Source organism: Pseudomonas sp. CGJS7 (genome assembly GCF_036961695.1).
This window is the reverse complement of the sequence record NZ_JBAMDI010000009.1, coordinates 54,533-156,420: the sequence shown is the minus strand read 5'-3', so window position 1 is coordinate 156,420 and position 101,888 is coordinate 54,533. Positions and strand designations below refer to the sequence as shown.

The following is a 101,888-nucleotide window of genomic DNA, read 5'->3' as shown; positions in this document are numbered from 1 at the left end:
TCGGTCGCGGCCGGCTCGGCGGCGGACGGCTCGACGGCGGACGGCGGCGTTTGCCCCGCGGCCGTGGATGCAGTGGGATCGGAATCGTTCGGAACGGACGCAGGAGACATAGTTTCGCTAAGCGGATCGGTGCTGACGCCATCCGGCGCGCGTGCGGCGGCCGGTTCGGAAGGGCCGGCCGGCGGCGCGGACTCGCCGGTCGATGCCTGGGCATCGGCCGGGGCGGCGTCGGGGAAAGGCAGGGGCGTCTGTTTCGGCATTGCCGGCATTATGCCTATTCGTCCCCGATGCGCGTCCGGCCGCGGCGGCGGACGGCCATGGGACTCGGGTGTGGCCTACAAGTGGCGCCAGACGTCACCGCGGTGCGGCTGCGGCACTTGTCGGTGCCGGGGCAGAGGTCTTGCGGCGCCTGCCCGCTGCGACCGCGCCGTCATCGATCAATGCGACTTCGGCGCCGGCGGTTCCACCGCCTCGGCGGGCTTGGGCGCCGGCTTGGCGACGGGTTGGGGGTCGGGCTTCGGATCGGCGGCTTCGGCAGCCGGCGTTGCGACCACCGGAGCCGCATCCGGCGACACCGCGGTCGCAGGCGCGGGCGCCGCGGCCGCGGCCGGCTTGGGCGCGGGCACCCGCGGACGTCCCTGCAACTTGACCACCGCCGCCAGCTTCTCGGCCAGCGCCGGCGAGGCCGGCGCCTTGGCCGGCGCGTCGGCCTCGGCCTGGGCGTGACGCAGCACGTCGCTGAGGTACCAGCGGCCGTCGATGCGCTGGACCAGCACGTAGGCATCGACCGGCTCGCCCGCCAGTTCATAGCGGATGCGCACCCGCGCGGTCTCGCCGGTCTGTTCGGCCAGGCTGACATCGACGCTGTCCAGGGCCCGGTCCAGGTTCAGGCCATAACCGGTCAGCACCTGCTTGAGCCGCTCCACGAACGGCCCCAGCCGGCGCAGGCTGCGGTCCATCCCGGTCTTGGCGAACGCGTCCGGCGCGGCCAGGCCGGTGGCGCGGGCGGCCGAGACCAGTTGCGGGATCGCCTCGCGCGCGCGCCTGGAATCGCCCAACGGCGCGGTCTGCGCCCAATCGCTGAACACCCCGATCAATTGCGCGTGGTGGTCGCGTTCGGCCTCGCTGTAACTGGGCTCGCCGCGCACGTACTGGGCGGCGAACAGGCCCACGGTCTTGGCCGCCGAGCGCAGTTCGGCGTCGGCGCCGGCAAACTGGCGGCGGTAGGTAGCCACCAGTTTGCGTTCGGCGTCCTGCTCGGCCAGCGCGGCGATAAAGGAAGGGAAGCGATCGTCCAGCGGCAGCTCGGTCAGCGGCCAGACCGTGCGGCCCTCGCTCCAGGCCTGTTCCAGCCGCGCATGCAGGGCCGGCGGCACCGCATGGCGGGCGTAGCCGGCCAGGTCGTTGTGGCGCAGGTCGGATACCAGTTGGGTCACCGCCTGGGCCGGCAGGGTCGGGACCGTATCGGCGGTCTCCGGCTCCGGGCCGCAACCGGCCACCGCCAGCGCGGCGGCGGTCAGCAGGATCAGGCTGGCGCGTCGGACCAAGGACATCGTGGCTCCCCCTTACGCGGAGGAGCGTCCGCGGAGGGGCATCTTGGCGGTGCGCTTCCAAGCGCACAAGCCGTTCGCTCACGCTCGCTCACTTTTTCGACCCGGTCGCGCATTTGTTGACGACCCGGGTCGAAACGGAGCGCAAATTGGGCCGCGCTTTTAATGTGATTTGAATCACATATTCAGTCCTGAACAGGGAGGGTCGGGTGTCTCGTGATCGGTATCACGCTCTGTCCGTTTATGGCCGGATAAGGTGCCCGCACTGGCATGTTTTATGCGTTGAATTCAGGCAAATCCGGTGTTATCCGGCACGCCAAAGCGCCTTGAGCGCAGGAGACCGAATCATGCGTATGAGTCCGTCCCGTTTGTTCGTCGCTGTATTGGCCCTGGCCGCGACCGGCCCCGCCCTGGCGGCCGTCGACAACACCAATCTCAACGTCACTATCACCATCACCAGCGTCTGCGACATCCACACCGTCGCTTCGCTGCCGGTCAACTTCGGTTCGGTCGCCTCGACCGCGACCAACGTCGACCAGCAGGGGCAGCTGACCGTCAACTGCACCCCGGGCACGGCTTACACCATCGCCCTGGACAACGGCCAGAACGGCACCGACGTCAACAGCCGCAAGATGGCCTCCGGCGCCAATCTGATCCCGTACCAGCTGTATCGGGCGGCCGCGCGCGGCGCCGGCGACGTCTGGGGCAGCACCACCGGCGTCGGCGGCAATGTCCTGGCCGGCAGCGGCACCGGCGCGGCGGTCAACGTGCCGGTGTACGGGCGGACGCCCAGCGCCAACTTTCCCGTTGGTACTTACAATGACGTGGTAGTCGCCACGATCACCTACTGATCCCAGCCGATGATCGGCGGCCGGCTCGCCCAGGCAGTCCGCGCCGCCTCGGCCTCGCTCGCGCTGAGCGTGGTCCTGGCGCTGGCGCCGGCCCACGCGGCCGGCCTGCAGGTCACCCCGACCTCGTTGACCCTGCAGGCGCGCCAACAGGCCGACGGCCTGTGGCTCAACAACACCGGCAACACGACCCTGCGCGCCCAGGTACGGGTGTTCCGCTGGGTCCAGGAAAACGGCGCCGAGCGCTTCGAGCCCAGCCAAGGCCTGGCGATCAGTCCGCCGATGATCGAACTGGCGCCGGGCGCGCGCCAGCTGATCCGGGTGATCCGGCTCGGCCCGCCGCCGGCAGCGGAAACCGCCTACCGCCTGATCGTCGATGAGCTGCCGCCGGAACAAACCCCGACCGACAACGGCCTGCAATTCGTCCTGCGCTATTCGGTGCCGGTGTTTCTGGCCCCGGCCGGCGACCCGGCGCTGCGCCCGCAACTGCGCGCGCAGCTGAGTTTCGAAGGCGACACGCCGTGGTTCGCGATCGACAACCGCGGCGACCAGCACGCGCAGCTGGCCGACCTGACCTTCGTCGACGAACAAGGCGCGCGCCATCCGATCGCCCCCGGCCTGCTCGGCTATGCCCTGCCCGGCCAGCGTATGCGCTGGGCGCTCAAGGCCCCGGCGCAGCTGTTGCGCGGTCCGGGCACGTTCAAAGCGAGGATCAATGGCGAATCCGACGAGCAGGCGCTGGCGCTGGACCCGCCGGCTCGCTGAAGCCATGCCGGCCGGCCTGCTCCTGCTGGCATCGCACCCCAGCCGCGCGGTCGAGCCGCCGCCGCTGGTCCTCGCCCGCGCCGGCGATGCGCAGGCGGCGAACATGGCCCTGTATCTGGAAGTCAGCCTCAACCAGACCGCGTACGCCGCGCCGCAGCCGTTCGAGCTGCGCGAAGGCCGCTTGTACGCCAGCGTGGCCACGCTGCGCGCGATCGGTTTCCTGCTGGAAGGCCGCGACAGCGGCGAAACCCTGGCGCCCGACAGCCTGCCCGGCGTGGCGGTGCGCTTCGATGCGGCCAGCCAGCGGGTGGCGATCGACGCGCCGTTGGCGTTGTTGTCGCTGACCGTCGCCCGGCTCAACGCGCCCGGCGCCGACGTGCCCGTCGCCACCGCCTCGCCCGGCCTGCTGCTCAACTACGACCTGTACACCAGCCGCGACGATCGCGGCGACAGCACCACCGCGTTCGCCGAGTTGCGCGCGTTCGGCCTGGGCGGCGGCGTCTTCAGTCAGACCGGGGTGACCCGCAGCTACAAGAACGAAGACGATCCGCGCCGCACCGACTCGGTGCGCCTGGACAGCAGTTGGCGTTGGTCCAAGCCCGAGTCGATGTTCAGCGTGACCGTGGGCGACGTAATCAGCGGACAGCTCGACTGGAGCCGCCCGCTGCGCCTGGGCGGCATCCGCATCGGCCGCGATTTCGGCTTGCAGCCCTACCGCATCACCACCCCGCTGCCGACCTTGCTCGGCGAAGTCGCGGTGCCCTCGGCGGTGGATCTGTACGTCAACGGCATCCGCCAATACAGCGGCCAAGTCGCGCCCGGCCCGTTCCAGTTGGCGACCATTCCCGGCATCACCGGCGCCGGCAACGCGCAGTTGGTGGTGACCGATGCGTTCGGCCGCACCCGCACCCTCGACTTCCCGTTCTATGCCGCGCAGCAACTGCTGGCCAAGGGCTTGTCGGACTGGTCGCTGAGTCTGGGTCTGGCGCGCGAGGACTACGCGGTGCGTTCGTTCGCCTATGGCAACCAACCCTTGTTCAGCGGCGATCTGCGCTACGGCGTCAGCGACCGCTTCACCGTCGAAGCGCATGGCGAAGGCGGCGACGGCGTGGTCAACGGCGGTGTCGGCGGAGTGTGGTTGCTCGGCCAGGCCGGCGTGGTCAGCGCGTCGCTCGCGCACGGGCAAGACCGCAAGGATTCGGGCTGGCTGTACGCCGCCGCGTACAACTGGAGCAACGGCCGCTTCAATTTTTCCGCCGACACCCAACGCACCCACGGCGAATACCGCGATCTGGCCTCGGCGTACGGTCTCGGCGCACCGCGGGTCAGCGAGCGCGCGGTGGTGAGTTGGAGCGGCGGCGCGTTGGGCAGCCTCGGCTTGAGTTACGTGCGCTTGATCTACCGCGGCGAAACCCCGGCGCGTTACGGCAGCGCGACCTGGAGCCGCAGCTTCGGCGGCCGCACTGCGTTGAATCTGTCGTACAACCAGAACCTGGACGAAAGCGCCGACCGCAGCGTGTTCCTGGGTTTCAGCTACAACTTCGACGATCCCAACCGGCGCAGCACTCAACTCAGCGTCTCGGCGCAGCGCACCCGCGACCGCGATCAGGCGGTGGTCGATCTGACCCGGCCGGTGCCCGGCGACGGCGGCTTCGGCTGGCGCCTGCAAGCGCGCGGCGGCGACGGCGAAGAAGGCGGACTGGCCGAAGTGGGCTGGCTCACCGACGTCGGCCGTTTCAACCTGGGCATCGCCCGCCAGGGCGACAACGATTACGGCTACGCCAGCGCCAGCGGTGCGCTGATCTGGATGGGCGGGCACGCCTTCGCCGCGCGCAACGTCAGCGACGCGTTCGCGGTGGTGTCCACCGGCGTGGCCGACGTGCCGGTGCTGTTGGAGAACCGCGCTTACGGCCGCACCGATCGCGACGGCATGCTGCTGGTGACGCCGCTCAATGCCTGGCAACGCAATCGCATCGGCATCGATCCGATGGAATTGCCGTCCGACACCAAGCTCGACCGGGTCGAAACCCAGGCCACGCCGAAAGACCGTTCCGGCACGCTGGTGCGGTTCTCGATCGAGAAGATCCGCGCGGCGGTGCTGATCCTGCGCGACGGCGCCGGCCAAGCCTTGCCGGTGGGCGCGCGGGTGCGCACCGGCGAAGGCGGCGAGGCGGTGATCGGTTACGACGGCGAGACCTATCTGGAATCGCTGCAAGACCACAACGAGCTGCGCGTGGACACGCCGCAAGGCGCGTGCCGGGTGCGCTTCGACTACCCCAGCGATGCCCGCGGCATCGCCCGGATCGGCCCGTTGCCGTGCACCGCGCAGGCCGCGCCATGAGCCGCTGGCTGTCGCTCGCGCTGTTGTGCCTGCTGTGGATCGCCGCGCCCGCGCGCGCGGCGACCACCTGCACCGGCAGCATGACCGCGCTGAATTTCCCCGCCACCACCGGCGCGATCAGCGACGCCACCGCGACCCTCACCGTGACCTGCTCGACCGGCGCGCTGTCGTTGCTGGCGCGGGCCAAGGTCAACATGTGCGTGAGCATCTTCAGCGGCACCGACGGCGGCGGCACCCTGGCGCCGCGGCGGATGATCAACGGCTTCAACGATCCGATGCAGATGCAGCTGTACACCGACGCGGCGCGCAGCGCGATCTGGGGCGCGCGCGGCAACGCCACCGTGCCCAACTTCGTGCCGTTGCAATTCGATTACGCAGTGCCGCTGCTCGGCGGCAGCCAGACCCTTACCGCGACCTTGTACGGCCGCATCCCGGCGCAGACCGGGCTCAATGCCGGCACCTACATCAATCGCTTCACCGCCGGCGCCGACACGCTGATCGAATTCCGCTATGCCGAAGCCCTGCTGGGCACGCCAGCGATGCCGGCCTCGTGCCTGAGCGGCGGCAGCGCCGGCACGCCGAGCACGTTCCCCTTCACCGTCAACGGCTCGGTGCCCAACACCTGCACGCTCACGCCCAAGCCGGTGCCGGACCTGGCCTTCGGCAACGTGCCCGGCGTAATCACCGCCAACGTCGACCGCACCACCGACATCGGCATGGTCTGCACCGGCCGCACCGCCTGGCAGATCGGCCTCAACAACGGCCTCTACGCCAGTGGCACGATCCGGCGCATGCGCAACGCCGGCGGCCAGTTCGTGCCGTATGAGCTGTACCGCAACGCCGGCCGCACCTTGCGCTGGGGCAACACCGTCGGCACCGACACGCTGACCGGCACCGGGACCGGCGTGGCGCAACCGCAAACGGTGTACGGACGGGTCGCGCCGCAGACAGCGACGGTGGGCAGTTACAGCGACACGATTACGGTGACGGTGACCTATTGAGCGAATCGCGCCCGGAGCTGCCTGTAGGAGCTGCGCGAGCTGCGACCGCGAAACCACACTTACGCCGCCACTGCGGTTTCGCGGTCGCAGCTTGCGCAGCTCCTACAGGGGCGGACGAACCTGCGTGGTGATCGCAGGCGCCGGCAAAGAAAAAGGAGGCCGAAGCCTCCTTCAAACCGGCTCGCGCCGGAAGATTACGAGTTGTGGCACGGCCCCGGCTGGCACCGGGATGGCGGCAGACTAACGCCCCGCCCAAGTTAATGCAACACCTGAAGTATTGCGCCGTAACTCATTGATTCTAAATTGCAACATCGCCGCGACGGCTGAGACGGACTCAGGGCGCCAGATCCAGCGCCGCGCGCTTGGCCTGGCGGCGGGTCTCGCGCGGCTGGCTGAAGTCGTTGTTGAAGGTCATCGCTTCCCAGGAGCCGTAGCTGGGGTTGGGCAGCATCCACCAACGCTCGCCGAACCAGTCGTGGTACTGGCTCAGCAGGGCGTCGCGGCCCTCGGGCGTGTTGGCGACCACCTGGACGAAGTCGCCCATCTGGTCGCCGAACTGCATCAGCACGCGGTACTGCTTGCCGGCCAGCAGGCGGCGGCAATTCTTTTCGCTGCCGTTCTGTTCGCAGCCTTCGACCACCGTGCCCAGACCGAGGAACACCGAGTCGTCGGCGACCGGCAGGCCGGCGCTGCGCAGATTGGCCAGGGTCGCTTCCTTCAGGTGCACGGCGCGGTTGGACAGGTACAGGATGGTGATGCCGCGGGCCTGCGCGGCCTTGGCGAAATCGACCACGCCCGGCAGCGGCTTGGCCTTTTTCTCGGCGACCCAGGCGTCCCAGGTGACTTCGTCGTATTCCTTGCCGTCGCGGACCAGACGCGCCTGATAGGGCGAGTTGTCGAGCACGGTTTCGTCCACGTCCATCACCACCGCGGGCTTGAGGCCCTTGACCGGGTTGCCGCGCTCCTCAGGCACCAGCGCATCCCAGTTGGGCTGCTTGAGCGCGACGTCGAGCTTGTCGGCGGCGGCGCGGTAAATGGTTTCGGTGCTGGCGCGGTACTCGACCGAACGCTGCATCCACAGCACCGCGTTGAGGTTGTCGTCGGCGGCGACGGCCGGCTTGGCGGCATCGGCGGGCGCCGCCGCCGCGGGCTTGGCCTCGGCCGGGGCCGGCGCTTCGGCGGGACGGCCCGGCTGGGGTTTGCAGGCCGCCAGCGCGAGCGCGGCGGCGAGAACGGTCAGGGGCAGGGCGCGGATCTGCATGCGCGGTGGGTCCGTGGGAAAGGCGCGAGTGTAGGCCCCGAGCCAAAAGCATGTCGATTGCGCGGCGTGGCGAGCGCCCTTCCCGGCCCCGTCGGCTACGGCTATCGCGGCGCGGCTATCCCGGCGGTATGGGTGGCGATCGCCTCGATCGTCTGCGCCCAATCGGCCGGATGCAGTTCGTGCCCGCCGCCTTCGATCCGCACCAGCCGCGCGCCGTCGACCGCCGCCACCAACGCTTCGGCATGGGCGAAGGGGAAGATCGGATCGGAGCTGCCGTGGATCGCCAGCACCGGCACGCGCAGTTCGCTCAGCGGCCGCGGCGGCGACTGCGCGCCGTCGACCAGCATGAAGTGATTGGTCGCGCTGGCGAAGCCGCGGGCGCGGGCGATGTCGGCGCGGATGAACGCCCGCATCGCCTCGGCATCGTGCGGATGCGCGGTGCTGGCGATCGCGGCCGCATCGCGGACCATGAATTCCAGCACCGCCTCGGGATCGGTCCAATCCAGCGACTCGCCGCTGGCCGAATGTTCGGCGTACGCGGCGCTCATCGGCGGCAAGCCCTCGATGCCGAGCGGCGAGGTGCTGATCAGGCTCAGGCTGAGCACGCGTTTGGGCCGGGCCAGGGTCGCGCGTTGCGCGACCATCCCGCCCATCGACATGCCGACCACGTGGACCGCGCGCGCTTGGTAAGCGTCGGCGATGGCGAACACGTCGTCGGCCAGATCGGCGAGGCTGTAGTCCGGCTCGCCCGGCGGGCAGTGCGTGGACAGGCCGGTGTCGCGCTGGTCGTAACGGATCACGTACAAGTCGGCCCGCGCCAACGCCTCGCAAAACGCTTGCGGCCACCATTGCATCGACGCCATCGCGCCCATCACCAGAATGACCGGCGGATGCGAGGGATCGCCGAACGCCTGCGTGTGCAGTTCGCCCCATTGGTTGTCGACCGTGCGCAACGACATCGCCCTATCCGCCTTGTGATTCGTGCGAGCGCAATCCGCTCCTGCGATCAGCTTCGGCGCCGAGGTGCGCGCTGTCCAGCGGCGAATTGTTGCGAACTGTGTTTCGCGCGTCGCCGCTAGCCGGCGTCGGCATCCGTATCGCCGCGACGGCGCGGCGAGCGCCGCAGCTTCAGCGCGGTGCCGTGTCGCGTGCATTCGGCGATCGTCGCGTCCACCCACGGACGCGAGACCAGATAGGTGCTGCCGTTGACGTCGGCGGCGGTGGGCACCACATCGCGATCCAGATCGATCCGCGCCTTGGTCCGGTACCAACCCAGCGCGGCGGAGTCGTAGCGACGATTCGGATCGGCGCAACCGGCGCGATTCATCGACACCAGCAGCAGCGCGCGGCGTTGCGGCCAGTACACGCGGACGAAATCGTCGCGGTCGCCGTGCTTGGACACCACCCGGCCGACGTGCAGGACGTTGACGCCGCGCGCGCGTTCGTCGTCGTCGACGATCTGCTGCAGCAGCGAGGCCAGACACGGCCAGTCCGGATGCGCGCGCGGCTCCGACAGCGTCGCGCCGGGCGGCGTATACCCCTCTTCGGATTCGTTCGCCCGCGCCGGCGCGGCCGTCAGCCACAGCGCGGCGGCGAGAAGCACGCCGGCGGCGCGCATCATCGCGGCTTGTCCGCCGCGCGCGGCGCGTGCGCGATGCATTCCACTTCGACCTTGGCGCCCAGGGCCAGGCCCGAGGCCGCCAGCGCGCTGCGCGCGGGGAACGGCGCGCTGAAGTGCTTGCGATAGACCTGGTTGAACGCCGGCCAATCCTGGATATCGGCCAGGAACACCGTGCACTTGACCACATCGCGCATCGACGCGCCGTGGCGTTCCAATACGCTGCGGATATTGCTCAGGGTCTGCTCGGCCTCGCCTTCGACCCCGCCTTCGGCCAGTGCGTTGTTCTTGCCCGGCACGGTGCCGATCTGCCCGGACAGGAACAGCAGGTCGCCGCTGCGCACGGCTTCGGAGAACGGCAGCGAGGCCGCGGCCGGGTCGGGCGAACGCAGGAATTCGGGTTTGCCCGCCTCGCCGGCGACGGCGGCGTGGGCGAACGACAGGCACAGCAGAGCGATCGATCGGAGCGGGCGCATGCGGATCTCCAGCGTCGGCATAGTGCGCCGATCATCGGCCGCCGGCGCGGCGCAGACAAGCGCCGCCGGATCAGCCCGCGGCGGCCGCCACCTCGGCGATCTGCAACGACACCCGCTTGGTCCCGCCCGCCACCCATTGGGTGCCGACTTCGGCGAAACCGTAGCGCGCGTGGAAGCGGCTGGAGGCTTGGTTGAAGGGTTCGATGTAGAACTCGCAGGCGATCGCGCCGAAGCCGCGTTCGCGGGCGAAGGCGAACAGGTCGTCGTAGAGCAGGCTGCCGAGTTTGCGCGCGCGATGGCTGGCGGCGACGGCGATGCGGTCGACGTACAGGAACGCCGGATAGCGCTCGCAGAACCAGCGGTAATTGGGGCTGTCGTAGTCGGCGCCTTCGCGCAGGGCCAGCAGGAACGCGACCACCTCATCGCCGTCGCGGACGATGCGGTGATAGACCGAATGGCCGTCCAGCCGGGCCAGGCCCGCGGCGTCCAGCGGGCTCATCAGGGCTTCGGCTTCCAGGTTGAGGGCGAGCACCGCGGGATGGTCGGCGGCGGTGACGGGATGGAGGCTCAGGTTCATGCCGCGAGTATGCGTGAAGCGCGGCGGGCGGACGATGATCGGATGTCATGCGCGCGCCGTGACTCGATTGGCGATGTCGCGGCTCGCGCCGCTCCTACAGGGGCAACCGGCTCGCGTCGCGATCGGGCGCTGGCTGTAGCAGCTGCGCGAGCTGCGACCGCAAAACGCAGACAACGGCGAAAGCCGAAAGCTCCGCGCGCTGTCGTGGCCGATACGGCCAGGCTCCCGATGCCCCGTCGCTCAGGTCGGCGTGCCGACCTCATCCCAATCCTGCTCATCGAACCGCAGCAGCCAATTCAACGCGTAGTGGCGCTCGTAGACGACGCTGGGATGCAACCCGACCGCCGGCTCGCGTTCGTCCAGGCGCGCCTGACGCACCAGCCAATGCCGGCGATACACCGCGTCCAGCGCGTCCAGCAGCTCCGGCACCGGGCGCAAGCGCGCGGCCTCGATCCGGGCCGGGTCGGCGTGTTCGATCGCGACGCGGGCGATGGCGCCGGCCTCGCAGATCGCGGTCGGCGGCGGCAGCCGCTCGCTCAGGCCCAGCGCCCATTGCAGCAGCGCCGCGCTTTCGTAGCGCCAGCCTTGGTTGGCCCAGGATTCTTCGTCGGGCGCGTCGCTGGCGATGAACGCGCGCTCGGCCGGAGTCAGCGCGTCGACGCCGGGACCGAGCTTGGCCCGGATCTCCTGCTCCGACAGCCGCTGCGAACTCAGCGATTCCGCGCGCACCGCCACCGCGCACAAGGCGAGCATGCGGCGCATGGCTTCCTGCGGCGTGCGCAAGCGCACCTCGCCCTCGCCCAGCACCGGCGGCAGATGCGCCGGCGGTTGCGCGCCCAGTTGCTTGAGCTCGGCCTCGCTGCGTTGCTTGCGCGCGCGCGCGTCGGGCGGATACGGCAGCGCCGCGTCGGCTTCCACCGGCGGCTCGCCGCGGCTCACCAACACGTTGCCGGCGGCGTCGCGCACGCTGCCGTCGGGCAGGAAGCACAGCACGTTGGCGGCCTCGCCCCAGGCGGCGAGCGCGTCGAACGCCGTGTCCTCGACTTCGAAGCTGTAATGGGTCTGCACCCGCTGCAGATGGCGCAGCACGCCGAAGGTGCGCGCGTCCATGCCTTCGCTGACGGTGCTGAGCACGTAACCGACGAAGCCTTGCAGATGCGGCACCAGTTCCGGGTCGCTGCGGTCGCGGCGCGAGGGCGCGGCGGCGAGGAACTCGGGCTGCGGCGGCGAGGCGAGCGTGGAGTAAGCGTTGATCAGCAGGGCCATGGCGTGCGCGATCGGGGGATGGTGGCGGCAAGCCTAGCCGATTCGGGTGGCGGGGGTTTGCGAATTGCGTTCGTCTTGGGGCAAATCCCCCGGCGCATTAGGCGATGTCGCGCGATCGTGGCGACGCAGGCGCCAGCCCCCTTTTGCAAAGGGGGCGAATTGTCTGCGCGTTGTTTCAAGCGTGGCATCGCAAGATCGCGTCGCCATCCTCATTCGCCCCGTGCTGTTCCCCCCTTTGAAAAAGGGGGGCAGGGGGGATTCGCTCTTGCCTTTCAGCCTTTCAGCCTTTCAGCCTTCCAACAACGCCTTGATCGCCGCAAACCCCGCCGTAGCCCGCTCATGCTTACGCGCCGCATCGGCCACCGGATCGGCCCCATCGCGCTGCAACTCATCGGCCGGCAACTCATCGATGAAACGGCTGGGCTTGAGCCGGATGCGCTCGCCCCAGCGCTGCGTCTCGCGCGCATGCGACAGGTACAACGCTTCCTTGGCCCGGGTGATGCCCACGTACATCAAGCGGCGTTCTTCATCCAGACGGCCTTCGTCCAGACTCGCGTCGTGCGGCAGGTTGCCGTCTTCCACGCCGACGATAAACACGTAGCGATATTCCAGGCCCTTGGCCGCATGCAGGCTCATCAGCCGCACCTGATTGCCCGCCTCGCCCTTGTCGGCGTGCGACAGCAGCGCCAATTGCGCCGCCAACTCGCCCGGGCCCGAGCCCTTGCCGCCGTCGAACCAACCCGACAGTTCGGCCAGATTTTCCTTGCGCCGCTGAAACCCGGCCTCATCCTTGCACTGCGCTCGGATCGCGGCGAGCAAGCCGCTGCGTTCGGCCAGCACGCCGACCAGTTCGCCCGGCGAGATCCGCTGGGCCTCTTCGCGCAGCGAACGCACGATCTGCACGAAGCCGTCGAGCGCGTTGCCGGCGCGCGGCGTCAGCTGTTTGATCGCGTGGATCGACTCGGCCATGCGCGACATCGGAATCTGCGCGTGCTGGGCCATCTCGGCCAGCTTGGACAGGCTGGTGGCGCCGACCTCGCGCTTGGGCGAGGTCACCGCGCGCAGGAACGCCGCGTCGTCGTCGGGGTTGGCGATCAGGCGCAGCCACGACAGCGCGTCCTTGACCTCGCCGCGTTCCAGGAACGCGGTGCCGCCGCTGACGTGGTACGGCACCCGCAACAGCTGCAGCGCTTTTTCCAGCGCGCGGCTCTGGTGGTTGCCGCGGAACAGAATGCAGAAATCCATCCACGGCGCATTGTTCTTCTGCGCCAGGAACTGGATCTCGCTGGCGACCTTCTCCGCCTCGTGGGCGCTGTCGCGGCATTCCCACACCCGGATGCGCTCGCCGTCGGCCTGGTCGCTCCACAGGGTCTTGGGGTGCTCGTGCGGGTTGTTGGCGATCAAGGCATTGGCCGCGCGCAACACCCGGTTGCTGCAGCGGTAGTTCTGTTCGAGCTTGACGATCTCCAGCGCCGGATAGTCCTTGCCCAGTTCCAGCAGGTTGTCCGGGTTGGCGCCGCGCCAGGCGTAGATCGATTGGTCGTCGTCGCCCACGCAGGTGAACAAGCCGCGCGGGCCGGCGATGGCCTTGAGCAAGCGGTACTGGGCGTCGTTGGTGTCCTGGCACTCGTCGACCAGCAGATAGCCGATGCGTTCGCGCCAGGCCAACTGCACCTCGCTGTCGGCTTCCAGCAACTGCACCGGCAGGCGGATCAGATCGTCGAAATCGACCGCGTTGAAGGTGGTCAGGCGCGCCTGATACATCTCGTAGATGGTGGCCGCCTCGATCTCGCGCGGGCTGCGCGACTCGGCCAGCGCCTGCGCCGGCGACAGGCCGGCGTTCTTGGCGCGCGAGATCAGATTGCGCATGTCGTCGAGCACGTCGGGCTTGGTGCCGGCCGGCAGCAAATCCTTGATCTGGGCGTTGCTGTCGTCGCTGTCGAACACGCTGAAGCCGCGGCGCAGGCCGAGCTTGGCGTGTTCGAACTGCAGGAACTTCAGGCCCAGCGCGTGGAAGGTGCAGATGGTCAGGCCGTCGGCGGCGTCGCCCTTGATCCGCTTGGCCACGCGCTCGCGCATTTCCTTGGCCGACTTGTTGGTGAAGGTGATCGCGGCGATGCGCTTGGCCGGCATCCGGCCGGAGGCGATCAGGTGGGCGATCTTCTCCACGATCACCCGGGTCTTGCCGCTGCCGGCGCCGGCGAGCACGAGCAAGGGGCCATCGGTGTGCAGGACGGCGGCGCGTTGGGGGGGATTGAGGCCGTGCATGGAAACTGAGTCGTCGGCGGAGCCGGATCGGCCGCACAGTCTAACCGCCCGCGACGACCGCGCCGGGGTTACCCTGGGCGCGGGCGAGGCCCGGGCGGTTCCGGGCGGTCGGAGGCGGTGATGGCAACGGGATTCGCGCGCTGGGCCGCAGGCATCGCGCTGGCGTTGCCGCTCGCGTCGGCCGCCGCCCAGACCCACGCCGCGCCGACGCCGGAGCGCGCGGCCAGCGCCGACACCGACCGGATGAGCCTGGACGACTTCGATAACCGCCAGCGGCTGTCCGCCCACTTCCCCAACGAGCAACACCGCCTGTACGCCGCAGCCGCCGCCGGCCGCGGCCAATGGCGCGAGGCGGCCGAGCAGTTCCGTCAGGCCGCGCGTTACGCCGACAAGTATTCGCAGCACCGGCTGAGCCTGATCTATTGGCACGGCCTGGGCCTGCCGCAGGACCGCGCGCTGGCCTACGTCTGGGCCGATCTGGCTGCCGAACGGATGTACCCGCAGTTCGTACTGCTGCGCGAAAAGATCTGGCAGGAACTCGATCCGGCCGAACGCGAACGCGCCCAGCGCGAGGGCATCGCCTTGTTCGACCAATACGGCGACGCCGCGGCCAAGCCGCGCTTCGAACGCGCCCTGGCCCGCGCCCGCGCCGGCATGACCGGCACCCGCACCGGCCTGAGCACCGGCAAATTGCAGGTCTACGCCTCGCGCGACGGCGACTGGGGCGGCTCCAACGCCATCGGCCTGGAGCCGATGTACGCCGACTGGCGCCTGGACAGCAAACGCTATTGGGCGGTGGAGGACGCGGTCTGGCAGCGCGACGGCGCGGTCGAGATCGGCGACCCGCAAAACCTGTCTCCGGGCCGGCCCTGAGCCAGCCCGGATCGGCCCGGCGGCCCCCCGCCAAAGTCACTATTTGCCGCCGCGACAGGCTGCTACGCTCGGCCCGAAACGCGTCCGGCCGGCGCGTAAACGGAGAACACCGCCATGATGGCCCGCTCCCGCCTCACCCTGGTTCTCGCCGCGGCCTGGACCCTGGCCCTGACCTGCGTCCATGCCGCGCCGCCCATGCCCGCGCCTTCGGTCGATCCGGCCGAAGATCCGCTCATGGCCGAGGTCGGCTACATGGAACTGCACCCGGACGTGGGCTATCGCCAGCTCGGCATGGAGTCCTACAAGCGCGGCCATTACCAGACCGCGTTGCAGCACTACCGCCGCGGCGGTTATTTCGGCGACAAACCCTCGCAGGGCCTGGCCGCGGAAATGTACTGGAAGGGCGAAGGCGCGCCGGCCGATCGGGCCATGGCCTACATCTGGATGGACCTGGCGGCCGAGCGCGGTTACCGCGATCTGGTCTCCTTGCGCGAGCAGTACTGGGCCAAGATGACCGCCGAAGAACGCCAGCGCGCGCTGGAGCAAGGCCCGGCGGTCTACGCGGTCTATGGCGATCCGGCGGTCAAGCCGCGCTACGCGCAGCGCCTGACCCGGATGCGCAATCAGATCACCGGCAGCCATATCGGCGTGGACGTCGGCGTCGGCGCCAGCAGCGGCAACGAAGGCATGTTCCAGGAGCAGAGCAAGCTCGGCGGCCTGTACGTGCACGCCAACTGGGACCCCAAGCAGTACTGGGCGCGGCAGGACAAGTTCTGGAAACGGCGCTTCGGCGGCACGGTCAACGTCGGCGATATCGAGGCGATGAGCAAAGGCGAACCCGGAGCCGAGAAACTCCCGTCGGCGCCGTCGCCCAAGGCCGAACCGGCGCCCGCGCCCAAGCCCTGACCGGCGCGCCGCCGGACGGTCCGCCGCGATCGGCCCAGCGTCAAGTCTGTAGCGCCGCGCCCGCGCGGCCTAAACTGCGGGCATGGCCAAGCTCTATTTCTATTATTCGGCGATGAACGCCGGCAAGACCACGACCCTGCTGCAGTCGGCGCACAACTACCAGGAGCGCGGCATGCGCGTGGCGATCCTGACCCCGCGCCTGGACCACCGCGCCGGCAGCGGCACGGTCGCCTCGCGCATCGGTTTGCGCGCCGACGCCACCGCGTTCGATCGCGACACCGACCTGGAAGCGCTGATCCGCGCCGACATCGCCGCGCGCGGCGCGCTGCATTGCGTGCTGGTCGACGAATCCCAGTTCATGAGCCGCGCCCAGGTCTGGCAGCTCAGCGAGATCGTCGACGAATTGCGCATCCCGGTGCTGTGCTACGGCCTGCGCACCGATTTCCGCGGCGAGCTGTTCGAAGGCAGCCAGTATTTGCTGGCCTGGGCCGATGAGCTGACCGAGATCAAGACCATCTGCCATTCCGGCAAGAAGGCCACCATGACCGTACGCGTGGACGAAGCCGGGCGCGCGGTGCAGGACGGTCCGCAGGTCGAGATCGGCGGCAACGACCGTTATATCTCGGTGTCGCGCGCGGAGTACAAGAAGGTGATGCGCGGCGAGGGGACGATCGAGCCGTTGCAGCAGCCGTTGCCGTTGTCGAAATAACCTTCGCCGCTTAGCTCTTCTGGTTCAACGCCGCGCGGAAAAACTCATCAAGTTCCTCGCCGCGCCCTTCTCCCGCCGCCAGCCGCGGCGGCTGCGCGTTCATCCGCTCCAGCTCGGCGGCGAGAAAATCGCTGAGCGCCGGCACCCGCGGCCCGGCCTCGACCTCGGCGCTGCGGCGCTTGCGCACCAGCAAGGCATCGATCGCCTCGCGCACCGGCCCGCTGGGCAGCAAGCGCTCCAGCAGCAACTCGAACGCCATCGGCGGCGCGCCCAGCTCGCACTCGATCCACTGACAGGCCAGCACCGGCCGCAGCACGTACAGATATTTCTTGGTGCGGATGTTGTCGCCGCCCAGATGCGAACGGAACGTCCCGCTGGCCAAACTCAAATAATGATGCCAGGCCGCGACCGGCGAATAGAAACGCTCGGCGAGCCGATGCAGCTCGGTCGCCATTGCCTCATCCTGGCGGTACACGATCGGCGAGCGCAGCCACTCCAGCAAGGTCGGATTCGACTTGGACACCAGCCGCAGCGCCTTGCGCAGATCCCAGCCGCTCACGTCCAGGTCGCTGTGGATCGGCAGCTCGATCACATCGCGCTGCGCCTCGCCCGGCCCGGTGCGCTCGTTGACGCTCAGATACCAAGGCTGCTTGTGCACATAGACGAAGCGCGCGTCGTAGTCGCTGTCGGGCGAGGAAAAGCCCCAGCCGCGGCTGCCCGATTCGCAGGCGTAGACGATCCGCACCTCGTGCTCGCGCTCGATCGCCGCCAGCGCGTCGAGCACGGCCTGGCGCTTGTCCTCGGCGATGGGGTGGATCGGGTGCGGATCGGACATGGCGGCGCAGGCGGTGGGTCGGGCCACGCAGTGTAGCCGCGCATCGGCTTCATGCTGATCTCACAATCCGCGATCACCCTGCCGTATCGTTGCCCGCAACGCCCACCCCGACCGATCCGCCGATGCCGACGATCCAGACCGAACGCCTGTTGCTGAGCGAACTCACCCCCGAGGACGCCGCCTTCATTCTCGAACTGCTCACCGAACCGTCCTTCCTGGCCAACATCGGCGACCGCGGCGTGCGCGATCTCGACACCGCGGTGGGCTATATCCAGGACGGCCCGGTGCAGAGTTATGCCCGCCACGGTTACGGCCTGTGGCGGGTGAACCTGCGCGACAGCGGCGAGGCCATCGGCCTGTGCGGCCTGCTCAAGCGCGACACCCTGCCCGACCCGGACCTGGGTTACGCCTTCCTGCCGCGGCATTGGTCGCGCGGTTACGCGGTGGAAGCCGGCGCGGCGGCGCTGGATTACGGGCTCAAGACCCTGGCGCTGCCGCGGGTATTGGCGATCACCAACCCCGACAATCTGGCGTCGATCAAAGTGCTGTCGCGGCTGGGCCTGGGCTTTCAGCGCATGATCCGGATCGGCGACAACGACCTGCGCCTGTTCTCGACCGATACCGCCGCAATCGACGTGCCCGCCGATTCGCGCGCCACCGAGAGCAGCGACGCCTGAGTGCGCATCCGCTTCGCCGCCGCCGCGCTCGCCTTGTCGCTGCTGTGCGCCTGCGGCGCGCAGGCGCGGGCGCCGGCGGTGCGCGACGGCGATCTGATCTTCCACGTCTCGCGTTCGGCCCAGAGCCTGGCGATCCAGCGCGCCACCGGCTCGCGTTACAGCCACATGGGCGTGGTCCTGCACCGCGACGGCAAACCGTATGTCTTTGAAGCCATCGGCCCGACCGTGTACACGCCGCTGCAACGCTGGATCGCCCGCGGCGAAGGCGGCCGCTACGTGCTCAAGCGTTTGCGCACGCCGCTGAGCGCGCAGCAGCAGCGGCGCCTGCGCGAGCAGGCCGGCGCGTTCCGCGGCCGCGCTTACGACCTGACCTTCGAATGGTCGGACCGCAAGCTGTATTGCTCGGAGTTGGTGTGGAAGCTGTACGACCGCGCGCTGGGGGTGCGGATCGGCCGGTTGCAGCGGCTCGGCGATTTCGAACTCAACGATCCTGCGGTGCGGGCGAAACTGCGCGAACGCTACGGCCAGCGCGTGCCGCTGGCGGAACCGGTGATCTCGCCGGCAGCGATGTTCGATTCGCCGCTGCTGACCACGGCGGCGAGCGGGTAAGCCGCTAGGCCTGTCGGCGCCAGATCAGGCAGCGGTTGTTCGCCGGCATCGCCACATCCTGGATCAGGCGCAGGCCGATCCCCGCCGCCAACGCATCCACCGCTTCGAAATCGCGCACGCCCGAGGCCGGATCGCGCGCCTTCAACCAGCCGTCGAACGCGCGGTTGCTGTCGCTGCTGAATTCGCCGCCGTAATTGAACGGCCCGTACACCGCGACCGTCGCCTCATCCGCGAGCGCCGCGTCCAGGCCGGCGAAGAAACCGCGCACCTGCGGCCAGCCCATGATGTGCAAAGTGTTGGCGCTGAACGCCGCGTCGAAGCCGGCGTCGGCGGCCGAGCGCGGCGACGGCTCGAATCCCGGCACCGGCGTCGCCACCGCTTGCAGTTCCAGCGGCGCCGGCGTGTTCGCCAATCCCGCATCGTCCAGCCACAGCCGTATCCCCGGCAGATACTCCGCCTGGTCGGCGCATTGCCAGCGCAGCCACGGCATCGCCGCGGCGAAATGCACCGCGTGCTGGCCGGTGCCGCTGCCCACTTCGAGCACGCGGCGCCGGTCGGCGAAATATTGCTGCAGCACCGCGAGAATGGGTTCGCGGTTGCGATCGCACGACGGCGAATACAGACGTTCGGACATGGGCGCGATTGGGTGGCGATCAGTGGCGGGCCCCAGCATCGTCGTCGCATCGCGGTCGCCGCCGCAACTTCGGCGGCGTCAGCCGGCCCGCATCGCCGCGAACGCCAGGCCCGAGACCACGCCCAGCGACGGATCGCCGGCGACCAGCCGCGCCTGCGGGAAACACGCCTGCACCGCCTCGCGCACGTACGGCGCGCGCGACATGCCGCCGGTCAGGAACACCGCGGTCGGCGCATCGCCCAGGCGTGCGTCGATGTCCTCGGCGACTTCACGCAACAAGTCGGTCAGATAACCCAGGAACGGCTCAGCCGCGGTCGCCAGATCCGTTCCCGCGGTGGCCATCTCCAACGCCGGCTCGATGTACTCCAGCCCGGCGCGATGATGGCTCTGCGCGCTCAGCTCGACCTTGGCCGATTCCACCGCGCGGCTGAGCCGGGTGGTATTGCCGGGCTGCTGCAGCGCGATCAGGCGCGCGCCGAACGGCGCGTCGATTTCGCGGTACGCATCGCGCCGCTGGAAATCGCGTTGCCGGACCACGTCGTGCACCGTCGCCGCCTCGACGTAATGATGCGCCGGCACCCGGGTCGCGCCCTTGCCGAACAACGGCATGAAGCGCGACAGACTCAACGACAAGTCCACGTCGACGCCGCCGCGGGCGATGCCCCAGGACGCCAGCACCTGCGGTTCGGCCGCGCCGCCGACCTCGGCCAGGGTGATGTCGGTGGTGCCGCCGCCGATGTCGACCACCAAGGTGCGATGCCGCTGCGCGCTCTGCGCGTGATAGCCCAGCGCCGCGGCCACCGGTTCTTCGAGAAACTCCACTTCGTCGAAACCCGCGCCGGCCGCGGCTTCGCGCAGCATCTCCAGGGCCTGATCGCCGCCGGCCGCGCCCATCGAGCTGCGGAACTGCACCGGCCGCCCCAACACCGCCGCGCGCACGTTGGCGCCGAGTTGCTGGCTGGCGCTCAGACGGATGTGTTCGAGGATGTAACCGGCGATGCCGACGATGGTCTGGCGCACGTGCGGCGCCAATTGATAGCCCAGCATCGACTTGGGCGACTGGACCAGATTGCCGAAGCCTTCGCTGAGGTAAGCCTCGACCGCGTCCTCGCCGTAGACCGCGTTCTGCAGGCTGGCGGCGCTGGCGCGCGCCTCGCGCACCTGTTCTTCCAGCCATTGCCGGCGCACCGCGCGGATCGCCTCGCGGCGCAGGTCGGCGTCGGAACGCTGCACCGGCGCGGCGATCGCCGCCAGCGCGGCCTCGCGCTGATCGGCCGGCAAGCGCGCGGCCTGTTCGCGGCGCGCGGCCTGGGCCTCGTTGCCGGCGCGGGTCTGCTGAGCGCGGGCGCTGCGGACCAGGGCATCGACCTGCGCTTCCAGCGCATCGGTCAATTCGAACTGGCTCGGGTCGGGCACCGCCTCGGGGAAATACACCGTGGTGCGGAACTGTTGGTCCTCGCCGAAACGCACGGTGCGCACCTGTCCGTCGATCACCGCGGCGGCGGCGGAGTAACTGGTGCCGAAATCGATACCGATCTTCATGGGACTGGGGCGGTTTTGCGGCGGGCAAGGATACAGGGCCGATCCGCCGGAAGGATGAATCGCCCGCCGCTGTTCGGCCGCTACGGGTCCGTCGCGGCGCGTCCGGCGCGCAATCGCTCGCGCAGCAAAGTCAGGTCGGGTTCGGACAGATCGGCCACCGGCAAGGTGAAGAACTGGGCCGGGGCGGTGAACAGCATCCAGTAGCCCGGACGTTCCCAGACCTCGGTCAGGCTGGACCACGGGATTCGCCCCGAACCGAGATCGGACTCGATCGCCAAACCGTCCTGTTCGAACGCGATCAGCGCCTCGGGCTTGGCCATCTTGCGAAACCGGCCGACGGTATTGCGGTGGTGGACGAACCAGACCGTCCCGAACAACAGCGGCGGCAGCAACACCACCATGCCGAGCGCGCCGATCCACCAGGCCCGCTCGCCTTGCCAGACCTGGAAGACCACCAGCGCCAGCAACAGCGCCTCGACCGCCCACAGGCCTTTCTCGGCGACCACCGCGCGCTTCCACGCGAACGCGCGCACCGCGTCCTTGGCCATGGCCTCGGTGTACACCACCCGATGTTTGGTTTGCGATTCGCTCACGACCGATCTCCTTGCGGCCGCGAGTGTAGCGGCAAGCGGACGCGACCACCGCCACGCCGCCGTCTCACACACTGAGATTGCCGTCGCGTACAACCAGACGCCTTCCACCCCGACGCCGCGCCATGTCCGCTCTGATCGACCCGTCCTCGCGCGATCTCGTGCCCTCCGCCGCCAGCGCCCGCGCCCTGGCCCGCAGCGAGAGCGAGGAAACCGTCGACGCCCGCCACGGCGGCGCCCTGGCCGACCGGCTGCAGCGGCGTTACCGCGACCGCATCACCGGCCGCTTCACCCTGCCCGGCCGCGAAGGCCGTTACGCGCCGCTGCCCGAGGCTCTGCCCGAGCCGCTCAAGGCGGCGCTGCGCGCGCGCGGCATCGAGCGTCTGTACAGCCATCAGGCCGAAGCCTGGGACGCCGCCCAGGCCGGCGAGCACATCGCCGTGGTCACCCCCACCGCCTCGGGCAAATCGCTGTGCTACACCTTGCCGGTGGTGGCCGCGGCGATGACCTCCGGCGCCAAGGCGCTGTACCTGTTTCCGACCAAGGCCCTGGCCCAGGATCAGGTCGCCGAGTTGCTGGAACTCAACCGCGCCGGCGAGCTCGGCGTCAAAGCCTTCACCTTCGACGGCGACACCCCGGGCGATGCGCGCCAGGCGATCCGCCTGCACGGCGACATCGTCGTGTCCAATCCGGACATGCTGCATCAGGCGATCCTGCCGCATCACACCAAGTGGGCGCAGTTCTTCGAAAACCTGCGCTACGTGGTGATCGACGAAATCCACACCTACCGCGGCGTGTTCGGCAGCCACGTCGCCGGGGTGCTGCGGCGCTTGCGCCGCATCTGCGCGTTCTACGGCGTGCAACCGCAATTCATCCTGTGCTCGGCCACCATCGGCAATCCGCAGGCGCATGCCGAGGCGTTGATCGAACACCCGGTGCGGGCAATCCTGGATTCGGGCGCGCCGACCGGCGACAAGCACGTGCTGCTGTGGAACCCGCCGGTGGTCAACGCCGACCTCGGCCTGCGCGCCTCGGCGCGTTCGCAGAGCAACCGCATCGCCCGCATCGCGATCAAGGCCGGATTGAAGACGCTGGTGTTCGCGCAAACCCGGCTGATGGTCGAGGTGCTGACCAAGTACCTGAAGGACGTGTTCGACCACGACCCGCGCAAACCCGCGCGCATCCGCGCCTACCGCGGCGGCTATCTGCCCAGCGAGCGGCGCGAGGCCGAACGGGCGATGCGCGAGGGCCGCATCGACGGCATCGTCTCGACCTCGGCGCTGGAACTGGGCGTGGACATCGGCGGCCTGGACGTGGTCGTGCTCAACGGCTATCCCGGTTCCGTCGCCGCCACCTGGCAGCGCTTCGGCCGCGCCGGGCGGCGCCAGCAGCCTTCGCTCGGGGTGATGGTGGCCAGTTCGCAACCGTTGGACCAATACGTGGTGCGGCATCCGGATTTCTTCGCCGACGCCTCGCCCGAACACGCGCGGATCGCGCCGGATCAGCCGCTGATCCTGTTCGACCACATCCGCTGCGCCGCGTTCGAGCTGCCGTTCCAGCACGGCGAAGGCTTCGGCCCGATCGATCCGGAAGTGTTCCTGCAGGCGCTGGCCGAAACCGGCGTGGTCCATCGCGAGGGCGAGCGCTGGGAGTGGATCGCCGACAGTTATCCGGCCAACGCGGTGAGCCTGCGTTCGGTCGCCGACGGCAATTTCGTCGTGGTCGACCGCAGCGGCGGGCGCCAGACCATCATCGCCGAAGTCGATTACTCGGCCGCCGCGCTGACCTTGTACGAAGGCGCGATCCACATGATCCAGTCGGTGCCGTATCAAGTCGAACGGCTGGACTGGGAAGGCCGCAAGGCCTTTGTGGTGCGCACCCACGTCGACTACTACACCGACTCGATCGACTACACCAAGCTCAAGGTGCTGGAACGCTTCGACGGCGTTGATGCCGGCCGCGGCGACAGCCATCACGGCGAAGTGCACGTGGTGCGGCGCGTGGCCGGTTACAAGAAGATCCGTTACTACACCCACGAGAGCATCGGCTACGGGCCGGTCAACCTGCCCGATCAGGAACTGCACACCACCGCGGTGTGGTGGCAATTGCCGCAGGGCGTGTTGCTGTCGCGCTTTTCTTCCAAGCAGGACGCGCTCGACGGGTTTCTCGGCGCCGCCCACGCGCTGCACATCGTCGCCACCGTGGCGGTGATGGCCGATGCGCGCGATCTGCAGAAATCGGTCGGCAACGGCGACGGCGCGTGGTTCGCCACCCAGGACAAGGACGGGCGCGGGCAGGTAAGCGGCGGCCACGAGTTGGCGCAAACCGGGTCGACGGCGATGCTGGAAGTGCAGCAGTTCGTGCCGACGGTGTATCTGTACGACAACTTCCCCGGCGGCGTGGGTTTGAGCGAACCGTTGTGGCTGCGGCAGGCCGAGTTGATCGCGCGCGCGGGCGAGTTGGTCGGCCGCTGCGATTGCCGTGCCGGCTGCCCGGCCTGTGTCGGGCCGGTGTTGGCGAGCGATGAAACCGGTCAGTCGGTCACGCCCAAGGCGCTGACCTTGCAGGTGTTGCGGTTGTTGAGCGAAGCCGACGGCGCATGAGCATCGATCTGGCCAAGTTGCGTGCGTTGCGGCGGCAGGCGGGGAGTGTCGAGGCTGTTGCGGAAAAAGCGAATCTCCCCCGGCCCCTCTTTTCCAAAGAGGGGAGACAAGCGGTTGCGTCGCGATCTGCCGAATCATTCGCAAGCCCCGAAGCCGAGCCCGCCCCCCAAGCCGCCAACGCCAGCACTCCCCTCTTTGGAAAAGAGGGGCTGGGGGAGATTCGCTCTTCCCGCCCCGACATCGACGCACTCCGCCGCCTGATCGCGCTACGCGAACGCAAACCCGCGACGCCGCCCGATCCGGCCCCCACGCACGCGTCGCTCACGCGAACCGCCGCACAACGCAGCAGCAAGCCCGACCGCTCCCTCCCCGGCAAAGAAATCGCCCCCGGCCTGCACCTGATCCAGGCGCACCTGCCGCTGCCCGCAACCGAGTCGGCCTTGAACCTGGCCTTCGCCAAACGCCCCGACGACAGCCTCGACCCGCGCCGCCTGCTGTTCTTCGACACCGAAACCACCGGCCTGGCCGGCGGCACCGGCACCCGCGCCTTCATGATCGGCGCCGCCGATTGGCATCGCGATCCGCTCCACGGCGACGGCCTGCGCATCCGCCAACTGATGATCTCCACCCTGTCGGCCGAACCGGCGATGCTGCGCGCGTTCGCGCAATGGATCGCACCGGACACGGTGCTGTCGAGCTACAACGGCCGCTGCTACGACGCGCCGCTGTTGAACACGCGCTACCGCCTGGCGCGCATCGCCAATCCGCTCAGCGGGCTCGACCACGTCGACCTGTTGTTCCCGACCCGGCGCATGTACCGCGGCGTGTGGGAGAACTGCCGCCTGGCCACGATCGAGCGCGAACTGCTGCGGATCGTGCGCGAAGACGATCTGCCCGGCTCGCAGGCACCGGCCGCGTGGCTGCACTACCTGCGCGGCGGCTCTTCGTCGCTGTTGCGGCGGGTGGCCGCGCACAACCATCAGGACGTAGCGACCTTGGCGCAGCTGTTGCTTCGATTGATCCAGAGCCATCGCGAACGCGCGGATGCCGAGCCTGTGGTTGCCGCGTGAGCCGCCGCAAGGATGAAACCTTCGCAGCAAGCGTTGTCCCGCGGTCGCGGCTCGCGCCGCTCCTACAGGTAGCCCAGATCGATCCGCAGCCCCTGTAGGAGCGGCGCAAGCCGCGACCACGACACCGCGGCAACGGCGAAACTCGCACCGCGCAACGTCGCTTCATCGACAAGGCGCATCGCAACCCGGTTCGCAACAGTTACGCAACCGTGAATCCCGGCTGATCGCCCACCTCGCGACGTCGCACCGACTCGCTACACTCCCCGCCCGGCCTTCATGCGCCGAACACGCCGCCGGCCGCAGGCTCGCGGCACCGATCCCGACGAGCCTCGCCAGGAGCATCGCCATGTCTTCGCAATCGTTTGTCCGCACCGCCCTGCCCGTCGCCGCGCTGAGCCTGATCCTGGCCGCCTGCGCGACGCCGATTCCGCCGACCAACATCAGCCCGGCCGCCTGCAACGCCGAAGCCGCGCGCTGGGCGATCGGCCGCGCGCCGGACCAGGCCACGGTCGAACGCGCCCGCACCGAAACCGGCAGCCGCGATGTACGCGTGCTCAAGCCGGGCATGGCCGCGACCATGGATTTCCGCCCCGACCGTTTGAACATCGACGTCAACGAACGCGGCGCGATCACTGGCCTGCGTTGCGGCTGAGTTCGCACTCGCCTGGCCATCGCTGCGGCCGCGATCGGCCGTAGCGATTTCACCGGTTGCGCGGCCCGCGCCTCGCAACCGGCGTGCTGCAACGCGGCAGCGCAGCCAAGCGCGCCGCCGCCGCATCGCTCCAGCCTGTGCGCCCAGTCGCGGATTCGCGCCGAACGCGCGCCGCGTTAACCCGCGACACAGCCAAGCCGGCGCAGGCTCGCCGGATCGCGCCGAGCGCGCACCGCGAGGAACATCGCCATGCCGAACCGAACCGACGCCCACGCCGCCTTGCGCGGCCCGCTCGCGGGCTTGCTGCTGCTGGCCGCATTGCCGCTGGCGCTGAGCGCCTGCGCCAGCCCGCGCGCCGCCGATTCGATGCCCAGCTCGGCCGAGCAAAACGCCGCCGCCGGCCAAACCGCGGCCGAACCCGCCGCGCCTGCCCAGCCTGCGCCCATGCCCAAGCCGCCGAGCTGCAACGCCGAAGCCGCGCAGGCCGCCGCGGTCGGCAAGAGCGCCGACGCCGCCACCGTCGAGCGCATCCGCATCGCCGCCGGCGGACACAGCGTGCGCGTGCTCAAGCCCGGTCAGGCGATCACCAAGGAATACCTGGACGGCCGGGTCAACGTGCACGTCGACGCCAACAACGTCATCGTCGAAGTGGGCTGCGGCTGAAGCCAACGCGCACGGCGCCGCCGGCGCAGGCGCATGAACGCCATGCGCTGGCCTAAACTGGCGCAATCGTTTTGGTAGGAGCTGTGCCGATGCGCGCCTTCGCGCCCCGTTATCTTTGGCTCATCGCCGCGGCGCTGATCCTCGGCGCGTTGTATTGGAACAACGCGCCGCGCGGTGCCGGCGATCCGCGCACGCAAGCGCAAGGCCCGGTCGCCGACGCCACGGCGCCGCGCGCCGCCCGCCCCGCGCAGGCCGACGCCGACTATCCCGCGTTCCTGCCGGGCGAAGCCCACGACGTGCTGCGCCGGATCGCCGACGGCGGCCCGTTCGAACATCGCCAGGACGGCAGCACCTTCCAGAACCGCGAGCGCCGGCTGCCGCCGCAACCGCGCGGCTACTACCGCGAGTACACCGTCGAAACGCCCGGTTCGGACGATCGCGGCGCGCGCCGCATCGTCACCGGCGGCGATCCGCCCAGCGAGTACTACTACAGCGACGACCACTACCGCAGTTTCCGCCGTTTCGATCCCCCGTCCCAAGGAGCCGCGCGATGAGCGCCGTCGACCCGAGCGAACTGCTCGCCGATCCGGCCCAGGCCGGCGCCTACTTCGTCGACGCCCGCGACGCGCAGGCCTTGGCCGATGCCGCCGCCGGACTCGACTTCGCGGTCGCGCGGATCGACTTCGCCGGCTGCGCGGGCAAGGACGATGCGCTGGAACGGATCGCCCGCGGCTTGCGCTTTCCCGAATGGTTCGGCGGCAACTGGGACGCGTTGAGCGACAGCGTCAACGATTTGTCGTGGTGGCCCGCGCCGGGCTATCTGCTGCTGATCGAGCGCGCCGGGCCGTGGCAGGCCGCGCATGCCGACGAGGCGTCGGTGCTGATCGAAATCCTCAACGACGCCGCCCAGGATTGGGCCAAGGCGCGGGTGCCGTTCTGGGCCTTGCTGCCGTTGCCGGAAGCCGAACTGGCGCAGATGGCGCCATAAGCCGCCGCGCGCGCGCTCACCCCGCGCGCCGCTGCGCGCGCAAGAACCGCAACGCCGCGCGCTCCCACTGCAACTCGCCGCGCGCGCCGCGGGCGTAGCGCGCCAATCGGTCCTCGCGCCAGCCGGCGAACACCGCCGGATCGATATAAGCCTTGCGGCACACGGTCGGGGTGTTGCGCAGCGCCTGCGCGACTTCGGCGATCACCGCGGTCTCGCTCGCCTTCAACGCGCGTTCGCTGATCCTGCCGCCGCGCGCCGGCGCCGGCAGCGGCAACCCGGCCAGCCGCCGGAACGCGGCCAGGGTGCCGCCCCAGGTGCGGAAATCCTTGGCGGTGAAGTCCGCGCCCATCGCTTCGTGCAGGTACTCGTTGACCGCACCCGAATCCACCGGTTGCACCCGGCCCTCGTCGTCGCGGTACTGGAACAACGCCTGCCCGGGCAGTTGCTGACACGCGCGCACCAACCGGGTCAGCCGCGCGTTGTCGAGTTCGACCTGCTGCGCCAGCCCGCCCTTGCCGCGGAAGCGGAAGCGCGCGCGGCCGCCGCGCAGAAACTCGACGTGGCGGTTGCGCAGCGTGGTCAGGCCGAAGGAGCGGTTGCTGCGCGCGTATTCGTCGTTGCCGATCCGCAGCAGGGTTTCGGCCATCACCGCCACCACCATCGCCAGCACTTTCTCGCGCGGGAAGCCCGGCCGCTTGAGATCGCCGCGCACGCGCCGGCGCAACGCCGGCAGGGCGTTGCCGAAGGCGATGACGCGTTCGAACTTGCCTTCGTCGCGGATCGACCGCCATTGCGGGTGATAGCGGTACTGCTTGCGCCCGCGCGCGTCGCGGCCGGTGGCCTGCAGATGGCCGCGCGCGTCGGCGCAGATCCACACCTGGGTGTAGGCCGGCGGGATCGCCAGCGCGCGCACGCGTTGCAAGGTCTTGGCCGCGCGCACCGCCCGCCCGCGCGCATCGCGATAGGCGAAGCCGCGGCCGGCGCGCACCCGCGCAAGGCCCGGCTCGCCGTCGTTGACGTAACGCAGTCCGGCCGCGCGCGCGGCGCGGCGGTTGCTTGCGGCGGGGACTGCGGTCGCGCTCATGCCCCAGCAATACGGGCCGGTGCGTCAAGGACGCGTCGAATTCCGCCCTGATTCCATCGCCGACCGGCTCGGGCGCGGCGGCTCAACCGCCGCCGTCTTTCTTCCTGAAGTCGATCTTCTCGCTCTGGCTGTCGCTGCCGCGCACCGCCTCGACCTTGCGCTCGCACCAGCCCGGCGGCGATTCGCCCGGACGCAGCGGGCCGCTGACGCATTCGGGCCGCGCATCGACCGCGGCGTTGGTGTCGCGGTACTGCAAACCGCCGCAGGCGCTCAACGCGGCGACGGACACCAGGGACAACCAGACAGCGCGCATCGGACGATCTCCTCACCGGGTCGCCGGACGATGCCGCCGGCGACGCGCGCCTACCTGTGCCATCGGTCAGGTAGGGTGGGTTGCGTTCACAGACCGTGTCGCATTCAGGCCGCCGCTTCGGCCTCGGCCCTCGCCACCGGCGCGGACGCCGGCACGCGCGCGTAGCGCCATGCGATCAGCAATCCGGTCACCAACAGCGCCGAGGCGATGAACCACGGCGCGCCCGGCAGATGGATCGGCGCGGTCTTGCCGATGAAATAACCGAAGCTGCCGGCGAAGGTCGCCGGGCCCACCACCCCGGCCAGCGCGATCAGGCTCATCAGCGAGCCCTGGATCCGCCCTTGCACTTCCGGGCCGACTTGCCGGGTGACCAGCGCCTGCGTGGCCGGCGCCGCCAGACCCCACAACGCGCTGATCGGCAGCCCCAGCAGAAAGAACCAACCGCTGGCGGACAAACCGTAGATGACGAAACCCAACGCGCCGCAGCCCAGGCCGAACAACAGCGTGCGCCGTTCGCCGAATTTGGCCACCACCCGGCCGACCAGGCCGACGTTGACGATGATGTTGAACACCCCGACCACCAGCAGCACCCAACCGACCTCGCGCAGGCCCCAGTGGTACTGGTAGCCGGCGAACAGTACGAAGATGCTCGGATACACGTAGTGGGCCATGTTGGCGATGAACACCACCGCGGCCAGGCCGAACACTTGCGGGTAACGCTTGAGCAGCTTCAGCGCGCCGAGCGGATTGGCATGGGCCCAATCGAAGCGTCGGCTGCGCTTTTCCGGCGGCAGCGATTCGGGCAACACGAACAAGCCGTAGAGGAAGTTCAACAAGGCCAGACCGGCGGAGAACCAGAACGGCAGCCGCAGATCGATCTCGCCCAGGTAGGCGCCGATCAACGGCCCGACCACGAAGCCCACGCCGAACGCCGCGCCGATCATGCCGAAGCTCTTGGCCCGCTGGTCCGGCGGGGTGATGTCGGCGATGTAGGCGTTGGCGGTGGTGAAGCTGGCCGACGTGATGCCGGCGATGATCCGTCCGATCAGCAGCAGCGGCAGCGTGTTGGCCACCGCCAGCAGGATGAAGTCCAGGCCCAGGCCCAGGCACGACAGCAAGATCACCGGACGCCGGCCGTAGCGGTCCGACAAACTGCCCTGGATCGGCGCGAACATGAACTGCGCCAGCGCGTACACGGTGCCGAACAAGCCGACCCAATAGGCGGCGCGCGCGGTGTCGCCGCCGACGAAGCGCTCGATCAGGTGCGGCAGCACCGGAATGATCAGGCCGAACGACAGCACGTCGATCAGCACGGTGATGAAAATGAAGACGAGCGCAGCACGACGCGCGCCCGCGGCGGGAGCGGAAGCAGAAGTCATAGGAGTAGGCGGCCGGCCCGAGGTAATCCGATCGGCGCAGTCTAGCGCGCGCGGGCACGCGCAGCAGGGACGATTGTCACCCGGCGATGGTTTCCGACGTTACCAATTGCTCGGCGAAGCTTCTATTTCCCGTTCAAGATCATTTAGTTACAAAAACGCCTGTGAGCGCGCGCGCTAACAAAAACGCGCCGGCGCGCTTCCCGCAATTTCCGCGCCCTAAGGTGAATTGCCGCATCGCACAATTTGTGCTTTAGTCGGGACACGCTCGGTCATTACACCGCCGGTGCGGGAGAAATCCCGCGCCCGTGGCGGATGCGCCCTGCGCGACGGCAAACGACACAGCGATATCGCGACCACGACTCGCGTTGGACAGCACCACGTCGAAGCCGGTCTTTGCGGCCGCCGCATCCTTTGCGCGCGCCCGCAACCACAACAGGACGGACAAGACGGCACCACCACAACGCGAATGCGGTAGCGAGCTAGCGATCCACGGAACCCTTTACGTCCCGGAGATGCGATGCAAGCCAAGCAACAAAGTTTGTACGACCCCCGCGATGAGCGGGACAGCTGCGGTTTCGGACTGATCGCGCAACTCGACGATCGCCCTAGCCGAGCTTTGGTCGATCGCGCCCTGGAGGCGCTCTCGCGCATGACCCATCGCGGCGGTGTCGCCGCCGACGGGCTCAGCGGCGACGGCTGCGGCCTGCTGATTCGCCATCCCGATGCGTTCTTGCGCCTGATCGCGCGCGAAGCCAACATCCGCCCGGGCGCGCATTTCGCCGCCGGACTGGTGTTCCTGCCGCACGACCCCGCGCTCGCCGCACAGGCCCGCGACACCCTCAACGACACCTTGCGCAGCGAAGGCATGCGGGTCACCGGTTGGCGGGTGGTGCCGGTGAATCTGGAGGCCTGCGGCGAACTCGCGCGCCAGACCATGCCGCGGATCGAACAGATTTTCGTCGACGCCGCCAGCCCGTTCGACCCGGCCGGCTTCCAGCGTTCGCTGTTCCTGGCGCGCCGCCGCGCCGAGCAGCGCCTGCGCGAGAGCGAAGCGTTTCCCAGCCGCGACTTCTATGTGGTCAGCCTGTCCTCGGCCAGCATCGGCTACAAGGGCATGGTCCTGCCGGACCGGCTGATGCAGCTGTACCCGGACCTGCAGCGCGCCGAACTGGCCGCCAGCGCGGTGGTGTTCCACCAACGCTTCTCCACCAACACCACCCCGCGCTGGCCGCTGGCGCAGCCGTTCCGTCTGCTCGCCCACAACGGCGAGATCAACACCATCGCCGGCAATCGCGCCTGGGCCCAGGCGCGCGCCTACAGCTGGCGCACGCCGAGCCTGGATCTGCGCGAGTTCGAACAGGTGGTCAGCACCGACGGTTCGGATTCGCAAAGCCTGGACAACATGCTGGAGGTCTTGCAGGCCGGCGGCATGGACCTGCTCAAGGCGATGCGCATCCTGATTCCGCCGGCGACTCAATCGCTTGAGTACAAGGACGCCGACCTGGCCGCGTTCTACGAGTATTACGCGCTCAACACCGAGCCGTGGGACGGCCCGGCCGGCATCGTCACCTGCGACGGCCGCTACGCCGCCTGCACCCTCGACCGCAACGGCCTGCGCCCGGCGCGCTGGCTGCGTTCGCGCGACCGCCATTTCCTGATCGCCTCGGAAGCCGGGGTGTGGGAACTGCCGGCCGAGGAGATCGAAGCCAAGGGCAAGCTCGGCCCGGGCGAGATGATCGCCGCGGACTTGTATCAGGGCGAGCTGCTCGATTCGGAAGCCATCGACCGGATCAACCGCGCGCGCGCGCCGTACAAGCGCTGGCTCAAGCAGGGCATGACTTACCTGCACAGCGAGCTGATCGATCCGAACCTGGCCGCCGAGCCGTTCGATCACGAAACCCTGGCCGGCTTCCAGAAGCTGTTTCAGCTGACCCGCGAAGAACGCGAACAAGTGCTGCGCCCGCTGGCCGAGATCGAACAGGAAGCCACCGGCTCGATGGGCGACGACGTGCCGATGGCGGTGCTCTCGCAACAGGTGCGGCCGCTGTACGACCACTTCCGCCAGGCCTTCGCCCAGGTCACCAACCCGCCGATGGACCCGTTGCGCGAGGACTGCGTGATGTCGCTGGCGACCCAGATCGGGCGCGAGGGCAACGTGTTCGTCGACGGCCCCGGCAACGTCGGCCACATCCACCTCAACTCGCCGGTGCTGGCCCAGCGCAAGCTGCGCCAGTTGCTGTCGATGGCGCCGTACGACCAGTCGCACCGCTACATCGACCTCAACTACACCGCCGAGGAAGGCCTGAAGGCGGCATTGCTGCGGCTGTGCGCGGAGGCCGAAGAGGCCACCCGCGAAGGCATCGTGCTGCTGATCCTCAGCGACCGCCGCCCGCGCCGCGACGCGCTGATGATGCACGCCCTGCTCGCCACCGGCGCGATCCATCAGCACCTGGTCAAGGTCGGTCTGCGCTGCGAAGCCAACCTCATCATCGAAACCGGCACCGCGCGCGACCCGCACCACTTCGCCTGCCTGATCGGTTTCGGCGCCACCGCGGTGTACCCGTATCTGGCCTACCAGACCCTGCACGACCTGGGCGCGCGCGGCATCCTGCGCACCAAGCACGGCGAAGTCGCGCAGATCGGCCGCAGCTATCGGCGCGCGATCAAGAAGGGCCTGCTCAAGATCATCTCGAAGATGGGCATCGCCACCATCGGCAGTTACCGCGGCGCGCAGTTGTTCGAGATCATCGGCCTGGACAAGGAGGTCGTGGACCTGTGCTTCACCGGCGCGCCCTCGCGCATCGCCGGCGCCGGTTTCGATTTGCTGCAGCAAGACAACCAGACGCTGGCCGATATCGGTTGGGACGCGAACCGCCTGCCGGAGATCGGCGGCCTGCTCAAGTACACCCCGGGCGGCGAGTACCACCTGTTCAATCCCGATGTGGTCACCCGCCTGCAACGCGCGGTCGGCAGCGGCGAGTGGAGCGATTGGCAGCATTACGCCGAAGCGGTCAACGAACGCCCGACCGCGGCGCTGCGCGATCTGCTCGAACTCGACAACGCCGAGATCGAGCCGATCCCGCTGGACCAGGTCGAGCCGGTCTCGGCCATCGTCCGCCGCTTCGATTCGGCGGCGATGAGCCTGGGCGCGTTGTCGCCGGAAGCGCACGAGGCGCTGGCGATCGCGATGAACCGCCTGGGCGGACGCTCCAACTCGGGCGAAGGCGGCGAAGACCCGGTGCGTTACCGCACCGACAAGGTCTCCAAGATCAAGCAGATCGCCTCGGGCCGGTTCGGCGTCACCCCCGAATACCTGGTCAACGCCGAAGTGCTGCAGATCAAGGTCGCGCAGGGCGCCAAGCCCGGCGAAGGCGGCCAGTTGCCGGGCCACAAGGTCAACGAGCTGATCGCGCGGCTGCGTTACGCGATGCCCGGCATCGGCCTGATTTCGCCGCCGCCGCATCACGACATCTATTCGATCGAAGACCTTGCGCAGTTGATTCACGACTTGCGCCAGGTCAACCCGCAGGCGCTGATCTCGGTCAAGCTGGTCTCGCACGCCGGCGTTGGCACCATCGCCACCGGCGTGGCCAAGGCCGGCGCCGACCTGATCACCGTGTCCGGCCACGACGGCGGCACCGGCGCCAGCCCGCTGTCGTCGATCCGCTACGCCGGCACGCCGTGGGAGTTGGGTCTGGCCGAAGCGCGCCAGGCGCTGGTCGCCAACGACTTGCGCGAACGGGTGATTCTGCAAACCGACGGCGGCCTCAAGAGCGGCCTGGACGTGGTCAAGGCGGCGCTGCTGGGCGCGGAGAGTTTCGGTTTCGGCACCGCGCCGATGATCGCGCTGGGCTGCAAGTACCTGCGCATCTGCCACCTCAACAATTGCGCGACCGGCGTCGCCACCCAAGACGCCGGCCTGCGCCGCGATCACTTCACCGGCCTGCCGGAGCGGGTGGAGAATTTCTTCCGCCTGCTGGCCGAGGAAGTGCGCCTGTGGCTGGCCGCGCTGGGCGTGCGCACGCTCGGCGAAATCGTCGGCCGCACCGATCTGCTCAAGCAGAGCCAAGGCGACAGCGCGCGTCAGCAACGCCTGGATTTGTCGCCGCTGCTGGCCGGTTCCGGCCTGACCCACGGCGGCCATTGCGGCATGCCGGCGCCGCCGGCGGCGCTGGACGGATTGGCCGCGCAACTGGAAACCGATCTGGCCCAGGTCATCGCCGACAAGGCCGGCGGCGAGTACAGCTACAAGATCCGCAACACCGACCGCAGCATCGGCGCGCGCCTGTCCGGACACATCGCCCGCGCCCACGGCGACCGCGGCATGAGCGATGCGCCGATCACGTTGCGCTTCAACGGCACCGCCGGACAAAGCTTCGGCGCGTTCCAGGCCGGCGGTTTGAACTTCGAGCTGTCCGGCGAAGCCAACGATTACGTCGGCAAGGGCATGGCGGGCGGACGCATCGTGCTGCGTCCGCCGGTCGGCGCGCGTTACCCCGCGCACGAGACGCCGATCCTGGGCAACACCTGCTTGTACGGCGCCACCGGCGGCGAGCTGTACGCCGCCGGCCGCGCCGGCGAGCGCTTCGGCGTGCGCAACTCCGGCGCGACCGCGGTGGTCGAGGGCGCCGGCGATCACTGCTGCGAGTACATGACCGGCGGCGTGGTCGCGGTGCTCGGCCGCACCGGCTTGAATTTCGGCGCGGGTTTCACCGGCGGCATGGCCTACGTGCTCGACACCGAGCGCGATTTCGTCGATCGCTACAACCACGAGCTGATCGACATCCTGCGCATTTCCGCCGACGGCTTCGAGAACCACCGCTCGCATCTGCACGATCTGCTGGAGACGCATGTGGCTTTGACCGGCAGCGCGTGGGCGCGGCGGATCCTGGATGAGATGCGCGATTACATGGGCAAGTTCTGGCTGGTCAAGCCGAAGGCGGCGAGTTTGGAGTCGTTGGCCGAGACGTTGAGGAGTGCGGCGTGATGATCGGGATTTCGTCGTGTTGCGAGCTAAGAGCGAATCCCCCCTGCCCCCCTTTTTCAAAGGGGGGAACGGCAACAGCGAAGGCGGTAGAGATGAGCGGAATGTCGCGTAACGAGCACCCAAGCAAGCCCCTGCACGCCCCGACGCCAAAACCGACCGGGTTCCCCCCTTTGAAAAAGGGGGGCCAGGGGGGATTTGCTTCGGCCGTTGCTCTAAACGCACCCGCCACCTGTCGACAACGCCAACCGGATTGCCAGCAATGAGCAAGAAGCAAGTCTTCCAGTTCCGCGAAGCACCGCGCGAAATGCCTTCGCGCATCCCGCTGCAACTGCGCCTCAACGGCGACTGGGGCGAGCTGTACGGCCGCTTCGCCGAGGTCGAAGCCAAGAAGCAGGCCGGCCGTTGCCTGGACTGCGGCAACCCCTACTGCGGCTGGGCCTGCCCGCTGCACAACTACATCCCCAACTGGCTGGAACTGGCGCGCGAAGGCCGCCTGCACGAAGCCGCCTCGCTCTGCCACGAAACCAATCCCCTGCCCGAAGTCTGCGGCCGGGTGTGTCCGCAAGACCGCCTGTGCGAAGGCAGTTGCACGCTCAACGACGGTTTCGGCGCGGTCACCATCGGCGCGGTCGAGAAGTACATCGTCGACAACGCGCTCGCCGACGGCTGGCGCCCGGATCTGTCCGCGGTCAAGGCCAGCGGCCACCGCGTCGCCATCGTCGGCGCCGGGCCGGCCGGGCTGTCGTGCGCGGACCGGTTGGCGCGCGCGGGCATCCAGGCGGTGGTGTTCGACCGCTACGAAGCCATCGGCGGCCTGCTGCACTTCGGCATCCCCAGCTTCAAGCTGGAAAAATCGGTGATGGTTCAACGCCGCGAAGTGCTCGAAGGCATGGGCGTGCAGTTCCGGCTCGGCGTCGAGATCGGGCGCGACATCGGGTTCGATGCATTGATCGCCGAGTTCGACGCGGTGTTCCTGGGTTTGGGCACCTATCGCTATACCGACGGCGGACTGCCGGGCCAGGACTTGCGTAACGTGCTGCCGGCGCTGCCGTTCCTGGTTCAGAACGGCCGCGTGGTCCACGGTGAAGGCGAGACGTCGAGCTCGCGGCCGATCGCCGGTTGGGAAGATCAGCTGGAGCTGCCGGATCTGCGCGGCAAGCGCGTGATCGTGCTCGGCGGCGGCGACACCGGCATGGACTGCGTGCGCAGCGCGGTGCGGATGGGCGCGGCCCAGGTGCGCTGCGTGTATCGGCGCGACGAGGCCAACATGCCCGGCTCCGCGCGCGAGGTCGCCAACGCGCGCGAGGAAGGCGTGGAGTTCCTGTTCAACCGCCAGCCGCTGGAACTGCTCGGCGACGGCACCGCGGTCAACGCCGTGCGCGTGGCCGAGACCCGGCTGGGGCCGGCGGATGCGCGCGGGCGTCAGCGCGCGGAGATCGTCGAAGGCGGCGAGTCGGCGTTGGACGCGGACGTGGTCATCATCGCCTTCGGTTTCCAGCCCGATCCGCCGGCGTGGCTGGCCCAGCAAGGCATCGAACTGGCCGACAACGGCCGGATCAAGGTGTTGGCGACCTCGGGCAGCTGCGCGACCAAGCGCAAGGCCGCGGCGGGGTTGCCGTACCAGACCACCAACCCGAAGGTGTTCGCAGGCGGCGATGCGGTGCGCGGCGCGGATCTGGTGGTGACCGCGGCGTTCGAAGGCCGCGAGGCGGCGGCGGGGATCGTGTCGCTGTTGAGCGAGCGGGCGCCGGTGGCGGCGCGGGGCGATTCGCTGTTGGCGAAGGTTGGCTGAGTTTTCCCTTCTCCCGCTTGCGGGAGAAGGTGCCCGGAGGGCGGATGAGGGCGCGCGCGAACTAAGTTACGACGCGAGATCGTAGCGCCGCGTGCCCTCACCCCAACCCTCTCCCGCAAGCGGGAGAGGGAGCAGATCGTGGGTGCTTGGAATCAGCGCCCCGGGCCTACGTCGATAAAACGCAAAAACTCCGCCCGCGTACGCGCATCGTCGCGGAACATCCCCAGCATCTTCGAAGTAATCATGCTCACCCCGCGCTTGTGCACGCCGCGGGTGGTCATGCACTCGTGCGCGCCCTCGATCACCACGCCCACGCCGAGCGGCTGCAGCACGTCCTGGATCGACTGGGCGATCTGCGCGGTCATCTTTTCCTGCACCTGGAAACGGCGCGCATAGGTTTCCACCACCCGCGCCAGTTTGCTGATGCCGACCACTTTGCCGCTGGGCAAATAGCCCACATGCGCCTTGCCGATGATCGGCGCCATGTGGTGCTCGCAATGGCTTTCGAACTCGATGTCGCGCAGCACGATCATTTCGTCGTAGCCGGCCACTTCCTCGAACGTGCGCGCCAGATACTCGCGCGGGTCGTCGGTGTAGCCGCTGAACCAGTCGCCATAGGCTTCGACCACGCGCTTGGGCGTGTCCAGCAGGCCTTCGCGGGCGGGATCTTCGCCGGCCCAGGCCAGCAAGGTGCGGACCGCGGCTTCGGCTTGCGCGCGGTTGGGCTTTTCGGGGGTGTCGGCCATGGTTCGGCCCCATACGGTGGGAACCGAATGCTACCAAGCCGGGATTGGCGCGTGGGGATTCGGGGTCGGCAAACCCGAAGCGGCAAAGCAACCGCAATCACGCCTGCGCCAATCTCGGCCGCAAAACCGGCCGCAAAAAAAAGGTCGCCCGATGCGGGCGACCAGCAGACTCCCCGGGGGAGAGAGACCAGGGAGCAGGGCCGGTGCGCGGGCTGTCAGCGCAAGGGCCGATCGAGCGCGTGGGGCAGGCTGCGCTCGATGTGATGCCAACCGTCGCGCACCGCTTCGCGCGCTTCGGTCCAGGGCAGGCGCGAGGCGGCCCGGCAATGGGCCCACTCGCGCGCCAGTTCTTGCTCGACCTCCTCGAAGCGGCGCCCGCCGCAGTGCAGAAATCGGTCGTAGCCGTAGCGGTAAGCCGGCTCGTAATCGGGCCATTCGCGTCCGGCGCTGTAGTACGGGGCGAAGCGGAACTCGCGGTGGAAGTGCTCCCGGTATTCGCCCATATCGATCGCCTGGGCAACCGCGGCGACGACGTCCGTTTCGTTGTGATTGCTCATGGCTTGCATCGACATGCCTAAACGCCCAACGCGTTCCATGGACCCAAACTAGGCCCAGGCCGATGCAATGCAGGTGAAGACGCGGCGCGCGGACGCGGATGTTCAGCTAACCGCGCCGGTCCGGTCAGCTGCGTTAGCGCGGTGTGAGGAGATCGGGGAACGCGGAATCGTAAAAAACATGTAATTCATCGGCGAATTCAGTGCATCCGGCATCCCGGATGCATCCTCGCTCGCGCGTTGCCGCGCCCATTGCCTGCTGCCCGCGCCCGGTTCCCGGCTACTCGGCCTGCAGTATCACCGCGGTATCGCGGCCGCTGCTCTGCGCCACGCTGACCGCGTTGCGGCCGGCGGCGGTGGCGTTGCGCAGCGCCGTGCGCACGCGTTCGAACAAGGCCGGCACTTGCTCGCCGCGCTGCGACATGGCCAGGCCGATGCTGACGCTGACCGAGATCTCGTGCCCGTCGATGCGGAACGGCCGTTGCGCGAACGCCTCGCCGATGCGCCGCGCCAGCGCCTCGCTTTCGCTGCGCTCGCATTCGCTGACGATGCCGAAGCAATCGCCCTCCATGCGCGCGATGGTGTCGTCGGGACCGAGCGCGCCGCGCATGCGCGAGAGCGCCTGTTGCAGCAGCGCGTCGCCGACCGCGCGGCCGTAACGGCCGTTGATCTCGCTGAAGGCGTCCAGGTCCACCAACAGCAATCCGTAGGTGTTGACGTTGAGACTGCCCGGCGAGGACCAGGCCTGCAGCATCTGCTCCAGGGCCTGGGCATTGAGCGCGCCGGTGAGCGGGTCGCGTTCGGCCGATTGCCGCGCCAGCAGCACGATCCGATGGCGGTTGGCCGCGTGCTGGCTCAAGGCCAGCGCCAACACCGCCGACTCCAGCACCGCGGTCAGGGCCAGGCCGCGCTCGGCCCACTCGGCGTCCTGCAGCCCGAGCATGTTGGCCGCCAGGGCGCCGGCCAGCACCAGCATCGGGGTCCAGCCCAGCAGGTAATACCCCGCGTACGGCGCGCCCTTGCGCCAGGCCACCACCGCGATCACCAACATCAGCGGCACGCCCAGCAGCAGCAAGGCATTGCCGCCGATGTACCACCAGCCGTAGACGTGTTCGCGGAACAAGACCAGCACCAGCAGCCAGAACATGTTCGCCCACTGGATGCTGCGCAGCACCCACGCGGTGCGCGGCATCAGCCGCGGCAGATCGAGAAAGCGCAGGCTGAAACCGAGCTGGAAGATCGTCGCCAGGGTCGCCAGCGCCCAGCCCACCGCCGGCTCGCTGGCCATCTCGGCCAGGCCCCACATCTCCGAGGCATCGCCGGATCTGAGCAACAGGTAGGTGGCCATGCACGCCAGGTAGGCGCCATACCCGAGATAGACGAAGTCGCGGAACACCACCCACACGCCGACCATCGCCACCGCCATCAACATCATCGCGGTGAACGCGGCGGCCATGAAGCGCGCGTCGCCGCGCTCTTGCCGGGCCAGCTCCGGAATGCTGGCGAACGACAGGCGCAGCTCGCTCACCGCCGCGCGGCCCTTGATCCGCACATAGGCCACCGTCGAGGTCGGCCAGCCGTTGGGCAGCGACAGCACCCAGCCGCGCCGCAACAGCGGCACCCCGCCGTGTTCGGCGTCTTCGATCTCGCGCAGGTTGGCCCCGCCCGGCGGGTAATACAGCAACGGACCCATCGCGCGCGGGCCGCGCACCACCAGCATCAGGCCGTCGCCGGGTTTGATCGAGCGCTGGCTGGTCAGCCGCAGCCAGTAGCCCTCCTGACGATGCGGCAGACTGAACCGGACCACGTCCTGGGGGCGTTCGGCGACCTCGCTGAGCATCACCGCCGCGCCGACCGGCGGCGTCTGCAGGTCGCTGTCGGTCATCAGCACCTCGACCTTCAGCGATTGCGCCGCGGCCGGCATGCAGATGCAGGCCAACGCGATCGTCAGCGCCCACAGGGCCTTGCGCATACCCGGATCCACTCCCGCGAGAATGAGCGTTGCAGTCTAGCCGGAGTCGGCGCGAGGCGGGACGCGCGGCCGGACGTTGCGCGCCACGCCTCGCCGGGCGGCCTCAGCCGCCCCGATCGCTGCGCAACTGCTTGACCTTGCGCTCGTTGCCGGCCGCCGCGCGCGCGGCGACCACGCTGAAGACGACGATGCCGAACATGACCACGCAGGCGCCGGCCAGGGCGCGGCCCTGCGGCCAGGCTTCGCCGAGCCACAGCGCGCCGATCACGGTGGCGAACAGAATCTCCGCCGCCTGCATCGCCTCGGCCGCGGCCAGGGCGGTGGGATCGTTGCGGACCATGCCGGTGGCCTGGAAGAACAACACCGTCGCGATCACCCCGGCGCCCAGCGCCACGCCCGCGGCCAGCGCGATCTGTCCGGACGACGGCAGGCCGGTGCCGGCGCCCGCATACGCCGCCAGCGCCCACCACATCGGCTGGCTGGCCAGGGTCATGCCGAATACGCGCTGGCTGGCGTTGAGCTCGATCCCGCTCTTTTCCAGGTGCAGCAGCAGTCCGCGATTGCCCAGCGGATAAGCCACCGCGCCGATCGCCACGCACACCAGCGCGATCCAGCCGTCGCGGTCGAGCCGGCCGCCGCCGTGCCCCAGTTGCAGCAGCAGCACCCCGGCCACGATCACCGCGCCGGCCGCCAGCGCCGGCAGCGGAATCCGCGCGCGCGCATCGCGGTACAAGAACGGCGCGCACAGCATTCCGGCGATCACCGTGAGCTGGAACGTGCCGGCGATCAGCCACGACGGCCCGCTGGCCGCGGCATAGCTCAGGCACACGTAGAACAGCACGAACCCGATCCCGCTCCACCACAGCCACGGCCCGGGATGGGCGCGGATCGCCCGCCACACCGGCCGGATGCCGCCGAGCAACGGCATCGCCACCGCCAGCATCGGCAGGGTGAACAGGTAACGCAGCGCCGCGGTCCAGGCCCAATGCCCGCCGCCGTTGGCGGCGGCGCGGTTGAGCACGTAGGTGCAGGTGAAGAACAAGGCCGACGCCAGCGCGATCAGCACCGCCCACAGGGCCTGCCGGCGCGCGCTCACGGCCGCTGCCTGATCCGGATGCTCGAGGCCGGCACCTGCACCTCATCGACCCCGCCGACCCGGATCGGCGTGCCCGGCTCCGGGCCCCAGGCGTGGGCGTAAATCACTTCCCAGGTCGCCGGCAGTTGCCCGTTGCCGTCGCGCAGCGGCTCGTAGGCCTGGGCGGCGCGGGCGAAACGGGCGCGGCCGGTGAGGCTGCGGCGGCGGTCGACCATCGCGTTGGTCGCGCCGAGCGTGCGCAGTTCGCGCATCAGATGGCCCAGGTCCGGATGGCCGAGGGTGAATTCGTCGCGGTCGAGCACCGGGTTCTTGAACCCGGCCGCGATCAGCGCATCGCCGAACTGGGCGATCGACGGGAACAGGCTGACGTGCGGCGCGGCGTCGGCCTGGGCGAAGGCGCCGCGCAGTTCGAACAAGGTGTCCGGGCCGAAGGTCGACACCAGCAGCAGACCGCCCGGCTTGAGCACGCGGCGGAAACCGGCGAACACCGCCGGCAGGTCTTCGACCCATTGCAGGCACAGGTTGGAGAACAGCACATCCACGCTGGCGTCGCGCAGCGGCAGCGCGCGCGCGTCGGCGCAGATCGCCTCGGGCCGGCGCGCGCCGCCGAGCACACGCGGGCGCCAGCCGCCTTCGCCGAAGCGGGTGCGCGCTTCGCGCAGCATCGGCAGGGCCAGATCCAGCGCGATCACCTGCGCGCGCGGCCAGCGCTTCTGCATCGCCGCGCTCAGATGGCCGGGGCCGCAGCCGATGTCGACCACCACTTCGGGCGCGCGATCGTCGAGGTAATCCAGGGTTTCCGACAGGCGCGCGCCGACCTCGCGCTGCAGGGCGGCGGCGTTGTCGTAGCCGTGCGCGGCGCGGGAAAACGAGCGGCGGACTTGGCGGTGGTCGAACAGATCGGTCATGGGAATTTCTGGGTTGCGTGGTGCGTATGACGGTAGAGAGCGACGCGCGGATCGCGATCGGGTCGCGGCCGCGCGGGTGAGGCGGAGCGCATCGCGTTGTCGGGGGCCGACGCGGCGACGCGGCGCCTTACGCCGGTGCCGCGTCGGCCTGGGTTTCGCCGATGAAGGTCTCGATGATTTGGGTCACCTCATCGGGCGCGCCCAGGAACGGCGCGTGACCGGCGTGGGCGATCACCACGCTGCGCGCTTGCGGCGCGAGCGCGGCGGCGGCCGGCATCGCCCCGGCCGGCACCAGGCGGTCGCGGCGTCCGGAGATCCACAGGCTCGGCACTTGCAGGCGCGGCAGTTCGCCGCGCACGTCGAATCCGTCGAGCAGGGTCAGGCCTTCGTGCAAGGCGCGCTCGGCCGGTTCGCCGCGTTCGAACGCCTGCTGCCTCAAGGCGCGCAACTCCTCCTGGGCGCTGGCCGAACCCAGCGCTTCCAGCGCCAGGAACCCTTCCAACGTGCCGCGGAAATCGCGCTCCAGGGCGCTGCCGAAATTGCGGAACAAATCGGGCGAGACGCCGTGCGGCCAGTCCTCGCCGACGACGAAGCGCGGCGATGAGGCGATCATGATCAGGCCGCGTACGTGCTGCGGATGGTCCAAACCTGCGCGCAGCGCGACCTGGCCGCCGAGCGACCAACCCAGCCAGTAGGCGTCGGCAATGCGTTCGACCAGTTGCGCCGCCAATGCAGCCGGATCGAGCGCGCTGGTGTCTTCGCGGGCGTAGCCGTGGCCGGGCAGGTCGATCAGGTGCAGGGTGTAGTGCGGCGACAAGCGTTCGACCAGCGGGGCGAACAAACCGCCGTGCATGGCCCAGCCGTGGATCAGCGCGATGACCGGGCGGCCGGAGTCGGGGGGGGCGCCGGTGGTTTGGATGTACATGGGGGCTGGTGGTCCGTACTGCGGTGCGTTGGTGCTGGTCTGGGTGTGCGGGTGTTGCGAGTGCTGCGGTTCGATTCGATGCTGATGCCGGCGACAGCGACGATCCTAGAATTTCGCGTCGTGGCTGCTTTTGCCGTCATTCCCGCGAAGGCGGGCTCCGCTTTACTTCGGCGGAGCCGAACATCCAGTGCCTTTCGTGCGAGAACGTTTGAAGTCGCTGGATTCCCGCGTTCGCGGGAATGACGATCTGGAAAGATGGCGCTGAAGTCTCTGGATTCCCGCCTTCGCGGGAATGACGGCAGGGGGCAGGCGCGGTTGTCGAGGTGCGAGCGACTCCCTCACCCCGCCGCCTCATCGCGCAAACCATGCAGCGCCGCTATCGCTTCATCGCGCCGATCCGCCGGCACCAACAAATGATCGTGATAGAACCCGGCCAACACATTGCATGGAATACCGTGCCCGGTCAGCGCACGCGACAGCGCGGCGGTCAAACCCACCGCTTCCAGCGCCGAGTGCACGCGCAAGGTCAGCCACGCGGCGACGAACTCGTACTTGAGCCCGTGCGCGTCGGCATCGGCCCGGCGCAGCACGCAGGTCAGGCCTTCGTTCTCGGTCACCGTCGCCAACGCGAGCTCGCGCAGCGGCGAGCGCGTATCGGAAGCAGTGGCGTACACGTACTCGCCTTCGCGCACATCGACTTGCAGACCGGCCAGCATTTGCGCCAGATCGGTTTGCGCGATCGATGCGGCCGCCGAGTTCGCGCCGGCGGTCGAAGACGGGTTTGCGCTCATCGCGCCACGGTGGCCGGCGCTTCCGCGCCGTTGTCGCTGCGCTCGATCGCCACGCGTTCGGCCGCGCGCGCCAAGGCCTCGATCAGGCCGTCGACTTGTTCGCGGGTGTGCAGCGCCGAGAACGTCACCCGCAAGCGCGCGCGCCCCTCGGGCACGGTCGGCGGACGGATCGCGGCGACCCAATAACCTTGTTGCTCCAGCGCCTGCGCCATCGCCAGCGCACGGCGGTCGTCGCCGCACATCACCGGCTGGATCGGCGTGGTCGAATGCAGCAATTCCAGTCCGAGCTTGCCGGCGCGTTCGCGGAAGTGCGCGGCCAGTTCGGTCAGCTTCTCGCGCCGCCAATGGTCGTTGCGCGCCAGCTTGATCGCCGCGCGCGTGGCCGCGGCCTGCGCCGGCGGCAAGGCGGTGGTGTACAGATGGCTGCGCGCGGTTTCGGCCAGATGGCCGATCAAATCCGCATCGCCGTGCAAGGCCGCGCCGTAACTGCCGAGCGCCTTGCCGAAGGTCGCCAACTGCAGCGGCACTTCCTGGGTCGACAACCGCGCCGCGGCGACGCTGCCGCGGCCGTCGGGGCCGGTGACGCCCACGCCGTGCGCGTCGTCCACGTACAGCACCGCTTTCTGCGCGCGCGCCACCAGGGCCAGATCGCGCAACGGCGCGATGTCGCCGTCCATGCTGAAAACGCCGTCGGTGGCCAGCATCGCCAAGCCATCGGGGACGTTGCGCAGCTGCCGGATCGCGCCTTCGGGATCGGCGTGCGGATAGCGGCGCAAACGGCAAACGGCCAGGCGCGCGGCGTCGATCAGGCTGGCGTGGTTGAGACGGTCCTGCACGCAGACGTCGTCTTCTTCCAGCAAACCTTGCACCGCGGCGATGTTGGCCAGAAAGCCGCTGCCGAACAGCAACGCGCGCGGCGATCCTAGCCAATCGGCGAGTTCGCGTTCCAGCGCTTCATGCTGAGCGTGATGGCCGCAGACCAGATGCGAAGCCAAGCCGCCGGTGCCCTCGCGCGAGGCCGCGTCCTGGAACGCGTTGGTCACCGCGAAGTGCTGCGACAGGCCCAGATAGTCGTTGCCGCAGAAGTTGACCAGCGATCGGCCTTCGACTTCGCAGCGCGCGCCGTCGCGGTGGGTGACCACGCGATGGGTGCGGCTGCGCGCGTTCGCCACGCGCTGGGCCTGGGCTGTTTGAATCCGTTCGCGCCAAAGGGTTCGCTGGCTGCTCATCGCGGAGGCTCCGCCGCTTCAAGCGGCGCAGGTGTGGGCGGGCTGTTCGGAATGTTCCTCAATACTCGCATGGACGGTGCCGGCGGTCTCGACGATTTGCATGGGTTTCAAGCCCAGGCGCGCGAACAGGGCCAGGTCGCGCTCGGTGTCGGGGTTGCCGGTGGTCAGCAGTTTTTCGCCGTAGAAGATCGAATTGGCGCCGGCCAGGAAGCACAGGGCCTGCAGTTCGTCGCTCATCGCTTCGCGTCCGGCCGACAGGCGGACCATCGACTTGGGCATCATCAAACGCGCAACTGCGATGGTGCGCACAAATTCGAACGGATCCAGCTCGGCCGTGCCGGCCAGCGGCGTGCCTTCGACCTGGACCAGACGGTTGATCGGCACCGAATCGGGATGCGCCGGCAGGTTGGCCAGGGTCTGCAGCAGTCCGGCGCGCTGGCCGCGCGACTCGCCCATGCCGACGATGCCGCCGCAGCAGGTCTTCATGCCGACGTCGCGCACGTGTTCCAGCGTGTCCAGGCGGTCCTGGAACTCGCGGGTGTGGATGATCTCGTTGTAGAACTCCGGCGCGGTGTCCAGGTTGTGGTTGTAGTAGTCCAGGCCGGCCGCCTTCAGCGACTTGGCCTGATCGCCCGACAACATGCCCAGGGTCGCGCAGGTTTCCAGGCCCAGCGCCTTCACTTCGCGGATCATCGCCGCGACCTTCGGGATGTCGCGGTCCTTGGGCGAGCGCCAGGCCGCGCCCATGCAGAAGCGCGAGGCACCGGCGGCCTTGGCCTGCTTGGCTTTCTCGATCACCGCCTCGGTGCTCATCAGCTTGGTCGCGTCCACGCCGGTGTGATAGCGCGCGGCCTGCGGGCAGTAGCTGCAGTCTTCCGGGCAACCGCCGGTCTTGACCGACAACAAGGTGCTGACCTGGACCTCGGTGGGGTCGAAGTTCTCCCGGTGCGCGCTGGCGGCGCGGTGCAGCAGCTCGGGAAACGGCAGGTCGAACAGGGCGCGGACTTCGGCGCGGGACCAGTCGTGGCGTAGCGGAGTGGAGGAAGACATAGACACCGGGGCTGGCTCCAGCGGGATTGCACTGACGGCGGGCAAAGGGGGACCGGCCGCAAGCGGCCGGAGCCGGCAGTCTGGGAAGCGGGGGCGCGACTGTCAACCGACGGTGGCGCAATTTAGTTGACAGCGACTGGCGGGAGTTGGCCGTCCCCGGGCCCGATGTCTGCGACGCTCGGTGCAAGTCGCCCGAGCACGGCGACGGCCGCGGGCGCGCGAATGCCCCCCTCGCGCCGCCCCTCGGGCAAATGCGCTCGGAATCGCGGCCTTTCCCCACCCCGGCTTCGGCAATCCTCCGACGGCGTTATCGCTGCCGGCCGGCCAAACTCGCCCCATGACGTCCGCCGCCTCCGCGATAGATGCGCCACGCGGCGACGGATTCTGGCGCCGTCTGGGCTGGTCGCTATGGCCCTCGCGCTGTCTGGTCTGCGCTGAAGCCGGTATCGACGGGTGCGATCTGTGCCGCGCCTGCGAGGCGGCGTGGCCGTGGATGGGGGCGGCCTGCCTGCGCTGCGCGATGCCGCTGGCGAGTGCGGCGGCGAGCGATTCGCCGGCGCTCTGCGGCGCTTGCCTGCGCCAACCTGCGCTGGTGACCGAGCTGCACGCCGCCTGCGCGTATCGCGCGCCGCTGGATCGGCTGTTGCCGCGCTTCAAGTTCCATCGCGACCTCGCCGCGGGGCGATTGCTCGCGACGATGATGGCGCGGAGCTTCGCCGCCAAGTTCGCCAGCGATCGTCCCCCTGCCCTGGACCCTCGGCCCGATGCGCGCGCGGCGCCTGGATGCGAATCGACGCACGCCGCCGACAGGCCGGGCCGTGGGTCGTCGCTGGCGCGCGATCCGGCGCGCGCCGTTGCCGACATCGCCGGTACTTCGCGCACGTCGCCGCTCCGCGCAAGCGCCGGCTCACCGTCCGTGCGCCCCGCTCCGGTGCTGATACCGATCCCGCTGCACCCCGCCCGTCTGCGCCAACGCGGCTACGATCAAGCGCTGGAACTCACCCGACCGTTCGCGCGAGCGCTGCGCCTGCCGGTGCTCGCCGACGCCTTGGTCCGCCAGCGCGATACGCCCGCGCAATCGCGCCTGGACGCCGCGCAGCGACGCCGCAATCTGCGCGACGCCTTCGCATGGCGCGAGCGAGCGCCGCCCCCCGCGCACGCGATCCTGATCGACGACGTCATGACCACCGGCGCGACCCTGCACGCCGCCGCGCGCACGCTGCGTCGCGCCGGCGTGCAACGCGTGGACGCCTGGGTCTGCGCGCGCGTGCTGTGAGCCGCGCGCGCTCGATCAACCGCTCAGGGCTGCCCCGCCAAGGCCAGCGCCGGTTTTGCCGCCGCGTTGACCCGGATCGTCCAGGTGCGCGAATGCTTGAGCAGATCGCCGGCCATCGCCGCGCTCACGAACGCGGTCTGATCGGTGACGCGCAGTTCCAAAGTGCGCGTGGCCGGCGTAGCCGCGTCCTGGCGGAAATCGTAGGTCGCGGCGGTCGCGCCCGAGATCGCCACGCCGTCCAGATACCACTGCACGCCGACCGTGCCGATGCTCGGCCGCAGCAAGGTCGCCGAGAAGCGCTTGGTCGTACCGCGCGCATAAGCGACCGTGCTGGCCGGCGACGGCGCCTCGGTGCCGGGCTCGATCAGATCGATGCCGGCCGACGGCGAACCGAAGCCGCCGCGGTACAGCTTGCGCACATATTCCTGTCGGCAGACCGGGCAGAAGGTGCTGCCGAGCGAGCGCATCAGGCAGGTGTTGTCGACCGGCCGGTACATGCCGCTGCTCAGATAGCGCGCCCCCTGGAACAAGCCGGTGCCGCTGGTGCCGGCCGGGGTCGGAATCGGCTGACCCGGGGTGAACCAGCTGCGCCACTTCACCAGAGTGGCGTTGGTCTGGTTGGTGACGTTGGCTTCGCACGGCGCGCTGCCGCTGACATCGCTGCAAGCCGGGAAGCCCGGATACGGCGTGGTGTACTCATCGGCCAAGCCGTGGAAGCTGTGGCCGAATTCGTGGATCGCGATCAGCGAGGCGCTGGTATGCGCCGAAACCGTCGCATAGGAGCCGCCGGCGCCGCCATAGACCGGATCGTTGACCGTCACCAGGATCTTGTCCCAATCCGGAAAGTTCGCCGCCGCCGCCATCACCTTGGACGAACGGGTGGTCAGCAGACGGTGGATCTGGCTGGTGCAGAAGGTCGCATCGAGCGCGGTGTTGACGAACTGGCCGGCGCGCGGATCGTTGCGCGCATCGCCATCGGCGCAACAGCTGGTCGTGGTGCAACCGGCCTGATACGGCGGATGATCGGCGCCGGACTGAGCCGAGGCGACGAAACCGGCCTGCCAGTTCACAAAGCTCTGGTATTCCTTGTACGGACTGACGTTGAACATCGCCGTCTTCAAGGCCGCGGCGTGATTGGCGAACGTGGTCTGCTCGGCGTTGGTGTAACCGTCGCCGATGACCAGGATGTCCATGCGGTTGGCCGAGTTCGCCGCCTTGACCGCCTTGTCCTGGCTCTGCCCGGACAACGACCACGGCGCGCGCGCCAGCATCGTCGCCGCCAGCGGCAGCTGCGAGGAGCGGATCGCCAGTTCGCGCAGATCGATGCGCTGGGCGGACTTGGCATTGCCGTTGCCGATCAGCTCGATCGTATCGGCCTCATCCACCGGCACCCGCACCACGAAGGCGCGATGCGGATCGCGGACCAAGGGATGCAGTTCGATCTCGCCGTCGCCGTGCTCGGGATCGCGAGCGAATTCGGCGCGGATGAAATTCGGCACCTGCGCTTCGTACACGGCCGCGCTCTTGGCGCCATCGCGCGAGATCCGGTACGGCACCCGCTCCACGCCGCGCTCGGGCGCGTTCGCGCCTTGCCGGTCGCGATCCGGATCGGTCAGCTGCACCTGGGTGTAGAACACCGGTTCGGCACGCCCTTGCCGGTCCATTTCGAACACGACGTAGTGAGCGGGCGTGGCGGCCTGGGCGCCGCCCACGGCCAACAGGCCCGATAAGGCGATGCGCGAGAGCTTGATCGGATTCATGAGATTCCCCATGGCGAAGTCGGGTGGCCAAGCGCGCTGGCGGCCCTTCTGGGTCGGGCGGATCGGACCGTGTGGCCGGGGTGTCCGGACGGCCGGACCGGTCGCTTCCCCGGCGACGGCAGCACGCTAACCCGGCCGCTTTCCACGCTTCGCCGCCGCGATCACACAATCGGGACGGGTCGCTACCGGGGTTTTGTGATGACTTCCGGCGAATATGCATATTCGCCCGGCAGACGGCCGTGGGCCGTGGGCCGAGCAGCCGCGACCGGCACGGTGCCGCATCGATGCGGCACGGCACGGCACGGCACGGTGCGGTGCGGTGCGGTGCGGTGCGGTGCGGTGCGGTGCGGTGCGGCAATAGCGTCCGCGACGCCACCGGCCCGTGCAAGTTCGCGCGGCGAAGCCGCATGCGGCGCCCTATCCCGCGCCGCCCGATGGCGGAATCCATTCCGCCACGCGCGCCATCCAGGGCGCATCCCCGATTCCGATCGCCCGCCGTCCTTGGCGGTGTGTCCCTACGCGTCGCCTCCTGGCGCGCCGATCGAATCGGGCGGGGGTGTGCTGATGACCGGCGTCCCTGCCGAATCGGTGTGGACCTTCATCGCGTGCGTCGAGCCGACGAGGACGCATGCCGCGCGCGAGGCTCCCTGGTCCGTTGCCGATGTCCTTTTTTGCCTGCCGAAGTCCCTTCCCCTGCTGCGTTCGAAGTCCGTTTACAACGCCGGAATTCCCTTCCCTGTCGCGTGCAGCCATTGTCTCCAAAACGCATCGCACAGGCTGAGAAACGCCCGCGCGGCAGCGGAAAAAACCGCGGTTTTTCCGGGTGTGGAGGCGGAGCGCGACCTCCTTATCGCGCTCCCGCCGCTGCAGCCCGAGCGGCGTCTCCACCGACACAGAATCGCGCCCGCGGCCGGTCCGCGTCAGTCGGGCATCGGCGCGCGGTGGGGTAGGATTTTTCCGCTTGCGCGGCGCAGCGATTGCGCCTAGGGCATGACCGGCGGGTGATAGCTCAAGGTCAGTCCGAGCAACCACAACAGACCCAGCACCAGCGGGATGTGCACCAGCAACTGGATGAAGGTGAAGCCGACGATATCGCGCGCCTTCAACCCCAACACGCCCAGCAACGGCAGCATCCAGAACGGGTTGATCAGGTTGGGCAGCGCCTCGGCGGCGTTGTAGACCTGCACCGCCCAGCCCAGGTGCACCTGCAGATCGTTGGCCGCCTGCATCACGTACGGCGCTTCGATGATCCACTTGCCGCCGCCGGACGGCACGAAGAACCCCAGCACCGCCGAGTACACGCCCATCACCAGGGTGAAGGTCTCGGTGCTGGCGATATGCACGAACACCGTCGACAGATGGTGGGCCAAGGTCTGTCCGTCGCTGCCCTTGGCCGCGGTCAACAGGCTGGCGATGCCGCCGTACAACGGAAACTGGATCAGCACGCCGGTGGTGCTGGGCACCGCGCGCGCGACCGCGTTGAGGAAGCTGCGCGGACGCCAGTGCAGCAACAGGCCGGCGGTCAGGAACAGGAAGTTGTAGGTGTTGAGATTGGCGATCGCGCTCATCCAGGATTTGTTGGCGAACTCGTACGCCAGCCAGCCCAGGCTCATTGCCGCCAGCGCCACGGTGATCAGCGGGCTGTATTCCAGCCATTCGCCCGGACGCGTGCGCGGCGGCAGCGAGGCGGCGTGTTTTTCGTCCGCGGCCAGTTGTTCGGCGCCTTCGAAATCGCGCGCGCGCCGCACCGAGCCGCCGCGCGGCGCGGTGACGAAACAGATCAGCAGCGACACCGCGATCAACACCGCGGTGAGCACGATCGATTGCCACAGGAAGATGGTTTCGCTGAAAGGAATCACCCCGGTGATCGCCAGCAGCGCCGGCGGCATGCTGGCCGGATTGGCCTGCAACTGCGCGGCCGAAGAACTCAGCCCCATCGCCCACACCGCGCCCAGCCCCAGATACGCCGCCGCGCCGGCGGCGCGGTAATCCATGTCCAGGTCCTCGCGCCGCGCCAGCGCGCGCACCAGCAGGCCGCCGAACACCAGCGAGAAGCCCCAGCTCAGCAGCGAGGTCAGCATGCTGATCAAGCCGACGTAGCAGATCGCGCCGCGGCCGCTGCGCGGCACCCGCGCCAGGGCGTCGATCACCCGCGCCACCGCCGGCGCGGTGGCGACGACGTAACCGCCGATGACCACGAACGCCATCTGCATGGTGAAAGGAATCAGGCTCCAGTAGCCGTCGCCGAACGCGCTGGCGGTGGCGGTCGGGGTGCTGCCGAACGCCAGCGCCGCCAAGGCGACGATCACCACGCCCAAGGCGGCGAACACGTACGCGTCGGGAAACCAGCGTTCGGCCCAGGCGGCGCTGCGCAGGGCGAAGCGCGCGAGCGGGCCGTCGGCGGATGCGGAGGCGGCGGCTGAAGTCATGACGGGGTTCCTGCGACGGGGCTTGGCGATTGTCCAAGCGTGGGCGGTGTGGGCCACTAGGACATTAGTCGCAGGATGGGCGGCGCGGCCAGCGCGGGGCGTCATCGCGCGCGTTCGCGGCGCGGCGAATGAACAGGCGTTCGGGCCAGGCGCGTTGCCTCAACACCAGCGCGAACGCGCCTGCCGGCTCGCTCGCGGCTAGCCCGGTCGTCGCCCGCGCGCGACGCATCCACGCGCACTGCGCGAAGGTTCACCACATTGCCGCCGACGCGGCCGCTGGATCGATCAAGGCTTTTTCGGCGCCGCGATATCGGCCTTGGGCCGCTTCCCCGATCCGATCACCGCCTCGGCGCGCAGCTCGAAACTGGCGTTCTTGGAGAACAGCGCGGGCGTGGCCACCGCGGTCCACGCCGGGTAGTGGTCCTTGAAGAATTCGCGATGCACCTTCAGCACCACCTCCGCCCGCTTGCGGAATTCGTCGTGATCGCGGGCGACATGGAAGCTCTGCAACTCCACCACGTCCTCCAGCTCCGCGCCGGCGCTGCGCAGATGCGCCTGCAGTTCGCGGAACAGCGCGCGCGCCTTGGCCTCGTCGTCGGCGCCTTCCAGCGCCGGAATGCCCGAGACGATCACCCGGTCGCCGATCTTGACCACCGGCGAGTAATGAAGCTCGTGATAGGAGCTTTCCCAACCCGGCGGCGCGTAATGCTCGCGGGTCGGCGCGGCGGCGCCCTCGGCGCGGGCCGCGCCGATGACGAACCACAGCGGCAGCGCCAACACCATCGGCGCGAACAGCGGATGCAGAGCGGACAGGCGCATGGCGGTACTCGCTGAGGACAGAGCGTCCATTGCACGCTAACGCCGGGCGCCGGTCATTGCCCGCAATCGCGGTTTCGCGCAGTGCCGCGCGACGCCGGCCTCGGCCGCGATGCCCCGACGGCGGACGCCGCCGGGGCCCGGACTCACCCGGCCCCGGGCGCCGAACGCCGATCAGTAATCGCCGGGATTCTCGCTGTAGCGCACCGGCACCGTGATCGTCGCGGTGCCGCCCGACAACAGATCCACGGTCAAACTGACCGAACTGCCGCCGGCGTCGCCGCCGGTCCCGGCGCTGCAAGCCGAGCCGGCGCTGGCGCTGCAGCTCCACGGGCCGGTCAATGTCACCCCGTTCGGCAAGGGGTCGGTCACCTGCGCGGCGACCACCGCATCGGGCCCGTTGTTGCGCACGGTGATGACGTAATTGCGCGTAGTCCCGGGGGTGTAACTGGTCTGGCCGCCGTCGTCCTTGTTGATCTGCAGGCTGCTCAGACTGGCGCGGTTGCGGATGGTGCAGGTCAGATCGTTGCCCGGGTTGAGGGTCAGGCTCCAGTCGACCGGCCCGCTGCCGGTGGCCGCGCCGGGCGCGGGCACGGCGCCGCCGCTGCCGGGGTTGGCGATGCAGGCCAGCGATTTTTGATAGCGCGCGAACGGCGTGGTGCCGGCGCTGAGCGCATCGCGCAAGGTGTAGGCCACGCCCGAATTGAGCGCGATCGCCCCGGTGGTGGCGCTGGTGGCGGTGCCGCTGGTGCTGGCGCTGCCGAGCGAGGTGGTGCCTTGCAGCAGGCTGACGGTGAACTGATCGGCGGCATTGGCGCGCGCATCGACCTGTTTGGTCACGGTGACGCGCGCGTTGGCCAGGGTCAGCACGTGATCCTCGACCTCGCCGTCGTTGGCGGTGCCGGTCGGCGTGGCGATCTGCGCGGCGTTGCTGGCGATGCGCACGCGCATGTAGCTCAAGCCCGGTTGCACCCCGGCCGGCACCGTCCAATTGAGGCTGACGGTGGTGGTGCCGGTGCAGGTCGGACTGTTGCTGGACTGCTCGCCGGTGTCGTTGAAATCGCCGTCGCGATTGAAGTCGATCCAGCCGCGCACCGTGCCCGGCCCGGTGCAGGCGATCGCCGGCGAGGTGTAGGTCTGCCCGGGCAAGGCGACCACCGTCCCCAGCGGCGCGGCGAAGGCGTCTTCGTCGTCCGGCGTGCCGGTCAGATCGTCGCCGTCGGCGTTGACCGAGTACTGCGGGTTGGCCTCCGAATCCAGCGCCGTGCCCAGGCGCGTGCTCGGCGGCACCAGGCTGGCCAGGGTGAAGCTGTTGGCGTTGATGTCGGTGGTGGTGCCCGGCGTCAGCGTGCCGCCGCTCCAGGTGAACTGCGAAAGATGCACCGGGTCGCCGTAACTGGCCGGCGCGTCGCCGCGTTCGGTGGATTCGACGATGAACACGCCCAGCGCCACCGCCGAGCCGCCGCCGCCGCGGAACTGCACCTGCGCGCTGGTCGCGTTCTCCATGAACGCCACGCCCATCGGGCCGCTGGCGCAGAACGGGGCGGCGCCGAAACGCAAGGTGCTGGAACCGGTGTTGTTGGTCAGCGTGGTCGGCGTGCCGCTGGTGCAGGCGGTATTGCGGAAGCGGTCGATGATCCGCCAGTTGGTGCTCAGGCCGCCGTTGGTGGTGGGAATCGTCGCTTGCAGATACTCGCTGCCCGAGGACTGCTCGGCGTCGGCCACGACCAGGCCATCGAGCTGATACGCGGGCGGATTGGGCTGCCCGGGCGCGCCGATGGTGGCCGAACAGGCGAAGTTGAAGTCCACCGTGGTCCCGTCCACGCGATTGCGCAAACCGATGTCCATGGTGTTGGAGGTGCCGGTGCCGCCGATGTTGTACAGATCGTCCAGGCCGTCACCGCTCCACCCACCCGGCCGGTAGATGCGCAACGACGGCGAGGCGCCGCCGCTGATGTTGCTGAGCGAGCAGGTCACCCGCAGCTCCTGGCCCGACACAGTGAAGGTGTTGGTGACCGAGGTGCCGCTCTGCGGAATGTTGTTGGGTTGAGTACCCCAGTCGAACCACAGAATATTGGGCCGGAATCGGCCGGAACCGCCGGTAGCGAACTGCGCCTGCGCCGATTGCGGCAACAACGTCGCCGCCGCGGCCAGGGCCATCAACGCGAGCGGAGCGAAACCGGCGCAGCGGCGGCGCGAAGCGGACAGGGCGGCGATGGCGGACATGGCGAATCTCGGTTCGGTAGGACGGCGCTGCGTGCGCGCATGCGGGCCAGGCCCGTGGGGGCCGGCTGCAAATGCACTAAAAGCGTGTTGGATCCTATCCGAAGGTATGCAAAGGCCGGATTCACACGGCCGTCCGCCTCAGGCCGCCACGACCCGCGCCCGCAACAGCAAATCCAACGCCAAGCCGGCGAAAATCGTCAGCCCCACCCAGTGGTTGTGCAGAAACGCGCGGAAGCACGGCTCGCGCTCGCGATGGCGGGCGATGACGAACTCGTACACCACCAACGCCGCGGCCACCGCCAACCCGGCGTAATACCAGACACCGAGCGAGGCGTGCACGCCGACCAGGTACAAGGTCGCGAACATCAACGCATACAGCACGCCGATCGCCACCAGATCCAACTCGCCGAACAGGATCGCGGTCGACTTGGAGCCCATCTTCAGATCGTCCTCGCGATCGACCATGGCGTACCAGGTGTCGTAGGCGGTCGACCACAGAATATTGGCCGCATACAACAGCCAGCCCAACGCCGGCACCTCGCCGCGCACCGCCGCGAACGCCATCGGGATGCCCCAGCCGAAGGCCATGCCCAGATACACCTGCGGCAGATAGGTATAGCGCTTGAGATACGGATAACTCGCCGCCAGCACCACCCCGACGATGCTCATCAGCACGGTCAGCCGATTCATCGTCAGCACCAGCGCGAACGCCGCCAACATCAACGCCGCGAACACCAGCAAGGCCTCGCGCCCGCGTACCTCGCCGGTCGCCAGCGGACGATGGCGGGTGCGCTCGACATGCGGATCGAGCCAGCGATCGGCGTAATCGTTGATCACGCAGCCCGCCGCCCGGGTCAGCCACACCCCGGCGCTGAACACGAACCACGTCCACAGCGGCGGCACGCCCTCGGCGGCGATCCACAGCCCCCACCAGGTCGGCCACATCAGCAACAGCCACCCGATCGGCCGGTCGCCGCGGGTCAGCTTCCAATACAGAGACAACCGCCGCCGCCAATCCGGCGCGGGCAGGGGGGAATGAGCGTGTTCCATAGACGCATAGAGTACCGCGCGGGCGCGGCGCGGCCTCGCCCCGGAAGCCGCCGGGCCTTACCCCGCTTGGCTTCTGGGCCTTTCGGGCGGCCCAGGCGACGGCCTCTCCCGGCTCTTGGCGCCCGTCGGCAACACAGAGTCACCCAAACCGCCGGTTTCCGTTAGAATGCACGGCCGCACGACACCCTCGTGCGCACCGACAACGCGCCTGTAGCTCAGCCGGATAGAGTAGTGGCTTCCGAAGCCATTGGTCGGGGGTTCGAATCCCTCCAGGCGCGCCAGCTTCTAGCGGAAAACTCTCTCCGCTGTCCGCACGCCCCTCTGCAAGCCCCGTTACTGGCGGGCCTTTGCGAGGGGCGTTTGGTTTTGGCTCTCGGTAAAAATGGACGAATCCACCAACTTCCCTCTCTCTCCACCCCGTTTTTCTCCAGTCGGTTGGTCCTGAGACCAAACGCTCGTGTGCGCAAAGCGCCAAAAACAAGGTGGATTTGCGAGCACTCCAAAACGCGGTTGGATTCGGACATTGCCCGGCCTTGGCGATTCCAACCCCTACCCCTGCCCTCGCACCAGCCCGTACTCCAGCGCCAATCGTGTCAACGCGGCCTCGCCGCGCACCTCCAACTTGGCCAGCAGCCGTGCCCGCAACGTCCGCACCGTCGAGCCGGCGATATTCAGCGCTTCCGCGATCTCGTAGTTGCGCTTACCCTGAATCATCAGCATCGCGATCTCCAGTTCTCGCCCGCTCAGCCGCTCGAAGGGCGAGGATTCAAATAGGAGATGACCGCCCAAGGCATCGTCCAGAAAGCGCCGGCCCTGCGCGACCTCGCGCACGGCCCGCACCACCACCGCGCCATCGCGAGCCTTGGATACGTAACCCAGGGCACCGGCCCCTAGTAGCCTGCGCGGCACGGGTCCACCGTCGACCATCGACACCATCAGGATCTTCATCGCCGGGTCGTGCTTCAGCAATTGCCGGATCAGTTCGAGCCCGCTGCCATCTGGAAGCTGGTAGTCGCATAGGACAACGTCAGGGACAGCATCAGGAATCGCGTTTATCGCGCCGCTCGCTGTGGCGGCTTCGCCAATCACTCGAATATCCGCTTGCGCTTCTAGCAGCCAGCGCAGCCCCACCCGCACCAACGGGTGATCGTCCACAACAAACACTCGAATCATCGACTCCCTCGACCACCTCGTCCTGGGAGGCGACTTAGCCGAGTTCATCTCGCCATTTGCAACACAATCATTTCGAAAGTGCGCGCCGCCGATGCAAATGTGGCCGTAGAGCGACAATGTGTGGACACCCGCTTATGTGCGCGTAGACAAATGTCCACGACGAATCAGGGAAATCCTACAGATATGGGCTGAGCGCACTGATACCTTCGTATCGGCCTTCACCTCCTCGAGCATGTTTCGTGAGACCCCTTTCAAGCCGCGCGGTAATTTACGACCCGTCACAGCGCGCGCACCTACACCGCCTTACATGAACGGGATTAACTGAACGAAAGCACAGATAAGCGTCGACGCATCTTGAGCCTATGGGATGCCTACCGCGCCATTGGGCATCCAACACCCCGGATGTCGCATCAGAAGCGACGTTCTTTCGCTATAAAGAGCGAGCTAAGGAGCAATGCAAATGGACTTGCCACTAATCGCATCAGCGCCGCCCGTGAAATTCCGGGACTGGCTGAACACAGATCTCCACCCGACTCTCATCTCGTTGTTCCGGGAGCGCCACCGTCGGCCTTCGACGCATTCATCCGCCGTGGATAGCTCCAGCTACTAGTCACGGCTCCTAGATTTCTTCTCATCGTCTTGCCGCCAAACCATCGGTGGCTATTCGTCCTCACGAGCAAGCACCAAATGAACACCCTGAAGGAGACTTCATGAAAACGAAAGGATTTGCGCTCGCACTTAGTCTTTGCGCGGCCTGGTCCAGCCCGTCTCTGGCAGACGTCGTGCCATGGAAATGGAATCTGACCGTCTACGACTCATCGAACAATGTCTTGGAAGCGAAAGAGTTCACCAGCCGAGGCGCGGCCGAGCAATACCTTTGGGCGTCGTCTCCCACGAACGACACGTTGCGCGAGGTTTCCTACATCGGAGAGACGGATCGCGCGGAATACAAGTACAAAGGAAGCCGCTTTCAGACATATCCGGGAGACCACCAGTACCAAGTCTCTGTACTGAAGAAGAACGAAATCGGCCAATGGGAACGCGGTTGGGCGTGGTTTAGGACCGAGGCTGAGGCTGAGGTCGCTTACAAGCACTACCTCACGTTCTGGTGGGGGGAATACAACTATGCATGCGCGCCCATCATAGAACTGGGGGCATGGGATGCGATGGGAGATGATCCGTACGACTCCCAAAGAAGAAGCAACAAAATCACTGCGTTCGAGCGTAATGATAAGGAATGCAGGCTAGACAGAGCGACGGTCTTCAGCGACGCGGAATTCTCAAAGCAGCGCATCACCAATCACGACAATGTCGAGAACCGGGACGGCCTCTTTTTCAAGGACCCGCCCCTTTTTGTCGGCCTACCCCAGAGCATAGAGGTCGATCGCAGCGGCCCTCCCAACAGCGATGGCAACTTCAGCCATCTTCAATGGTCCGTTCGAAGCCTGCGCACCGCAAAGCTGATCGGACAGCCCAATCACTGCGGCCCGCTCAAGGGCAACCCTTGCGACATAACCCGCGGCTCCAAACATGAAACCGCGACCGACGCGGCTGGGCACGGCCCGCTAGGCCTTACTCGCACGTACAACTCGACCGACTCGGGCGGCAGCTACGGACTCGGTTGGCGAGGGCCGTATGAATACTTACTGATGAGGTCCGAAGACGGCTACGACTACGTCCTGACCACGCCCGACGGAAAGCAAACCAATCTGACCGTATCCGCTGGCCGTGACGGTGGCACGCAGATGTATCGCAGCCGGGACAATCGCTCCGCAGGTATGAGGCTGTATTACACCCCGGGCGGGGCACGAATGATCCGCGTCGAGTTTCCAGGCCTGTCGATCGACTTCCGTCCACCGACTCCGAAGAACACCGCCAAGCCCGTTCAGATCACCTACAACGGCAGCGAGACCGTTGCTCTACGCTACGACCATTTGGACCGCCTCGAGCGTGCGGAGCACCGAGGCCGCGCTATCCAATACGTCTACGAGTACACCGATCTTAAACGCACGCACAAGGTCTCGGCCGCCGTTATGCCGGACGGGCGCCTCATCACGTATCAGCACTCGACCGACGGCTTGCTGGAGCGCGTCGCCGACGACAGCGGCGAACTGTTCAAGTATGGCTACAAAGCCGGCACCACCCTGCTGACCTCCATCCTGGAGAGCGGAGATCACCTGCGCGAATACCGCTACGATGACTTCAGCCGGCTGATTGGCTCGGTAAACGGCCCCGTCGAACACGGCTACGCGTACACGCCGACCCAGACCACGGTGACCTTCCCGGGCGGTAGAACAGAGGTCACTAACTTCGAATCGACCACGCGTCGTCGACCGGTACGCGAGGAGACCATTGGCGGCCTGACCACTACCACGACCTATACGGACTACGACGATACCGTTACCGAGTCCAACAACGCGGGTCTAACCGTCGTCACAAAGTATGGCGATACCTCTTCCACGGTGCAGACCTCCCTCAACAACGTGCTGGAGCGCACAGCCATCACCACGTTCGATGCTGGAACCTCACGGCCCAAACGGGAAGAAGTGAAGGACGCCTCCGGCACGCTGGTGCAGCAGACTGACTTTACATACAACAGTCGGCAGCAATTGTTGACGGTAACCCGCAAGGACCCGAAAACCTCCGAGCAACGGGTGGCCACACTCAACTACTGCGAGGACAGCGATCTGTCCGCTCCGGGCACGGCCTGCGCCACGGTCGGTGCGGTGAAGTCCAGCGACGGTCCGCGCACCGACGTCAATGATGTTACGACCTTCGGGTATTACACCAGCGACGCATCGACATGCTCGGTTCCGGACGGCGCATGCCCTTACCGTAAAGGTGACCTACGCCAGCGTGTCGATGCACTGGGCGGTACCACCGAGATACTGAACTACAGCCCCTTCGGGACGCCCCTTTCGGTGCGGGACGCCAACGGGGTCGTGACCGACTATGAATATCACCCGCGCGGCTGGCTGACCGCGAGCAAGGTGCGTGGCGACGACAATGCCGTGGAGACCGACGACCGCATCACCCGGGTCGAGCACTGGCCGACGGGCTTGGTGAAGAAGATCACCCTACCGGGCAACGTGTCCACCAGCTTTGTCTACGACGCCGCCGAACGTCTGACCAAGATCACGGACAACGCCGGCAATACGCTCAGCTACACGCTGGACGAAGCCGGCAACCCCAAGCAGGAGGACATCAAGACCGCGAATGGGACGCTCAAGCGCACGCTGTCGCGGGTGTTCAATACCTTGGGGCAAATGGAAGCGGTCAAGGACGCCTCGCAGAACCCCACCGGCTTCCGCTACGACAAGAGCGGCAATCCCGACCGCGTGACCGACGCGCTGCTGCGCAAGACCGATCGCGCCTATGACCCGCTCAATCGCCTGAGGACCGTATTGCAGGATGCCGAGGGGCTGAAAGCCGAGACCAATCTGGAGTACAACGCCTTCGACCAGATCACCAAGGTCAAGGACCCCAAGCGGCTCGACACCGTATACCACTACAACGGGTTCGGCGAACTCACCAAGCTGACCAGCCCGGACACCGGTGTCACCGATTACACCTACAGCGTCGGCTTGCTGGCAACCAAGAAGGACGCCAACGACCCCGCCGCGCATCGCTACACGTATGACGCACTCAGCCGGCCGAAGGCGATCTTCTACACCGCCACCGGCCCGGTCGATGTCGAATACGACTACGACACCGTCAACGCCGAATGCGTGGCGGGCGAAACCTTCGCCGTGGGTCGCGTGACCGCCATGCGAGCGGACGGCACTGAGCTGAAGTACTGCTACGACCGTTTCGGTCAAATCGTGCGCAAGCTGCAGATCGTCGCAGGCAAGAGCTTCCTGCTGCGCTATGGCTACACCGTCGCCGGTGATCTGCGGACGATGACCTATCCCAACGGCACGGTTGTCGATTACGTCCGCGATACCCAGCGGAAGATCAGGGAGATCGGAATCAAGCCACCGGGCTTGGGCCGCACGGTGCTGTTGAACAACGCTACTTACGAACCGTTCGGACCGGTGACCGGCTGGACTTACGGCAACGGCCGCGCCCTGAGCCGCAGCTACGACTTAGACTACCGCCCGAAGACCGTGTTCGACCCGGCCACTGGCGGCCTGTCATTGGGTTACGGCTACAACACCGTGGGCGAGCTAGTCGAACTGAAGAACGGTCAGAACACCGCGACCCAAGCCAAGTACGACTACGATACGCTGGGCCGCCTGACGGTCACCCGCGACGGCCCGAGCAATACCGCGCTGGAAACTTACGGCTACGATACGACGGGCAACCGCACCAGCCTGCTGCGTACCGGGATCACCGATAACTACAACTACGCAAGCAACAGCCATCGATTGAACGGCATTGGTCCGGTCAGCCGGGGCTACGACGCGGTCGGCAATACCACCAACATCGGCGGCACCGCGAAAGAGTTCGTTTACAACGCCAACGACCGGATGAAGCAGGTCAAGCTGGGCGGTGCAGTCAAGATGGGCTACCGCTACAACGCCCTCGGTGAACGTGTGGCCGCAATCAACACCGACACCGGCCCGATCACGATTTACACACTGTACGACGAAGTTGGCCAGTGGGTCGGTGACTACGACAGTACCGGCGCTGCGATCCAGCAGGCGATCTGGCTGAGCGGTGCGCCGGTGGGTCTGTTAGTCGGTGCTGGGACGAATCCGTCAACGATGTACGTGCAGCCGGATCACCTCGGCACACCGCGCTCGGTTATCGATCCGACGCGTAACGTTGCGATCTGGACCTGGGACGCCAAGAGTGAGGTGTTTGGCAGCACGCCGCCGAATCAAGATGCTGACTTGGACGGTACTCCGTTTGTGTTCAACATGCGCTTCCCGGGGCAACGTTACGACCCTAACACCGGACTGAGCTATAACTATTTCCGCGACTACGATCCTGCGACCGGCCGCTATGTCCAAAGCGATCCCATTGGATTATATGGCGGCATAAGCACTTTCGCTTACGTAGCCGGCAGCCCAAATCGAAATGCAGACAAATATGGTCTACAGGCCCCACCCGAAGAGGGGAATTTTTGGGTAGGTGCCGGCAAGGCATTGCATGATGCAATTGCACCAGTAGCACATGCCATTGTGGATCCCTACGGAACAAATATCGATCCGAGCTGCGATTATTTGGGCCCTGGCCGAGGCCTTGTAGAGCAGGGAGGTTACAAATTTGGTAGTGCGCTAATTATTGCTGAAACTGCGCGAAGTGCAGGCAGTATGGCAGGCGGCCTAGCGCCAAAACCGGTCACCCAACCTTCGCTAGCTGCTAGGGTTGCAGAAGTCCATGCTGGCTTGGACCCAATCGCAGCTAATATGCGAACTACCGCTGGGCTGGAAACTACCGAAGGAGTTACTATCTTCGGCGGTGGTGCCCGAGACCTCACTCCTGCCCAACGCGCCCTGCTGGGTCCGGGAGAGGTAGCAGCTAAGCTGCCAGGAGCTCATGCCGAAGTGACGAATATTATGCATGCGCTGAACAACGGTCTAACTCCGAAGGCCCTAGAGGTATCTCGTCCTATGTGCCCCCTTTGCCAGCGAGAAGTCGTTAATTCCGGCGGAACAATCGTCAGCCCAACAAGAGCCGAGTGGTAAACATGTTCCAGTTCGATCTACTAACAACTGAACTTAACAAGATGAGTAGTATTCGCCGCAGCTTATTCGCCGTAATGACGGCAGAAAGGCTTACGCCCTTTTTTCGACATCACGCTGGCGCTAACCTTGCAGCCGTTGAAGTTGTTAACAAGGCATTGAATTTTGTTTGGCGAGGGATTTCACATCCCGCTCCTTCATCAAATGAAAATACGCAAGGCGTTGAACAAATTAATTTTGTTCAACGCGTTATCCCTGACGAAGACGACCCCGCTCACTTTTCAGCGCAAGCCGATGATGCTGCAGCCGCATTGATCTATGCGATAAGAAGTTTATCCAGCCAAGACCCGAGAGACGCGGCATGGGCAGCGCAAAGAGCCTACGACTCAGTTGATAATTTCATCAATCGCTTGCCTGACTCAACGGGATTCATACCATCCACTTACGTTGACAACCACCCTTTACTGGACGAAGAACTCTCTGTTCAGAAGGCTGATCTTGAGTACGCTTGGCAGGCAAATTTAGAGGATCTGCCATCGGCTCGGAGACGCTCCGTACAAGCGGGGGAAGTTTTTTTTTCGAGGCTTATTAAGACAATGGATGGCGACGGTTGACCAATTTGTGCCGTTGACTTATCGACTGGAAACTAGGCCCCGGCGACGGGGCCTTTCTTTTTTAATACGGCAACTACAGAAGTGTTCGCCGCCGCTCGTACAGAGGTCGGCCAAGCGAACGCGCCCTCACTCTGCCGAGCGCGTCAACCGTTTGACTGGCACCGATGCCGATGTGCATCAGCCTTGTTAGTTCATCCTGCAAGTCGATGACCATGTCAGCGAAGTCGCTCGCTCCGGCTGTCGGCTCGGTTGGGGCGTAGGCGGTTCGTCCACTCGATACGAACGCGACCTCGACGGGCCTGAACACCTCGCCCTCCTGCGTTTTCGCGTCTGCGGCCAGCGCGCGGCCCAGCATGATCCGCTTACGCGACGATGGGCGCGCCGTCTGCGTCCGTTCCTGTCGCTCCTCACGCCATCCGCAGATCCAGCCGATGTCGGCGCAGATCTTAAGCAGCTTGGTCTCCAGCGTGCCGCGCTCACCAGCCCTGGCGGCAGGTGAGCGCACTGCTCGCCGCTTCCGATTGCGCTTCGTGTTCTTCATTTCGCAGCTTGCCTTCGTGATCCGACGAACACGATGCTGTCAGGTCGGCAGGAGCTCAAGCGCTTTCGCGAAGCTGTGATGGTTGTGATGTTGGTGACGCTGTATTCCGACCCGACACTAAGCGAGAGAGCGAAGATAGGCGCCCACATCAAAAATGGCGGATACCTGAAGCCGGAAGAAGCCTCTTCTATCTGGAAAGTTATCGGGGCGCACATCTATCATCAGAGAGCCAAGCTATTGAAGCCTTACTGCACGGAGATGGACGGTGGGCATCGCACTACCACGTTGGGTTTGGATTGGAACCTGCGCACTCGCAGCCACGGCGGGCATGATCAACGCTGTAGGCTACCTAGGCTATGAGCACCAGGCCGTTACCCATTTAACTGGTACCACTACTCTGTTAGGTATGGCAATCGGCCAGGGACGAACAGCGATGGCTTTGGAACTGGCAGCACTCGCGCTAGCTTTCCTGGGCGGCGCCACCTTAAGTGGCCTGATCATCCAGAATGGCACCCTCAAGTTAGGCCGACGCTACGGCCTAGCCTTGGCGATCGAGTCCGCCATGCTGGCAGCAGCGGTGCCAATGCTCGAACGACAATGGTTGGCTGGAATATTTCTGGCAGCTGCCGCATGTGGTCTTCAGAACGGCATGGTCACCACCTATAGTGGTGCGATCATCCGCACCACTCATGTCACCGGTCTTTTTACTGACTTAGGGTTGGCGCTTGGCCATTGGATACGGGGCCTTCCAGTAGGAACCCGCCGAGCCTCTCTTTGCCTTCTCATCATTCTCAGCTTTCTCGCCGGTGGCATCGTCGGCGTTTGGCTTTTCCAAGCGTACTCCTACCGCGCTCTTTATGTTCCCGCAGTCCTGACCGGAAGTGCTGGCTTCAGCTATGCCGCCTATCGACAACTGCAGTTGCAGCGGCAGCGGTAGTCGAATCGGAGGGCCAAGCGTCCTTGCAGACTGGTGCGGTTGTGATGGTGGTGACGGTGTATCCCGACTTGGACGTACGAACGAAAAACGAGAGCAACGAGGCGAAGCCGCCGTTGTGATGGTCGTGACGGTTGTGATGGTGTATCCCGACCTTGAACTAAGCGCGAAAACGAGAGGCAGGCATCTAAGCGCAGTCGCGAGAATCTGGGCCAGCCTCATGCCGGCATGGCGAGCGTGCCTCTACCGCTAGTCGGCATGCTGATCGCGCTGCGCCATGAACGCGGCGCGATTGCTAGATCCACTCCAGAGCACCTCAGCTGCCCCCTCAGCTACGGGCTGCCCCGTCTTTTCCGAGCATGCCGATCACTGTGCGTCACCACCATGAGGCGGACGCAACAAGATTGAGGACTATCAAGTTCTGCAGCACCAAGATCGCTTTGACTTCTTTGGCTCAGTGCCCTTTTCTTCGCTAGCCTTCTTCGCAGAGGGAAGGTCTTTGAGCTCCTGAGGCATGACGATTACGCCTTCGTCATAGATCTTTGACCTGATGAGCGCGACAGCTTCGATCGCAGACTGAATCGAACCTTCGGATAAGTCCGAAGGAGACGGAAGCAAGTCGTATATTGGCTTGCCGGTCAGTCCAAAGACCCTTACGCTTAGGTTGCCTTTAGTCTGCCCAAGCTTCGCGGCCATCCCCATTGCAAACAAACTGCTGATGTCGACATTCGCCGTCAACGTCGTTAAGCGAGCCTCGATTCGAATCAGAAACCCGAGTTTCTTTAAGTCGGAACCCGCACTGTAGAACTTATAGGATCTATGATCTTTCTGAATAACAAGATCCTGCCCTTTTCCGCTGAGCAACTCCTGCATAAAGGACACTGACGTCTCATCGTTAATCCTTATGTAGTTGAACTCAACCTCATGATTCGCTAGATCATTCAGTATCGCGAGCTTTTTTTCTTTTGCGGTGTCGGCGCCGCAAGTCACGCTCTTATTTGCCAACACTGGAAACGCGATCTGCAGGACGGCGTCGGTAGCGGCTGTTGGCGTGGTGATACGCGCTATCTCGGCCTGAGCGTTCGGCGGTGTGTCGACCGGAGTAGTCGGAGTGTCGAGCTGCTGAGGTGCTACGACGACGTCTTGGGCGGGTGCTTGGTTGCAGAAAAACACAGTAAGGACTGTGGCTACGAACATGGCCTTCATGGCGTTTCCCCCAGCTTCCGTGAGCTTACTTGCGTAAAAACGCAGCGCCTCGGACAATCCGGCCAAGATGCTGGGAACATCGAAGTGGCAGCGATACTGCGCTAAGCAGACCTTGTTGTCCGGATTAAAATCCGTGCCATATGTCACGCATGAGGATGCTGTTTTCTCTTCCCTCTCCGCGGCGACACAGGCCGCACGTGCGGCGCGAGGCCGCCGCCAGACACATCCCATCTCGGCATGCCGCAGCGGCGTTGACGCACCTCACATTGCTCGGCCAGAAATCGCGGGTCCTTCCCGGGTGGCAGATGTGGCGGGGGGCCGAGCCGCGAAACCTCGCTAGCGTCAAAACCGCAAATTAGGTTTGCAGTTAAAAGGTTCGCACCTGCTGGATTGGCTTGCACTTACGAAGCGCTTCCCGCTGCCAGGAATCATTGCGGAAGCTCTTGCTCTGAATGCCTTGCGTCGCGGAGTTCCAACTCGTAAATCGGCCAATTGGCCGATTTAGCGCCACCGGCCACGACGATCCTGTCGGACACCTGTCTGCCTTCGAGAAGGTTCGCTCTTCTTCGCGTAATCCACTTGGATTCCTCGCGGAAGGAAGCGTTCATGCCGTCACCCAACGACGGCCACGGAGGCCTGCCATGCAACACAAGACGCAGCAACTGAAGGACTACCTCAACGGCATGAAGCGGAACAATCGCCTCGCGCTTGAGAAGCTCGACACCATCGGAAACTGGCCGGAACTGATTCGGCGCGAGGTCGAGCGCCGCGCCATCCACGCCATCGAAATCCTGCCCGATGATCTGATTATGGCCATCGCCAAGGGCGAGGTGAACATCCAGCGCGCCATCCGCGAAGTACTGGCTGACTAAGGAGAAGACCATGACGGACCTTACCGACAACCAGCGCGCTTTGATCCTGCTTGCCGTCGAGACCGAGGGGCGCGTCGACCGCTACCCCGAGAACCTGCAGGGTGGCGCGCGGACCAGCGTCATGCGCGGGCTGCTGCGCAACGAACTGGTGGAGCCGCACGACGCGGGCTACCGACTGACCGAGACGGGTTGGGCGGCCGCCGGATACGAACGGCCCGCCGACGCAACGCAGGACGCCGGCCATGCTGGCGGCGACAACGGGGATCATGTCAGCTACGCCACACCCCCGCCGACCGCTGCGCCCAAGCAGAACCGGCTGGATCTGGTCGTTGGCCTGCTCAGCCGCCCCGAGGGCGCGACCATCCCGCAGATTATGGCAGCGACGAACTGGCAGGCGCACTCGGTGCGTGGCTTTTTCGCCGGCACTGTCCGCAAGAAGGGTTATCCGCTGACCTCGACTAAGGAAGGAAAGGAAGAGCGGGTGTACCGCATCCAGACGGAGGCCACGCCAGCCGGCAACGCCACCGAGTGACCCCTTCGGCGGGCCGGGCTTAGCCCGGCTCGCTGTCATCGGCATTTGGTTCCGCTACGGAATCACGCTCTCTGCGCCGGTCACGCAGCGCCCTGTCGTGCGCGTCCTTCATTGCTTCATGGCGCGCCCGAGCCCGCATCACCAATGCCATAGCCGGGCCGACATAAACGCCATCGATCCAGTTGGCGGGGTTGGCCTCCGGCTCGTCTTCCAGGATTGCCCACCAATCGACCATGGCCAACTCCAAGAGCCTCTGGATAGGGCGCCGGCTTGCTGTCCGTTAGCTGTCCAGGAACGCGGCTGGCGTCAGAACGGCCGGCACTTTTCTTGATTCTATAGAAGAAGGAAGCGTTCATGCGGTCCCGACCACGGAATCCCGCCATGCGCACCGACCTCCTGCTCGCTGACCTTCCGCCCGTGCTGCTCGCCTTCGTCGAGGACCAGCTGAGCAACAACGAAGCGTCCGACGACGCCGAACTCCGCGCCGTCTTCGTCGCCGCCGGCCTGTCCGCCGCGCAGGCCGATGCCGCCCTAAAGTTACGCAACGCTTACCTGCTCGGCTGCTGACGCCGCGCCGGGGCCGACGCCCAGATAGCTCCGGCAGCGAAGTGCTGCCGGGGCGGGCGACCTTCTGTTTTCGGTCGTAGTTGCAGGTCGGGATACACCATCACAACCGTCACGACCATCACTGCATCGGCCGGCGGCCCGTGGTTCTCGTTTTCGTCCTTAGTCGCAGGTCCGGATGCACCATCACGAGCGTCACGACCATCACACCGGTCTTGCCCGTCCCTTGGTATTGCGTTTTTTGTCGTAGCCTTGGGTTACCAAATGCGCTATCAAACTTTCCGTTCCGCACCAATCGGTGATGGTCGTGATGGTGGTGATGTTGTATCTGGACCTGCGTTTAGCTGCGAAGAACGAAAAATCGATAGCCCATTCGGGCTTGTACCAGAAGGTCATCGTCACCATCGTCACGAGTCCCCCACCGCAGGATCGACGATGACTTCCGCAGACACTTCGCCTTCGCCCGTTCACGCTGACCAAGCCGACTTGGCTGGCACCGTTTGTATCGACTACGCCGTCGCGCTCTGGAGCGGGATCTCGCTCGAGGAGTTGGACTCGATGTACGCCAGTCACGACATCTTCGAAGTCAAGCGCTCGGCCCTGATCAGCGCTCTCCGGGATGGACGGCTGGAATGGTCAGATTCCGGCGCAGGCGCAGCGTTGGGCAAGGAGTCGACCAGCAGCACGTCCTTGGATGATCTGCTTGGACAAGGACGCGTTGCGATTCATGAGCACAGCCTGCGGTTCTGGCTTACGCAGATCGGATTCAGCGAACTTCAAGAAGTACCCCTCCGGAAGAGCCGCTCAGCGGACTGGTCACGTGCGAATGCCGCTACCGATCTGAATCGCGACATCGTCATCGCCGCAATGGCGGAGTTGCTCGCCGAAGCAGCACCCGAGACCTACCGCATCGCCGATCGCCCCAACGCCAAGCAGATTGGCCTTGCCATCGACGTTCGGACGAAGAAGTGGTTCGGGCCGGATGTCCAAGGTTTCTCCTCTTCGCGCAAGGCGGTCTCGGATGCTCTGCACCGCGCCGGGCGAGAAATACCCACCCGACGCTGGCACTGACAGAAAAATGGCATGCCAGAATTTTTCTGGCATTCGCCACGATCCCTGAAGGGCCGCTCCTAATCTGCCGCTTCCCCCGGCAGAACCCGATGGAGCGCCATGACCGCCCGCACTACCCGCCGCCACGCTTTGCAGCGGCAAACCGAACTCAGCCGCTTGTTCTGGACCGCTCCCGACGCGGCCTTGCTCGATCGCCGCACCGCCGCCGCCGGCCTGGGCTATACCGTGGCGTGGCTGGAAGCCGTCGCCGGTCGCGGTGAAGGCCCGAGCTACACCCGAATCGGCCGCCGCATCCGTTACCGCAAAGCCGACGTGCTGGCGTGGCTCGCCCGCCACGGCGAACGCATCACCCCCTCCGACGAGGGCGTTCGCTGAGATGTCGCTGCATTCCGATTCGGCCGGCGCCGAGGTGGCGGCGCATCTGCAACAGCAAATCGAAACTGCCATCGCGGCTTCCGCCGAGGATGTCGGTGCCGTCCTCGCGCCCTCGGTCGTGTCGGCGTGGGCGGAGCTGCGCTCGCTCGACCGTGGCGCCTTCGTCCGGCTTCGCGGCCGTGCCAAGAAGGCGAACCCGAGTCTGCCGCTGGCCGAACTGGAACGCGCCATCCGCGATGAGTCCGCCGCCGTATCGGACCGCGACCTGACCGCACTGGACGAGTTGGTCGCGCTGGCGCGATCGCGTTGCGATCTGTTTCACGACGCCGACCGCCAAGCCATCGCGGTCATTCCCATGGACGACCATCGGCAGGTGTGGCGGGTGCATTCGTCCGGCTTCGCCGATTGGCTGCGCGCGTTGTGGTGGACCGAACGCCGAGCCGGCTTGCAGGACACCTTGCTCAAGGCCGCGCTGGCTACCCTCGCCGCCGCCGGCATTCACGAAGGCGAGTCCGTGCAAGTGCATCTGCGCGCCGCCCGTACCGACGACGGCTACTACCTCGACCTGGGCGATCCGCTCTGGCGCGTCGTTCACATCGGCGAGGTCGGCTGGCAACTGCTCGACACCTCGCCCGTGCTGTTCGTCCGCACTCCAGCGATGCGCGCGCTGCCGATTCCGAATCGGCACCTCTGGGATGGCCGGGATCTGGATCGCCTCTGGGACCATATTAATGTCCGCGCCGAGGACCGGCCGCTCGTGCTGGCGTGGCTGTTCGATTGCTTGCGCCCAGAAACGCCGTTCCCGCTGCTGGAGCTGATCGGCGAACAGGGCTCGGCGAAGTCGACCACGCAGTCGGTGCTGCGCGACCTGGTCGATCCGAACAAGGTGCAGTTGCGCGGCCGACCGAAGACCGTCGAGGACATCTTCGTCGCCGCCGCCAACAACTGGCTGGTGTCCTACGAGAACCTGTCGAGCCTGATGCCCGAGCAACAGGATGCGTTGTGCACGCTGGCGACCGGCGGCGGGTTTGCTGCCCGGCAGTTGTTCACCAACGGCGAGGAACACGTCCTTCAGACCAAGCGACCGGTCGTCATGAACGGCATCGCGGTCATCGCCACCCGCCCCGACCTGATCGATCGCGTCGTGCATCTCGACGTGCCGCCCATCTCGGCCAGCCAGCGAAAAGACGATGCCGATGCCCGGGCCGCCTGGGAACAGGATCGCGCCGCGGTGTTCACCGGCCTGCTCGACTTGTTCGCGGTGGTCCTGAACTACCTGCCCGGTATCGAGCTTCCATCCAAACAACGCATGGCCGACTTCGAGCGGCTGGGCGAAGCGGTCGTGCGCGGACTGGGCCTGCCGCCCGGCACATTCCAGGCCCGCTATGCCGACTTGGTCCGCGCCGGCATTGACCGCGCGCTCGATGGCAACCCGGTCGCCCAAGCGCTGGACAAGCTGCTGCGCCGGGAAGCGTTGCCGTGGGTCGGCACCGCCGGCGCGCTGTACGAACAACTCGGCCACCTCTGCGGCCCCGACCGGACCGCTTGGCCGCGTTCGCCTAAAGGCCTGAGCGACCAGCTTCGCCGCGTCGCCCCGGCCTATCGCGCCAAGGGCATCGAGATCGAACACCGCGGCCACACCCGCGATGGCGCGGTCTGGAAGATCGCGCGCCATCCGGACGGGCGCGCGGACCGCGAATACCCAGTGTCGGCGCCGGCCGACACCACCCGAGACGAACTGGACGCCGCCGAAGCGGGGGCGCACCGCCCCTCCCGCCCCCGCAAAGGAGCGTCACCGTGACCAAGCCCACCGACCCGCGCGATAGCCCACCCGCAAATCCAGCGGCGCAGGTCATCGACTACGCCCCGGCGCTACGCCGCGCCGAACCCAATCCGCGTACCACCGCGCCGTCGCCCTACGAAACCTTGGCTTACCTCGCCTACGTGCTGCCCGCACGCCTCTATGCCGCCAATCCCTGGCTGCTTGACCCGAAGTACCGCAATTACCTGGAGAACTTGTGAAGCTCAATCCGTTTGCCAAGAAGCAGAAGAACGCCAACCCGTCCCGCTACGACGAGCTGTGCGCGGAATTCAACGAAGTCGACGCTCAGCTCAAAGAAGCCGAGCAATTGTTGACGCAGGCCCAGACCGACTACAGCGAATCGGCCCGCGCTTACCATGAACTGGAGCGGCGATCGAACTCCACCACGTGGTCCGCGCAAGAGCAGTCGCTGTTCGCCGAGTCGAATCGCGCCCTCGCGCACCTTCGCGACCGCGAGAGTGCCCTCAACACGCTCAGCCTGAAGCATCGGGACTTGCGCTGGCGGGTGGAAGCGCCGTCCTCCTTGAAGGCCGACAAGGCCGAGCTGCAACGGCTCACCGAACGAAGGGCGGCGCTGCAAGCCGATGTGGCAAAAGCGCGTGCGCGCACTGACCAACTTCAGCGCAGGGCCGACAGCCTCCACGCCGAGATCGAAGCCGAACGCGCCGCGGCCACGCAAGCACTGATCGACAGCGATAGCGAGGACCACGTGATCAGCCTTCCGAGCCGGCAGGCGGAGTTCGAGGTCGTCGTTGCCGCGCAGAACCAAGTACAGGAGCGCATCGCTGCGATCGAAGCCGAACTCCAGCAACTTCCGGATCTGCTGCGCAAGGCCGAGCACGCCATCTGTTGCAGCCAAGCGTTTGTCGCCGAAACGGAGCTAGAAGCTGAGCTTCCGGGTTTCATCGGCATTATCGCGCGTTACACCGTGGCGCAGCGACGTGCTCGTTACGGCGGTTCCGAAGATACGCATGAGATCAAGATTCCGCACGAGGCCCGCGAAGCCGCGCGTGCTCGTCTTGACGCCGAGATGCGTGCGTGATGCTAGCGCGCGGGCGGCCATCAATGTCTCTCGCGCGTCTTTCTGCCGATAAATGGACGCGGTTGGGTTGGCTTTCGGGCCGACCCGAGCGTACATGTCAACCCGTCCACGCGAGTCAAACCGCATGTCGAAGATCACGACTACGTTCCAACCGTCCGCCTCGTTACTGGCGCAATTAGCGCGCCTGCCCGAGATGTCGTGGCCCGAGTTGAAGGCCGAGCATCAACGTCTCTACCACGCCGAGCCGGCAGTGAAGCACCGGCGCTTTGTCGAACGCCGCATCGCGACCCGGCTGCAAGAGATCGAGTACCGCCATCACGACCGCGCCCGCTTGGACCGGAACCAGCGGCGCATCCGCGCGCTGGTCGAGTCTGGCGAGATTCCGCCGCGCGCCCGCAAAACCGCTCCGATGCCGGGCACCGTGCTGACGCGCGAGCACAACGGCGAACTGCACCGGGTCGCGGTCGCGCAGGACGGCGGCGTCGAGTATCGCGGTCAGCGCTACGCCAGCCTGTCGGCGGTCGCCCGCGCCATCACCGGCACGCGCTGGTCGGGGCCGGCGTTCTTCGGCCTGCGCACCCCTAATAAGAAGGAGTCCAAGTGAGCACCCCGCAAACCACACCGCGCCGCCTGCGCTGCGCGGTCTACACCCGCAAGTCCACCGAGGAAGGACTGGAACGCGAGTACAACAGCATCGATGCCCAGCGCGACGCCGGCCAAGCGTTTATCGCCAGCCGGCGGGGCGAAGGCTGGATTCCGGTCGCCGACGACTACGACGACCCCGGCTACTCAGCGGCGACCTTGAACCGGCCCGCGCTCCAACGCCTGATGGCCGACGTGCGCGCCGGCAAGATCGACATCATCGTGACGTACAAGATCGACCGGTTGTCGCGCAGCTTGCGCGACTTCCACAAGCTGTGGGACGTGCTGGCCGAGCACAACGTCGAGTTCGTCTCGGTGACCCAGCAGTTCAACACGACCGACTCTATCGGCCGGCTGATGCTAAACGTGCTGCTGTCGTTCGGCCAGTTCGACCGCGAACTCGATGCCGACCGCGCGCGCGACAAGATGATCGCGAGCAAGAAGAAGGGTTTGTGGATGCACGGCGTGCCGCCGTTGGGCTACGACCTTAAAAAGCGCCGGCTTGCAGTCAACGAGACCGAAGCCGCGCTGGTTCGCGTCATCTTCGAGCACTTCGCTGAGCACGGTTCCGCCGTGACTCTGCTGCGCGAGCTAAGAGCGCGCGGCGCGACCTCGAAGGTCTGGACGACCCGAAACGGCCGCAAGATCACCGGCAAGTCCATCGACAAGTCGCTCCTTTATAAGATGTTGGCGAACCGGACCTACCTCGGCGAACTGCGGCACCACGACCAGTGGTTTCCTGGCGCACACCCCGCCGTCGTCGACGGCGACCTGTGGGACCGGGTGCAGGCGCGGCTGTCTACGCCGGTGTCACCGCGCGAGCGGGTCGAGGCCGGTAAGGTCGCCTTTCCGTTGCGTGGCCTTGTCGTCGCCACGGACGGCCGCGCGCTGACGCCATGGCATACGACCAAAAAGAACGGCCGAACCTATCGGTACTACCTGAGTACACGCGCGCTGCACGAAGGCGCCAAGGGGCAGGACGCGCTCCGGTTTCCGGCGGCCGAATTGGAGGCTGCCGTCGTACAGCAGTTGCGTCATGTCATGACGATGCCGACGTTGCTGGCGGACCTGATCAAGACCGAAATCGCGCGCAACCCGAAACTGGACGAAGCCATGGTGACGGTCGCGATGGCGCAGGTCGACAAGCTTTGGGATCTGCTGGTGCCGGCAGAGCAGACTCGCCTGCTACACCGGCTGGTCGAGAAGGTCGTCGTTAGCACCGACACGCTGGAGGTCCGACTGCGAGCGGCAGGGGTTCGCGCCACGGCGGACGAGATCCATGCTCCAACGGAAGTAGCCGCATGAGCCGGCCGAACTTGGAAATCATCGGAGACGCCGAGAAGCGCGATGTCAGCGACGGAAGTGTCGCTCTAGTCGTGCCTATCCGGCTCAAGCGCAGAAGTGGAAGGCGGCTGGTGCAGATGCAGGCCGCCCCGGACGCCAGTCGCCCCTGGGACAAGCAGAAGACACCATTGCAGGTCGCGCTGATGCGGGCGCACCGCTGGCTGGCGATGCTGGAGGAAGGCGAGGCCGCAAGCTTGAGCGACATCGCCCGGCGCGAACGCACCGACGTCAGCTACGTCGCGCGGGTGCTGAACCTGACGACGCTGGCGCCGGAGATTGTAGAAGCGATCTTGGATGACACTCTACCTAATACCACCTTTCTCAACAGCATCGCCATTAATCCATTAGTGGACTGGCGCCATCAACTCAACGCGCTCCAAGCGTTCTGTAACGCGGAAACTTGATCTAGCGCCAGTCGCGAAGTGATTTCAGCTTGAACAAATCGCTAGATCTACTGATGGAAGAAGTTCTCAGGCCAAAGAGGCTCGGGCAAGTATCTGCGAATCAGATTGGCTTGTTGCTGATAGCCTCGGGCCTCCAACTCGCGGACGAATACAGGCCAAGGTGGAATGTTGCTCTTATACACATTGTTAGACGAAGTCGACATACCTCCGCCTTGCGAAGTGGAAAGCCCCCCGTATTGTGAGGTAGATAGGCCACCGTACTGGGAGGTCGACAGACCTCCATATTGAGATGTGGACAGGCCACCATACTGCGATGTTGACAATCCGCCATACTGAGAGGTAGACATGCCACCATACTGAGACGTTGACATGCCGCCATATTGCGCTGTTGAGGCACCACCGTATTGCGCAGTGGACATGCCGCCGTATTGAGCCGTAGACAAACCGCCACCTAGTGCAGTGCTAAGGTTGCGAGGCCACATCCGCATGTTTGGAATAACTGGCTTGCTCATAAACACTCCCGATAGTCTGTGTGAGACCCAAAAACTGAATAAAGCTGAGTGACGAAGCAGCTTCGGCCTGGATGAACTTTTAAGCATCAGACCAGTGGTAGTGGACCGCAGCTCTATCATGGGGGGCGTACGAATCATGGTAGCCATATACGGAGCGCTCAAGCCAAGAGCCTGCAGGCTGGCCGGCCAAATAGTCTTCCAGATGAAACCCAGGGTGCCAGAGACCTTGGGGAGAATACTTTTTCACATAAATGTGCAGATCCACTGATGCCCCTATGACAGCTAGTGCTTCTAGCAGGCAAACGCCATCTACCACCACAACCGAGAAACGGGCACAAAGATTTTCGAGGTCTCGCTTAAGATGATCTAAGCGCAACAGTCCAACATAGCTGTCCGCGTCCCTGTCCTTCTCTACATAGCTATCAAGACCAACACGAATTCCATCCATTTGCCGTGCAAGTTCAAACGCAAGCGTCGTTTTACCTGAGCCGTCAAAACCATCGATGCCAACAAGGCAGCCGGATTCGTGCTTGATCGTTCTCACTTGCTCAACAACTTCATCGACGATCGTTGTGATGTCCACGAAGCCTCCTCCGGGGCGTAACGTCAGACCAAAGGCTCTGCTTTGGACAAGTTTCTAACTGCAAGCTTACGACAGCAAGGGGCAATCGAGGCTAGCTCGGAGTTGCGATCGTCGCGCCTTGGGTGTACAGAATTGCATCGTCTGAACGCGGGTGCTCCGGCCAGCGGACATTCGGTATCGACGTCAAGTCGAACTCGAAACGACATTCCGGATCGCCGCCCGCTTCCAGAACCCCATGCAGGCTGGGAAATCGAAAGTCACGGTCGTTGACGTCACCCACAGTGATCATGAAGGCGATCGGATAAAACTTGATGAGCTTGAAGAACGAAATTCCGACACCGCGACCTAACGTCATGGTACCGGCGCCTTGTATGACTATCTGTCGATTGTCTGGATAAAGCCAGTAGTACATCCTCAGCTCGTCAGGGAATGCAGCGTCTTTGTCGAGGACGAAGTCGGTCAGTTGCGCGTCGACCTTTCCCTCGCGGTGTCGATTGAGTCCGTTGGCCAAAAGGTGCCCAATCGCTGAGCGAGCGACTCTGCCCGCCTTCGCGGTTACCGCGATCGGAGCATACAACTGTCGGTGAAAAGCCCGATCAATCTCGGCAGTGAGCCGCACCAACTCGGGATCATAGGTTCCACCCAACAGTTGGTTGTTGCACGCAGCGCAGATCGAGCGATAGTGGACGCCGCGTTGGAAGTAGCGTCGATTGACTTTGTCCTTATTAACATTCAGGTGTGTTATCAAGTCGGTTAAAAAGGCTTGTCCGACCCTTGGAACCCCTTTCGGCGGTATGTGGTCTGCTGAAAGCTTGGCTCGCTGCCCACAGATGTTGCAGGTCCCGATTTCCGGCCCTCGGGTTTCGATCCTCATAGCGCCCCCCCGCGCCTCGTAGCCAGCCTGATCATGATTATGCACCTAAAGCAAACGTCTTCGAGAGAATCCGTTAGGCACCATTTTCTTCACCTCGGAAGCGAATGTGTTCGGAGTTAGGCGGAGCAGGCTTCAACTGACATATTTTCCCCCACATCTCATGGAGGTTGTCGGTAGTAAAAGCTTCGCACGAGTAGTGGATATGAGGACCACCAACTGACCAGTGGTTTCCCTCCTCAGCCCTATCGCGCTGATCGAAGTAGAGCAAAGTCCAGAATTCATAGCTAGGCAAATAGAAGAGGTGTGCCGCAAACTGGCGCCTGTCCTTCAGTATTTGAAACAGTATGTTTACCGTTCGCTTAGCCTTACCAGTGAATGGGCCTGAAGTATGCGCAGTGAGCGCCGCATGGTCCTCCTGACTCAGTTCAAGCCCAGGGGGTGTATAGAAGGCAAAATGGCAGGCATATCGGTAAGGCTCCAGTAAGCCATGCTGCCCAGCGATGATGAAACGAAACAGATCTTCGTGCTCAACAGCCAGATCCCGGCAAATTTTTTTCGCCGCGCGCCTGTTCGGAGCATTGAGAAGACTGACAAGACCATCGAATCCAGGCGTGGTTTTATAGTCTTCCATCTATCCCCCTATTCACCAGCCGCGTCGCGCGGCACAGCCTTACCAATGTGGCCGGCCAAAAGCCGGCCATAAAAGGGACCTCTTGCCGCTAACGACGTGGCGGTGGCGACGATGGCTGCTGCGGTCGCGGAACATCACCTCTAACGTTGCGCTCCGGTGGCGGTGGCGGGGGAGGCGGGGGAGCTTTCGGCTCAGTCATGCGGAATTCCTCTTAAGGAGTGCTACCGAGATAGAAAGGAATGGCTGCTGCGAGCGCCAGAAGGACAGCGATCGTCAGACTTAGACTTGCACGATACAAATTGTAGGAGCGTCGATCGTTGTTCACTGCATTCACCGATGCAGATCTAACAAAGGCAAAGAACACGTAGTTATCAAAATGCTCTCTTACAAGGCTTTCGCCTCCATCAGCTTCCTCCTTGTAGGTCGCTTCAAGTTCAGCGTGATATGCCTCGATATCATTAGCCGTCGCAATCAACTTGTCCGTATGTCCGAACCAAGCACCTCGAAAGAACCAAGCCCCCACCAGTAGCGCGACCGAAGAGGCAACCAGCAACAACCAAAACAAGACACTCAAGTCATTGTCAGCAGGTCGCGACTTAGAGTTGAGCAAAAAAGAGAGCAATCCAACCGCTGCGAGAATGGCGCCGAATGGAAGAGTCAGCCTGGCACTTATCTTTTCGCGCCGATCCAGCTCGTAAAAATAGAGCTTTTCGTATAGCTTATACCGATCTTCCCGATTCATAAGATGATCGCCCCAAAGAAGTCAGATGCTGCAAGGCCATCGCACTCAACGAGTGCAGCAGCTCTCATACCTCAGCGCAACTTAAACCTCGCACAATTCCGTCTCACCACCTGAGACAGTCACGAAGGATGCAAGCCAATCAGTCATTTAACTGATACGAGTATCTGACGAGCCTCTCCTAATAGAAAGTCCTTCATTTGCACAAGCTCTTGACACTCCACTTCATCAGACCCGGCATAAGATGAAGGCGCGACAGAGATAGACAATAGGCGTCCCGTCAGAAAGGCTTGAGCTTCAAGTCCAAGTAGCCAGAGCTCCTCTCCCGACACCGCCTCACTTTCCTCCCGAAACATCCGAATTGTCTCTTCGTAGGTTTCGTCCATCGCCCTCAAACACGCTTCGCACATACGTTGAATCGCAGGCCCTGGGAGCATCGTGAATCCACGGGATGCCCAGTCGTCAACGATCCCTCGAAGCTCCTCCGACAACGCCACTGTCTGGCGTTCTAGGCGTGAATCAATTCTTCCAGAAACGCTGATCGTCATTTCGGTCACCACCTATTGGCTGTTGAGGCGAACGTTGGAGGAATCCGGCCGTACGCTGCCTCCACATACTACTGTGCTCCAGTGGCCGCAATCGTGAGTAAACTCACCTCCACCGGTCGATCTAGGCGTGTTTTACAAGGCGCAGAACAATTAGCCGAAGGATCAACAGAACTGGATGACGTCGATGTCGGCGCGGCTCAGAAAGCGCCTCAGACACCCGACCCTCAGTACACCACGCGCGTACATCAAACCGAGTTGGACACACGCCCGTCAGGCGCGCCAGCTTTCAGCGGAAAACTCTCTCCGCTGTCCGCACGCCCCTCTGCAAGCCCCGTTACTGGCGGGCCTTTGCGAGGGGCGTTTGGTTTTGGCTCTCGGTAAAAATGGACGAATCCACCCACCTCCCTCTCTCTCCACCCCGTTTTTCTCCGGTCGGTTGGTCCTGAGACCAAACGCTTGTGTGCGCAAAGCGCCAAAAACAAGGTGGATTTGAAAGGGGCTCGATTTGAAGTTGGATTTGGATATTGCCCACCGTTGGCGATTCCAACCGCTAGGCCGGCCCTCGCACCAGCCCGTACTCCAAGGCGATCCGCGTCAACGCGGCCTCACTGCGGACCTCCAGCTTGGCCAGCAACCGCGCGCGCAGCGTCCTCACCGTCGAACCCGAGATGCCCAACGCCTCGGCGATGTCGCCGTTGCGTTGGCCTTGGATCATCAGCATCGCCACCTCCAACTCGCGAGCGCTAAGCCGCTCGAAGGGCGAGGAATCAAACAGAAGGTGTCCACCTAGAGCGTCATCCAAAAAGCGACGACCCTGCGCGACCTCGCGCACGGCACGCACCACAACCGCGCCGTCGCGCGCCTTGGAGACGTAGCCCAACGCCCCGGCCGCCAGCAGCCTGCGCGGCACCGGCCCGCCGTCGACCATCGACACCATCAAAATCTTCATTGCTGGGTCGTGCTTCAGCAGTTGTCTGGTCAGTTCGAGCCCACTGCCATCCGGAAGCTGGTAATCGCACAGCACCACGTCAGGCGCAGCGGTCGGAATCGCATTCCTCGCATTGTCCACGGTGGCCGCTTCGCCGATGACACGAATGTCGGCTTGAGATTCCAGCAGCCACCGCAATCCAACGCGCACCAGCGGATGGTCGTCCACGACAAAAACTCGAATCATCGGCTCCCTCGACCACCTCGTCCAGGGAGGCGACTTAGCCGCGTTCATCTCGTCATTTGCAACATAATCATTTTGAAAGTGCGCACCGCCGATGCGAACGTGGCCGTAGAGCGACATTGTGTGGACGCGCGCTTATATATGCGTAGACATATGTCCACGAAGAATCAGGGAAATCCTACAGAAACTGGCCGGCCGCGCTGATACCGTCGTGCCGACATCAACCTTTCGAGCTTATGTCGTGAGCCCCCTTTCGAATCGCACGGTGATTTTCGAAGTTGTCCCTCGGCGGCCGTCCTCATGGCACATTTCAATAGACGATGTTGAACATCCCGCGTGCTTTATCGACCGGGAAGTCGCTGTCGCCGCGGCGTCCGCCCATGCGCGGCTATTGCACCTGGATGCAGGCTTGACCACCGAAGTCCGTATCACGACCAGCAAGGGCAATACCGAAACCGTTGTTCGCTTCGATTCGGCCCACGCGTCGCAGCACACGCATCTACTCTGGTCCTCCGCATGAGCAACATTAATTTCATGAACCAAAGCACAGACACTGCTCGCACCACCGGTACGCCATGGCGCTTCAAGCCCCCAAGTTGACGTGATCAATTTCGATGCGATACTCGCCGCGCAACCCGGTATCCCACTAGCCGGGTGTCGCATCAGAGGCGACGCTCGTTCGCTATAAAGATCGAGCCAAGGAGCAGTACAAATGGACTTGCCACTAATCGCATCAGCGCCGCCCGTGACATTCCGGGACTGGTCAAACACCGAGCCCGAAACCGGCTCTCATCTCGTTATTACGGGAACGTCATCGCCGGCCTTCCACGCACTCATCCCCCGTGGATAGCTCCAGCTATTAGTCATGGCTCCCTGACTTCTTCTCATCGTCTCGCCGCCGAACCATCGGTGGCCATCCGTTCTCACGAGCACGCACCAAATGAACACCCTGAAGGAGACTTCATGAAAACGAAAGGATTTGCGCTCGCACTTAGTCTTTGCGCGGCCTGGTCCAGCCCGTCTCTGGCAGACGTCGTGTCATGGAAATGGAATCTGACCGTCTACGACTCATCGAACAATGTCTTGGAAGCGAAAGAGTTCACCAGCCGAGGCGCGGCCGAGCAATACCTTTGGGCGTCGTCTCCCACGAACGACACGTTGCGCGAGGTCTCCTATATCGGAGAAACGGACCGTGCGGAATACAAGTACAAAGGAAGCCGCTTTCAAACATATCCGGGGGACCACCAGTACCAGGTCTCTGTACTGAAGAAAAACGAAATTGGCCAATGGGAACGCGGTTGGGCGTGGTTTAGGACCGAGGCTGAGGCTGAGGTCGCTTACAAGCACTACCTCACGTTCTGGTGGGGGGAGTACAACTATGCATGCGCGCCCATCATAGAACTGGGAGCATGGGATGCACTGGGAGATGATCCGTACGACTCCCAAAGAAGAAGCAACAAAATCACGGCGTTCGAGCGTAATGATAAGGAATGCAGGCTAGACAGAGCGACGGTCTTCAGCGACGCGGAATTCTCAAAGCAGCGCATCACCAATCACGACAATGTCGAGAACCGGGACGGCCTCTTTTTCAAGGACCCGCCCCTTTTTGTCGGCCTACCCCAGAGCATAGAGGTCGATCGCAGCGGCCCTCCCAACAACGATGGCAACTTTAGCCATCTTCAATGGTCCGTTCGAAGCCTGCGCACCGCTAAGTTGGTCGGACAGCCCAATCACTGCGGCCCGCTCAAGGGCAACCCTTGCGACATCGCCCGCGGTTCCAAGCATGAGACGGCGACCGACGCGGCTGGGCACGGCCCCCTTGGCCTTACCCGCACGTATAACTCGACCGACTCGGGCGGCAGCTACGGGCTCGGCTGGCGAGGGCCGTATGAATACTTACTGATGAGGTCCGAGGACGGCTACGACTACATCCTGACCACGCCCGACGGAAAGCAAACCAATCTGACCGTATCCGCTGGCCGTGACGGTAGCACGGAAATGTATCGCAGCCGGGACAATCGCTCCACAGGGATGAGGCTGTATTACACCCCGGGCGGGGCACGAATGATCCGGGTCGAGTTTCCAGGTCTGTCGATCGACTTCCGTCCACCGACTCCGAAGAACACCGCCAAGCCCGTTCAGATCACCTACAACGGCAGCGAGACCGTTGCTCTACGCTACGACCATTTGGACCGCCTCGCGCGTGCGGAGCACCGAGGCCGCGCTATCCAATACGTCTACGAGTACACCGATCTTAAACGCACGCATAAGGTCTCGGCCGCCGTTATGCCGGACGGGCGCCTGATCACGTACCAGCACTCGACCGACGGCTTGCTGGAGCGCGTCGCTGACGACAGCGGCGAACTGTTCAAGTATGGCTACAAAGCCGGCACCTCCCTGCTGACCTCCATCCTGGAGAGCGGAGATCACCTGCGTGAGTACCGCTATGATGACTTCAGCCGTCTGATTGGCTCGGTGAACGGCCCAGCCAAACACGGCTACGCCTACACGCCGACCCAGACCACGGTGACCTTCCCGGGCGGTAGAACAGAGGTCACGAACTTCGAATCGACCACGCGTCGTCGGCCGGTACGCGAGGAGACCATCGGCGGACTGACCACCACCACGACCTATACGGACTACGACGATACCGTTACCGAGTCCAACAACGCGGGTCTAACCGTCGTCACGAAGTATGGCGATACCTCTTCCACGGTGCAGACCTCCCTCAACAACGTGCTGGAGCGCACAGCCATCACCACGTTCGATGCTGGAACCTCACGGCCCAAACGGGAAGAAGTGAAGGACGCCTCCGGCACGCTGGTGCAGCAGACTGACTTTACATACAACAGTCGGCAGCAATTGTTGACAGTAACCCGTAAGGACCCGAAAACCGCCGAGCAGCGGGTGGCCACACTGAGCTACTGCGAGGACAGCGACCTGTCCGCTCCGGGCACGGCCTGCGCCACGGTCGGTGCGGTCAAGTCCAGCGACGGTCCGCGTACCGACGTCAATGATGTTACGACCTTCGGGTATTACACCAGCGACGCATCGACGTGCTCGGTTCCGGGCGGCGCATGCCCTTACCGTAAAGGCGACCTACGCCTGCGCGTGGATGCACTGGGCGGTACCACCGAGATACTGAGCTACAGCCCCTTCGGGACGCCCCTTTCGGTGCGGGACGCCAACGGAGTCGTGACCGACTACGAATATCACCCGCGCGGCTGGCTGACCGCGAGCAAGGTGCGTGGCGACGACAATGCCGGGGAGACCGACGACCGCATCACCCGGGTCGAGCACTGGCCGACGGGCTTGGTGAAGAAGGTCACCCTGCCGGGCAACGTGTCCACCAGCTTTGTCTACGACGCCGCCGAACGCCTGACCAAGATCACGGACAACGCCGGCAATACGCTCAGCTACACGCTGGACGAAGCGGGCAACCCCAAGCAGGAGGACATCAAGACGGCGAATGGGACGCTCAAGCGCACGCTGTCTCGGGTGTTCAATACCTTGGGGCAAATGGAAGCGGTCAAGGACGCCTCGCAGAACCCCACCGGTTTCCGATACGACAAGAGCGGCAATCCCGACCGCGTGACCGACGCGCTGCTACGCAAGACCGATCGCGCCTATGACCCGCTCAATCGCCTGAGGACCGTGTTGCAGGATGCCGAGAGGCTGAAAGCCGAGACCAATCTGGAGTACAACGCCTTCGACCAGATCACCAAGGTCAAGGACCCCAAGCGCCTCGACACCGTGTACAACTACAACGGGTTCGGCGAACTCACCAAGCTGACCAGCCCGGACACCGGTGTCACCGACTACACCTACAGCGCCGGCCTGCTGGCGACCAAGAAGGACGCCAACGACCCCGCCGCGCATCGTTACACGTACGACGCACTTAACCGGCTAAAGGCGATCTTCTACAGCGCCACCGGCCCGGCCGATGTCGAGTACGACTACGACACCGTCAACGCTGAATGCGCGGCGGGCGAAACCTTCGCCGTGGGTCGCGTTACCGCGATGCGCGCCGATGGCACCGAGCTGAAGTACTGCTACGACCGCTTCGGCCAGATCGTGCGCAAGGTGCAGATCGTCGCCGGCAAGAGCTTCCTGCTGCGCTATGGCTACACCGTCGCCGGTGACTTGCGGACGATGACCTATCCCAACGGCACCGTGGTCGATTACGTGCGCGATAGCCAGCGGCGGATCCAGGAAATCGGCGTCAAACCGCCCGGCCTGGCCCGCACCGTGCTGTTGAACAACGCCACCTACGAACCGTTCGGCCCGGTCACCGCCTGGACCTACGGCAACGGCCGCACGCTCAGCCGCAGCTACGACCTCGACTACCGCCCGAAGACCGTGTTCGACCCCGCCAGCGGCGGCCTGTCGCTGGGTTACGGCTACAACACCGTGGGCGAGCTAGTCGAACTGAAGAACGGCCAGAACACCGCAACCCAAGCCAAGTACGACTACGACCCGCTGGGCCGCCTGACGGTCACCCGCGACGGCCCGAGCAATACCGCGCTGGAAACCTACGGCTACGACAAGACCGGCAACCGCACCGGCCTGCTGCGCGCCGGAATCACCGACACCTACAACTACCCGAGCACCAGCCATCGCTTAAGCAATGTCGGCGCGGTCAGCCGCGGCTACGACGCCGTCGGCAACACCACCAGCATCGGCGGTACAGCGAAGGAGTTCGTCTACAACGCCAACGACCGCATGAAGCAGGTCAAGCTGGGCGGCGTGGTCAAGATGGGTTACCGCTACAACGCCATCGGCGAACGCGTGGCCGCGATCAATGCCGACACCGGCCCGGTCACGACGTACACGCTGTACGACGAAAGCGGGCAGTGGATCGGCGACTACGACAGCACGGGCGCCGCGATCCAGCAAGCGATCTGGATGGGTACTGCGCCGGTGGGCCTATTGATCGGCGCCGGCACGAATCCGTCGTTGAACTATGTGCAGCCGGATCATTTGGGTACGCCGCGCGCGGTTATCGATCCGGTGCGTAATGTCGCGGTCTGGACTTGGGATGCGAAGAGCGAAGTGTTCGGCAATAGCCCGCCGAATCAAGACACAGATTTGGACGGCACGCCCTTCGTGTTCAACATGCGATTCCCGGGGCAGCGTTACGACCCTAACACGGGCTTGAGCTACAACTACTTCCGCGACTACGATCCGGCCTCTGGACGCTACATTCAAAGCGACCCAATCGGATTGGGCGGCGGCATTTCAACCTACGGATACGTCGCCGGCCGACCCTTGCACCTAACTGATCCGCTGGGCTTGGAATCACCGTTTTCTGGCAATAATGGTGGGCATAAGGTTTGGTGGGAGACGCCAAAGAGCAGCGGGCCAGGGTATGTAATGGCGGCCAGTGCAGCCATCGTGGGTGCGGCTGCTCTGTGGGAGCTGGGCTATCTTTCAACGGCCGTTGTGAACCCCCTAACGGTGAGATCTGCAACAGTTTTCGTTGCGGAAGCCGTAGGTGGGACTCAGCTTGTTTATGGTCCCGCCGGGACCGGCGCAAAAAAAATAGCCGGCGAAGTATGCGAGTATGCCGCAGACAAAACGAGGACTCTTTTTCACTACTCCACCGAGGAAAATATCAGCGCGATTGCTGCCTCCAAGTCGCTTCTACCATCTCTGAAGGCGTTGAATCCGAAAGACGCCAGATATGGCAACGGGCAGTATTTATCGGACGTACCACCAGGGGCCATGACATGTGCTCAGTTATCTCGCTGCTTTGTAGGAAATCCGTTTCAAGGCAAAAGATTCACCAATTTTGTAGAAATAGATGTCACGGGATTGAACGTGGTTAAGGGGCGCGACAATGTTTTTGTGATCCCGGGAGAGGAAGCACTAGATATCAGTCAGCGAGTTATTCGAACTGGGAGCAACTAACGTGACCTACCTAAAAGTCCAGTGGCATCACAATATTGCGATGGAACCTGTTCTTCTATTGAGCGAACTCGACAACGAGCGCTATGAATTACGAAAGATTGAGATCTTCGCTGACGGCCGCCTCGGCTTTGCTTCAGAACAGAGCTCAACTATGGGCACGACGCTAAGTGAGAGCCCGCTTCCGGAAGCAGAAGAAATAGCTAAAGACGCGCAGTTCACTGTCCTACCGCTCAGCGCGAGCGAGTTTGAGACGACATGGGAGAAGGCCACTGAACGCCAACCCTAAGTTACGTCAGTAGTAATCCGTAGCATAAAGGCCCCGGCAACGGGGCCTTTCTTTTTTGTAAGGCAGCTACAGAAGTGTTCGCCGCCGCTCCCAGAGTTGCCGGGCAATCGAGCGCACCCTCACGCTGCCGAGCGCATCAACCACTTGGCTGGCACTGATGCCCATGTGCCTCAGCCTCGCCAGCTCATCCTGCAAGTCGATGGCGATGTCAGCGAAGCCACTCGCTTCGGTTGCTGGCTCGGCTGGGGCGTAGGCGGTTCGTCCGCTCGACACAAACGCGACCTCGACGGGCCTGAACACCTCGCCCTCTTGCGCCTTCGCGTCTGCCGCCAGCGTGTGGCCGAGCATGACCCGATGACGCGACGAACACCGTGCGACGGGGGCGACGACCATCCGCTCCTCCCGCCAGCCGCAGATCCAGCCGATGTCGGCGCAGATCTTAAGTAGCTTGGTCTCCAGCATGTCGCGCACACCAGCTTTGGCGGCAGGTCGACGCGCCGTTCGCCGTTTCCGATTGCGCATCGTGTTCTTCATTTCGCAGCCTGTCCTCATGATCCGACGAACACGATGTGGCCAGGCCGGCGGGAGCTCAAGCGCTAAAGTGATTCGGTGACGGTGGTGATGGTGGTGACGGTATATCTCGACCTGGAACTACGAACGGAAACGAGAACCAAGAATCGAAGCAGCCGTTGTGATGGTCGTGACGGTTGTGATGGTGTATCCAGACCTGGAACTACGAACGAAAAGCGAAGGTGCCGTCTCGAGCCTATAGTGTGACAGTCGTGACGATGGTGACGGTGTATCCCGACCTGGAGCCACGGACCAAAAACGAGAACCACGAATCGAAGTCGCCGTTGTGACGGTTGTGATGGTTTATCCGGGCCTGCAACTACGAACGGAAACGAAAGCCCTGTCTAGAGCTTACGTTGGGACAGTCTTAGCGGCTCACAAGCGATTGGCCACGGTGCTAATCCAGCGAACATCTGGCAGCTTATGCACCGTACGCCTTAATCGAGTCTTTAGCCATTCTTTTATTTTTGAAGATGACGAACCAGCTCCTGTATTAGGCGCATACTCGTTTGCCTCTATAGCCACAAGGTCCAGACATGGAACACCATGTGGAATGGTTTCAATTCACCCTGCCGTCTTATCAAACGATTGGACCCGACGCACTTCGGCTCATCTGGATGCAAGCATGCGGCTCCAGCAACATCTCAGTTCAGCGCAACAGTCGCGTAGTTCAAGGGTGCCGGATGCCCATCTACTCACTTCGCGCGTCCCCGCGCTTAACCAGCTTATCGCTGGTCGAAGCCCGCCTGAGAAGCCTTATGCAAGCGGCACGACTCGACAGCACTCTCACCCTTGTCCTACGTTGAGGCCGCTATGCACGCAAATTTCGATATCGCGATAGGAAAGTGTGAGTCTGCCGATGACAACGCGGTCGTGATCCTGCTCGACACAGCAATGGTTAGCAGGCTTGTCCCGGGCCACCCTTGGTGTATGAGCGGAACCAGCAAGTTAAAGCTCTCGGCCCGACTCTGTAGCGAACTACGGCCACCACGGGTCGGAGAAGAGGCATTCCTCGACAGGGACGCGATCTTGAAGAATCCCAGCGGTCAACTCGACCTACTGGGAGATGGCCAGTACACCTCGATTCGCTTGAAAGCTTTGGCCGCGAATACAGACCCCCAAGAAGTAATCCCGAAAGCCACAGTCTCTTGGAATGCGCGACCTTCTCGCCAGAAGCCTCTTTAATGCCGCGTTCCGTTTGGCACTCAAAGCTTTTGCTCTCTACGAAGTAAGATCAGGGCCCTTCCTTCAGCTTAGGTAAAGCGTGGGGCCATGCCGCAAAACCCCGCTAGCGTCCGACCTGCAACCTAGGTTTGCATTTTTTAGGTTCACACCTAGCGCGGTGGAGTCCGCACCACCGCAGATCGACCAATTGGCCTACCTGACTCTGCGCGCCGATGACCATTGCTCAAACTCAAATGAAACCGGCCAATTGGCCGGTTTCTTTGGCGACGAATTAATTGTCGCCGTGACGACAATTAATCGTGTGCTTGCGGCTCCTTCGATGCCCTCTGCACGAACGTGTCCGACACCTGTACGCGATGGAGAACGACCATTCTTTATCGGCGAAAACACTTGGATTCCTCCGCGTGGGAAGCGTTCATGCCGTCACCCAACGACGGCCACGGAGGCCTGCCATGCACCACAAGACGCAGCAATTGAAGGACTACCTCAACGGCATGAAGCGCAACAATCGCCTCGCACTCGAGAAGCTCGATACCATCGGAAACTGGCCAGAACTGATTCGGCGCGAGATTGAGCGCCGCGCCATCCACGCCATCGAGATCCTGCCCGATGATCTGATCATGGCCATCGCCAAGGGCGAGGTGAACATCCAGCGCGCCATCCGCGAAGTTCTGGCTGACTAAGGAGAAGATCGTGACAGAGCTCGCCGAGAACTAGCTTGCCTTAATCTTTCTTGCGGTCGAGGCCGATGGACGCGCGGCCCTTACCCTGACAATCTGCCAGGGAACGCGCGGACTGGGGTCATGCGCGGCCTGTTGCGCGACGAACTAGTGGCGCCGCACGATGTGGGCTACCGACTGACAGAGACAAATAGGAATGAGTCGGATGGATTGCTAAACGATCCGTGCGGAAGCGAGGCTGCCTCTCCAATGGCGGCAGTACGGCGCCGACCGCCAGACCAGTATATGCGGGAATGCTCGGCAAAAGCCCGCTCTTAGTAGGCCGAGCCACCAAGCGGCTTCGGCTTGGCCAGTTCGTTCGTGATAGCCATGTCTATATAACGAGAGATACGACTTAAGAACGCTCACTCTGACCTTATGATCGCGTAGCCCGCCGACGAGGTGACCAAGGAAAAACTAATGACTCAGCCGATGGATCAAAAATCCGACATTGCGCCTGGGGAATTGAGCATTAGCTTTGCTGAGGCTCTGCGTGTCTGGGCCAAGATCGGACTCCTCGGTTTTGGCGGCCCCGCAGGACAAATCGCCCTGATGCACCGCGAACTGGTGGAGCAGCGCCGCTGGATCAGCGAATCGCGGTTTCTGCACGCACTCAACTATTGCATGTTGCTACCCGGCCCCGAAGCCCAGCAGCTTGCGGTGTACGTCGGTTGGCTATTGCACCGCACTTGGGGTGGAATCGTTGCCGGCATCTTGTTTGTTCTGCCCGGTGCCGTCGTGCTCGGAGTGCTTAGCTGGCTCTATGTCAGTTTTGGCTCCCTGCCGGTAATTTCAGCGCTGTTCTTCGGCTTAAAAGCAGCGATTCTAGCTGTGGTGGTTGAGGCCGTGCTGCGAATCGGCAAGCGCGCATTGAAGACACGCTTTCTCATCGTTGTCGCCGCGTTCGCGTTCGTCATCATTTACGCGCTGCATGTTCCATTCCCCTGGATCGTTGTAGGTGCTGCCCTCACCGGATTGTTGGTCGGAAAATGGTTTCCGGAATGGCTTCCCGCCGCGCAGACCACCACAGAAGAAAGCGATATGCGGTATGTCGTGGATCGCCAGTTGGCCAACAGGGATGCAACGCATATCCAGCCATCGTTGAGGCGAAGCGTGTTGGCTACGCTGATATGCGTCATGGCCTGGTTCACACCCATAACACTGGCGATATGGTGGCTTGGAACCGAGCATGTTGTGGCGAAAGAAGGCATGTTCTTCAGCCAGACCGCCGTGGTGACGTTTGGTGGTGCCTACGCTGTACTGGCGTACGTGGCACAACGCGCGGTTGGAGATTTCGGGTGGCTACGGCCCGGCGAGATGATCGATGGCCTGGCACTCGCCGAGACTACGCCCGGCCCTTTGATCATGGTCTTGCAGTTTGTCGGCTTCGTTGCTGCGTATCGCCATCCTGGGACACTAGACCCGCTAGTAGCCGCGCTGCTGGGCGCCGCAATGACTACATGGGTAACGTTCGTACCCAGCTTCCTCTTCATTTTTGTCGGCGCCCCCTATATCGAAGCGCTCCGCCGAAATCGAAGCTTACACGCGGCGCTCTCAGCGGTCACCGCAGCGGTGGTTGGTGTAGTGCTCAATCTCGCGGTCTGGTTCACCCTACACACGGCGTTCAAGGATTTGGTGCAGCATCCATTCGGACCATTCTTGTTGGAACTGCCCGTATGGGGCTCAATCGAACCCGGCGCGGCGATACTTGCCGCAGCAACCATGGTCGCGATGCTACGGTTTAAGTTGGGTTTGGGCTGGACTTTACTCGGCAGTTCACTCGTGGGCGCTGCCTATTGGTGGGTCCGAAACGGCCTGTAGCCCAAGCTGCAACAATGTCTGCGCAAACGAGATGGACATAGTTGGGTTCTGCTACTTTCGATCAATCTATTCCTGATCCACATCGAGCCTTCTGTGCTCTGGAGATCTGCGTGATCGACGACGTTCCCAGAGCATCCCAGCACATGTTTAGCCACGAAGCAGCTTCGAACAATAATTGCAACCCAGCGCTCTGACGGAGTGCTGAGCTTCCGCAGGGCCGAGCGATCCGGCCTGCGTCATCAAGCGCGAAAGGTCAGCCACCACCTTCGTGACCCTCAAGCGACGGCACCGATTGACTGCCTTGTTGCATGAGCCAAACGGAGCATCGAGGATTTATTCCATAGAGAATGAAAGTCCATCCAGCGACAAGAATCCAACCACCCCACTAGATGGCAGCGTGACCTGCACATCACCATTGACTTTAACGTCTACCCTGGTGGCGCTGAGTGTGTCGCAAACAACCGAAAAAAGGTGCTGGGTCGTGGGCCGAAATCCAATCGGCAATACGAATGCCACCGTGCCGCCACCACCACCCTTGATCAGTCCGCGCAGCTCCACCCGATCGCCATTCCGACGAAAGCCAGCAAGGGTGTATCCGCTGCCATAGTTGCTCCAAGGCGCATTGAAGGCGGGCGCCTGCCAGATACCTCTATGCAGTCCGGCCACCGCAGCAGCAGTGGCTCGTCGCGTCTGTCCGGCTTGCACGACAGGTACGATTTCATCACCGGTCAACGCAGTGGCCGCCGGCAGCTGCGTGATCTTTAGATTCGCCATGTCATTCGATCACCATATAGTCATTGTCCTCAGTCACCAGCCCATCGCTGGTCTCCGTCTGCAGCAGTCCGTTCTTAAAATCGAAGGTGTGGCTAGCTTTCTGCCAGCTCGTCAGACCATCGCGGGTCGATTCCAACTCGCAGCGCACTCGATGCACGCCCTTGAGTGGCGAGGTGTAGTTCGTGCCCGCGATGGCGGCCGGGCTGTCCAGCGCCGTGCCGGCAATCGCATCAAGCAGCCGCAGCACATACGCTGTGCCTGGCTCGGGACCGATCGATCCCTCGCCGTGGTCGACCAGCTGGTCGGCTTGCAGCTTGCGATCACGATGCGCCCAGGCGACGACTAGGTCGCCTTCGACCGCTGCCGGGTAGCGCCGGCCGCCCAGCTTCAGGTCGCCCGGCGCATAGGGTCGCGCTTGTCGCTGGGCCAGCTTGATTGAATCGATCGGCGCCAGCGAAGGATCAAGCTGCGCGCTGGAGGTGCGGGTCAGCAGCTTGGCCTGAACCGTCTCGCCCAGGCTGTAGTCGCTCGGGTCGGCCGCGGCGTAATCGTCGTAGAACCAGATGCGCGCTCCCGCCGCGTGCGGCGCCGGCACGGTATCCACGCAGCCACGCGCCAGCGTGACGGTCTGCGCCTGGGCATCTATCGCAACGACGCGCACAACCTCCTCCTCGATCAGCGCCGCCGTACCCGCTGCCACTTGGTCCAGCCGCTGGCCGGCCGTCATCTGCACCGCTAGGGTCGTTGCAGACATTACATCGACAATCGTCGCGGTCGGACACCAATCCCCAATCGCCACCTCGCCGTACTCGCCGTTGCCGATGCGCGTGGTCAGGACATAGTTCAAAGCCAGGCCGGCCGGCTGATCCACCACACTGGCCACTGCGCCCGCGTCTGCCGGCAACGCCGTCAGCGTGGCGGCATTCAACGTAGTAGCTAGGTCGCGGTAACTGGCCTCGATCAAGCGCCGGTTAGGCGACGGCTGCGGATTGCGATCCGGTGGCGTCCAAACCGGGTGTTGCGGCTCCAAGTACACCGTCGCCGGCAGACCGAACACATCCTGCACGGCAGCGACCGTGATCGTGCCATCGGCCAGCCTGCCGTCATCAAAGCTGCCGGTACGCAGAACGAGCCTCTCGATCCCGCGCAGCGTATCGCGGATGCAGAACACGCTGCCCGGCGCCAAGGTGCCACCGCGGCGATCAAAGCGCAGCTTCAGCTTCTTCAAACCGGAGCAAGCGATGGTCAGGTCTCGCATGCCGACCCGTGCCGCCAGATCGGCGGTGGGCAGCCCCTTGTAGTCGACGGTGCTGGACGCGACGCCGCCGGTCGCTTGAATGCCGGCAAGATCCTGCACCCGGATCTGCCGCTCTTCGTCGGTGGTCGGGTCGTACCAAGTCACGATGACCTGATTGACCGCGCCGTCGGGCGCAGCGACCTCATCTTCTTCGATGCTCAACAGGCCGCTGTCGTAGTCGAATAGCGGCAGGTCTTCGATTCGGTAGTCGTCGCGGATCAGCTTGAGCGTTACCCGGCCGGTAGATCGGTCGACGTACTGCGATCCGCCGATATGGTCGATAACCACCTGCATGAAGTCGGCGATCGAGGACTGGCGATTCCAGCGCAGGCACAGACCGAAACCTTCGGCATGCAGCGCATCCGCAGCGCGGCGGTAGCTGGCGTCATCCAACAGCCCGCGGTTCAGGCCACGCCCCCAATCACGGTTGGTCAGGCACTCGACCAGTATGTGGGCCGGGTTCATCGCACGCACTGCGCCGTTCGCCAGCCACACGACCGCCTTCTCGGGATACCAGACCGCACCGTCCCAACCCGCCAGCGCGCGCCGCACGCGTTCCTTCCACGGCTTGGGGTACGGGTTGTTCGCCGCGATCTGGCCGTCGAAGTACTGCGTGGTCACGCCCCGGAACGCCGGACCGATCGCGCCGTGTAGCGCCGCCAGTGCAGGCAGCACCGCCTGGGAGAGCTCACCCATCAGTACGTCAAGCGTGCCCTTGATTCCGCCCTCGCCTTTGTCGCCGCCAAACAGGTCCGGCTTGTTGATGAAGATGCGCCCGGACTTGGTGATCGAGCCTTTCCAGACTTCGCGATCACCGACGCGAATTTCTACAATCTCGTCCAACGGGCCGCGCGACAGTCCCATGTGCAGGCCGAACAGGTAGCGGTGTCCGACCGTCTGCTTCTTACGGCTGCCCACCCGCCGCCTCCGCTCGCGCGAACGCGACCACGCGCGCGCCCAAGGCGTCGCCGGTGGCTTCCAGAACCTCAGCTTCGATGCCGTCGCGGACGAACGCGCCCCAGTCCAGGCCGTAGTAAGCGAACCACCGTCGGCCACCCTGCGCGCAGAAGCCTTCGCGCACCCCGAAGCCCGGCGTTCGGCGCACGTGATCCAAGGTCACGATCACTTCTTGCCGCCCTTTTGCTTGATGGGCACGGTGCGGTACTGGCCGACGCCCAGCACCATCCAGTCGCCCGTCCACACGTCGCCGAACACCACCGCTTGCGGGGTGCCCTCGGTGCTTTGCGGGAACTGGAAGTCGCCGAACGCGGCCGGCTTGGGCTGGGGCGGTTTCGGCCGTGCGGCCACCGACAAGAAGTAGCTCACGACCATCATCGCGAGCTGGACCCAAAGGTTCATGAGGGAATCCGAATCAGAAGATGGGGGTGCCGTCGAACGGCGATTTGCCGGGCAGCCCGGGAACGCCGCCGTAGTTCGGGGCGTTCTTGAATTTGGTGTTGCAGATCGCGATCGTTCGCCCGCAGCCGGGATAAGCGACCACTGCCTGGCCGACACGCAGGCCATCGCCCGCGCCGAGCAAGGTCAGCCGTTCGCCCTGGTGCGTGCGGATACCGCGCCGCTCCATACCGGCTTCGCCCAAGTCCCAAGCGATGAACCCGCCGGCAAACCAGCCGTCCGGGTATTGGCCGAACTCGCCCACGGTGACCACGCTGCCGGCGACGGTCGTCAGCAGCACCGGCACGCGATGCGCTTCGGGGTTCACCTGACAATTGCGGTCGTACAGCGTGTGCGGACACCCGCGCGTCCAGGCCAGGCGCAGCCCGGGCTGGGACATGGCAGCATCGAGCGTCTGGCATCGGATCTCGGCGCGCTCGGGCGCGGCGCGGTTGATGCCGGCGATGCGCCCCATCCACGACACCCGGGCATCGTCGTCGCCGTCATGCAGATCGCGGATGACCACGCCGATCTCGCTGGACGGCGGCAGGCCGCGGTACAGCCGTACCAAATCCAGATCGCCAGGGACGTCGATAGTGAGCATGTCGCTGGCGACGTGACCGGATTGGCGGATGCCGTCGTCGGAGGCCGCGATCGCGCGGTAGACCTGCGTGTCCAGTACCCGGTCGCGGTCGCCGCCGGTGTATCGGTAGCGCTGCGTGCCGCGCACGAACTCGTACAGCCGCTGCGGATTGCCCGCCGCGGTCGAACGTTCCAGTTGATCGAAACTCATACCGGTATCGGAACTTCGTTGTCGGGGTCGCGCACGGCGCGCAGGACGATGGACGCGTCGGCGCTGCCCTCGCTGTCGGTGTGGTGTTCGATTTCGGCTTCGTCGCTGTCGCCGCGGCTCAAGGCCATGAAGCAGATGCGCCGCACATCGCGGGGCCGCACATCGACGCCGAGGGGGGCATCCAGCGTCAGGCGCTCGATGTCGTCGTCCAGGGCCACGGCTGCGGTGATCCGGCGGTGCAAAGCGACACCGCCTCGCAGTTCGATGCGCAGGTCGCGCCTACCGGCCCGCAGCCCGGCGAACCGCGCCAAGCCGACGTGGGCCACGTCCAGGGCCGTCGCGGTGCCGGCGACGGTCGCCTGCAAAGTCAGGTCGTCGGCGTGCGTAGGCCGCCACACGGCGCGCTGTCGGCCCCGCAGGGTGTACAGCCACGACCGCATGGCCGCGCGTTCGGCCCGGCCGTGCATGCGCCAGCGGTGCGTTTGGACGGTGGCGGCCCAATCGGCTGGATCGAGCAGAGACGGCCGGCCGAAATCGTTGTCCAAGGTCAACAGCGCGCGCTGCCAGCCGTCGCTGAGGGTTTCCGATTCATCCGGTCGCTGCGCGAGTACCGGAGAGCCGCGGTACGTCGGTGCGTCGGTGATCGCCGGCCAGTCGCAGGCTTCGACCACGTCGAAACGCACGCTGACCGAGGCCGCCCGGTCGCTCAGTCGGGTAATCTTCGGTGGCTCGGTGAGCCGTGCCGTCCGCACCGGGTAGAGCCGGCTGCCTCGCGGCCAGGCGCGCGTGGTCGGGTGACGCAGCGTGATCGTGGCGGCGCCGATCATCTCAACCTCGGCCACCTCTACATCGAAGGCGGTTCGACCACGCAGCTGCACCAGACCACCCACGCGGAAGTCGCGCAGCGCCGGATTGCATGCGATCACCCGCACGCCGAGCGCATGGTCCTGAGCCAGCCATTGCCCATCAGGCCAGATGGGCAGTGCCCAGGTCCGTCCACCCCAGCCAAACACGGCCAAGTCCAGCAGCACCCGCTCGCGGCCGTCGACGATCATCGTGGCGTCGAACGAGCGACGTGGCGCCGACCGCAGGCCGCGCCGTTGCTCGGAGGCGAGCGGGCTGGTCAGGATGTCGGTTTTCCAGGCCAGTCGTTCCAGCACGCCGCGGGACCAATCCGGCACGAACGCCCAGGCCACGATGCGCTGGCCGGTGATCACCACCGGGATCTGCCCGAAACCGTCGAACTGGAAGGCCAGCGTCGCGGCAATGACCGGCGGTCCATCCGTGCCGACCGCGACCTGCCAGGTGCGCTCGGACATCGGCGCGAACGGCAGCGGCGGTACGCCCGGCGCCGTCAGCACGATACCCTCGCCGCCGGTCAGGGCGGCGGCCGTCAAGGTTAGCGCGCGGGCGCGGTAGGCATTCCAGACCCGGATCGCCCGCTGCTGGACACTGCTGACGTTGCCGAGGTTCAGCACCCGCGGCTCGACGTGGATGCGATCGAAGAAATCGTCGCCGGACATGGCCTGCGGCGCACCGACCCGCCGATCCGCCACGTGGCTGGGCACCTCGTACGATCGTGTGCCTGCGTCGGGCAGAGTGCCCAAAGCGGCCGACGCCCGGCCGTCCCAAACCGGCGGCGATTTGAAGTAGTCGCCCTGACTGCTAAAGGTCAGCGGCCAGAGGGCGGGCCAGAGCATGGTGGTATGGATTTACTCGGTGATGCGGTAGGCGTAGCCGTGGACACCGCTGTTGGGCGTGCCGGGCGAACCGTTCTTGCGATGGACCGGGAACACCTTCCAGCGATCGCCGCCGAGCGGCAGCTCCTCAGCGGGGGCGTAGCTGTCCAGTCGGATGTAGCGAAGGTCGGCGGGATGGCCGATGTTCGAGAACAGCCCGGCGCCGCGTGGGATGGCGCACCATAGCGGCTGTCCCGGCGCGCGCCCGGTGAGCATGCTGTGCCCCACGTCCTTCAACAGATTGATCGGGGCCGCCTTGCCACGCCAGCCCACCAACAGCCGCCGTGGGTCACTGCCTTCGCCGCTGGCCGCATGCCAACGCGGTGCGATACCTTCGTAGTCGGCACGAATGCGCGTGCTCGGCGCGGTGTAGTTGTAGTAGCTGTCATCGAATGCGACGCTGTGGTACGGCGAGTCAGCGCTGTTGATCTGATTGTTGGCGTAGTACCACTGGTTGCCATAAACGTACTGGCCTGTGGTGACCACACCGGCCGTCACCAGACGACCGGTGCCGAAGTGCTTGAACGTGCCGGCCTGCGTTTCCAGCACGATGTGCAAGTAGGGGTGCGGCGATGTGCGCCCGAAGAAATACACGGCGCTGTACGGACCTTGCACATAATTGGCCCAGCACACCGCGCTCGCGTCGGCCTGCACATCCGGGCTGGCGTTCGCCGCATAACCGGTATGACCGAACGCGCCCAGGAACGGCGGCGGACTGTTCCCGTCCCCACCGACCAACTGAGATACAACGGTGGCATAGAGATCGCCGACATGCAGGCTCAGCGCTTTGCCGGCATTGGAGGCACGGTCGCGGAAGCCATCGATCGTCCAGCCAGCGCCTTGCGCGAACAGACGCAGCTTATCGAGCAGTTCATTCGGATCGTTGGCTGCGGAGGTGGCGTAGGCCATTAGTCCATCCTCACGGCGAAGAAGTTGTCCGCCGAAATGCGGAAGGTGTTCTGGAAGGCCAACCAGGTCGCTCCGTCCTTCTCGATCCGCGATTCCGATGCGGTCGAAAATCCCGTCGTCCAGGCACAGCCGTCGAACTCGCCCCAGGGATGACGGGGAGCTGTGTTGCCCAGAATCAGCGGAAACAGTGGCGAGGATTCATCGAGGTTGTCGCGCAGGTACGATCGATCACCGCCAGTGGACATCGCGCTGGGATAGACCTTCCCGCCGGTGTCGCTGTCGCCGTAGTCATTGCTTCCGGAGGCGTAGCGGTTGCTGTGCGCCCGCCAGACATTGTCGGGGTAGTTGGCGACCAATCCATACCGCCCGGGATCGAAGAATCCGCGAAAGTTCGCATCGGTCATGTCCGGCGTGCCGGCTTCGCTCGATCCGCAGGCGCCAATTACCAGCGGGTATTCGTGGATCGACGGCGGCTCGTAAGCGGTCGCATAACCCAAGTAGGCGCTGACATACACCGTGCCGATGCGTGCCACGACCACCATCCGCTGTCCGTTGATCGCCAGCCAGTAGGCAAATGCGCCGTTGCGCAGCGGCAGGTTGCGCAGACCGCTGTTGTTGACCTGCGAGCGCAGACCCAGCAAGGGGTTGTGGCTACGAAAGCCGTACCAATTGAGGTTGAACGCCGCGCGCGCGGCGTCTTCGTACAACTCCGCACCGATGAAGATCGACTTCGTGCCGTCCAGGCCCGGCGCCCTGACGATCCACTGCGCGCGATCTTCCAGCTCGTAGTCCGCGTTAAGATCGGTATGGAACGACAGATCATTGACTTCCAGCGGGCCGGCGCCGGCCGTCGCCGTGATGACCACGCGCCAGTGCCGTGCGGCCGGCGAGGCGGCAGTGACCACGAAGGTGCGCCGCGCACGCGCAGTGGGCCACGTCTGGCCCGACCACGCCTGCACGCTCGTCCACGCAGCACCGTTGTCGGATCGCTGCAATTCAAAGGCAGCCGGGCCGCGCGCGTCGGTGTCGCCGATGCCGAGCGTCACGGCGCGCACCGACACCGGCCCGATCATCTCGGCAGCTGCCAGCGCGGGAAGATCCGCGACCGCGCGAGTGGCCCAGGTATCGGGGCTGTTGTCGAACAGCGCCGCCAAGTTGGCAAAGTTGCCGGTACGGAACGCACCACTACGCACACCGTGTCGCCGCACCATCGTCCACGGCGGGGTGGTGTTCAACGTAAACCGATCACCGGCTACGAACGCGATACTACCGGCGTTGATCCGGAACCGCAGACGATCATGCTCAAATGGCTGGCCGACAGCAGCGATGCCGATATCACCCGCCGTTGCGCCGGAAACTTGGAAGCGAGCGGCGTCTAACGCGGTAATCGTGAACGCTTCGGCGGTGGACACCGAGCCGCCGCGGTAACCACCGATCGCGCCGTCCGTCCCGGTTAACGTCCCGTTGCCGGCACCCGCATACAGCAATCCCCATGCATGTCCCTCACTGCACAGGGCGTTCTCCATCTGGTTCAGGAAGTCGTAGTAATCGGCGGCAACGCCGGTTCGGATAGTCATAGGCAAAAAAAACGCGCCCGGCGGGGGAGCCGGGCGCGTTGAGGCGGTTGAGAACAGGGGGGATCAAAACCGCCGGGCCAAGTATTGCTGCCCACGATCTCATGCGTTGCGACGGCTAGCCCAAGTCTTGGCGAACGGTAGGCGCATTGGCCCGAATCGTGGACAAGATCACCTGCCGGCCGGCCTGCGTACTCATTACATTCACGATCTCACGCGGGTCCAGGTACAGCACGTTCGTAATCTGACCTGGGCCTCGATCCGATGGCACAGCCCGACCGGACGGTTCGCCAACCGGGCGATTAGGCGTTGAGGGCGCGCGCGGAGCGGGACTGACGAATCCGCCGATCGCATATCCGCGCAAGCCATCGATCGCCGCCATGCCGACGCGGTTGAAACGTTCAAGGAACGAACGCGCGCCCGGCTGCCGCACCACTTCACGGCGATGCACAAACTCGCCGCGATGCACGACACCGGCTGGTGCGTATTTGGGACCGATGCCGGTAAATCCGCCACCAGCAAAGAATCCACCGGCCGACTTCGATGCATTGGCCAGCAGCAGAGTCGCTGCCGCTTTCTGCATCGAGGAGGCGGCTTTCAGCACGACCCCGCCCGCCACGCCTAGCGCCACCGACGCGCCGGTGATCGGCGTGGCGTAGGCGACACCGGCCTGCGCGGCTTGAACGGGATCAGGTTGCGTGATGTCCGGCTCCTTACCGCCGCCCGCGATCCTGCCAATGACCGACGTCAGCTTGGCGGTCGCCATCGCCGCCAGCTGTTGAGCTGCCAGTTGAGCCATCGAGCGTGCGATGTCCTGCACCAAGCCGGTTAAGGCTTGGCGCAGCGTCAGCGTGCCCGTCGCCAGTCCCTCCAGCGCATTGCTCAGGCCGCTTTCGAACCCATTGGTCAGCGTGACGACCAGCTCGTTCGACTGAACTTTCAACGCCGCCACCTGCGCGGTCAAATCCTTGACCCGCTCGATGGACTGCGGAGAACCCGTTTTTGCGGCGAGCTGATCCATCTTCGGTAGCAGTTGGTCGACCTCGGCCGCGGTGCGTGCGTGCAGATCGATCAGTTCGCGACGCGCGCCGATCTCGGTCAGCAGACCGGCTTGCTGCCGAGTCTGGATCGATTGCTCGTCGCGCGATTGCTGGCCGAAGACGCGGTCAACCTTGGCTTGCAGATCGTCCAACTGCGCCTGCGCCACCTCGGTGTCGATGCTCATATTGAGCTTCAACCAATCCGAGGTGCGCCCGCGTTCCAGCAACTCGGCCAGAGCCTCCCAGTGCTCCAGAAGCAGCTCGCGCCACCGGGCGGCGCCGCTGTCGCCACGGTTGCGCAACAACGCGACCTCGGCCGTGCCGACCGTCCGGTCCAGTTCGTCGGATGTTTTGCCTTCCTTCTTCGCCGCCTTTTCTTGCTCCTTCCTTACACGCTCGGCTTCACGCGCGTCCGCTTTGCGTTGTCGCTCAGCTTCGCCCCGCGCCTTGGTCTGCGCACGACCGGCATCGGTCGCGGCCTTGGCTGTGTCGCGCTCTCGGACCTGCTCATCGATGACCTTGCGCGTCGCTTCGGCCAGCTGCGTCGCGTCCTTGACGCCTGCTGCCTTCACCGCCTGATACTCCAGCGCTGCACGCAGTCCCTTCTCGCGCTCGATCCGCTCAATCTTGAGCTTCTCGTTCTGATCGGTCAGCGCCTTGGTGAAATCAGCCGCATCCTTGGCCGTCTGCAACTGTGTGCGACCACCGGTAGCCTGGGCTTTGCGCAAATCCGCCAGCGAGCCTTTGACCTGATCGAATGCCGCATTCGTCGTCTTCAGCTGCGTCTGGACGCGCTTGATCTCTGCATCAACGTCCTCGCCCCACAACCAGCGATAGCCGCTTTGCCCTTGGTCCTGAATGCCGCCGTAGAACGGTCCCAACGGTTGCTTGAGGACTTGAAGGTTCTCCAGTTCATTCTGCAACTGCTCGCGTTGTGCGATAAGCCGCTTACCGACATCGACGCCGGTGTCGATGTCCTGCTGCTCTCGAAATCGCTTCGCGGCTTGGATCGTACTTTCGAACTCGGCCTTGGCTGCGCGCGCGTTCGCGCTGGCCGTAGCGAAGGTGCTCGCCAGCAACGTAACACCGGTAATCGCCAAGCCCAGCGGGCCGCCCATCAGCGTCAGCACCGACGAGAGCGCACGGACGGCGACGGCTTTGGCGCCTACGGCGGCAGTAGCGGCCTGCGTGGCTGCGACGGTGCGGGCCTGGGCGGACGCCAGGGCGGCTTCGGCGGCCGTAGCCCGGGTGGTGCTGCCGCCGGCCAGTGTAAGCGCGCGGGCGCGAGCCATTTCGGCTTGCGCCGCCGATTCCGCGGCCCGGGCCTGCGCCAGTTCCTCCACCGCCAAGCGGCGGGTCTCGCGCATGCCCTGAATCTTGGCCGCGCCCGCGGTGGCCAGATTCGCGATCAGTCGGCCCAGGGCAGCGACGACCACCACGCCCACCACGTCGGCCAGGCCGGTGAAGTTCTGCGACACGCCCTGGATCGTCTGCGCGATCGCCGCCGAAGTGCCGCTAGCCTTGTCCTGCTGACCGATGAACCGGGTAAACGCATTGTCGAGCTGGGTCAGGCTGCGCTCGATGGTCAGCGGCAGCTGCGCAAACTCGGCCGCGATCTTCTTGGCCTGGTCGCCGGAGAACGCGACACGCAGCTGCTCGCTGGTGAGCTTGCCGGCTTCCGCCAGCTTGCGCAGTTCACCGATGGGCACGCCCATGCTGGCGGCCAGCGCCTTCATCAGCCGCGGCGCGGCATCGTTGACCGAGTTGAACTCGTCGCCGCGCAGCGTCCCCGAAGCGAACGCCTGACTCAGTTGCAGGATCGTGGACGCCGCTTCCGCGCCGGTGGCGCCGGATACGGCCAGTGCTTTGTTGATCGTCTCGGTCAGATCCAACACTTCGTGCTGCGATCCGCCTTGATCCTTCAGCGCACTGCTGAGGCGGCCGAACAAGGTCGCAGTGGCGTCAAGCGACGTGGACGTGCGCTGGGAGATCGCGAAGATCGCCGCTTCGGCTTGATTGAAGCTGCCCTGCGACGTCGTGGCGAGTTTGATCTTCGCCGTCAGGTTGGCGTAGCTGTCCGCCGTCCGTGCGAGCCCGACGATGGCCGAGCCCGCGCTTTGCAGTCCGACGAACGCCAGCAACTGCGTCCTGGCCTGACCAAGTTGGTGACCGACGGCTTCGACACTGGACCGGGACTGGTCGAAGCCCTTGCGCGCGCGCCGGCTCGCGTTCTCGGATTCGTTGCCGAACACCCGCGCACGCACACCGGCCTGCTCCAGCGCCTGATTGAGTTGTGCGGCATTCGCCTTGATCAACAGCGTGATCGTGGTGTCGCGGTTGGCCATGC

At 65.4% G+C, this 101,888-nt stretch carries 86 protein-coding genes, 1 tRNA gene and 1 pseudogene; 37 read left to right on the top strand and 51 right to left on the bottom strand.

Annotated features, from left to right (window positions below; genetic code table 11):
* Nucleotides 1–260, bottom strand: a pseudogene (locus V7787_RS08665) (hypothetical protein); the annotation flags it as partial.
* A gap of 177 nt (nt 261–437) precedes the next feature.
* Nucleotides 438–1,553 (bottom strand): hypothetical protein, encoded by a 1,116-nt coding sequence (locus V7787_RS08660; RefSeq protein ID WP_336087259.1) that lies wholly within the window; start codon nt 1,551–1,553, stop codon nt 438–440.
* Between the two features lie 344 nt (nt 1,554–1,897).
* On the opposite strand from V7787_RS08660, the gene V7787_RS08655 reads away from it, so the two are divergent.
* The 4 genes from V7787_RS08655 to V7787_RS08640 are packed head-to-tail and all read left to right on the top strand — an operon-like array spanning nt 1,898 to nt 6,505.
* Nucleotides 1,898–2,401 (top strand): Csu type fimbrial protein, encoded by a 504-nt coding sequence (locus V7787_RS08655; protein ID WP_336087257.1) that lies wholly within the window; start codon nt 1,898–1,900, stop codon nt 2,399–2,401.
* 9 nt (nt 2,402–2,410) lie between these two features.
* Nucleotides 2,411–3,163, top strand: a complete 753-nt coding sequence (locus V7787_RS08650) for a fimbrial biogenesis chaperone (protein ID WP_336087255.1) — start codon at nt 2,411–2,413, stop codon at nt 3,161–3,163.
* The gene (locus tag V7787_RS08645; protein WP_336087253.1) at nt 3,114–5,504 is read left to right on the top strand and encodes a fimbria/pilus outer membrane usher protein; all 2,391 of its coding nucleotides are present in this window, start codon (nt 3,114–3,116) and stop codon (nt 5,502–5,504) included. Before V7787_RS08650 ends, V7787_RS08645 begins: the two co-directional genes overlap by 50 nt.
* Nucleotides 5,501–6,505, top strand: a complete 1,005-nt coding sequence (locus V7787_RS08640) for a Csu type fimbrial protein (protein WP_336087250.1) — start codon at nt 5,501–5,503, stop codon at nt 6,503–6,505. The genes V7787_RS08645 and V7787_RS08640 overlap by 4 nt, the downstream gene beginning before the upstream one ends.
* A gap of 334 nt (nt 6,506–6,839) precedes the next feature.
* Here V7787_RS08640 and V7787_RS08635 read toward each other — a convergent pair whose 3' ends face one another.
* From V7787_RS08635 to V7787_RS08605, 7 genes are all read right to left on the bottom strand, one after another.
* A complete protein-coding gene (locus V7787_RS08635; protein WP_336087248.1) occupies nt 6,840–7,766 on the bottom strand; it encodes a 5'-nucleotidase, lipoprotein e(P4) family in 927 nt (308 codons plus the stop codon).
* A 101-nt stretch (nt 7,767–7,867) separates the two neighbouring features.
* On the bottom strand, nt 7,868–8,725 hold the full coding sequence (locus V7787_RS08630; protein WP_336087245.1) for an alpha/beta fold hydrolase: 858 nt from the start codon (nt 8,723–8,725) through the stop codon (nt 7,868–7,870).
* A 116-nt stretch (nt 8,726–8,841) separates the two neighbouring features.
* A complete protein-coding gene (locus V7787_RS08625; RefSeq protein WP_336087244.1) occupies nt 8,842–9,426 on the bottom strand; it encodes a hypothetical protein in 585 nt (194 codons plus the stop codon).
* Entirely contained in the window at nt 9,384–9,860 is a 477-nt protein-coding gene (locus tag V7787_RS08620) for a RidA family protein (RefSeq protein WP_336087242.1), read from the bottom strand. The genes V7787_RS08625 and V7787_RS08620 overlap by 43 nt, the downstream gene beginning before the upstream one ends.
* Before the next feature lie 70 nt (nt 9,861–9,930).
* Nucleotides 9,931–10,437, bottom strand: a complete 507-nt coding sequence (locus V7787_RS08615; protein ID WP_336087239.1) for a GNAT family N-acetyltransferase — start codon at nt 10,435–10,437, stop codon at nt 9,931–9,933.
* Nucleotides 10,438–10,677: 240 nt separating this feature from the next.
* Nucleotides 10,678–11,703 (bottom strand): DUF4272 domain-containing protein, encoded by a 1,026-nt coding sequence (locus tag V7787_RS08610; RefSeq protein ID WP_336087237.1) that lies wholly within the window; start codon nt 11,701–11,703, stop codon nt 10,678–10,680.
* A 288-nt stretch (nt 11,704–11,991) separates the two neighbouring features.
* The gene (locus tag V7787_RS08605; protein ID WP_336087234.1) at nt 11,992–13,971 is read right to left on the bottom strand and encodes a UvrD-helicase domain-containing protein; all 1,980 of its coding nucleotides are present in this window, start codon (nt 13,969–13,971) and stop codon (nt 11,992–11,994) included.
* 120 nt (nt 13,972–14,091) lie between these two features.
* Here V7787_RS08605 and V7787_RS08600 point away from each other — a divergent pair, with 120 nt between their 5' ends.
* The 3 genes from V7787_RS08600 (at nt 14,092) to V7787_RS08590 (ending at nt 16,459) form a co-directional block, all read left to right on the top strand.
* On the top strand, nt 14,092–14,844 hold the full coding sequence (locus V7787_RS08600) for a hypothetical protein (RefSeq protein ID WP_336087232.1): 753 nt from the start codon (nt 14,092–14,094) through the stop codon (nt 14,842–14,844).
* 114 nt (nt 14,845–14,958) lie between these two features.
* Nucleotides 14,959–15,750 (top strand): hypothetical protein, encoded by a 792-nt coding sequence (locus V7787_RS08595; RefSeq protein ID WP_336087230.1) that lies wholly within the window; start codon nt 14,959–14,961, stop codon nt 15,748–15,750.
* An 82-nt stretch (nt 15,751–15,832) separates the two neighbouring features.
* A complete protein-coding gene (locus tag V7787_RS08590) occupies nt 15,833–16,459 on the top strand; it encodes a thymidine kinase (protein ID WP_336087228.1) in 627 nt (208 codons plus the stop codon).
* 10 nt (nt 16,460–16,469) lie between these two features.
* Here V7787_RS08590 and V7787_RS08585 read toward each other — a convergent pair whose 3' ends face one another.
* Complete coding sequence (locus tag V7787_RS08585) at nt 16,470–17,321, bottom strand: nucleotidyltransferase domain-containing protein (RefSeq protein WP_336087226.1); 852 nt, start codon at nt 17,319–17,321, stop codon at nt 16,470–16,472.
* A 95-nt stretch (nt 17,322–17,416) separates the two neighbouring features.
* Between V7787_RS08585 and V7787_RS08580 the strand changes: the two genes are divergently transcribed.
* Together V7787_RS08580 and V7787_RS08575 are read left to right on the top strand one after the other, a co-directional pair.
* Nucleotides 17,417–17,971, top strand: a complete 555-nt coding sequence (locus V7787_RS08580) for a GNAT family N-acetyltransferase (protein ID WP_336087224.1) — start codon at nt 17,417–17,419, stop codon at nt 17,969–17,971.
* A complete protein-coding gene (locus V7787_RS08575) occupies nt 17,972–18,580 on the top strand; it encodes a YiiX family permuted papain-like enzyme (protein ID WP_336087222.1) in 609 nt (202 codons plus the stop codon).
* A gap of 4 nt (nt 18,581–18,584) precedes the next feature.
* Here the strand turns inward: V7787_RS08575 and V7787_RS08570 are convergent, their stop codons facing one another.
* From V7787_RS08570 to V7787_RS08560, 3 genes are all read right to left on the bottom strand, one after another.
* Nucleotides 18,585–19,214, bottom strand: coding sequence for a DUF938 domain-containing protein (locus V7787_RS08570; RefSeq protein ID WP_336087220.1), 630 nt, complete (start codon nt 19,212–19,214; stop codon nt 18,585–18,587).
* Between the two features lie 78 nt (nt 19,215–19,292).
* Nucleotides 19,293–20,756, bottom strand: a complete 1,464-nt coding sequence (locus V7787_RS08565; protein WP_336087219.1) for an Hsp70 family protein — start codon at nt 20,754–20,756, stop codon at nt 19,293–19,295.
* Between the two features lie 80 nt (nt 20,757–20,836).
* Nucleotides 20,837–21,349, bottom strand: coding sequence for a YcxB family protein (locus V7787_RS08560; protein ID WP_336087216.1), 513 nt, complete (start codon nt 21,347–21,349; stop codon nt 20,837–20,839).
* A gap of 122 nt (nt 21,350–21,471) precedes the next feature.
* Here V7787_RS08560 and V7787_RS08555 point away from each other — a divergent pair, with 122 nt between their 5' ends.
* The 6 genes from V7787_RS08555 to V7787_RS08530 all read left to right on the top strand — a co-directional run bounded on the left by V7787_RS08555 (nt 21,472) and on the right by V7787_RS08530 (nt 27,322).
* Nucleotides 21,472–23,949, top strand: a complete 2,478-nt coding sequence (locus tag V7787_RS08555; RefSeq protein ID WP_336087214.1) for a DEAD/DEAH box helicase — start codon at nt 21,472–21,474, stop codon at nt 23,947–23,949.
* Entirely contained in the window at nt 23,946–25,019 is a 1,074-nt protein-coding gene (locus V7787_RS08550) for a ribonuclease H-like domain-containing protein (RefSeq protein WP_336087212.1), read from the top strand. Before V7787_RS08555 ends, V7787_RS08550 begins: the two co-directional genes overlap by 4 nt.
* A gap of 346 nt (nt 25,020–25,365) precedes the next feature.
* Nucleotides 25,366–25,671 carry an I78 family peptidase inhibitor gene (locus tag V7787_RS08545; RefSeq protein ID WP_336087210.1) on the top strand — a complete coding sequence of 102 codons (306 nt, stop codon included), beginning with the start codon at nt 25,366–25,368 and terminating at the stop codon, nt 25,669–25,671.
* Between the two features lie 249 nt (nt 25,672–25,920).
* On the top strand, nt 25,921–26,334 hold the full coding sequence (locus tag V7787_RS08540; RefSeq protein WP_336087206.1) for an I78 family peptidase inhibitor: 414 nt from the start codon (nt 25,921–25,923) through the stop codon (nt 26,332–26,334).
* Nucleotides 26,335–26,423: 89 nt separating this feature from the next.
* On the top strand, nt 26,424–26,888 hold the full coding sequence (locus V7787_RS08535; protein ID WP_336087204.1) for a ribonuclease domain-containing protein: 465 nt from the start codon (nt 26,424–26,426) through the stop codon (nt 26,886–26,888).
* A complete protein-coding gene (locus V7787_RS08530) occupies nt 26,885–27,322 on the top strand; it encodes a barstar family protein (protein ID WP_336087202.1) in 438 nt (145 codons plus the stop codon). The genes V7787_RS08535 and V7787_RS08530 overlap by 4 nt, the downstream gene beginning before the upstream one ends.
* A gap of 16 nt (nt 27,323–27,338) precedes the next feature.
* On the opposite strand, the gene V7787_RS08525 is transcribed toward V7787_RS08530, so the two are convergent.
* The 3 genes from V7787_RS08525 to V7787_RS08515 all read right to left on the bottom strand — a co-directional run bounded on the left by V7787_RS08525 (nt 27,339) and on the right by V7787_RS08515 (nt 30,098).
* On the bottom strand, nt 27,339–28,406 hold the full coding sequence (locus V7787_RS08525) for a DNA topoisomerase IB (protein ID WP_336087200.1): 1,068 nt from the start codon (nt 28,404–28,406) through the stop codon (nt 27,339–27,341).
* Between the two features lie 82 nt (nt 28,407–28,488).
* Nucleotides 28,489–28,719, bottom strand: coding sequence for a hypothetical protein (locus V7787_RS08520; RefSeq protein WP_336087198.1), 231 nt, complete (start codon nt 28,717–28,719; stop codon nt 28,489–28,491).
* Nucleotides 28,720–28,823: 104 nt separating this feature from the next.
* The gene (locus V7787_RS08515; RefSeq protein ID WP_336087196.1) at nt 28,824–30,098 is read right to left on the bottom strand and encodes a TCR/Tet family MFS transporter; all 1,275 of its coding nucleotides are present in this window, start codon (nt 30,096–30,098) and stop codon (nt 28,824–28,826) included.
* A 517-nt stretch (nt 30,099–30,615) separates the two neighbouring features.
* On the opposite strand from V7787_RS08515, the gene gltB reads away from it, so the two are divergent.
* Together gltB and V7787_RS08505 are read left to right on the top strand one after the other, a co-directional pair.
* Nucleotides 30,616–35,085 carry a glutamate synthase large subunit gene (gltB, locus tag V7787_RS08510; protein ID WP_336087194.1) on the top strand — a complete coding sequence of 1,490 codons (4,470 nt, stop codon included), beginning with the start codon at nt 30,616–30,618 and terminating at the stop codon, nt 35,083–35,085.
* A gap of 259 nt (nt 35,086–35,344) precedes the next feature.
* Complete coding sequence (locus tag V7787_RS08505; RefSeq protein WP_336087192.1) at nt 35,345–36,877, top strand: FAD-dependent oxidoreductase; 1,533 nt, start codon at nt 35,345–35,347, stop codon at nt 36,875–36,877.
* A 152-nt stretch (nt 36,878–37,029) separates the two neighbouring features.
* Here V7787_RS08505 and folE read toward each other — a convergent pair whose 3' ends face one another.
* The 9 genes from folE to bioB all read right to left on the bottom strand — a co-directional run bounded on the left by folE (nt 37,030) and on the right by bioB (nt 46,154).
* The gene (gene folE, locus V7787_RS08500) at nt 37,030–37,623 is read right to left on the bottom strand and encodes a GTP cyclohydrolase I FolE (protein ID WP_336087190.1); all 594 of its coding nucleotides are present in this window, start codon (nt 37,621–37,623) and stop codon (nt 37,030–37,032) included.
* Nucleotides 37,624–37,838: 215 nt separating this feature from the next.
* Nucleotides 37,839–38,180: a hypothetical protein gene (locus V7787_RS08495; protein WP_336087188.1), complete on the bottom strand. Its 342-nt coding sequence runs from the start codon at nt 38,178–38,180 to the stop codon at nt 37,839–37,841.
* A gap of 277 nt (nt 38,181–38,457) precedes the next feature.
* A complete protein-coding gene (locus V7787_RS08490; RefSeq protein WP_336087185.1) occupies nt 38,458–40,149 on the bottom strand; it encodes a sensor domain-containing diguanylate cyclase in 1,692 nt (563 codons plus the stop codon).
* A 103-nt stretch (nt 40,150–40,252) separates the two neighbouring features.
* A complete protein-coding gene (locus V7787_RS08485; RefSeq protein WP_336087183.1) occupies nt 40,253–41,245 on the bottom strand; it encodes a multidrug resistance efflux transporter family protein in 993 nt (330 codons plus the stop codon).
* Nucleotides 41,242–42,153, bottom strand: a complete 912-nt coding sequence (bioC, locus tag V7787_RS08480) for a malonyl-ACP O-methyltransferase BioC (RefSeq protein ID WP_336087181.1) — start codon at nt 42,151–42,153, stop codon at nt 41,242–41,244. The genes V7787_RS08485 and bioC overlap by 4 nt, the downstream gene beginning before the upstream one ends.
* A 127-nt stretch (nt 42,154–42,280) precedes the next feature.
* On the bottom strand, nt 42,281–43,078 hold the full coding sequence (bioH, locus tag V7787_RS08475) for a pimeloyl-ACP methyl ester esterase BioH (RefSeq protein WP_336087179.1): 798 nt from the start codon (nt 43,076–43,078) through the stop codon (nt 42,281–42,283).
* A gap of 338 nt (nt 43,079–43,416) precedes the next feature.
* Entirely contained in the window at nt 43,417–43,869 is a 453-nt protein-coding gene (locus tag V7787_RS08470) for an ACT domain-containing protein (protein ID WP_336087177.1), read from the bottom strand.
* Entirely contained in the window at nt 43,866–45,098 is a 1,233-nt protein-coding gene (gene bioF / locus V7787_RS08465) for an 8-amino-7-oxononanoate synthase (protein ID WP_336087175.1), read from the bottom strand. Before bioF ends, V7787_RS08470 begins: the two co-directional genes overlap by 4 nt.
* An 18-nt stretch (nt 45,099–45,116) precedes the next feature.
* Nucleotides 45,117–46,154: a biotin synthase BioB gene (gene bioB, locus V7787_RS08460; protein ID WP_442965308.1), complete on the bottom strand. Its 1,038-nt coding sequence runs from the start codon at nt 46,152–46,154 to the stop codon at nt 45,117–45,119.
* A 331-nt stretch (nt 46,155–46,485) separates the two neighbouring features.
* On the opposite strand from bioB, the gene V7787_RS08455 reads away from it, so the two are divergent.
* Entirely contained in the window at nt 46,486–47,424 is a 939-nt protein-coding gene (locus tag V7787_RS08455; RefSeq protein ID WP_336087173.1) for a ComF family protein, read from the top strand.
* A 23-nt stretch (nt 47,425–47,447) separates the two neighbouring features.
* On the opposite strand, the gene V7787_RS08450 is transcribed toward V7787_RS08455, so the two are convergent.
* The 5 genes from V7787_RS08450 to ubiA all read right to left on the bottom strand — a co-directional run bounded on the left by V7787_RS08450 (nt 47,448) and on the right by ubiA (nt 55,657).
* Entirely contained in the window at nt 47,448–49,184 is a 1,737-nt protein-coding gene (locus tag V7787_RS08450; RefSeq protein ID WP_336087171.1) for a M64 family metallopeptidase, read from the bottom strand.
* A gap of 983 nt (nt 49,185–50,167) precedes the next feature.
* A complete protein-coding gene (locus V7787_RS08445; RefSeq protein WP_336087169.1) occupies nt 50,168–51,613 on the bottom strand; it encodes a short-chain fatty acid transporter in 1,446 nt (481 codons plus the stop codon).
* Nucleotides 51,614–51,898: 285 nt separating this feature from the next.
* The gene (locus V7787_RS08440; RefSeq protein WP_336087166.1) at nt 51,899–52,432 is read right to left on the bottom strand and encodes a Rid family hydrolase; all 534 of its coding nucleotides are present in this window, start codon (nt 52,430–52,432) and stop codon (nt 51,899–51,901) included.
* A 171-nt stretch (nt 52,433–52,603) separates the two neighbouring features.
* Nucleotides 52,604–54,655 (bottom strand): CshA/CshB family fibrillar adhesin-related protein, encoded by a 2,052-nt coding sequence (locus V7787_RS08435; RefSeq protein WP_336087163.1) that lies wholly within the window; start codon nt 54,653–54,655, stop codon nt 52,604–52,606.
* A 138-nt stretch (nt 54,656–54,793) separates the two neighbouring features.
* Nucleotides 54,794–55,657 carry a 4-hydroxybenzoate octaprenyltransferase gene (gene ubiA / locus V7787_RS08430; protein WP_336087161.1) on the bottom strand — a complete coding sequence of 288 codons (864 nt, stop codon included), beginning with the start codon at nt 55,655–55,657 and terminating at the stop codon, nt 54,794–54,796.
* Nucleotides 55,658–55,909: 252 nt separating this feature from the next.
* Here ubiA and V7787_RS08425 point away from each other — a divergent pair.
* A tRNA-Arg gene (locus tag V7787_RS08425) sits at nt 55,910–55,986 on the top strand.
* A 268-nt stretch (nt 55,987–56,254) separates the two neighbouring features.
* On the opposite strand, the gene V7787_RS08420 is transcribed toward V7787_RS08425, so the two are convergent.
* Nucleotides 56,255–56,878: a response regulator transcription factor gene (locus V7787_RS08420; protein WP_336087159.1), complete on the bottom strand. Its 624-nt coding sequence runs from the start codon at nt 56,876–56,878 to the stop codon at nt 56,255–56,257.
* A 710-nt stretch (nt 56,879–57,588) separates the two neighbouring features.
* Here V7787_RS08420 and V7787_RS08415 point away from each other — a divergent pair.
* On the top strand, nt 57,589–62,511 hold the full coding sequence (locus V7787_RS08415) for an RHS repeat-associated core domain-containing protein (protein ID WP_336087156.1): 4,923 nt from the start codon (nt 57,589–57,591) through the stop codon (nt 62,509–62,511).
* A 2-nt stretch (nt 62,512–62,513) separates the two neighbouring features.
* Complete coding sequence (locus V7787_RS08410; RefSeq protein ID WP_336087154.1) at nt 62,514–63,122, top strand: DUF416 family protein; 609 nt, start codon at nt 62,514–62,516, stop codon at nt 63,120–63,122.
* A 73-nt stretch (nt 63,123–63,195) separates the two neighbouring features.
* On the opposite strand, the gene V7787_RS08405 is transcribed toward V7787_RS08410, so the two are convergent.
* Nucleotides 63,196–63,663 carry a hypothetical protein gene (locus V7787_RS08405; protein ID WP_336087152.1) on the bottom strand — a complete coding sequence of 156 codons (468 nt, stop codon included), beginning with the start codon at nt 63,661–63,663 and terminating at the stop codon, nt 63,196–63,198.
* 265 nt (nt 63,664–63,928) lie between these two features.
* Between V7787_RS08405 and V7787_RS08400 the strand changes: the two genes are divergently transcribed.
* Nucleotides 63,929–64,600 (top strand): YoaK family protein, encoded by a 672-nt coding sequence (locus tag V7787_RS08400; RefSeq protein WP_336087150.1) that lies wholly within the window; start codon nt 63,929–63,931, stop codon nt 64,598–64,600.
* 411 nt (nt 64,601–65,011) lie between these two features.
* Here the strand turns inward: V7787_RS08400 and V7787_RS08395 are convergent, their stop codons facing one another.
* Nucleotides 65,012–65,950, bottom strand: coding sequence for a hypothetical protein (locus V7787_RS08395; protein WP_336087148.1), 939 nt, complete (start codon nt 65,948–65,950; stop codon nt 65,012–65,014).
* A gap of 494 nt (nt 65,951–66,444) precedes the next feature.
* On the opposite strand from V7787_RS08395, the gene V7787_RS08390 reads away from it, so the two are divergent.
* Nucleotides 66,445–66,675, top strand: a complete 231-nt coding sequence (locus V7787_RS08390) for a hypothetical protein (RefSeq protein ID WP_336087146.1) — start codon at nt 66,445–66,447, stop codon at nt 66,673–66,675.
* Between the two features lie 10 nt (nt 66,676–66,685).
* Nucleotides 66,686–67,207 carry a DUF3489 domain-containing protein gene (locus V7787_RS08385; RefSeq protein ID WP_336087144.1) on the top strand — a complete coding sequence of 174 codons (522 nt, stop codon included), beginning with the start codon at nt 66,686–66,688 and terminating at the stop codon, nt 67,205–67,207.
* Between the two features lie 19 nt (nt 67,208–67,226).
* Here V7787_RS08385 and V7787_RS08380 read toward each other — a convergent pair whose 3' ends face one another.
* A complete protein-coding gene (locus tag V7787_RS08380) occupies nt 67,227–67,442 on the bottom strand; it encodes a hypothetical protein (RefSeq protein WP_336087142.1) in 216 nt (71 codons plus the stop codon).
* Nucleotides 67,443–67,588: 146 nt separating this feature from the next.
* Here V7787_RS08380 and V7787_RS08375 point away from each other — a divergent pair, with 146 nt between their 5' ends.
* The gene (locus tag V7787_RS08375) at nt 67,589–67,774 is read left to right on the top strand and encodes a hypothetical protein (protein WP_336087139.1); all 186 of its coding nucleotides are present in this window, start codon (nt 67,589–67,591) and stop codon (nt 67,772–67,774) included.
* A 201-nt stretch (nt 67,775–67,975) separates the two neighbouring features.
* Here V7787_RS08375 and V7787_RS08370 read toward each other — a convergent pair whose 3' ends face one another.
* A complete protein-coding gene (locus V7787_RS08370; RefSeq protein WP_336087138.1) occupies nt 67,976–68,167 on the bottom strand; it encodes a hypothetical protein in 192 nt (63 codons plus the stop codon).
* Nucleotides 68,168–68,206: 39 nt separating this feature from the next.
* Between V7787_RS08370 and V7787_RS08365 the strand changes: the two genes are divergently transcribed.
* The 8 genes from V7787_RS08365 to V7787_RS08330 all read left to right on the top strand — a co-directional run bounded on the left by V7787_RS08365 (nt 68,207) and on the right by V7787_RS08330 (nt 74,471).
* Nucleotides 68,207–68,842 carry a hypothetical protein gene (locus V7787_RS08365; protein WP_336087136.1) on the top strand — a complete coding sequence of 212 codons (636 nt, stop codon included), beginning with the start codon at nt 68,207–68,209 and terminating at the stop codon, nt 68,840–68,842.
* 99 nt (nt 68,843–68,941) lie between these two features.
* The gene (locus V7787_RS08360) at nt 68,942–69,217 is read left to right on the top strand and encodes a helix-turn-helix transcriptional regulator (protein WP_336087134.1); all 276 of its coding nucleotides are present in this window, start codon (nt 68,942–68,944) and stop codon (nt 69,215–69,217) included.
* A gap of 1 nt (nt 69,218) precedes the next feature.
* Nucleotides 69,219–71,018: a hypothetical protein gene (locus V7787_RS08355; RefSeq protein ID WP_336087132.1), complete on the top strand. Its 1,800-nt coding sequence runs from the start codon at nt 69,219–69,221 to the stop codon at nt 71,016–71,018.
* Entirely contained in the window at nt 71,015–71,239 is a 225-nt protein-coding gene (locus V7787_RS08350; protein ID WP_336087130.1) for a hypothetical protein, read from the top strand. The genes V7787_RS08355 and V7787_RS08350 overlap by 4 nt, the downstream gene beginning before the upstream one ends.
* Entirely contained in the window at nt 71,236–72,081 is an 846-nt protein-coding gene (locus V7787_RS08345; protein WP_336087128.1) for a hypothetical protein, read from the top strand. Before V7787_RS08350 ends, V7787_RS08345 begins: the two co-directional genes overlap by 4 nt.
* A 124-nt stretch (nt 72,082–72,205) precedes the next feature.
* Complete coding sequence (locus V7787_RS08340; RefSeq protein WP_336087127.1) at nt 72,206–72,685, top strand: DUF2924 domain-containing protein; 480 nt, start codon at nt 72,206–72,208, stop codon at nt 72,683–72,685.
* The gene (locus tag V7787_RS08335; RefSeq protein ID WP_336087126.1) at nt 72,682–74,028 is read left to right on the top strand and encodes a recombinase family protein; all 1,347 of its coding nucleotides are present in this window, start codon (nt 72,682–72,684) and stop codon (nt 74,026–74,028) included. Before V7787_RS08340 ends, V7787_RS08335 begins: the two co-directional genes overlap by 4 nt.
* Nucleotides 74,025–74,471 carry a LacI family transcriptional regulator gene (locus tag V7787_RS08330; protein WP_336087125.1) on the top strand — a complete coding sequence of 149 codons (447 nt, stop codon included), beginning with the start codon at nt 74,025–74,027 and terminating at the stop codon, nt 74,469–74,471. The genes V7787_RS08335 and V7787_RS08330 overlap by 4 nt, the downstream gene beginning before the upstream one ends.
* A 591-nt stretch (nt 74,472–75,062) precedes the next feature.
* Here V7787_RS08330 and V7787_RS08325 read toward each other — a convergent pair.
* From V7787_RS08325 to V7787_RS08300, 6 genes are all read right to left on the bottom strand, one after another.
* Nucleotides 75,063–75,566 carry a hypothetical protein gene (locus V7787_RS08325; protein WP_336087124.1) on the bottom strand — a complete coding sequence of 168 codons (504 nt, stop codon included), beginning with the start codon at nt 75,564–75,566 and terminating at the stop codon, nt 75,063–75,065.
* Between the two features lie 91 nt (nt 75,567–75,657).
* Nucleotides 75,658–76,440, bottom strand: coding sequence for a hypothetical protein (locus V7787_RS08320; RefSeq protein WP_336087123.1), 783 nt, complete (start codon nt 76,438–76,440; stop codon nt 75,658–75,660).
* A 73-nt stretch (nt 76,441–76,513) separates the two neighbouring features.
* Nucleotides 76,514–77,071: a hypothetical protein gene (locus tag V7787_RS08315; protein WP_336087122.1), complete on the bottom strand. Its 558-nt coding sequence runs from the start codon at nt 77,069–77,071 to the stop codon at nt 76,514–76,516.
* 211 nt (nt 77,072–77,282) lie between these two features.
* Nucleotides 77,283–77,813: a hypothetical protein gene (locus V7787_RS08310; protein ID WP_336087121.1), complete on the bottom strand. Its 531-nt coding sequence runs from the start codon at nt 77,811–77,813 to the stop codon at nt 77,283–77,285.
* A 143-nt stretch (nt 77,814–77,956) separates the two neighbouring features.
* A complete protein-coding gene (locus V7787_RS08305; protein ID WP_336087120.1) occupies nt 77,957–78,358 on the bottom strand; it encodes a hypothetical protein in 402 nt (133 codons plus the stop codon).
* 550 nt (nt 78,359–78,908) lie between these two features.
* On the bottom strand, nt 78,909–79,649 hold the full coding sequence (locus V7787_RS08300; RefSeq protein WP_336087119.1) for a response regulator transcription factor: 741 nt from the start codon (nt 79,647–79,649) through the stop codon (nt 78,909–78,911).
* Between the two features lie 843 nt (nt 79,650–80,492).
* Between V7787_RS08300 and V7787_RS08295 the strand changes: the two genes are divergently transcribed.
* Together V7787_RS08295 and V7787_RS08290 are read left to right on the top strand one after the other, a co-directional pair.
* Nucleotides 80,493–85,439, top strand: coding sequence for an HYD1 signature containing ADP-ribosyltransferase family protein (locus tag V7787_RS08295; protein ID WP_336087117.1), 4,947 nt, complete (start codon nt 80,493–80,495; stop codon nt 85,437–85,439).
* Nucleotide 85,440: 1 nt separating this feature from the next.
* Complete coding sequence (locus V7787_RS08290) at nt 85,441–85,725, top strand: DUF6881 domain-containing protein (protein ID WP_336087114.1); 285 nt, start codon at nt 85,441–85,443, stop codon at nt 85,723–85,725.
* A gap of 66 nt (nt 85,726–85,791) precedes the next feature.
* Here V7787_RS08290 and V7787_RS08285 read toward each other — a convergent pair whose 3' ends face one another.
* Complete coding sequence (locus V7787_RS08285) at nt 85,792–86,259, bottom strand: hypothetical protein (RefSeq protein WP_336087112.1); 468 nt, start codon at nt 86,257–86,259, stop codon at nt 85,792–85,794.
* Nucleotides 86,260–87,932: 1,673 nt separating this feature from the next.
* Between V7787_RS08285 and V7787_RS08280 the strand changes: the two genes are divergently transcribed.
* Together V7787_RS08280 and chrA are read left to right on the top strand one after the other, a co-directional pair.
* Nucleotides 87,933–88,163: a hypothetical protein gene (locus V7787_RS08280; RefSeq protein ID WP_336087110.1), complete on the top strand. Its 231-nt coding sequence runs from the start codon at nt 87,933–87,935 to the stop codon at nt 88,161–88,163.
* A 456-nt stretch (nt 88,164–88,619) separates the two neighbouring features.
* A complete protein-coding gene (gene chrA, locus V7787_RS08275; protein ID WP_336087108.1) occupies nt 88,620–90,020 on the top strand; it encodes a chromate efflux transporter in 1,401 nt (466 codons plus the stop codon).
* 333 nt (nt 90,021–90,353) lie between these two features.
* Here the strand turns inward: chrA and V7787_RS08270 are convergent, their stop codons facing one another.
* The 9 genes from V7787_RS08270 to V7787_RS08230 all read right to left on the bottom strand — a co-directional run bounded on the left by V7787_RS08270 (nt 90,354) and on the right by V7787_RS08230 (nt 101,886).
* Nucleotides 90,354–90,794, bottom strand: a complete 441-nt coding sequence (locus V7787_RS08270; RefSeq protein ID WP_336087106.1) for a hypothetical protein — start codon at nt 90,792–90,794, stop codon at nt 90,354–90,356.
* A gap of 1 nt (nt 90,795) precedes the next feature.
* Complete coding sequence (locus V7787_RS08265; protein WP_336087103.1) at nt 90,796–93,009, bottom strand: phage tail protein; 2,214 nt, start codon at nt 93,007–93,009, stop codon at nt 90,796–90,798.
* Nucleotides 92,996–93,211 (bottom strand): hypothetical protein, encoded by a 216-nt coding sequence (locus V7787_RS08260; protein WP_336087101.1) that lies wholly within the window; start codon nt 93,209–93,211, stop codon nt 92,996–92,998. Before V7787_RS08260 ends, V7787_RS08265 begins: the two co-directional genes overlap by 14 nt.
* A 2-nt stretch (nt 93,212–93,213) precedes the next feature.
* Entirely contained in the window at nt 93,214–93,450 is a 237-nt protein-coding gene (locus tag V7787_RS08255; protein WP_336087099.1) for a hypothetical protein, read from the bottom strand.
* 13 nt (nt 93,451–93,463) lie between these two features.
* Nucleotides 93,464–94,279 (bottom strand): phage BR0599 family protein, encoded by an 816-nt coding sequence (locus tag V7787_RS08250; RefSeq protein WP_336087097.1) that lies wholly within the window; start codon nt 94,277–94,279, stop codon nt 93,464–93,466.
* A complete protein-coding gene (locus V7787_RS08245; protein WP_336087095.1) occupies nt 94,276–95,979 on the bottom strand; it encodes a hypothetical protein in 1,704 nt (567 codons plus the stop codon). Before V7787_RS08245 ends, V7787_RS08250 begins: the two co-directional genes overlap by 4 nt.
* Nucleotides 95,980–95,991: 12 nt before the next feature.
* A complete protein-coding gene (locus tag V7787_RS08240; RefSeq protein WP_336087093.1) occupies nt 95,992–96,927 on the bottom strand; it encodes a hypothetical protein in 936 nt (311 codons plus the stop codon).
* The gene (locus V7787_RS08235; RefSeq protein ID WP_336087091.1) at nt 96,927–98,504 is read right to left on the bottom strand and encodes a hypothetical protein; all 1,578 of its coding nucleotides are present in this window, start codon (nt 98,502–98,504) and stop codon (nt 96,927–96,929) included. The genes V7787_RS08240 and V7787_RS08235 overlap by 1 nt, the downstream gene beginning before the upstream one ends.
* 115 nt (nt 98,505–98,619) lie before the next feature.
* Nucleotides 98,620–101,886: a tape measure protein gene (locus V7787_RS08230; RefSeq protein WP_336087089.1), complete on the bottom strand. Its 3,267-nt coding sequence runs from the start codon at nt 101,884–101,886 to the stop codon at nt 98,620–98,622.
* Between the last annotated feature and the right edge of the window lie 2 nt (nt 101,887–101,888).

Bases quoted from the DNA above. Each gene is read 5' to 3' on its own strand.
- V7787_RS08320 (WP_336087123.1), bottom strand. From the start codon at position 76,440: ATGAGGATCGAAACCCGAGGGCCGGAAATCGGGACCTGCAACATCTGT.
- V7787_RS08330 (WP_336087125.1), top strand. From the start codon at position 74,025: ATGAGCCGGCCGAACTTGGAAATCATCGGAGACGCCGAGAAGCGCGAT.
- V7787_RS08235 (WP_336087091.1), bottom strand. From the start codon at position 98,504: ATGACTATCCGAACCGGCGTTGCCGCCGATTACTACGACTTCCTGAAC.
- V7787_RS08415 (WP_336087156.1), top strand. From the start codon at position 57,589: ATGAAAACGAAAGGATTTGCGCTCGCACTTAGTCTTTGCGCGGCCTGG.
- V7787_RS08660 (WP_336087259.1), bottom strand. From the start codon at position 1,553: ATGTCCTTGGTCCGACGCGCCAGCCTGATCCTGCTGACCGCCGCCGCG.
- V7787_RS08380 (WP_336087142.1), bottom strand. From the start codon at position 67,442: ATGGTCGATTGGTGGGCAATCCTGGAAGACGAGCCGGAGGCCAACCCC.
- V7787_RS08305 (WP_336087120.1), bottom strand. From the start codon at position 78,358: ATGACGATCAGCGTTTCTGGAAGAATTGATTCACGCCTAGAACGCCAG.
- V7787_RS08410 (WP_336087154.1), top strand. From the start codon at position 62,514: ATGTTCCAGTTCGATCTACTAACAACTGAACTTAACAAGATGAGTAGT.
- V7787_RS08530 (WP_336087202.1), top strand. From the start codon at position 26,885: ATGAGCGCCGTCGACCCGAGCGAACTGCTCGCCGATCCGGCCCAGGCC.
- V7787_RS08250 (WP_336087097.1), bottom strand. From the start codon at position 94,279: ATGAGTTTCGATCAACTGGAACGTTCGACCGCGGCGGGCAATCCGCAG.
- V7787_RS08405 (WP_336087152.1), bottom strand. From the start codon at position 63,663: ATGAAGAACACGAAGCGCAATCGGAAGCGGCGAGCAGTGCGCTCACCT.
- V7787_RS08310 (WP_336087121.1), bottom strand. From the start codon at position 77,813: ATGAATCGGGAAGATCGGTATAAGCTATACGAAAAGCTCTATTTTTAC.
- V7787_RS08435 (WP_336087163.1), bottom strand. From the start codon at position 54,655: ATGTCCGCCATCGCCGCCCTGTCCGCTTCGCGCCGCCGCTGCGCCGGT.
- V7787_RS08520 (WP_336087198.1), bottom strand. From the start codon at position 28,719: ATGCGCGCTGTCTGGTTGTCCCTGGTGTCCGTCGCCGCGTTGAGCGCC.
- V7787_RS08640 (WP_336087250.1), top strand. From the start codon at position 5,501: ATGAGCCGCTGGCTGTCGCTCGCGCTGTTGTGCCTGCTGTGGATCGCC.
- V7787_RS08240 (WP_336087093.1), bottom strand. From the start codon at position 96,927: ATGGCCTACGCCACCTCCGCAGCCAACGATCCGAATGAACTGCTCGAT.
- V7787_RS08495 (WP_336087188.1), bottom strand. From the start codon at position 38,180: ATGAGCAATCACAACGAAACGGACGTCGTCGCCGCGGTTGCCCAGGCG.
- folE (WP_336087190.1), bottom strand. From the start codon at position 37,623: ATGGCCGACACCCCCGAAAAGCCCAACCGCGCGCAAGCCGAAGCCGCG.
- V7787_RS08370 (WP_336087138.1), bottom strand. From the start codon at position 68,167: ATGACCTTCTGGTACAAGCCCGAATGGGCTATCGATTTTTCGTTCTTC.
- V7787_RS08630 (WP_336087245.1), bottom strand. From the start codon at position 8,725: ATGTCGTTGCGCACGGTCGACAACCAATGGGGCGAACTGCACACGCAG.
- V7787_RS08355 (WP_336087132.1), top strand. From the start codon at position 69,219: ATGTCGCTGCATTCCGATTCGGCCGGCGCCGAGGTGGCGGCGCATCTG.
- V7787_RS08285 (WP_336087112.1), bottom strand. From the start codon at position 86,259: ATGAAGAACACGATGCGCAATCGGAAACGGCGAACGGCGCGTCGACCT.
- V7787_RS08605 (WP_336087234.1), bottom strand. From the start codon at position 13,971: ATGCACGGCCTCAATCCCCCCCAACGCGCCGCCGTCCTGCACACCGAT.
- V7787_RS08570 (WP_336087220.1), bottom strand. From the start codon at position 19,214: ATGTCCGAACGTCTGTATTCGCCGTCGTGCGATCGCAACCGCGAACCC.
- V7787_RS08565 (WP_336087219.1), bottom strand. From the start codon at position 20,756: ATGAAGATCGGTATCGATTTCGGCACCAGTTACTCCGCCGCCGCCGCG.
- V7787_RS08280 (WP_336087110.1), top strand. From the start codon at position 87,933: ATGCACCACAAGACGCAGCAATTGAAGGACTACCTCAACGGCATGAAG.
- bioC (WP_336087181.1), bottom strand. From the start codon at position 42,153: ATGACCGATCTGTTCGACCACCGCCAAGTCCGCCGCTCGTTTTCCCGC.
- V7787_RS08595 (WP_336087230.1), top strand. From the start codon at position 14,959: ATGATGGCCCGCTCCCGCCTCACCCTGGTTCTCGCCGCGGCCTGGACC.
- V7787_RS08610 (WP_336087237.1), bottom strand. From the start codon at position 11,703: ATGGCCCTGCTGATCAACGCTTACTCCACGCTCGCCTCGCCGCCGCAG.
- V7787_RS08255 (WP_336087099.1), bottom strand. From the start codon at position 93,450: ATGAACCTTTGGGTCCAGCTCGCGATGATGGTCGTGAGCTACTTCTTG.
- V7787_RS08590 (WP_336087228.1), top strand. From the start codon at position 15,833: ATGGCCAAGCTCTATTTCTATTATTCGGCGATGAACGCCGGCAAGACC.
- V7787_RS08540 (WP_336087206.1), top strand. From the start codon at position 25,921: ATGCCGAACCGAACCGACGCCCACGCCGCCTTGCGCGGCCCGCTCGCG.
- V7787_RS08270 (WP_336087106.1), bottom strand. From the start codon at position 90,794: ATGGCGAATCTAAAGATCACGCAGCTGCCGGCGGCCACTGCGTTGACC.
- V7787_RS08230 (WP_336087089.1), bottom strand. From the start codon at position 101,886: ATGGCCAACCGCGACACCACGATCACGCTGTTGATCAAGGCGAATGCC.
- chrA (WP_336087108.1), top strand. From the start codon at position 88,620: ATGACTCAGCCGATGGATCAAAAATCCGACATTGCGCCTGGGGAATTG.
- V7787_RS08525 (WP_336087200.1), bottom strand. From the start codon at position 28,406: ATGAGCGCGACCGCAGTCCCCGCCGCAAGCAACCGCCGCGCCGCGCGC.
- V7787_RS08300 (WP_336087119.1), bottom strand. From the start codon at position 79,649: ATGTCGCTCTACGGCCACGTTCGCATCGGCGGTGCGCACTTTCAAAAT.
- V7787_RS08470 (WP_336087177.1), bottom strand. From the start codon at position 43,869: ATGAGCGCAAACCCGTCTTCGACCGCCGGCGCGAACTCGGCGGCCGCA.
- V7787_RS08620 (WP_336087242.1), bottom strand. From the start codon at position 9,860: ATGCGCCCGCTCCGATCGATCGCTCTGCTGTGCCTGTCGTTCGCCCAC.
- V7787_RS08490 (WP_336087185.1), bottom strand. From the start codon at position 40,149: ATGCGCAAGGCCCTGTGGGCGCTGACGATCGCGTTGGCCTGCATCTGC.
- V7787_RS08340 (WP_336087127.1), top strand. From the start codon at position 72,206: ATGTCGAAGATCACGACTACGTTCCAACCGTCCGCCTCGTTACTGGCG.
- V7787_RS08555 (WP_336087214.1), top strand. From the start codon at position 21,472: ATGTCCGCTCTGATCGACCCGTCCTCGCGCGATCTCGTGCCCTCCGCC.
- V7787_RS08445 (WP_336087169.1), bottom strand. From the start codon at position 51,613: ATGACTTCAGCCGCCGCCTCCGCATCCGCCGACGGCCCGCTCGCGCGC.
- V7787_RS08505 (WP_336087192.1), top strand. From the start codon at position 35,345: ATGAGCAAGAAGCAAGTCTTCCAGTTCCGCGAAGCACCGCGCGAAATG.
- V7787_RS08450 (WP_336087171.1), bottom strand. From the start codon at position 49,184: ATGAATCCGATCAAGCTCTCGCGCATCGCCTTATCGGGCCTGTTGGCC.
- V7787_RS08655 (WP_336087257.1), top strand. From the start codon at position 1,898: ATGCGTATGAGTCCGTCCCGTTTGTTCGTCGCTGTATTGGCCCTGGCC.
- V7787_RS08365 (WP_336087136.1), top strand. From the start codon at position 68,207: ATGACTTCCGCAGACACTTCGCCTTCGCCCGTTCACGCTGACCAAGCC.
- V7787_RS08245 (WP_336087095.1), bottom strand. From the start codon at position 95,979: ATGCTCTGGCCCGCCCTCTGGCCGCTGACCTTTAGCAGTCAGGGCGAC.
- V7787_RS08535 (WP_336087204.1), top strand. From the start codon at position 26,424: ATGCGCGCCTTCGCGCCCCGTTATCTTTGGCTCATCGCCGCGGCGCTG.
- gltB (WP_336087194.1), top strand. From the start codon at position 30,616: ATGCAAGCCAAGCAACAAAGTTTGTACGACCCCCGCGATGAGCGGGAC.
- V7787_RS08295 (WP_336087117.1), top strand. From the start codon at position 80,493: ATGAAAACGAAAGGATTTGCGCTCGCACTTAGTCTTTGCGCGGCCTGG.
- V7787_RS08615 (WP_336087239.1), bottom strand. From the start codon at position 10,437: ATGAACCTGAGCCTCCATCCCGTCACCGCCGCCGACCATCCCGCGGTG.
- V7787_RS08650 (WP_336087255.1), top strand. From the start codon at position 2,411: ATGATCGGCGGCCGGCTCGCCCAGGCAGTCCGCGCCGCCTCGGCCTCG.
- V7787_RS08515 (WP_336087196.1), bottom strand. From the start codon at position 30,098: ATGACTTCTGCTTCCGCTCCCGCCGCGGGCGCGCGTCGTGCTGCGCTC.
- V7787_RS08625 (WP_336087244.1), bottom strand. From the start codon at position 9,426: ATGCATCGCGCACGCGCCGCGCGCGGCGGACAAGCCGCGATGATGCGC.
- bioF (WP_336087175.1), bottom strand. From the start codon at position 45,098: ATGAGCAGCCAGCGAACCCTTTGGCGCGAACGGATTCAAACAGCCCAG.
- V7787_RS08420 (WP_336087159.1), bottom strand. From the start codon at position 56,878: ATGATTCGAGTGTTTGTTGTGGACGATCACCCGTTGGTGCGGGTGGGG.
- V7787_RS08580 (WP_336087224.1), top strand. From the start codon at position 17,417: ATGCCGACGATCCAGACCGAACGCCTGTTGCTGAGCGAACTCACCCCC.
- V7787_RS08360 (WP_336087134.1), top strand. From the start codon at position 68,942: ATGACCGCCCGCACTACCCGCCGCCACGCTTTGCAGCGGCAAACCGAA.
- V7787_RS08390 (WP_336087146.1), top strand. From the start codon at position 66,445: ATGCAACACAAGACGCAGCAACTGAAGGACTACCTCAACGGCATGAAG.
- V7787_RS08545 (WP_336087210.1), top strand. From the start codon at position 25,366: ATGTCTTCGCAATCGTTTGTCCGCACCGCCCTGCCCGTCGCCGCGCTG.
- V7787_RS08645 (WP_336087253.1), top strand. From the start codon at position 3,114: ATGGCGAATCCGACGAGCAGGCGCTGGCGCTGGACCCGCCGGCTCGCT.
- bioH (WP_336087179.1), bottom strand. From the start codon at position 43,078: ATGTACATCCAAACCACCGGCGCCCCCCCCGACTCCGGCCGCCCGGTC.
- V7787_RS08455 (WP_336087173.1), top strand. From the start codon at position 46,486: ATGACGTCCGCCGCCTCCGCGATAGATGCGCCACGCGGCGACGGATTC.
- V7787_RS08600 (WP_336087232.1), top strand. From the start codon at position 14,092: ATGGCAACGGGATTCGCGCGCTGGGCCGCAGGCATCGCGCTGGCGTTG.
- V7787_RS08440 (WP_336087166.1), bottom strand. From the start codon at position 52,432: ATGCGCCTGTCCGCTCTGCATCCGCTGTTCGCGCCGATGGTGTTGGCG.
- V7787_RS08375 (WP_336087139.1), top strand. From the start codon at position 67,589: ATGCGCACCGACCTCCTGCTCGCTGACCTTCCGCCCGTGCTGCTCGCC.
- V7787_RS08550 (WP_336087212.1), top strand. From the start codon at position 23,946: ATGAGCATCGATCTGGCCAAGTTGCGTGCGTTGCGGCGGCAGGCGGGG.
- V7787_RS08385 (WP_336087144.1), top strand. From the start codon at position 66,686: ATGACGGACCTTACCGACAACCAGCGCGCTTTGATCCTGCTTGCCGTC.
- V7787_RS08635 (WP_336087248.1), bottom strand. From the start codon at position 7,766: ATGCAGATCCGCGCCCTGCCCCTGACCGTTCTCGCCGCCGCGCTCGCG.
- V7787_RS08315 (WP_336087122.1), bottom strand. From the start codon at position 77,071: ATGGAAGACTATAAAACCACGCCTGGATTCGATGGTCTTGTCAGTCTT.